The sequence below is a fragment of the Domibacillus iocasae genome (assembly GCF_001750285.1).
Taxonomy (GTDB): Bacteria; Bacillota; Bacilli; order Bacillales; family Domibacillaceae; genus Domibacillus; species Domibacillus iocasae.
The window spans coordinates 226,880-342,222 of the sequence record NZ_MAMP01000020.1 but is presented as its reverse complement, the minus strand read 5'-3'; the positions used below and the strand labels follow the sequence as shown (position 1 = coordinate 342,222).

The 115,343-nt window shown below is 42.5% G+C and carries 102 protein-coding genes and 2 riboswitches (2 of these 104 running past the window's edge); of the genes, 73 read left to right on the top strand and 29 right to left on the bottom strand.

The genetic code is table 11. The features are described from left to right. From BA724_RS08640 to BA724_RS08590, 12 genes are all read left to right on the top strand, one after another. Window positions 1-348, top strand: partial view of a lysozyme family protein gene (locus BA724_RS08640; protein ID WP_069938253.1) — the end only. It extends 693 nt beyond the left edge of the window; only the last 348 of its 1,041 coding nucleotides appear in the window; its start codon lies beyond the left edge, outside the window; its stop codon occupies window positions 346-348. Continuing rightward, a complete protein-coding gene (locus tag BA724_RS08635; protein ID WP_069938252.1) occupies window positions 345-890 on the top strand; it encodes a hypothetical protein in 546 nt (181 codons plus the stop codon). The genes BA724_RS08640 and BA724_RS08635 overlap by 4 nt, the downstream gene beginning before the upstream one ends. Before the next feature lie 165 nt (window positions 891-1,055). After that, a complete protein-coding gene (locus BA724_RS08630; protein ID WP_069938251.1) occupies window positions 1,056-2,282 on the top strand; it encodes a hypothetical protein in 1,227 nt (408 codons plus the stop codon). Between the two features lie 429 nt (window positions 2,283-2,711). Continuing rightward, complete coding sequence (locus tag BA724_RS08625) at window positions 2,712-4,328, top strand: restriction endonuclease subunit S (protein WP_069938250.1); 1,617 nt, start codon at window positions 2,712-2,714, stop codon at window positions 4,326-4,328. 14 nt (window positions 4,329-4,342) lie between these two features. Then, window positions 4,343-6,760: an N-6 DNA methylase gene (locus tag BA724_RS17970; protein WP_083256146.1), complete on the top strand. Its 2,418-nt coding sequence runs from the start codon at window positions 4,343-4,345 to the stop codon at window positions 6,758-6,760. After that, a complete protein-coding gene (locus BA724_RS08615) occupies window positions 6,753-8,249 on the top strand; it encodes a type I restriction-modification system subunit M (RefSeq protein WP_069938249.1) in 1,497 nt (498 codons plus the stop codon). Before BA724_RS17970 ends, BA724_RS08615 begins: the two co-directional genes overlap by 8 nt. Then, entirely contained in the window at window positions 8,242-9,381 is a 1,140-nt protein-coding gene (locus BA724_RS08610; RefSeq protein WP_069938248.1) for a restriction endonuclease subunit S, read from the top strand. Before BA724_RS08615 ends, BA724_RS08610 begins: the two co-directional genes overlap by 8 nt. A 187-nt stretch (window positions 9,382-9,568) precedes the next feature. Then, the gene (locus tag BA724_RS08605; protein WP_069938247.1) at window positions 9,569-12,478 is read left to right on the top strand and encodes a type I restriction endonuclease subunit R; all 2,910 of its coding nucleotides are present in this window, start codon (window positions 9,569-9,571) and stop codon (window positions 12,476-12,478) included. Between the two features lie 552 nt (window positions 12,479-13,030). Then, entirely contained in the window at window positions 13,031-13,543 is a 513-nt protein-coding gene (locus BA724_RS18845) for a site-specific integrase (RefSeq protein WP_069938246.1), read from the top strand. Between the two features lie 82 nt (window positions 13,544-13,625). Beyond that, the gene (locus BA724_RS19035) at window positions 13,626-14,066 is read left to right on the top strand and encodes a tyrosine-type recombinase/integrase (protein ID WP_281182003.1); all 441 of its coding nucleotides are present in this window, start codon (window positions 13,626-13,628) and stop codon (window positions 14,064-14,066) included. 239 nt (window positions 14,067-14,305) lie between these two features. Then, the gene (locus BA724_RS08595; protein WP_069938245.1) at window positions 14,306-14,653 is read left to right on the top strand and encodes a membrane lipoprotein lipid attachment site-containing protein; all 348 of its coding nucleotides are present in this window, start codon (window positions 14,306-14,308) and stop codon (window positions 14,651-14,653) included. Window positions 14,654-14,681: 28 nt separating this feature from the next. Then, the gene (locus BA724_RS08590) at window positions 14,682-15,023 is read left to right on the top strand and encodes a hypothetical protein (protein WP_069938244.1); all 342 of its coding nucleotides are present in this window, start codon (window positions 14,682-14,684) and stop codon (window positions 15,021-15,023) included. 169 nt (window positions 15,024-15,192) lie between these two features. Here the strand turns inward: BA724_RS08590 and BA724_RS08585 are convergent, their stop codons facing one another. Both BA724_RS08585 and BA724_RS08580 read right to left on the bottom strand, forming a co-directional pair. Further along, entirely contained in the window at window positions 15,193-16,635 is a 1,443-nt protein-coding gene (locus tag BA724_RS08585) for a glycoside hydrolase family 1 protein (RefSeq protein ID WP_069938243.1), read from the bottom strand. Window positions 16,636-16,722: 87 nt separating this feature from the next. Further along, window positions 16,723-18,558 (bottom strand): beta-glucoside-specific PTS transporter subunit IIABC, encoded by a 1,836-nt coding sequence (locus BA724_RS08580; protein ID WP_069938242.1) that lies wholly within the window; start codon window positions 18,556-18,558, stop codon window positions 16,723-16,725. Window positions 18,559-19,255: 697 nt separating this feature from the next. Between BA724_RS08580 and licT the strand changes: the two genes are divergently transcribed. Further along, on the top strand, window positions 19,256-20,116 hold the full coding sequence (gene licT / locus BA724_RS08575) for a BglG family transcription antiterminator LicT (RefSeq protein WP_069938241.1): 861 nt from the start codon (window positions 19,256-19,258) through the stop codon (window positions 20,114-20,116). A gap of 313 nt (window positions 20,117-20,429) precedes the next feature. Here licT and BA724_RS08570 read toward each other — a convergent pair whose 3' ends face one another. Then, complete coding sequence (locus BA724_RS08570; protein ID WP_141719901.1) at window positions 20,430-20,759, bottom strand: hypothetical protein; 330 nt, start codon at window positions 20,757-20,759, stop codon at window positions 20,430-20,432. Window positions 20,760-21,016: 257 nt separating this feature from the next. Between BA724_RS08570 and BA724_RS08565 the strand changes: the two genes are divergently transcribed. The 6 genes from BA724_RS08565 (at window position 21,017) to BA724_RS08540 (ending at window position 23,805) form a co-directional block, all read left to right on the top strand. Continuing rightward, window positions 21,017-21,259, top strand: coding sequence for a hypothetical protein (locus BA724_RS08565; RefSeq protein WP_069938239.1), 243 nt, complete (start codon window positions 21,017-21,019; stop codon window positions 21,257-21,259). Between the two features lie 326 nt (window positions 21,260-21,585). Further along, on the top strand, window positions 21,586-21,804 hold the full coding sequence (locus BA724_RS08560) for a hypothetical protein (protein WP_069938238.1): 219 nt from the start codon (window positions 21,586-21,588) through the stop codon (window positions 21,802-21,804). 127 nt (window positions 21,805-21,931) lie between these two features. Further along, complete coding sequence (locus tag BA724_RS08555) at window positions 21,932-22,414, top strand: spore coat protein (protein ID WP_083256145.1); 483 nt, start codon at window positions 21,932-21,934, stop codon at window positions 22,412-22,414. A 42-nt stretch (window positions 22,415-22,456) separates the two neighbouring features. Further along, complete coding sequence (locus BA724_RS08550; protein ID WP_069938237.1) at window positions 22,457-22,888, top strand: spore coat protein; 432 nt, start codon at window positions 22,457-22,459, stop codon at window positions 22,886-22,888. A 361-nt stretch (window positions 22,889-23,249) separates the two neighbouring features. Continuing rightward, entirely contained in the window at window positions 23,250-23,429 is a 180-nt protein-coding gene (locus tag BA724_RS08545) for a hypothetical protein (protein WP_069938236.1), read from the top strand. Between the two features lie 25 nt (window positions 23,430-23,454). Then, window positions 23,455-23,805 (top strand): YhjD family protein, encoded by a 351-nt coding sequence (locus tag BA724_RS08540; protein WP_069938235.1) that lies wholly within the window; start codon window positions 23,455-23,457, stop codon window positions 23,803-23,805. Between the two features lie 118 nt (window positions 23,806-23,923). Here BA724_RS08540 and BA724_RS08535 read toward each other — a convergent pair whose 3' ends face one another. The 8 genes from BA724_RS08535 to BA724_RS08495 form a co-directional block, all read right to left on the bottom strand. Then, a complete protein-coding gene (locus BA724_RS08535; protein ID WP_069938234.1) occupies window positions 23,924-25,489 on the bottom strand; it encodes an alkaline phosphatase family protein in 1,566 nt (521 codons plus the stop codon). Between the two features lie 867 nt (window positions 25,490-26,356). Beyond that, window positions 26,357-26,728 (bottom strand): Na+/H+ antiporter subunit G, encoded by a 372-nt coding sequence (locus BA724_RS08525; protein WP_083256144.1) that lies wholly within the window; start codon window positions 26,726-26,728, stop codon window positions 26,357-26,359. After that, complete coding sequence (locus BA724_RS08520) at window positions 26,706-26,990, bottom strand: Na(+)/H(+) antiporter subunit F1 (protein ID WP_069938232.1); 285 nt, start codon at window positions 26,988-26,990, stop codon at window positions 26,706-26,708. Before BA724_RS08520 ends, BA724_RS08525 begins: the two co-directional genes overlap by 23 nt. After that, window positions 26,987-27,472, bottom strand: coding sequence for a Na+/H+ antiporter subunit E (locus tag BA724_RS08515; protein ID WP_069938231.1), 486 nt, complete (start codon window positions 27,470-27,472; stop codon window positions 26,987-26,989). The genes BA724_RS08520 and BA724_RS08515 overlap by 4 nt, the downstream gene beginning before the upstream one ends. A 30-nt stretch (window positions 27,473-27,502) precedes the next feature. After that, on the bottom strand, window positions 27,503-28,984 hold the full coding sequence (locus tag BA724_RS08510; protein WP_069938230.1) for a Na+/H+ antiporter subunit D: 1,482 nt from the start codon (window positions 28,982-28,984) through the stop codon (window positions 27,503-27,505). After that, window positions 28,977-29,315, bottom strand: coding sequence for a Na(+)/H(+) antiporter subunit C (locus BA724_RS08505; protein ID WP_069938229.1), 339 nt, complete (start codon window positions 29,313-29,315; stop codon window positions 28,977-28,979). The genes BA724_RS08510 and BA724_RS08505 overlap by 8 nt, the downstream gene beginning before the upstream one ends. A gap of 1 nt (window position 29,316) precedes the next feature. Further along, window positions 29,317-29,739 (bottom strand): Na(+)/H(+) antiporter subunit B, encoded by a 423-nt coding sequence (locus BA724_RS08500; RefSeq protein WP_083256143.1) that lies wholly within the window; start codon window positions 29,737-29,739, stop codon window positions 29,317-29,319. Next, window positions 29,726-32,140, bottom strand: a complete 2,415-nt coding sequence (locus BA724_RS08495) for a Na+/H+ antiporter subunit A (protein WP_069938227.1) — start codon at window positions 32,138-32,140, stop codon at window positions 29,726-29,728. The genes BA724_RS08500 and BA724_RS08495 overlap by 14 nt, the downstream gene beginning before the upstream one ends. Window positions 32,141-32,396: 256 nt before the next feature. On the opposite strand from BA724_RS08495, the gene BA724_RS08490 reads away from it, so the two are divergent. Then, window positions 32,397-33,083, top strand: a complete 687-nt coding sequence (locus BA724_RS08490; protein ID WP_069938226.1) for a universal stress protein — start codon at window positions 32,397-32,399, stop codon at window positions 33,081-33,083. 78 nt (window positions 33,084-33,161) lie between these two features. Here the strand turns inward: BA724_RS08490 and BA724_RS08485 are convergent, their stop codons facing one another. Beyond that, complete coding sequence (locus BA724_RS08485) at window positions 33,162-33,701, bottom strand: tyrosine-type recombinase/integrase (RefSeq protein ID WP_069938225.1); 540 nt, start codon at window positions 33,699-33,701, stop codon at window positions 33,162-33,164. 509 nt (window positions 33,702-34,210) lie between these two features. Here BA724_RS08485 and BA724_RS08480 point away from each other — a divergent pair. Beyond that, the gene (locus tag BA724_RS08480) at window positions 34,211-35,284 is read left to right on the top strand and encodes a YkvI family membrane protein (RefSeq protein ID WP_211272223.1); all 1,074 of its coding nucleotides are present in this window, start codon (window positions 34,211-34,213) and stop codon (window positions 35,282-35,284) included. Window positions 35,285-35,492: 208 nt separating this feature from the next. Here BA724_RS08480 and BA724_RS08475 read toward each other — a convergent pair whose 3' ends face one another. After that, window positions 35,493-36,143: a YitT family protein gene (locus tag BA724_RS08475; RefSeq protein WP_425389011.1), complete on the bottom strand. Its 651-nt coding sequence runs from the start codon at window positions 36,141-36,143 to the stop codon at window positions 35,493-35,495. Window positions 36,144-36,275: 132 nt separating this feature from the next. On the opposite strand from BA724_RS08475, the gene BA724_RS08470 reads away from it, so the two are divergent. Beyond that, entirely contained in the window at window positions 36,276-37,493 is a 1,218-nt protein-coding gene (locus tag BA724_RS08470) for an MFS transporter (RefSeq protein ID WP_069938223.1), read from the top strand. Window positions 37,494-37,556: 63 nt separating this feature from the next. Here BA724_RS08470 and BA724_RS08465 read toward each other — a convergent pair whose 3' ends face one another. Next, a complete protein-coding gene (locus BA724_RS08465; RefSeq protein WP_069938222.1) occupies window positions 37,557-38,636 on the bottom strand; it encodes a sulfate permease in 1,080 nt (359 codons plus the stop codon). Between the two features lie 355 nt (window positions 38,637-38,991). Between BA724_RS08465 and BA724_RS08460 the strand changes: the two genes are divergently transcribed. From BA724_RS08460 to BA724_RS08450, 3 genes are all read left to right on the top strand, one after another. Beyond that, complete coding sequence (locus BA724_RS08460) at window positions 38,992-39,678, top strand: 2-phosphosulfolactate phosphatase (RefSeq protein ID WP_069938301.1); 687 nt, start codon at window positions 38,992-38,994, stop codon at window positions 39,676-39,678. Then, window positions 39,675-40,472, top strand: coding sequence for a phosphosulfolactate synthase (locus BA724_RS08455; protein WP_069938221.1), 798 nt, complete (start codon window positions 39,675-39,677; stop codon window positions 40,470-40,472). The genes BA724_RS08460 and BA724_RS08455 overlap by 4 nt, the downstream gene beginning before the upstream one ends. 261 nt (window positions 40,473-40,733) lie before the next feature. Next, window positions 40,734-41,135 carry a hypothetical protein gene (locus tag BA724_RS08450; protein WP_069938220.1) on the top strand — a complete coding sequence of 134 codons (402 nt, stop codon included), beginning with the start codon at window positions 40,734-40,736 and terminating at the stop codon, window positions 41,133-41,135. Window positions 41,136-41,283: 148 nt separating this feature from the next. Here the strand turns inward: BA724_RS08450 and BA724_RS08445 are convergent, their stop codons facing one another. The 5 genes from BA724_RS08445 to BA724_RS08425 form a co-directional block, all read right to left on the bottom strand. Next, a complete protein-coding gene (locus tag BA724_RS08445; RefSeq protein WP_069938219.1) occupies window positions 41,284-42,396 on the bottom strand; it encodes an LSm family protein in 1,113 nt (370 codons plus the stop codon). 419 nt (window positions 42,397-42,815) lie between these two features. Continuing rightward, window positions 42,816-46,469: a cupredoxin domain-containing protein gene (locus BA724_RS08440; RefSeq protein ID WP_069938218.1), complete on the bottom strand. Its 3,654-nt coding sequence runs from the start codon at window positions 46,467-46,469 to the stop codon at window positions 42,816-42,818. A 15-nt stretch (window positions 46,470-46,484) separates the two neighbouring features. Then, window positions 46,485-46,781 carry a hypothetical protein gene (locus BA724_RS08435; protein WP_069938217.1) on the bottom strand — a complete coding sequence of 99 codons (297 nt, stop codon included), beginning with the start codon at window positions 46,779-46,781 and terminating at the stop codon, window positions 46,485-46,487. Window positions 46,782-46,808: 27 nt separating this feature from the next. Further along, entirely contained in the window at window positions 46,809-47,417 is a 609-nt protein-coding gene (locus BA724_RS18840) for a hypothetical protein (protein WP_245676175.1), read from the bottom strand. 80 nt (window positions 47,418-47,497) lie between these two features. Beyond that, a complete protein-coding gene (locus BA724_RS08425) occupies window positions 47,498-48,262 on the bottom strand; it encodes a hypothetical protein (RefSeq protein ID WP_069938216.1) in 765 nt (254 codons plus the stop codon). A gap of 492 nt (window positions 48,263-48,754) precedes the next feature. On the opposite strand from BA724_RS08425, the gene BA724_RS08420 reads away from it, so the two are divergent. Continuing rightward, window positions 48,755-49,228: a hypothetical protein gene (locus tag BA724_RS08420; RefSeq protein ID WP_069938215.1), complete on the top strand. Its 474-nt coding sequence runs from the start codon at window positions 48,755-48,757 to the stop codon at window positions 49,226-49,228. 107 nt (window positions 49,229-49,335) lie between these two features. On the opposite strand, the gene BA724_RS08415 is transcribed toward BA724_RS08420, so the two are convergent. Next, window positions 49,336-52,983, bottom strand: a complete 3,648-nt coding sequence (locus BA724_RS08415) for a multicopper oxidase domain-containing protein (protein ID WP_069938214.1) — start codon at window positions 52,981-52,983, stop codon at window positions 49,336-49,338. Window positions 52,984-53,550: 567 nt separating this feature from the next. Between BA724_RS08415 and BA724_RS08410 the strand changes: the two genes are divergently transcribed. The 4 genes from BA724_RS08410 to BA724_RS08395 all read left to right on the top strand — a co-directional run bounded on the left by BA724_RS08410 (window position 53,551) and on the right by BA724_RS08395 (window position 55,722). Next, entirely contained in the window at window positions 53,551-54,105 is a 555-nt protein-coding gene (locus BA724_RS08410; protein WP_069938213.1) for a hypothetical protein, read from the top strand. Between the two features lie 147 nt (window positions 54,106-54,252). Continuing rightward, window positions 54,253-54,672, top strand: a complete 420-nt coding sequence (locus BA724_RS08405; protein ID WP_083256142.1) for a hypothetical protein — start codon at window positions 54,253-54,255, stop codon at window positions 54,670-54,672. 5 nt (window positions 54,673-54,677) lie between these two features. Further along, window positions 54,678-55,127 (top strand): hypothetical protein, encoded by a 450-nt coding sequence (locus BA724_RS08400; protein WP_069938212.1) that lies wholly within the window; start codon window positions 54,678-54,680, stop codon window positions 55,125-55,127. Window positions 55,128-55,143: 16 nt separating this feature from the next. After that, window positions 55,144-55,722 (top strand): SCO family protein, encoded by a 579-nt coding sequence (locus BA724_RS08395; RefSeq protein WP_245676174.1) that lies wholly within the window; start codon window positions 55,144-55,146, stop codon window positions 55,720-55,722. Between the two features lie 748 nt (window positions 55,723-56,470). On the opposite strand, the gene BA724_RS08390 is transcribed toward BA724_RS08395, so the two are convergent. Further along, window positions 56,471-57,658: a DHH family phosphoesterase gene (locus tag BA724_RS08390; RefSeq protein ID WP_069938211.1), complete on the bottom strand. Its 1,188-nt coding sequence runs from the start codon at window positions 57,656-57,658 to the stop codon at window positions 56,471-56,473. A 122-nt stretch (window positions 57,659-57,780) separates the two neighbouring features. Between BA724_RS08390 and uvsE the strand changes: the two genes are divergently transcribed. Next, window positions 57,781-58,749, top strand: coding sequence for a UV DNA damage repair endonuclease UvsE (gene uvsE / locus BA724_RS08385; protein WP_069938210.1), 969 nt, complete (start codon window positions 57,781-57,783; stop codon window positions 58,747-58,749). Between the two features lie 51 nt (window positions 58,750-58,800). Here the strand turns inward: uvsE and BA724_RS08380 are convergent, their stop codons facing one another. Then, on the bottom strand, window positions 58,801-59,247 hold the full coding sequence (locus BA724_RS08380) for an OsmC family protein (RefSeq protein WP_342669996.1): 447 nt from the start codon (window positions 59,245-59,247) through the stop codon (window positions 58,801-58,803). Window positions 59,248-59,341: 94 nt separating this feature from the next. Continuing rightward, window positions 59,342-60,274, bottom strand: coding sequence for an NAD(P)/FAD-dependent oxidoreductase (locus BA724_RS08375; RefSeq protein WP_069938209.1), 933 nt, complete (start codon window positions 60,272-60,274; stop codon window positions 59,342-59,344). 138 nt (window positions 60,275-60,412) lie between these two features. On the opposite strand from BA724_RS08375, the gene BA724_RS08370 reads away from it, so the two are divergent. From BA724_RS08370 to BA724_RS08210, 33 genes are all read left to right on the top strand, one after another. Beyond that, window positions 60,413-60,568, top strand: coding sequence for a DUF1540 domain-containing protein (locus BA724_RS08370; RefSeq protein ID WP_069938208.1), 156 nt, complete (start codon window positions 60,413-60,415; stop codon window positions 60,566-60,568). Window positions 60,569-60,781: 213 nt separating this feature from the next. Further along, window positions 60,782-61,609 (top strand): ammonia-dependent NAD(+) synthetase, encoded by an 828-nt coding sequence (nadE, locus tag BA724_RS08365; RefSeq protein ID WP_069938207.1) that lies wholly within the window; start codon window positions 60,782-60,784, stop codon window positions 61,607-61,609. A 172-nt stretch (window positions 61,610-61,781) separates the two neighbouring features. Then, entirely contained in the window at window positions 61,782-63,335 is a 1,554-nt protein-coding gene (gene guaA, locus BA724_RS08360; protein ID WP_069938206.1) for a glutamine-hydrolyzing GMP synthase, read from the top strand. Window positions 63,336-63,423: 88 nt separating this feature from the next. Then, window positions 63,424-63,525, top strand: a riboswitch (purine riboswitch). A gap of 93 nt (window positions 63,526-63,618) precedes the next feature. After that, a complete protein-coding gene (locus tag BA724_RS08355; RefSeq protein WP_069938205.1) occupies window positions 63,619-64,956 on the top strand; it encodes an NCS2 family permease in 1,338 nt (445 codons plus the stop codon). A 93-nt stretch (window positions 64,957-65,049) separates the two neighbouring features. After that, window positions 65,050-65,892: a glucose PTS transporter transcription antiterminator GlcT gene (gene glcT, locus BA724_RS08350; RefSeq protein ID WP_069938204.1), complete on the top strand. Its 843-nt coding sequence runs from the start codon at window positions 65,050-65,052 to the stop codon at window positions 65,890-65,892. A 179-nt stretch (window positions 65,893-66,071) separates the two neighbouring features. After that, complete coding sequence (gene ptsG / locus BA724_RS08345; protein ID WP_069938203.1) at window positions 66,072-68,135, top strand: glucose-specific PTS transporter subunit IIBC; 2,064 nt, start codon at window positions 66,072-66,074, stop codon at window positions 68,133-68,135. Window positions 68,136-68,223: 88 nt separating this feature from the next. Continuing rightward, on the top strand, window positions 68,224-68,766 hold the full coding sequence (locus BA724_RS08340; RefSeq protein WP_069938296.1) for a DUF2179 domain-containing protein: 543 nt from the start codon (window positions 68,224-68,226) through the stop codon (window positions 68,764-68,766). Further along, window positions 68,763-68,957, top strand: a complete 195-nt coding sequence (locus tag BA724_RS08335; RefSeq protein WP_069938202.1) for an NETI motif-containing protein — start codon at window positions 68,763-68,765, stop codon at window positions 68,955-68,957. Before BA724_RS08340 ends, BA724_RS08335 begins: the two co-directional genes overlap by 4 nt. A 75-nt stretch (window positions 68,958-69,032) precedes the next feature. Next, window positions 69,033-69,132, top strand: a riboswitch (purine riboswitch). Window positions 69,133-69,228: 96 nt separating this feature from the next. After that, the gene (gene purE, locus BA724_RS08330) at window positions 69,229-69,717 is read left to right on the top strand and encodes a 5-(carboxyamino)imidazole ribonucleotide mutase (protein WP_069938201.1); all 489 of its coding nucleotides are present in this window, start codon (window positions 69,229-69,231) and stop codon (window positions 69,715-69,717) included. Continuing rightward, on the top strand, window positions 69,710-70,837 hold the full coding sequence (purK, locus tag BA724_RS08325) for a 5-(carboxyamino)imidazole ribonucleotide synthase (RefSeq protein WP_069938200.1): 1,128 nt from the start codon (window positions 69,710-69,712) through the stop codon (window positions 70,835-70,837). Before purE ends, purK begins: the two co-directional genes overlap by 8 nt. A 29-nt stretch (window positions 70,838-70,866) precedes the next feature. Beyond that, the gene (gene purB / locus BA724_RS08320) at window positions 70,867-72,162 is read left to right on the top strand and encodes an adenylosuccinate lyase (RefSeq protein ID WP_069938199.1); all 1,296 of its coding nucleotides are present in this window, start codon (window positions 70,867-70,869) and stop codon (window positions 72,160-72,162) included. 27 nt (window positions 72,163-72,189) lie between these two features. After that, window positions 72,190-72,903 carry a phosphoribosylaminoimidazolesuccinocarboxamide synthase gene (gene purC, locus BA724_RS08315; RefSeq protein WP_069938198.1) on the top strand — a complete coding sequence of 238 codons (714 nt, stop codon included), beginning with the start codon at window positions 72,190-72,192 and terminating at the stop codon, window positions 72,901-72,903. Further along, window positions 72,903-73,157: a phosphoribosylformylglycinamidine synthase subunit PurS gene (gene purS / locus BA724_RS08310; RefSeq protein WP_069938197.1), complete on the top strand. Its 255-nt coding sequence runs from the start codon at window positions 72,903-72,905 to the stop codon at window positions 73,155-73,157. Before purC ends, purS begins: the two co-directional genes overlap by 1 nt. Further along, the gene (purQ, locus tag BA724_RS08305) at window positions 73,154-73,837 is read left to right on the top strand and encodes a phosphoribosylformylglycinamidine synthase subunit PurQ (RefSeq protein ID WP_069938196.1); all 684 of its coding nucleotides are present in this window, start codon (window positions 73,154-73,156) and stop codon (window positions 73,835-73,837) included. The genes purS and purQ overlap by 4 nt, the downstream gene beginning before the upstream one ends. After that, window positions 73,821-76,049 carry a phosphoribosylformylglycinamidine synthase subunit PurL gene (gene purL / locus BA724_RS08300; RefSeq protein WP_069938195.1) on the top strand — a complete coding sequence of 743 codons (2,229 nt, stop codon included), beginning with the start codon at window positions 73,821-73,823 and terminating at the stop codon, window positions 76,047-76,049. The genes purQ and purL overlap by 17 nt, the downstream gene beginning before the upstream one ends. Next, window positions 76,025-77,458 carry an amidophosphoribosyltransferase gene (gene purF, locus BA724_RS08295; protein ID WP_069938194.1) on the top strand — a complete coding sequence of 478 codons (1,434 nt, stop codon included), beginning with the start codon at window positions 76,025-76,027 and terminating at the stop codon, window positions 77,456-77,458. Before purL ends, purF begins: the two co-directional genes overlap by 25 nt. A 14-nt stretch (window positions 77,459-77,472) precedes the next feature. Beyond that, on the top strand, window positions 77,473-78,498 hold the full coding sequence (gene purM / locus BA724_RS08290) for a phosphoribosylformylglycinamidine cyclo-ligase (RefSeq protein WP_069938193.1): 1,026 nt from the start codon (window positions 77,473-77,475) through the stop codon (window positions 78,496-78,498). After that, on the top strand, window positions 78,495-79,082 hold the full coding sequence (gene purN, locus BA724_RS08285; protein WP_069938192.1) for a phosphoribosylglycinamide formyltransferase: 588 nt from the start codon (window positions 78,495-78,497) through the stop codon (window positions 79,080-79,082). The genes purM and purN overlap by 4 nt, the downstream gene beginning before the upstream one ends. Continuing rightward, entirely contained in the window at window positions 79,079-80,614 is a 1,536-nt protein-coding gene (purH, locus tag BA724_RS08280; RefSeq protein ID WP_069938191.1) for a bifunctional phosphoribosylaminoimidazolecarboxamide formyltransferase/IMP cyclohydrolase, read from the top strand. Before purN ends, purH begins: the two co-directional genes overlap by 4 nt. A gap of 15 nt (window positions 80,615-80,629) precedes the next feature. Then, window positions 80,630-81,895 carry a phosphoribosylamine--glycine ligase gene (gene purD / locus BA724_RS08275; protein WP_069938190.1) on the top strand — a complete coding sequence of 422 codons (1,266 nt, stop codon included), beginning with the start codon at window positions 80,630-80,632 and terminating at the stop codon, window positions 81,893-81,895. Between the two features lie 253 nt (window positions 81,896-82,148). Further along, window positions 82,149-83,885 carry an adenine deaminase C-terminal domain-containing protein gene (locus BA724_RS08270; protein WP_069938189.1) on the top strand — a complete coding sequence of 579 codons (1,737 nt, stop codon included), beginning with the start codon at window positions 82,149-82,151 and terminating at the stop codon, window positions 83,883-83,885. Window positions 83,886-83,919: 34 nt separating this feature from the next. Continuing rightward, window positions 83,920-84,897: a DUF3048 domain-containing protein gene (locus tag BA724_RS08265; protein WP_069938188.1), complete on the top strand. Its 978-nt coding sequence runs from the start codon at window positions 83,920-83,922 to the stop codon at window positions 84,895-84,897. A 2-nt stretch (window positions 84,898-84,899) separates the two neighbouring features. Further along, a complete protein-coding gene (locus tag BA724_RS08260) occupies window positions 84,900-85,199 on the top strand; it encodes a YerC/YecD family TrpR-related protein (RefSeq protein ID WP_069938187.1) in 300 nt (99 codons plus the stop codon). A 160-nt stretch (window positions 85,200-85,359) separates the two neighbouring features. Continuing rightward, window positions 85,360-86,058, top strand: coding sequence for a heptaprenylglyceryl phosphate synthase (pcrB, locus tag BA724_RS08255; RefSeq protein ID WP_069938186.1), 699 nt, complete (start codon window positions 85,360-85,362; stop codon window positions 86,056-86,058). Between the two features lie 33 nt (window positions 86,059-86,091). After that, window positions 86,092-88,284, top strand: a complete 2,193-nt coding sequence (pcrA, locus tag BA724_RS08250; RefSeq protein ID WP_069938185.1) for a DNA helicase PcrA — start codon at window positions 86,092-86,094, stop codon at window positions 88,282-88,284. A gap of 113 nt (window positions 88,285-88,397) precedes the next feature. Next, window positions 88,398-90,407 (top strand): NAD-dependent DNA ligase LigA, encoded by a 2,010-nt coding sequence (gene ligA, locus BA724_RS08245; RefSeq protein ID WP_069938184.1) that lies wholly within the window; start codon window positions 88,398-88,400, stop codon window positions 90,405-90,407. 12 nt (window positions 90,408-90,419) lie between these two features. Continuing rightward, the gene (locus BA724_RS08240; RefSeq protein WP_069938183.1) at window positions 90,420-91,589 is read left to right on the top strand and encodes a CamS family sex pheromone protein; all 1,170 of its coding nucleotides are present in this window, start codon (window positions 90,420-90,422) and stop codon (window positions 91,587-91,589) included. 119 nt (window positions 91,590-91,708) lie between these two features. Beyond that, window positions 91,709-92,518, top strand: a complete 810-nt coding sequence (zupT, locus tag BA724_RS08235; RefSeq protein ID WP_069938182.1) for a zinc transporter ZupT — start codon at window positions 91,709-91,711, stop codon at window positions 92,516-92,518. 145 nt (window positions 92,519-92,663) lie between these two features. Continuing rightward, complete coding sequence (gene aceA, locus BA724_RS08230; RefSeq protein ID WP_069938181.1) at window positions 92,664-93,953, top strand: isocitrate lyase; 1,290 nt, start codon at window positions 92,664-92,666, stop codon at window positions 93,951-93,953. A gap of 168 nt (window positions 93,954-94,121) precedes the next feature. After that, a complete protein-coding gene (gene gatC, locus BA724_RS08225) occupies window positions 94,122-94,412 on the top strand; it encodes an Asp-tRNA(Asn)/Glu-tRNA(Gln) amidotransferase subunit GatC (RefSeq protein ID WP_069938180.1) in 291 nt (96 codons plus the stop codon). Window positions 94,413-94,424: 12 nt separating this feature from the next. Then, entirely contained in the window at window positions 94,425-95,873 is a 1,449-nt protein-coding gene (gene gatA / locus BA724_RS08220) for an Asp-tRNA(Asn)/Glu-tRNA(Gln) amidotransferase subunit GatA (protein ID WP_069938179.1), read from the top strand. Between the two features lie 15 nt (window positions 95,874-95,888). After that, window positions 95,889-97,316 carry an Asp-tRNA(Asn)/Glu-tRNA(Gln) amidotransferase subunit GatB gene (gene gatB / locus BA724_RS08215; RefSeq protein WP_069938178.1) on the top strand — a complete coding sequence of 476 codons (1,428 nt, stop codon included), beginning with the start codon at window positions 95,889-95,891 and terminating at the stop codon, window positions 97,314-97,316. A gap of 128 nt (window positions 97,317-97,444) precedes the next feature. Continuing rightward, window positions 97,445-98,218 (top strand): alpha/beta hydrolase, encoded by a 774-nt coding sequence (locus BA724_RS08210; protein ID WP_069938177.1) that lies wholly within the window; start codon window positions 97,445-97,447, stop codon window positions 98,216-98,218. A 169-nt stretch (window positions 98,219-98,387) separates the two neighbouring features. Here the strand turns inward: BA724_RS08210 and BA724_RS08205 are convergent, their stop codons facing one another. The 3 genes from BA724_RS08205 to argC are packed head-to-tail and all read right to left on the bottom strand — an operon-like array spanning window position 98,388 to window position 101,338. Beyond that, entirely contained in the window at window positions 98,388-99,527 is a 1,140-nt protein-coding gene (locus tag BA724_RS08205) for an acetylornithine transaminase (protein WP_069938176.1), read from the bottom strand. Beyond that, window positions 99,524-100,288 (bottom strand): acetylglutamate kinase, encoded by a 765-nt coding sequence (gene argB, locus BA724_RS08200; protein WP_069938175.1) that lies wholly within the window; start codon window positions 100,286-100,288, stop codon window positions 99,524-99,526. Before argB ends, BA724_RS08205 begins: the two co-directional genes overlap by 4 nt. Window positions 100,289-100,300: 12 nt before the next feature. Then, complete coding sequence (gene argC / locus BA724_RS08195) at window positions 100,301-101,338, bottom strand: N-acetyl-gamma-glutamyl-phosphate reductase (RefSeq protein ID WP_069938174.1); 1,038 nt, start codon at window positions 101,336-101,338, stop codon at window positions 100,301-100,303. A gap of 165 nt (window positions 101,339-101,503) precedes the next feature. Between argC and BA724_RS08190 the strand changes: the two genes are divergently transcribed. The 4 genes from BA724_RS08190 to BA724_RS08175 all read left to right on the top strand — a co-directional run bounded on the left by BA724_RS08190 (window position 101,504) and on the right by BA724_RS08175 (window position 104,721). Beyond that, window positions 101,504-102,067, top strand: coding sequence for a thioredoxin family protein (locus BA724_RS08190; protein WP_069938173.1), 564 nt, complete (start codon window positions 101,504-101,506; stop codon window positions 102,065-102,067). Window positions 102,068-102,092: 25 nt separating this feature from the next. Next, entirely contained in the window at window positions 102,093-103,007 is a 915-nt protein-coding gene (locus tag BA724_RS08185; RefSeq protein WP_069938295.1) for a diacylglycerol kinase, read from the top strand. A 105-nt stretch (window positions 103,008-103,112) separates the two neighbouring features. Beyond that, window positions 103,113-103,541, top strand: coding sequence for a MarR family winged helix-turn-helix transcriptional regulator (locus BA724_RS08180; protein ID WP_069938172.1), 429 nt, complete (start codon window positions 103,113-103,115; stop codon window positions 103,539-103,541). Continuing rightward, on the top strand, window positions 103,534-104,721 hold the full coding sequence (locus tag BA724_RS08175; RefSeq protein ID WP_069938171.1) for an MFS transporter: 1,188 nt from the start codon (window positions 103,534-103,536) through the stop codon (window positions 104,719-104,721). The genes BA724_RS08180 and BA724_RS08175 overlap by 8 nt, the downstream gene beginning before the upstream one ends. 33 nt (window positions 104,722-104,754) lie before the next feature. Here BA724_RS08175 and BA724_RS08170 read toward each other — a convergent pair whose 3' ends face one another. Together BA724_RS08170 and BA724_RS08165 are read right to left on the bottom strand one after the other, a co-directional pair. Beyond that, on the bottom strand, window positions 104,755-105,570 hold the full coding sequence (locus tag BA724_RS08170; RefSeq protein ID WP_069938170.1) for a YheC/YheD family protein: 816 nt from the start codon (window positions 105,568-105,570) through the stop codon (window positions 104,755-104,757). Window positions 105,571-105,593: 23 nt separating this feature from the next. Next, window positions 105,594-106,358 (bottom strand): YheC/YheD family protein, encoded by a 765-nt coding sequence (locus BA724_RS08165; RefSeq protein ID WP_069938169.1) that lies wholly within the window; start codon window positions 106,356-106,358, stop codon window positions 105,594-105,596. A 160-nt stretch (window positions 106,359-106,518) separates the two neighbouring features. Here BA724_RS08165 and BA724_RS08160 point away from each other — a divergent pair, with 160 nt between their 5' ends. The 3 genes from BA724_RS08160 to BA724_RS08145 all read left to right on the top strand — a co-directional run bounded on the left by BA724_RS08160 (window position 106,519) and on the right by BA724_RS08145 (window position 110,578). Further along, window positions 106,519-107,904 (top strand): UDP-N-acetylmuramoyl-tripeptide--D-alanyl-D-alanine ligase, encoded by a 1,386-nt coding sequence (locus BA724_RS08160; RefSeq protein WP_069938168.1) that lies wholly within the window; start codon window positions 106,519-106,521, stop codon window positions 107,902-107,904. A gap of 148 nt (window positions 107,905-108,052) precedes the next feature. Continuing rightward, window positions 108,053-108,964 carry a C40 family peptidase gene (locus BA724_RS08155; RefSeq protein ID WP_069938167.1) on the top strand — a complete coding sequence of 304 codons (912 nt, stop codon included), beginning with the start codon at window positions 108,053-108,055 and terminating at the stop codon, window positions 108,962-108,964. A 390-nt stretch (window positions 108,965-109,354) separates the two neighbouring features. Further along, entirely contained in the window at window positions 109,355-110,578 is a 1,224-nt protein-coding gene (locus BA724_RS08145; protein ID WP_069938165.1) for an ATP-grasp domain-containing protein, read from the top strand. A gap of 145 nt (window positions 110,579-110,723) precedes the next feature. Here the strand turns inward: BA724_RS08145 and BA724_RS08140 are convergent, their stop codons facing one another. Continuing rightward, window positions 110,724-112,895 (bottom strand): YheC/YheD family protein, encoded by a 2,172-nt coding sequence (locus BA724_RS08140; protein WP_069938164.1) that lies wholly within the window; start codon window positions 112,893-112,895, stop codon window positions 110,724-110,726. 178 nt (window positions 112,896-113,073) lie between these two features. On the opposite strand from BA724_RS08140, the gene BA724_RS08135 reads away from it, so the two are divergent. Beyond that, window positions 113,074-113,499, top strand: coding sequence for a CotY/CotZ family spore coat protein (locus BA724_RS08135; RefSeq protein ID WP_069938163.1), 426 nt, complete (start codon window positions 113,074-113,076; stop codon window positions 113,497-113,499). Window positions 113,500-113,663: 164 nt separating this feature from the next. Beyond that, on the top strand, window positions 113,664-115,343 hold the 5' portion of the coding sequence (locus BA724_RS08130; protein WP_069938162.1) for an ABC transporter ATP-binding protein. Its footprint extends 51 nt past the window's final position; only the first 1,680 of its 1,731 coding nucleotides appear in the window; its start codon is at window positions 113,664-113,666; the stop codon falls past the right edge of the window.

Genomic DNA, 115,343 nt, shown 5'->3' with positions numbered 1-115,343 from the left:
ACTGGCGTTGCTAAGCTGCATGCAGGCATTGATTATAGCTGTAATCAGTCACCCATACCAATTCGGTCGGTAAAAAAAGGTACCGTCACACGAGCAGGATGGCAAAATTCAAGTAATCATAATGCTGGGTACGGACAGCGTGTTTATGTGGATCATGGCGGTGGTCTGGTAACTGTGTACGCACACCTTTCGAAGATTCAAGTGAAGGTTGGACAACCGATTGAACAAGGACAATCAATTGGGTTATGCGGCACAACAGGGTCCAGTACAGGCATGCACCTTCATTTTGAAACCATCGTTAATGGCAAGAAGATTGACCCAAAACCTTTTGTAGGAGGGGCATTATGAAAAAGAGATATCTTTTAATCATCTTAAGCACTTTGATGGTGATTTCATTGGTGGGTGACTTTGCTTTCTATGATCTGTGGCAGCAAGAAAAAGATAAAGTAAGTGAATTAAAACAAGAATTGAATGAGGCTAACAAGCAAATTGAGGCATTGAACAGCAATCATGAGCAGGAAATTAATAAAGTCGCAGCTGATTTCATTGAAAGGCTATTCACCTATGATCAGCGTGTCTATGAAAATGGGAGAGAAGCAGCACTGGAAATGGCAATTGGTGAAGCAAAGGAAAAGCTGGTGCAGCAACAGAGAGAAAATCTAGAAGGGGAGTTTAACGAACAAGATAAGGAAGTTGTATCATTGGTAAATATAACAGATTCAACTTACAATAAATCAGGAAACGATATTGCCCAAGCTACAGTGAGTTTTGAGCAGGAGTATGTTATGGAAAGTGCTAGAGCAAAGACCATAAACAAAATAAAGCTCTGGTTGAAGTACTATGAAAAAAGGTGGAAGGTCAGTAATTTTAAAATCATTGAATCCATTTAATATGCAAAAAATTCTTTTTTGATAATCCAAGTGTTTAGAAACCGATACTTGGATTATTTATATTCACCTCCTATATATTAAGATAAGAAAACTTCTGATAAAATAACAATTATTAGAAATTTATTGTTGATCCGTAAAATAACGAGAAGTGCAAGGGGATGAAATTTGATTGGAACTAGTTCGTGGATGAGAGGAGGAAATAATATTAGTTGGCCAAGAAAAGAAGTCGATTTTAAATTTATAGGAGAAGGAAACATCCAGGTAGAAATAACGAATTCAGATAAAATTGAGGAAGAATTCTTTTCATATTCCAATAAGTTTATATCATCAGCGAATTTATTAGCTGAACATGCTTTAAGTTCAAATGAAATCAGAAAAAAAGATATGTGGATTTTCGGTATCGTCTATTTATATAGGCAAAGCATAGAACTTTTATTAAAGTCTATCGTTTTTCAATATGTAACTGATAAAGCTAAGCAAAAGGAATTTATCGAGAAAGCCAGACATGATTTGCGCCAGGCTTATCATGAGGTTGAAAAACACATAGAAGAAAAGGAATTTGCTCCAAACAAAGATGAAAATGAATGGTTAAGCAAGTATCTAGAGGATATTTCATATCTTGATGAACATTCTGATATGTTTCGATATCCATTTACAACTAATATGAAAGCATTCTTTACAAAGCAAATTCATATAAACTTGAAAGCTTTAGTTACAAACATGAATACTGCGTATCAGATATTATTAGATATCTTCCGAAAAATAAAACGAAATATTAAAATAGAGTACAAACCGTTATTTCTCTTAAGTGATGGAGTTTATGAAGAACAAAGTGTTATTTGGAAAGGCAATAATTTTTATCCGTATATTGAAGGTTATATGGATTGTGCAAACTATCTATATAATTTAATTGAAGACAAGAAAAGATACCATCTTTTTCTCCCTATGTGTTATTTGTATAGAAATGGAATAGAACTGGCTTTGAAGCGTATTTTAGTGGAGGACTGTCAGCTAGATTTGAAAACTGCGATAAAAAAATTAAAAGGGAAACACAGCATAGTTAGACTCTGGAATGCAATTAAAGATCATATTAAATCGCGTTCGAGTGCTTCTGACGATCAAGAGGTTCTTGTTAATGTAGGAATTTATATTGAGCAATTGCACAACATAGATAGTTCATCAAGTAGGTTTAGGTACCCTGTGGACAAAAATTTGAATATGCATTTTGCAAAGAAAATGAAATTAGATATTTCTAATGTATCATTATGTTTTAATGAGCTATTCACCTTTTTAGACGCTGTCGATGGTATGCTTTCGCATCAGAATGAAATATTAGCAGAAATGGCTTGGGAAGCTCAACAGTCTCAGGATTTTGATTATGATCGGTATTAATTCGGAGTTGTAATGCTTTAAAAAGAAATTAGTGAGAATAAGAGTGGTGTCTAAAATTTAAAAATTTTAGACACTCTTTTTGTTTTTAACTAAGTGGTTCATTTCGCGATGAATATAGAGTCTAAAAATTAGACTAAATTAAATGTCTATAGTGTAGGATTTAAAGATAATGTTGGGATGAGGTTAGAGAACTGCTTTTTGAGTTACAAGTTAAGGGAACTACTGTTTTGCTGTGGGGTTGAAACTAGAGAGCTGTTGTCACATGAGTGGCAGAACCTTCTATAGAGACTATATATCATCAATAAAATATATTTGTAAAATATTTTGGTATTTGAATACCAAAATATTGAATGGATATTTACAATGTGATTCTGGTGTGCTATTTTTAATATAGTTAAAGATGTTATTGAGCGTTGGGAGGTATAAATCATGGTTAACGAAAACGAAAAAGCTACCTTTGAATATATGAATCTTTTCAGAGGTTATATGGGGATCGACTCCTGCGTCCCTGCTGCACTTCTTGTGGCTGAAACTGAGGAAGAGTGTCTTAGCAAAGAAATATCAGACGTGTCAGAAGAGCGGATCTACGAGACGATGCTCTCTGTGGCTGATAGGCTCGACATTGTTAATCCGTTTAAGGACAAGGCACAATTCGTCAGAGTATATAAAGCCTACGGTGATTTCACGGGAGATTTTGAGTGGGAGATCATGATGGCGGAGAGCTCCAGAGGATTTAGATACTCAGCAGTATCTAACGCACTGTTTAATGAGTACAATAGTCGCTTCAGGCTTGATTCGAATACAGTACTTATTGCTGAAGGTGAAAAATTCATCCCAAACCTAAAGAGACTTATTGATGAACATCTTGGTTGCAACTTCACCATCACAACTGAAAATAAAATCAGCCTTCATGTAATTAACAGGATTTTTGGTAAATATGAGAATGTAGAGATATTAAATGTAAACATATACCAGTATGGCTTTACAAACAACCGCTATGACCTTATATTCTCTGTTCCTAGCTTTGGAACAAGAAACCTTGCAGATGATGAGAACTTCATGTGCAGAGATCAAGATGCTGTAGCACTTGAAAACCTGCTTCTTCATACTACTGGTGGTGGCGAGCTTGTAATCACGATGCCAGCAAGAATCACATATGCTCAGGGAAAGAACGGTGAGCTTAGGAGGTTTGTGCAGCAGACTTACCGTGTTAAGGAAATTGCTGAGCTTCCGGAGAGAACCTTTGAAGGAACGGGAATTAAAACTTACCTCATTGATGTTGTTAATACTAAGCCGGGTGATGATGATGTAATAGTTCGTCGCTACAAAGCTGTAAATCGTAAAAATAGACGTGATACAGCTGACGAACTTGTTATAGAAGAAGAGACTTTTGTAATGTCGGATGAGCTTGAGGAACTTGGTGACTGGAATATAAACAAAATCTTCTCACAGCAAGATGAAGAGTGGCTCAAATTCCAAGAGTCGTCTGTTCGTAAAATGGCAATGGGAGATGTTGCAGAAATTTTCCGTGGAAAATCAGTATCAAAGAAAGATCCAAACGGAAGCATTGGTGTTGTAAACATCTCGAATATAAGAGAATACGACATCGATTATGATAGCCTTGATCACTTTGATGAAGAGGAGCGTAAGATTACAAATTACTTGCTTAAAGAAGGCGATGTGCTCATACCTGCAAGAGGTACAGCAATCAGGACTGCCATCTTTCATGAGAAGAGTTATCCTTGCATCGCTTCATCAAATATCATTGTAATTCGTCCGGAAACTAAAATGCTAAGCAGCACTTTTTTAAAACTGTTTCTAGATAGCCCGCTTGGCGAAAAGATGATAAGTGGTGTGCAACAAGGAAGTACAATAATTAACATCAGCTACAAAGACTTGAATGCTTTAGAAATACCTCTTCCTTCTATTGAAGAACAGCAAAAGAAGTCTGATGAATACACAAAAGAGTTGACAATCTATAAGGAAACCATCGCAGCTGCTGAAAAGCGCTGGAATGAGGTCGTAGATAAACTACGAGAATTTTAATTGGAGGTGTCACTATGTTAGGAGCTATTATCGGGGACATCGTCGGTTCTCGTTTCGAATGGAATAATAATAGGAGCAAACAGTTTGACTTCCTGACTTATAAATGCAGTGTTACAGATGATTCCATCATGTCTTTGGCAATAGCTAAAGCTCTTTTGGAAAGCAAAGCAGATTACAGTGACCTGTCTGAAAATGCTGTGAAGTATATGCAAGGTATCGGAACGCACTATCCGAATTGTGGATATGGTGGGCGATTTAGAGAATGGATACATTCTGATAATCCAGAGCCTTATGGAAGCTACGGAAATGGCGCGGCAATGCGTATCAGCGCATGTGGCTTCGTGGCCACCAGTCTGGAAGAAGTTAAACAGCTATCTAAAGCAGTGACAGAAGTAACACACAATCATCCCGAAGGTTTAAAAGGTGCAGAAGCAACAGCAGTTGCTATCTTCCTCGCTCGCACTGGAAAGAATCTACTTGAGATTCGGGACCATATAACAAAAAACTATTACCCACTGAACTTTACGCTTGATGGAATCCGTAATAGCTATGAATTTAGCGAAAGTTGTCAAGATACAGTGCCTCAAGCGTTGGAATCGTTCTTCGAGTCACTGAATTATGAAGATGCAATCCGTAATGCAATATCAATTGGCGGTGACAGTGATACCCTCGCTGCCATTACAGGGGGTATCGCAGAAGCTTACTACGGGATACCCACAGAAATTAGAAAGCATGCTTTGACCTTCCTTGATGAGCGACTGCTTAAGATACTTGTAGAGTTTGAAAACAAGTATCCATCCAAGATGGAAAAATTAAATGCCGATGTTAGTATTGGGATCGAAAGATGTAAAGAAACTAAAGTTGACAGAGGAGATCGAAACGCTATGATACAGTCCTCTGTAGAAACAGCCGATAAAGAATTAAAGGATTCAATTCCTACAAATGAAGAGACAACGAGCCAAAAACTATTTGCCCACCTTTTTGAGGCTTGCAACATTCTGCGTGGTCCTATAAATCAGGATGAATTTAAGAGCTATGTAACGCCAATTCTTTTTTTTAAGAGAATTAGTGATGTGTATGATGAAGAAATCAAAGATGCCCTTGAGCGCTCTGGAGGCGATGAAGAATATGCCAGTTTTCCGGAAAACCACAGCTTCGATATTCCTGAAGGATGTCACTGGCAGAATGTCCGTGAGGCAAGCGAAAATGTAGGTGTCGCAATCGTAAGAGCGATGAATGGAATTGAACGTGCAAATCCAGATACATTAAGTGGTGTGTTCAGTAGCTTCGATGATGCCAACTGGACTGATAAAACGAAGTTATCTGATGAGCGACTTAAAAACCTCATTGAGCATATGTCCAAAATAAAAGTGGGGAATACAAACTACTCTGCAGACGTTATGGGCGATAGCTACGAATTCCTAATTAAAAAGTTTGCCGATATGTCTAAGAAAAACGCAGGTGAGTTCTATACTCCGCGTTCCATTGTTAAACTTCTTATCATGCTGATGGATCCCAAGATTGGGGAAACGGTTTATGACCCCGCTTGCGGAACAGGCGGCATGCTGATTGAAGCCATTAGTTATATGAAAGGTGATAAATTGACCTACGGTCGCATCTATGGTCAGGAGAAAAATTTATCTACTTCCGCAATCGCCCGAATGAACCTGTTCTTACATGGTACAAAAGACTTCACGGTAACACAGGGAGACACTCTTCGCTCTCCTAATTATCATGAAGGCGGCAAGTTAAAAACTTTTGACTGTGTCGTTGCTAATCCGCCGTTTTCCTTAAAGAGCTGGGGTGCAGAACAGTTTAGTTCAGATATATATGGTAGAAACATGTGGGGGAGTCCATCAGATTCAAATGCCGACTATGCATGGTTACAGCACATGGTAAAGTCTATGAATCAGAAGACCGGTCGATGCGCAGTTGTTCTACCTCAGGGCGTGCTATTCCGAGGTGGCAAAGAAGGCGAAATGCGGAAGCAGCTCGTTGAATCGGATAAGCTGGAATGTGTCATTACATTGGTAGGTGGTGTCTTCTACTCCACGGGTGTCTCAGCTTGTATTCTTCTTCTAAATAACAATAAAAAGAGCGAGCACAAAGGTCGCATTTCCATGATCGATGCTTCCAACATCTATACTCCACAGCGGGCACAAAATATAATGACGGAAGATGATATCAATAAGGTCTACAAGCTCTACGCTGACTATGAAAATGTTATGGATAAAGTGAAGGTTATCACTATCCCAGATGCGAGAAAAAAAGACTATAACTTAGCCATCAACAACTATCTCGAAAAGAAAGCACAAGAAATCGTCCCCCCAGCTGAAGTACGCAGACAATACTTCGAGGCCTTTGATGAAATGCTAGAGACTGAAAAGAAAATGAGAAATCTTCTCATTGAAGGAGGGTACGGCAATGAGTAAACGCATAACCATCGAAGAACTGCAGTCCTATCTATGGAGCTCTGCTGTTCTTCTCCGTACCAATATAGATGCCGGGGCCTATAAGCAATACGTTTTTCCGCTACTGTTCTTCAAACGGATCAGTGACGTTTATGATGAAGAGTGTCAGCGAATTATAGAGGAATATGGTGACGAAGAAGCTCTGGAATTTGAAGAAAATCACCGCTTTCAGGTGCCCAAAGGTGCCCACTGGAATGATGTTCGTTCGGTTTCGGAAAATGTAGGTGTTGCCATTGTAGACGCATTCCGTAAGATAGAAAATGCAAATTCAGATAAATTACAAGGTGTTTTTGGTGATGGTGCCTGGACAAACAAGAACCGTTTACCCGATCGCCTGCTGAAAGAACTCATCGAGCATCTTAGTACTAAGACATTGTCTATCGAAAACTGTCCTGAGGACGAACTTGGCCAAGGATATGAATACCTGATCAAGAAGTTTGCTGACGACAGCGGGCACACAGCTCAGGAATTTTATACGAATCGTACCGTAGTTCATCTAATGACAGAGATGCTCAAGCCAGAATCGGGCGAGTCAATCTATGATCCGACAAGCGGCAGTGCAGGCATGCTAATCTCTGCTATTGCGTACCTACAGAAGCAGAAAAAAGAGTGGCGCAACGTTGCTCTTTACGGTCAGGAAATCAACGCCCTAACCTCTGCTATCGGTAAGATGAATTTATTTCTTCATGGTGTGAAAGACTTTAATATTATGAATGGTGATACGCTAAAATCTCCAGCTTTTGTCGAAAATGGTAATATCAAAAAATTCGATATGGTTCTTGCCAATCCTCCATATTCAATTAGTCAGTGGGATAGAGGAGCTTTTGCAAGCGATAAATATGGACGCAACTTCTTGGGTATACCACCCCAAGGACGTGCCGACTATGCTTTCCTGCAACACATCTTAATGAGCTTGAAAAAGGACACCGGACGTTGTGCAATTCTTTTCCCGCATGGAGTACTGTTCCGTAACGAGGAAAGCAAGATGCGTGAAAAATTGGTTCGCAGTGATATGCTCGAATGTGTGATAGGACTAGGGCCAAACCTGTTCTACAACTCTCCAATGGAGGCCTGCATAATAATTTGTCGAACGAACAAACGTCCAGATCGACGCGGACAGGTCCTTTTCATAAACGCTATTGACGAAGTGGAGCGAAAGAATGCTCAGAGCTATTTGGAAGATAGCCATATCCAGAAAATCGCGTCAACTTACGACAAATATGAAACTGTGCTAGATTTCACAAAGGTCGTTACAATTAAGGACATCGAGGATAATAATTTCTCTCTCAGCATTCCCCTTTACATCAAACATTCTCCACAAGATGGAAAAGGCGATCAGCGTTCTTTACAAGAACATTACGAGGACTGGAGAGCCATTTCTGAAATGATGAAGCTTAGCTATGCAAAATTAAATTCAATGGTTGGAGAGGAGGATAAAGTAGATGAGTAAGTATCAATTTGAACAGATTGTTTTCAATAGTACAAAAAAGAAAAAGCCAATTCAAGAAGATAAATACACATACTTAGGACTTGAACATCTAGATCCTGGCAGCTTGGAAGTTACGCGATACGGCACTGATGTTGCCCCTATTGGGGAGAAACTTATTATGAAGGAAGGTGATGTTTTATTTGGTAAACGCCGGGCCTATCAGAAAAAAGTCGCAATTGCCCCATTTGATGGTATATTCTCAGCGCATGGAATGGTACTCAGACCTAAAGAAGAAGTAATAGACAAAAACTTTTTTCCTTTATTTGTTAGCTCTGACTACTTCCTTGATGCCGCCATAAAGATTTCGGTCGGGTCACTTTCTCCAACGATAAACTGGAGAGATCTTAAAAGGCTTGAATTTGAACTTCCCGAAATGGATAAACAGCGCGAGTTAGCTAAGGTGCTGTGGTCTATAGATGCCACTAAGAAATCCTATCAGAAGTTACTGCAGAAAACGGATGAGCTGGTAAAGTCGCAATTTATCGAGATGTTTGGGGAACTCGAGCAAAATCAAAAAGGATGGGGATTGACCACACTTGGACAATGCTGTGAATTGAATCCAAAGCGTCCGCGCGATATTGATGATAATACATTGGTTTCATTTGTAGCTATGCCTTCCGTCTCCGCGAATGGACAGATAGACACAACGATTGTAAAGAGCTATGGCGAAGTAAAGAAAGGTTACACTTACTTTGCTGAAAATGATGTCTTATTCGCAAAGATTACTCCGTGCATGGAAAACGGGAAAGGCGCAATTGCTAAAGGGTTAAGCAGTGGAATTGGCACAGGCTCAACAGAATTTCATGTGCTACGTCCATTGGACGGAGTCTCAAATCCATACTGGCTCTACATAATCACGATGTTCGAGTCATTTAGAAAAAATGCCAGAAAGGTCATGACAGGGACCGGTGGGCAGTTGCGAGTACCAATTAGCTTTCTGTCAGAATACCCAATTTCACTGCCGCCGATAGAATTGCAAAATAAGTTTGCAGCCTTTGTACAACAGAGTAATAAATCAAAATTTGAACTGGAACAAGTACTTGCAGAGTTAACGGCTACCTATAGGAAGATAATTTCTGAAAACCTAGGTTAAATAGGCTGTACGTCCACTTGCACTTTTTATAACTGGCATAATCTTCGGCGAGCTCACGAAAAAAGAAGATATCGCTCTCGCACGGATTACGCCGGATGAGATAGGTATAATTACACTTTCTGCCTGGCCAATACAAAGATACTGTCCGACACGGATATAAAAAACTTAATGATGGGAGGAAACGTTTATGTTCAACGAAGATAATACAATAGAGCAAATGGTAATCTCAACTCTTAAGGGTAATGGCTGGAACTACATCTCTGCAGAAGATCTACCTCGAACTTACTCTGATGTCATGGTAGTGCCTATGGTCAAAGATGCTCTTATCCGCCTGAACCCAGAAATTGCAGAAGAACCGTCCCGTGCGGATGAGGTCATATATAAACTGCGCACAATCATTCTGTCGGTGCAGCCAGGTAACCTTATCACCCAGAATGAGCTCTTTAAGAAGATGGTGTTTGAGGAAAATTCCTATCCCTTCGGTAAAGATGGTCGAATGATTCCAATACGCTTTTTCGGCACAATGAAAAAGGAAGATCTAACGCTTAACGAGTATGTCGTCACGAACCAGTGGGTCTATCCTAAAAAAGAAGATGGAAAGCGACTTGACATCGTTCTGCTAATCAATGGTTTTCCGATTGCTATCGGTGAGCTGAAGACTCCGGTACGCAAAGCGATAACCTGGTTAGACGCTGCCAGCGATATAGCTTCCTACGAAAAGAGCATCCCAGAGATGTTCGTATCTAATGTATTTAACTTCGCCACTGAAGGTAAAGGCTATCGCTATGGTTCTGTAGGAATGCCTATCAATATGTGGGGACCTTGGCATACTTCAGACCATAAGTCAGAAGGTAGTCTTGCCGATGTTAAAGTCAGCGTAGGAGATATGATTACGCCAGAGAAAATTATGGATATTTTCCAGTTCTTTACTCTTTTTGCAACAGACAAGAAACATGTCAAGTACAAGATCATCTGCCGTTATCAGCAGTATGAAGGAGCTAATCTTATCGTGCAGCGCGTTGTTGCTGGCTATCCTAAGCAAGGTCTTATCTGGCATTTTCAGGGCTCAGGTAAGTCGTTGTTGATGGTATTTGCCGCACAAAAGCTTCGTATGATTCCTGAGCTTAAGAATCCAACCGTGGTAATCGTTGATGATCGTCTTGATCTGGAGACACAGATTACAGCAACCTTCAATGCCTCAGATGTTCCCAACTTAGTGTCACTTGCTACGAAGGAAGAGGTTGAAAACTTTTTCAAGCAGGACATTCGAAAGGTTGCTATTACGACTATATTCCGCTTCGGCGATGTTGAAGGCGTTCTTAATCCTAGAGATAACGTAATCATTATGGTCGACGAGGCTCATCGTACACAAGAGGGCGATCTCGGGGAAAAGATGCGTGCAGCACTACCAAATGCATTCTTTTTTGGACTTACTGGTACGCCTATTAACCGAATTGACAAGAATACATTCCGTGCCTTTGGCGCAACTGAAGATAAGAGCGGATATCTGAGTCGATATAGTTTCTCTGATTCCATTAGAGATAATGCAACTCTACCACTTAACTTCGAGCCGGTTCCAGTTGACCTCCATGTTGATAAGGATAAATTGGATACTGAGTTTGACGCTCTTACAGAAACGTTTTCAGATACTGACCGTGCAGAGCTTTCCAAACGCGTAAATATGAAAGCCATTATGTATGATCAGAAGCGTATCCGCAAAGTTTGTGAGCATATCGTAAAGCATTACAAAGAAAAGATTGAGCCTAATGGCTACAAAGGTCAGATTGTTGTATATGACCGCGAGTGCTGTCTCAAGTATAAAGAAGAGCTGGATAAGCTACTTCCTTCTGAAGCAACCACAATTGTAATGGATACAAACAGCGATAAAGAAGACCGTTATAAAAAGTATCGCCGCAGCCGTGATGAGGAAGCAAAGGTTCTCGATCAGTTCCGTGATCAGAGCAATCCTCTGAAGTTGGTTATTGTAACTGCAAAGCTTTTAACGGGGTTTGATGCTCCTATACTTCAGACGATGTATTTGGATAAACCGATGAAGGACCATAACCTTTTACAAGCTATCTGCCGTACAAACAGAACCTATGATGAAGGTAAGACACACGGCCTTATCGTTGATTACATTGGTATATTTGATAACGTTGCTAAGGCTTTGGACTTCGATGAAGCCAGTATGAAGAAAGTTATCACTAACATCGACGAAGTCAAGAAACAGATTCCTGCGCTTCTAAGAAAGTGTCTCAGCTACTTTATGGGCGTTGACCGTACTGTTGAAGGCTGGGAAGGCTTACTTGCAGCACAGGAGTGTATCCCTACAAATAAAGATAAGGATGAGTTCGCAGCAGATTACCGTGTTCTAAATAGGGCTTGGGATGCACTGTCCCCTGATCCAATCCTCGAAAAATATAAATTTGACTATGTATGGCTCAGTAAAGTTCATGAGTCTGTAAAGCCGACCGATAACCGAGGTGCACTTGTATGGACAGCTCTTGGGGCTAAGACATTGGAGCTTGTTCATGCAAACATTAAAGTTGGACAGGTTCATGATGATCTTGATATCCTTACGCTGGATGCAAATCTGATAGATGAGTTTATCAGTAGGCAGAAGAATGTAAAGAAGACAACCATGAAGGTGGAAATCGATCTGGTTGCTAAAATTCGTGAGCATACAAATGACCCTAAATTCGTAAAACTTGGTAAGAAGCTCGAAGAACTCCGTGACCGGCATGAACAGGGTCTACTTACTAGCATTGAGTTCCTAAAGCTCCTGCTTGAACTAGCGAGAGAGGCAGCGCAAGCAGAGAAGGAAGTTGTGCCTGAAAAAGAAATTGACCGGGGTAAAGCAGTCCTTACTGAGCTCTTCAATGGCATTAAGAATGACAAAACACCTATCATTGTTGAGCGCATCGTAAATGACATCGACGATATTGTAAAGATTGTGCGCTTCGATGGTTGGCAAAGAACTACCGCAGGTAAGAATGAAGTTAAGAAGGCGCTTCGTAGCATCATCTGGATTAAGTACAAGATTAAGGATAAAGAAGTATTCGATAAGGCTTATAGCTATATTGAACAGTATTATTAATGGGGGTTCTGCCTATTGCGGAGCTCGCAGCCATGTTTAAAACCGCTGATTAAATGACAGTCTACAAGAAAAGGGATTCGTCATTTACACAAAATTATTGACGGTCCCATTTGCTTTGCCCTCAGTAATTTTTGAGTAATAATCCAACTTACGATAATGGGTATATTAAAATAAAAACTCATACTTTTTCTCATAGTGCTTTTCATTTCAACTCAATACGATTCAAAATAAAATCGAAAAACATTGATTTAAAGCTATTTTTTAAACGTATTTATTCCTATTATATAGACGGCATGATGGGCGGCATGATGTAATTTAAAGCGTTGAACACAACGTTTTAAACATCATCTACCATCTCATTTTGGAAAGCAGTTACGGCTGCTTTTCACCCAAAATGAGAACTGGTCACGTAAATCAATTTTTTCTAAAGTATAGACTACTTCCTAAAAACAGGAGGTAGTCTTTTTTGTTATTAAAATTTGCGTATCAAGACTTTTTGGATGACAGACGTTTCAAGAACACGTCAAAGCAAACATTAGGAATTATAAAACAATGCTTGGGGAATTTGTAAGCTACTGTATTGAGAATGAAGTGGTAAATGTAGAGGATATTTCTTATAGTCATGTCCGTCAATACCTTTCAGAGTGCCAAGAGCGGGGAAATAAAGCAGGCACAATTAATACGAAGCTTTTACGGATACGAGCTTTTCTGAATTATATGGTTGAGTACGAGGTCATTAAAAACAACCCTGCAAAGCGGGTGAAAAGGCAAAAAGAAGACGTGAAGATTGATGTCTTTAACGATGAGCAAATCTTGAACTTCTACAGACGCATTAAACGAGTTATTTTGCTTATCGGGATTACACCATTATCATTACTATACTTGGGACAGAAATTAGGCGTGGAGAGATCATTAACCTGCAATGGACAGACATTAAGTTCATTAATCACAGTATTTCCTTCTTCGGCAAGAATAGAAGGAAAGAAACCATTCTACTCAAAGAAAAGTTATCGAAAGAACTATCCGCTTATTAAACTTTTTGTAAGCAGCATTGGGAAGAAGTAAGTGAGTATGTTTTTGTTAAAAGAGATAACACACAACTAACAGAAAACGCACTTGCACTGATTTTTAGGTATCTCGTCAGAAAATGAACTTTAAAGATGTACGAGTGTCCGCTCATACATTCCGCCACACGTTTTGTCATCGGCTAGCTATGTCCGGCATGAGTGCTTTTGCTATACAAAAATTAATGCGGCATAAAAACATCAACGTTGCAATGTGGGGGAATGAATTAAGAGAACAACCTGATAACATAAATAATGTATCGCGTTTTAGGAATTTGGCTGTCGTAACAGTATCAAGTTGGCTCATGTATTTAGGTACACCAGTGTTAGCCTACTGCTTCTTTAGATGGAAAGAAATTCTTAGTAAGGAACAAGTTCTGGGCGTATCTAGTTATGAGTATCACTGTGGGGTCATTTTTTTCTTTTTGGTCACTATTTGTTTTGGCTATGGGGACCGGGTAAGGTGCGGATTATATGTAAGGATAATCAAAAATTATTTTTTATCTAAATCAACTATTCAATAACTTTATTATCTTATTTTTGAAAAATCCACTTCTCAATTAATACAAATTAAATAACTTTAAAGAGCCTTGTTACATGATTTTGCAGTAAGGCTCTAGCTTTTTTAATACAAAATTAAACGACTCTATTATCTGTATACATTAAAGACTGGGGTCTTTTTCTGTTCGGCGTCATAACTCATGATTTATGAAGGGGAATGAATGGATATATATTAATGTTATGGGGATGGGAGGTGTTCTTGGTGAGAAAAATATTTTTAATTCTGTTGGCTGCGTTTGTGTTAGCTGCCTGTAATCGAAGTACAACTGGTGGAAATGGTGATGAAGGCAGCTATGCTATACTTGCAAAAGTCAATGGTGAGAGTTACATCTATGAAGGTGATGAAGGTGCAATTAAAGATACTGATGGGATTGATCAGCAAATAGGAACCATCCAAAGAAAGTTGAAACCAAGTAAGACGCCTAATGAATTAGAATCTAATTACTTCCCGGCTGGTTCTAAAATTTATTCTGTTAAAGGCACAGAGCTAATCATCATAGAGGACGAAGAATCGGGAAAACAAATTCTCATGAAGATATTAAAACAATAAAGTTCTTTTTTCAGGAAGGGGAATAGTTATGAGTAAAATGATTGCAAGTGTCTTAGGTGCTTTATTTTTCATTGCTGGCTGTTCCCATAGTAGTGAGGAAGCTTATGCAGCTATCGTCTTTATCGATGGAAAGGATTATATTGGGCAGAATCTTTTAACAGATAACAAATTCACTGTGAAAGAAAAAGTAGGAGAAGTTAAGCAGCGATTAGACAAGGATATCCGTCCAGAAGAAGAATGGAGTTCCAACGCCTTTGAGGAAGAAAGCGAAATCTACTCAGTTAATGAAAAAGATAATGTTTTTTTGATTAAAGTCGAGGAAGACAAATATCAAATTCTTACGTCCAAAGCCGAAGATGCTGAGTTATAAAGAATTTAAGTAGGTCTATTAATACTTTCTCAATGCAACATAACTAATTATGTTATAGCGAAAACGCCCCAAATCCTAAAGATTTAGGGCGTTTTTTATTCTGCTGCTTTAGTTTTTAGTAATTTAACACCCACTGCAATAAAAACAATTCCTGTTAATTTATTTAAAATTAAGATAAATTTTCTCCGTTTGTTTCAATAACTTTTTGATACCAATCAAAACTTTTCTTCTTCATTCTGTTTAATGTTCCACTTCCGTCATCATGTTTGTCCACATAAATATATCCATAACGTTTTGACATTTCACCAGTAGAAGCACTCACCAAATCAATACATCCCCAAGAAGTGTATCCCATTAAATCTACACCGTCTTCAATTGCTTCGCCCATCGCTTTGATATGTTCGCGCAAATAATCAATTCTGTAGTGATCATTAATAGAACCATCTTCTTCAATTTTATCGTAAGCACCTAATCCATTTTCAACTACAAATAACGGCTTTTGATAACGGTCATATAATTGATTTAATGAAATGCGAAGACCAATGGGGTCGATTTCCCAACCCCATTCACTTGTTTTCAAGAATGGATTTTTTATACCTCCAAGAATATTACCTTCACCAACCTCTTCAGGATTCTTATCTTTTTTCTCTGTACGAGACATATAATAGCTGAAAGAAACATAATCAACCGTATGTTCTTTTAATAATTCAAGGTCTCCGGGTTGGATTTCTAATTCAATTCCGTGTTCTTTCCAATAACGCTTAATGAAAGAAGGGTATTGACCTCGAACTTGTACATCCCCACAGAAGTAGTTAAGCAACTGTTCTTCTTGAAAAGCATACAAGACATTTTCAGGATTGGAATCGACAGAATAAGTAGGGAGATAAACAATCATACAGCCGATTTGAGAATTCGGAATGATTTCATGGCATAGCTGAACTGCTCTTGCGCTTGCAACAAATTGGTGGTGATATGCCTGGAAAGTTGGCTGATAATGATCTTCTTCTTTTTGAATGGCAAAACCAAGGCCTAAAATTGGCATATGAAAACTGCTATTAATTTCATTAAATGTCATCCAATATTTCACTTTGTTTTTATAACGGTTGAACAGGGTGGTCACATATCTTTCAAAGAACGTAACTACTTGACGGTCTCTCCAACCACCATATTCTTTTACAAGATGAAGCGGCATTTCATAGTGGGAAATGGTTACAACCGGCTCGATTCCGTACTTAAGAAGTTCATCAAATACACGGTCATAAAAAGCTAATCCTTCTTCATTTGGGGTTGCTTCGTCCCCTTTAGGGAAAATACGTGACCATGAAATAGACATGCGGAAGGATTTAAATCCCATTTCTGCAAATAAAGCAATATCTTCTTTATAACGGTGATAAAAATCAATGGCTTCGTGGTTGGGATATGTATATAGTTCGTTATTTAATTCAAAATCAAATCCTGGATCTTTTAATACGTTTAACCGGACTTTCCCGCCAGGCAGCACATCAGGTGTATTTAACCCTTTGCCGCCTTCTTTGTACCCGCCTTCTAATTGATTAGCGGCTGTTGCTCCGCCCCATAAAAAGTTTTCTGGAAATTGATATCTTTTTGACATAATATGACCTCCTACTATTTATAAAGAGAAGAAATGTGATTTTAATTTTCATTAAAATCCCATTTCTATTAGTAATCATGAATAAAGTTAAGCTTTTAAATTCAAAATAACATCGTTGTTTGAAACTTGTGTATTGTTTGTAGGCACTAATTCTGTGAATCTATCACTATTGGTGATAATAACAGGCGTTGTGGTGTCATATCCCGCTTTTGTAATGCTATCAATATTTACTTCTAAAAGTAACTGACCTACTGTCACTTTATCGCCTTGTTTGATATGAGCTTCAAAGTGTTCACCTTCAAGTTTAACCGTATCTAAGCCGACGTGAATTAATATTTCTGCCCCTTCATCAGAAGTAATCCCAATAGCATGTTTTGTTTTAAATAATGAAGTAATAACACCATTTACAGGAGAAACCACTTTTCCGTTTGTTGGTTTAACTGCGATACCTTTTCCCATTACTTCGCTGGAGAATGTAGAGTCATTTACTTCTGAAAGATTAACAACTTGTCCGTTTAATGGACTTAATAATCTTTGATCTTTTTTTGATAATTCCTCTTTCTGTTCGCTTGTTTCCTCTTGAATATCTTCGAATCCTAAAATATAAGTTATAACGGCAGCAACAACAAAACTAATAACGAACCCAATAATAACATAGATAAATGTGTTACCGACAAAAATAGGTATTGAAGCCAGAGCAGGGGTAACAACAGCGTTAGCCGTTGCACCAAAAGCACCCACAAAAGCACCGCCTGCTGCACCACCAATGGCTGCACCAATAAATGGCCGTTTGAGTTTCATATTAACACCATACATGGCCGGTTCCGTAATACCCATTAATGCGGTAAATGAAGTGGAAGCGGCTAGTGATTTTAACCCTTTATTTTTCGTTTTTAGATAAACACCAAAAGCTGCACCTGCCTGACCTAAATTCGCCATCCCCATAATAGGTAAAATGAAGTCTCCACCCATTTTAGAGATATTTTGTATCATAAGTGGTACAAAAGCGTAATGCATTCCTGTCATAATGATAAGAGAGAAGGTTCCTCCGAGTAAAAGTCCCGTAACCAATCCGGTTTGTCCATACAAAAATTCCATAGCGGATGAAAGACCATTTCCGATGTAGCTTCCTAAAGGTCCAATTGCGATTAATGTAACGGGTACGACGATAAGCAAAGTGATCATAGGAGCAAAAATAGTTCGTACAGCATTTGGAACTATTTTATTTGAAAATCTGTCTACATAGGATAAAAACCAAACAGCCAGTAAAATCGGAATAACGGAATAAGAGTAACTGACGACTGTAATAGGCAAGCCAAGAAAACCGATAGTTGCCACGTTATCATTCATTAAATTCACAAAATCAGGATAAACAAGGGAAGCGGCTACTGACCCTGCTATATATTCATTTGTTTTAAATTTTTTCGCTGCACTGAAAGCAAGCAGGACCGGCAAGAAGTAAAACGCAGCATCCCCAACGATATTTAAAACTTTATAAGTTTCACTTTCATTCGACATCCAGTTTAAAGATACAAATAAAGCGATAACCGCTTTTAGCATACCAGCTCCAGCAATCACTGGAATTAAAGGTGTGAAGCTTCCTGCAATAAAATCAAAAAGCGAACTTATAATATTTTTTTTCTCTTTTTTCTTTTCAGTGTTGTCTCCATTATTAGCAATATTTGTGTTTTTGGTGATTTCAGCATAAACATCTGCAACGGTCTCTCCAATAATCAATTGAAATTGTCCGCCACTAACGTTTGTCCCCATTACACCTTTTAATGCTTCAATTTTTTTACGGTCTGCTTTACTTTCATCGTGTAAATTAAAACGCAATCTTGTCATACAATGGGTAAGATTTTGTATATTTTCCTCTCCTCCGACTAATTGGACAATGTCCTTTGCCAGCGTACTGTTACTCATGTGCATTCACTCCTCGTTGTTGTTTTAATAAAAGAAAAAACCCGGACTGATCTGAACACAGAAGAGGTACGCACACTTCTGTATTCAGATCAACCCAGGTTTTGCCTGCCAAACCAGTAACAATCCTGTTTTCATATGAAAATATAAAAAACCTAAACCACATGACGACAAGGAGATATCCAATGCGTTCAGTGATTTAGGTTTTGCCTGCATAATCAGTAACAATCCTAAAAGGCTGCTTTATTATTCATTTGATGATCCAAGATTATCATGTTGAAAAATAAATGTCAACGCTTTCTTTTTTCGGGAAATAAAATCTTCGAATAACACAGTATATCAAGCTATTATTAGAATAGTAGAAAGCATGATTTAGCTGAAGTCTAAATAGTATTAATAAGGTTTAGACTATGAAATAGTGTTGGTTCTTGTTCAACTCTTATGAAAATTAGCTCTTAATGTAAGCAAAAAGGCAAAGATAAAGGAGACGAAGATTATTATTACGGTGCGCTGACGATAACTGCGACTGTGTTGACAGTAAAGAAGAAATATGTTAAAAATAAGCAACCGTTTCCAAAATGAACGAATATCAGGATTGTTACTGTTAAGCAAGTAAAACTTGAATTTGTGCCAGGCAAGCTATTTCCTGTGGGCAAATTTGGTTTTTTTGTTTCTAATAGGAAAAAGCAGGTGGGGTAATATGGAGATTAAAAAGGTATTCAACAATAATGTTGTTCTCACGCAAAACAAAGAAGGACAAGAAATGGTCGTAATGGGCCGCGGACTTGCGTTTCAAAAGCGTCCGGGTGATGACTTCGATACGGATAAAGTGGAAAAAACATTTGTGCTTGAGAATAGGGGCGTATCCGATAAAATTGGTGAGCTTTTACGCGAAGTGCCAGAAGAGTACTTAAATATTGCGGACCGGATTATTTCGATAGCAAAAAAATGTCTCGGCACCGGGATGGACGATTATGTCTACGTTGCACTCATGGACCATATCAGCTTTGCGGTCACGCGCCATAAACAGGGAATTGTACTCCGTAATGCCCTTCTCTGGGAAATTAAAAAATATTATAAGGATGAGTTTGCCATTGGACTTGAAGCATTGAACGTCATCGAAGAAGAAACAGGCATCCGGATGGAGGAAGATGAAGCGGCCTCCATCGCCCTTCACCTTGTAAACAGCCGTGTTTCCGGTGAAGGACTAGATTCTGCTGTCCAAATCGTTAAGGTTGTCAATGATACACTTAATATCGTGAAATACCATTATCAGATGGAACTGGATGAATCATCTGTCAGTTATGAACGATTTTTGACACACCTTCGCTTTTTTGCGATCCGGCTTGTTCGGCGTGAAAAAAACATCAGCGAATCCAGTGATGATTTCATGTTTACACAGGTGCAAAAACGCTATTCTGATGCGTATGCGTGCAGTGAAAAAGTAGCTTCCTATGTGAACAAAACATTTAATTGGTCGGTATCCATTGATGATAAAATCTACTTAACATTGCATATTCAACGCGTCACATCGCGCCAAGAACTAAACCGCCTGAAGTAAGGCGGTTTCGTATTTTTTGAAATGAATGTATCTATACCGTTCGTAAATTTTTCGAATAAACCTTTAGACAAACAGGAATCTACTGACGAGTACTCGTTCAGTATGCCTTGCTAACACATTTGCTAATGTCCTTATTTTTCTGGGCTGAATTTATTTAACTGAGTTAAAATTAAATTCCTAAAAAAATTGATAAATCAAGCTTTATGGGGGATTCAAAGGATACTGATATCTATTTCCTCTTACCCACAGTCTGGTTCCTTCTTCACATAAGAGGATCACTAATCTTTTATTACAGAATAAAAGGCAACTTTCCCTATTGGAAAGTTGCCTTAAATTTATTTTTTTTGCCAATTTCGCTGGCCAGCTGTTTAATGGCTGCTCCGGAAAAGCCGACCTGCTCATTCGTCCATTTGTTGAACCTCCGCCACCTGTCCACATAGTCCTTATCGTAGGCATTATTTAAGAGGGAAAGATAGGGGCTGATATAAATAGGTGAGCTGGCCAGCCGCAGTCCGTACTTCATAAACCTGCCTGGAATGAATCCCAGGGCATCAAGAACCGGATCCACGCTGAAATCGCCATTTTTCACCGCTTCTGCCCATTTGTCAAAAATCGGCGGCTCAGAAAAAGTAAGCGGTGCCACACAGATAATCAAATTTCGGATAGGCTGTTCTGAAACGGACGCATACATGGCGGCTCTTCAGATTTATTTGCCATTAAGAACTCTCTTTTCCATAATTTCTGTCTGTTTATTATAAACAAGCAATAAGAGAAGTGTGCTTGAATTGGTGAACAAGCCTATGCCCTTTTTTAAAAAACTGGCAAGAAGGGACATGTGCCGGTTCCATTCTGTTATTTGGACACACTATAGGAAATATTTAGTGAAAAGGAGAATTAAAAATGACAGAAGAAGAGATGGAGAATATCTTCGGAGTTTATGGCCATGGTAAGATGTTTGAAAAGCTGAAGTATCCGCTCTATATTTCGGGTGAGCTTGATGGTGAGGACCCTGACACTTTGGAATCGTTCTTTTACTGGTATGATTTTGAACAGGGAATCCCGTTATTTTTTGATGAGTTTAGATATCATTTCAGGATTTTTAAAATGGTGTATGATAGAGACATATTGCCGTCTATTTATTAGCCTGTGAAAAAAGCCTGCTCCCTCGATGGATTAGGCTTTTTCTTATCTTTATCAAGAAAGCCCGGCAGCTGGTTTGTACGAAAGATGAAAATTTAAATTCTGTGTTGGGTGAAAGATTGAGGAAGAATGATGGGGGTTGTCTGCTAAAGAACCGGTGGATACGCTGGGGGTTGTAGGAATATTCCACTTTAAATACCTAGTGAGAGTGTTAAGTGATGGGGAGTTCAAGGCATAAAAATGGGTAAGAAAAAACTACTCCCGTTTCCTCCTGGCGGATAGCTGCATATATTGATATGAAGTAAATATCAAGAAAAGGAGTGGTATAGATGAGTGATTCACTCAAAAATTCAAAAGTACTTTCCGACAAAGTCATTGATTTGCTTGTAAGTAATACCTTTCAAAAAAACGGTGTGAATATAGACAAAGCCAAAAAAAAGTTAACAGACGAACAGAAACAGGCGTTTAAAGAATTAGTAGAAGATCTGACTAAGCAAGTGAACTCGTTTGTTAAACAGCCATCCTCCAAACAAGAGAATTCAAAATAAATATTTGTTTTCTAAAATCGCCTATTTACAGGCGGTTTTTTTTTGAAATAGTTACATACGCCGTTACCTAAAGACTGATGACCTCATACGGTATTGTATAACACGAAAAAGGAGGTTTATTAGGACTATGTCAAGATATGAAGACGAGTATGAGTCCACCAAGAGAAATTGCAACTGTAAGAAGTGTCAGAATAAAAATCGGCAGGGTGCACAAGACGTTCAGAATATGCATGATGATGCAGACGTTCTGCAGGCTGGTACTCAGGATTCCTTCATCGAACAAGAATCCGATGAACTAGTATTGATTAAAGATTCATGCAATATTGAAGTTCAGTCGACAGACACGCAAGTAGCGGTCTCTCTTCAAGTGGGCTTGCAGCTGGCCATTGCTTTAGTGATCAGCATCACTATTGGCGATTCAGATGAAGGCCAAAATGTGGCACAAGATCTCTTCCAAGAACTTAATGCTGAGCAAACGAACAAACAAAGAATTATTATCGAAAACTCAAAAGATGTTACTATCACAACGACTGACACAGACTTGGCTGTCAACATTCAGGTACTCTTGGAAGTGCTGGTTGCATTAGTTGCTAAATTAGACGTTTTGTAATCAAAAGCCCTTTTTATTAAAAAATCGAAAGAGGTGAATAACATGAGTGAGAAAAAGTGGAGAGCACTGGATCACTGTGATAATAACAGTAACAGAAATGATGCAGACGTTTTGCAGGCAGCGGATCAGTCGGCTGCTACTGAACAGGAGTCCTTTGAATGGATCATCGTTAGGGATTCTGAAGATGTTGAGGTTCAGACAACAGATACGCAGGCAGCGGTATCTTTACAGCTGGGAATCCAGGTAGCCATCGCCGTCGTCATCAGCATCACTATTGGTGATACGGATCAAAGTAAAGCGGTGGTGCAAGACCTCAAGCAATTCATGAGAACGAAGCAGCAAAATACTCAAAAAACGGTCATTGAAGGGTCAAAGCATGTAAAAGTTGCAACAACTGACACAGACGTGGCCGTAAATATCCAAGCGTTACTTCAAATCCTCCTAGCCATTGTGGCTAAACTAGATATTTTGTAATATTTAGACCAGTTCAAAATTGGAGGATGCAAGCCGAGGAGACTGCTTAGAAGCCTTGCACTTTCATATATTCATGTATCTTATTAGGTAATTTCAGGAAATATTCGCAATTTTTGTTTGCCATACTCTCGGGCCAAAAATCTGCAAAATCTATTTACTCCATCAAAATACCGTTCGTACGTTTTAAAGCTGCCCTGCCAAGTATAGCGGGCGGTTTTTTTATATGGCTCCGCAGATTTTGATGCGAATTGTCTTCTCTACTTAATTCCTCATCTTCCTTTCCTTCTCTTAAAATAATCTTATTTTTTGAAAGGAAAATTTTTTTCGAAGAAGAATGTTTAAGCATAAAAGAGGTGATGAAATGATGGGGAACATTCGATGTCGAATCTGCAGTGACCTCATTAAGGAAACCGATATTGTTGCAATCACCAAGATTTATAATATTGTCCATATTACATGTAATCCGACTGATTTAGGTGAGGGAATTGAAAAAGAAGGGGTTTTTCAAGTGCTAATGGATCAATACAAATCATCCAAGTGACTTTTTCTAAATAGGGGGGCTAAACATGACAATTATTCAAGAGGAAGATCGAAAAATCATTCATGATTATATCATCTGTAATCTAACGATCAGAATCCTGCAGCGTGAAATAAAAGATGCTGAAACGTTAAACGTAAAAATAAAAAGAGTCTATGTATCAGCTAATCGATATCAGGAATGCCAAGCCCTTAAGCAGTTGAAAGAATTAAGAAAAAAAATGAATGAGCGAGGGTTAAGAATCATTGGGGAACACAGGGTAGGTCGCGATATTATTGAATTCCGTTTTTTATGCCGGGGTGTTCCCTCGCACATCTGCTTACAGGAGAAGGACCTTAGCAAATTTATTGAAGAAAAACAATTAGAATTGTTGCGTTGAGCAACCTGTATACAATTATTCAGTGGCGTTATATAACGAATATTTTTATTAAAAGTTCAAAAAAAGAGGAAACAAAAATAAACCTCTTTTTGTTTCCTTGTATAAAAAAACATACGTGTTATTTTGTCAGTTCTACCAGCCAGTCTTTAAAATCGATCAATCGATGATTCTTAGGTTTTTGATCTGTTCCCGCAATAATCAAGGGGACGACAGAATCTACTTTGTGCAAGGAGCCGTGTGCTGCTCCTCCTGCATGATTCGGGCTGTTTTTTCCAACAAATTCATACCCGGGTTTTGCATCAACGATGATATATCGGCCTTTGTGTGACTGAAGGGCTCCATTTAGTCTTGCAAGGGCATCTGGATAGTCACCGTATTTAATTTTATTTTGTTCATTGATGGACAAATCTAAAATAGAGAGGTCTCCATTCAGCCTCCAGGATTGTCCGTACGGATCTGTGTATGGGCCGTTAGGTGAAAAAGCAAATGGCTTATCCGAGCCTGCCGCCATTACATAACCGATATTGCCCTGTTTCCAAGCAATGAAACCTATTCTTGAATCCATTTTTAATTTAGATGAAATGTCAGATATCTCAATCCTTTCATCTTGTAGATAAATGTACGCCATACGTTCATTGACAGCTAAAGCAATGTCCTTGTTTGACGGTTGATCGGGGCTCCAAAAGCTGTACTCATCCAATAATGTATTTAAATCAATCAGGGCCTTGCTTCGGTCATTTATAACAGCAGATTGTGCACTGTCACCATGTATAATCCAGACGGCCTTTTGAATCGCTTCCCCCCATGATGGATAGGCATTCAAAATCACCTGTAGCTGCTTATCCACTTCTTCAATGCCTTTCCGTTCCATTGGTCCATTTTTATGAAGTTGGTGGTCCATATCGGGGAAGTAGGCCAGTGTAAAGGGCGGCAATTGATCCTTTTGAATAACGTACTTCAGTTCATTTGCCGTAAATTGATTGTTTACGCCTATGGCTTTCCACAGACGATTAGACCAATCATTTTCCTGATTGAATTGTGACAAGTTTCCCATGGATAGAAGGGACGGACCGTTTACTTGTACATCGCTCGGCAGCAGGTTCATTCCTGAGGCGATTTTTGGGATGTGCAATGGATGGACTTGATTACCGCGATAGATCAGGCCATTAATAGAAGCAGAGTGGATCTCGCTTTTTGCCAGCTCTTCATAAATGGTGAGTGTACTCTGGTTTAAATGGGCCTTGTTTAAACCAATCAGGCTGTCCGATAACACTTGCTTTGCGCCGAGGTTCAGCAATTCGATTTTTCCGGGTCCATAATTAATCACTCGATTTTCATCCTGCTTGAACCATACAAGACCTGGAACCTGATGATCATTAGCGTAGGTACCCGTTAACAGGGTACTGTCGATGGTCACGGACATCGTGGGATAAGAGCTGACTACTTCAGGGTGGTACTGCCCATGCTTCATTAAAAATTCAAATGCGGGCGCTTTTCCTTCAGCCACTGCTTTTTTCAATGACTGATCCATGAGAGAATCGATGACTAATACCACTACTGGTTTGGGAGAGGCTGTGATGGAAATTTTATTTAGATCTTTTGTAGGCGTAATCAATAAATACCAGCCTAGACCGACGATAAAGAAAAAGAAAATCATAACGGACACGAATAGTTTACGTATCATGACGTCAACCTTTCCATGATGAATATCGTTAGTATGGATAAAAGGCTTCGAGTAAATACTTAATTAAAAATAAAAGAGCTTATAGACTCAGCCATAGGCTGAGTCTATAAGCTGAACTGTTTTAATTTGACTTATTACTGGTCAGATTGGTTACACTTTTTTGGATATTGTTCGGTTTCTGAGTGGATGACGGCTGTTGAGAACCTTGATTATTCATTATCCCTTGGAGAGGCTGTGTCATGTTTTGTGCGGCCTGTCCATTCATCATTCCCTGCACAGCCTGTGGAATTTGCTGGGCTGCGGACCTATTCATGGAACTCCGAATGGTCTGCAGGAAAGGCTGGAACGTTCCGTTGCGCAATCCTCTTGTTATTCCAAAAATAGCCGCCCCCGCTGCACTTAGTGATATTCCTGATTTTCTGTAGATGCAGCATATCCGATCAGGAAGAAGGAGAAGGGAAAGAAACTTCGTCAGTTGTTTTATTGGATCGGCCCCATATTCTCGAAAACTTTCATTCAAGATATAAATATTGATCGAGTGCTTTTCGGTCTTTACTCGTAGCTTAAGAAGAACTTATTTAACATAACACGCGTGAAGCGGTGTATTTCTATTTGGACCAATATAAATACAGCAAGGGTTGTCGTCCGCGTGGGCTGCTTTTCATATACGTCTTTATCTCCATCAAGTGCTCCCTTTATTTAAGATGAATGGGCAGCAAAAACCCCGCTTATAAACTTAGAAGATACTAAGAGAATAAGTGGGGAATCTACCGCCCGAAAAGATTGGTTTATACGAATAAGCTTAGTAACAAAACAAATCCCAATCCAGCTACGGAAATGATGGTCTCAAGTATAGATGTTGCTTGTTCAGTCAATAGAATTTTTCTTTTTTTGAGGACTGCTGTACCTGAAGCTGTTTTCTCCCGTCCCATCTTTCATTTCCGCTTCGGAATTGTAAGCAGCCCGGCAAATGAGATGCCCGGCAACAGGTGCCGTTAAATATAGAAAGACAATACCAAGTACAAGGCGAATGCTCACATAATGTTCAGCAGACCAGAAAAAAATAAATACGCCGGTCAACGCCAATAATACAGCAAGTGTCGAACTTTTTGTTCCAGCGTGTGAGCGTGTATAAACATCTGGAAGACTTAAAATGCCATAAGCACTTATGAGCGCCATAATGCTGCCGAGCAGGACCATCAATGCTGCGATCAATTCAACGATCTGGTTTTCTGTCAATGATACGCCCCCTCTCAATGTATTTTGAGAAAGCAATCGTGCTGATAAAAGCAAGAATAGCAATAATTAAAATGACTTCCAAGTATGCCTTTGTCCGCAGCACAACACTTAATACTGCCACGATTGAAATAAGGTTAACCCCGATCACATCAAAAGCTACTACACGATCAGGCAATGTAGGCCCTTTTAAAACCCGGATCAGCAAGAGGGCGATAGAGAGGCTAAACAAAATGATCGCTGCCACAAAGATGAAGTTTGTCACGGACGGGTCACCTCCAGAATAATTTTTTCATACATCTGAATGGACTTTAAGAGTATTGGTTTTGAATCTTTCACGTCCATTGCATGGATATAAAACACGTTTCCCTCGGGTGAAATGCGCAGTACAACTGAACCAGGCGTTAACATAAGCAGAAGGGCAAGCGCGGTCACCTCCCAATCGCTTTTGAGCTTTGTTTCATAAGAGAAAGTCCCGGGTTCAAACGTGGCACTTGGAAGTAAGATTTGTTTCATAATCAATATACTGGATGTCCAAAGTTCATAATTGAAGATCCAAAGCAGCTTCAGCATGGAGTAGGCACGCTTTAAATAAAAAGGTGTGCCGAAAAATCGATGCATAAGAAAGATAATAACAACCCCGATTAAAAATCCAGTAACAAAATCGGGAATTTTAAATGTATCTGCATCTTTCAAAAACACCCACAAAACAGCAATTAATAAGTTTAATAGAAATTGTACAGGCAATGATCTCCACCTCCTTGGCAGACAATTGAATTATTTATGGTTTAAGGCCTTCTCAATATAAAGTTCAGGGTTCATCAGCACATTGGCCGCCTCAGAAACATAAGGAGCAAGAATGCCCATTCCCAGCCCAAGGCCGGTTGTTAATACAGCCAGAATCAAGAGAGGAGCCAGGGTTCCTTTTGATAAATGCATCTGATCTTTCAGGCGAATAGATGTTTCGCCCCAGAACATATTTAAAAAGATGCGTAAAAGTGAATATAAAACAAATAAACTGGATAAAAAAGCTGTGGCAACCATCACATATTCTTGGGCGCCAATTGCTCCCTGGCCAATTAAAAGCTTGCCGGCGAATCCGCTGAACGGTGGAATGCCGCCTAATGAAAGGAGCATAATTAAAAACATCCAGCCGAACAAAGGGTAGTTTGCAATTAAACCGCTTGCTTGATCTAGTCTCGTCTTGCCGGATACATAAATGACTGTACCAATGAGAAGAAACAGCATTCCCTTTAAAAGAATATCATGGATTAAGTAATAAATAGATCCCTGGATGGCTTCATAGTTAAACGATGCCAGGCCAACAAGAATAAAACCGATTGCAATGACCACGTTGTAAGCGGCGATTTTTCTTATATCTTTGTAGGCGATGGCACCGAGGCTTCCTCCCACCATTGTGGCAATTGCCATCCATCCGATCATGGTATGCGTAACGGATGGTTCATGATAAAACAATAATGTAAAGAAGCGGAATAGCGCATAAACACCTACTTTTGTAAGCAGTGCAGCAAATAAGGCGGAAACGGCTGTCGGCAGTGCCCCGTAAGATCCCGGAAGCCAGAAGTAAAGAACCAATCCTGCTTTTAAAGAAAAGACGACTAAAAACAAAATACTAATAGTCGTGAGCAGGGGCGGCTGGCCGGCTTCTGCAATCCGCACAGACAAATGCGCCATGTTCAATGTTCCGAGTGTTCCATATAAATAGGCCATACCCAGCAGGAAAAGCCAGGATGATAAAATATTAATTAAAATGTATTTGATTCCTTCGGTCAGCTGTTTTTTCTCACCGCCGAGTGTCATTAATACATAGGAAGCAAGAAGCATGACTTCAAAACAAACAAATAAATTAAATAAATCTCCTGTTAAAAATGAGCCATTTACACCGGCAACCAGCAGCAATAAGAAAGGATATAAAAAGAAATGCTCTCTTTTTTCATCTTTGGCAAAAGCTGCATATAATAAACAAAGAATAGATACAAGAGAAGATGCTGTTACAAGAAGCATCGCAAATGCATCTGCAACAAAGGTAATTCCAAATGGAGGCAGCCATTCTCCAAAATCAAGACGTAGGATGCCTTGAATCATTACCTGCTGCAAAATCCAAAGGCTGATTAAAAAGACGACGATCATCGTTAAGATGCTGCCCCACCGCTGAATGTTTGGATTTGAGCGGAAGAAGAGAAGAAGAACACCCGCTATGATCGGCAGGACCATTGGAAAAACTAAAATATTATTCATCTTTTGACCCTTTCAGTTCATACAAATTATCGGTTCCAGTACTTTGATATGTCCGATACACAAGAACAAGGAAAAAGGCGGTTACGGCAAAACTGATGACAATGGCTGTCAAAATCAGTGCTTGAGGCAGCGCATCGGTATACGTTTCAACCTGATCGCCTAAAATGGGAACACTTCCTATCTTCAACCCGCCCATTGTCATCAGAAGCAAATGAACCGCATGTGACAAAATGGCTGTACCCAACACAACCCGGATTAAATTTTTTGAAAGCAGAAGGTAGGTGGCAACAGATACGAGTATTCCTACTAAAAGAGTAATAATTGTTTCCATATTACACATCCTCACTAATACTAATCATAATGGTGACCACAACGCCAATTACACCAAGTGCCACCCCTGACTCGAACAGTACGACGGTAGCAAGCTCTGTTTTTCCGAAAATAGGAAGATCGAAGTAAGCAAATGTTTGGCTAAGGAATGAACTGCCGAATAACAAAGAGCCCATTCCAGTCAAGACAGCGATCAGAACACCTAATGCTGCCACTTTTTTATAATCAAGTGGAATACCCGCATTAACGGTTTCTACATCAAATGATAAATACAAAAGGACAAAAGCGGATGAGAGCGTTAGTCCTCCGATAAATCCGCCTCCTGGATTATGATGACCTGCCAGAAATAAATAAACGCCGAATGTTAAAATAATAAACACAGCGATTTTTGACACCGTCTGCAAAATGACATCATTCTCTCTCAATATCATCCTCTCCTTTCGGTGCTTTTAATTTAATAAGCGTGTAGACACCGATGCCCGCAATAAATAGAACAACGACTTCAAGCATCGTATCAAAGGCCCTGAAATCCCCTAAAATTGCATTAACGATGTTCCGGCCGCCTGCAAGCTCATAGGAATCTTCAAAATAACTTGAGATCGATTCAAACATCTTGTTTCCCTGTACAGAAAGGGCAAGTAAAACAGTCAGTGCCCCCATCCCGATAGAAATAATCATTTTCGGGAGGCGCACCTTTACTGAACGCTCTTCTTTTGACCATTCAGGCAGATGATAGAAGCAAAGAAGAAATAGCACAGTGGTCACCGTTTCTACAACAAGCTGTGTAAGGGCGAGATCCGGTGCCCTAAATAAGACAAAGAAAACAGCAATCGAATAACCAAGCACGCCATTTAAAAGCGTGGCGGTCAAGCGTGATTTCGTAAAGAGAATACCGATTGCCGCTGCTGCCATAACAGCGACAATAATTCCTTCGTATAAACTGACCGGCACATCATCTGACGGATCAATCACGATGCTTCCTGTCAGCCATAGTGTGCCTCCTACTAAAAGCAGAAGAAATCCATAGATATAATAAAGGTAGTGTCGCAAAAATCCTGTCATATAGAGGTCTGTTGCCCGTTTTGATCCACTTTCGCTTTTGGCCAGTACCCATTGATATCCGCGGTCGATACTTCGATGCTCAGGAAACAAGTCGTAAACAAAGTTCCAAAAACGGAATGTCTTCATAAGGAAAGCGCCAAATACGACAACGCCGGCAGTCATGAATAGTTCCAAATTAAATCCATGCCAGGCAGAGATTTTAGGAATAAGGCCTTCCGTATTTTGGTAAGTCGGCAGGATACTGTTCATGGCCGGTGAAAGCAGGTAGTGACTTAATTGATTAGGCATGAAAAACAGCAGAATAATGAGCACACATAATATAATCGGTGAAATCAGCATTCCGATCGGTGCTTCATGCGGCGTTTTCTCCAGCCTTTCACGGCGATACGGACCAAGGAATGTCCGAAAGACAATGATCATGGAATACGCAAAGGTGAAAATACTGCCCACCCATGCAATAATCGGAAATAAAAGACCCCACGTTTCCATTGAAAAGATGGTCAAATTATTTGCATTCAGCGCAGCTGTAAAAAACATTTCCTTGCTTAAAAATCCGTTGAATGGAGGGAGACCCGCCATGGAGAAGCTGCTGATCACAGCGAGTGTAAACGTGACTGGCATCAATGAAATCAGACCGCCAAGTTTCCGGATGTCCCGCGTTCCCACTTCATGGTCAACAATACCTACTACCATAAACAAAGCACCTTTAAAAGTAGAATGGTTCACAAGGTGAAAAAGTGCCACAAAAATCGCTTTTGTGTAAATTATAGATTCGGTAGAAGCACCACCTTGAAGGGCAGCAGAACCGAGACCGAACAGTGACATAATTAACCCGAGCTGGCTGATCGTTGAATATGCGAGCAGTGCTTTCAGGTCTTTTTGTTTCACGGCTGAGAAGGATCCCCAAAACATTGTGAAAATCCCCACACCGCTCACAAGCCAGAACCATGTCGCTTCTCCTCCGAAAACAGGTGTAAAGCGGGCCACTAAAAATAATCCTGCTTTGACCATTGTGGCCGAATGAAGGTAGGCACTGACCGGCGTTGGCGCTTCCATTGCATCAGGAAGCCATATATGAAATGGAAATTGAGCTGATTTCGTAAAGGCACCAAGCAAAATCAAGATAAGCGCTGGAACAAACAACTCATGCTCCTGGAGAGAATCTCTCATCGCAATGATTTCCTGGATACTGTTTGTCCCGCTCATCACTTGAAGCATGATGAACCCGACAAGCATCGAAATACCGCCGCTAACTGTAATAAGAAAGGATTTTTGGGCACCGTACCGGGATTTTTTTCGCCGAAACCAAAAAGCAATTAATAAAAAGGAAGAGATGCTCGTTAACTCCCAGAAAAGGTACAGCACCATTAAATTATCCGATAACACAACCCCAAGCATCGCGCCCATAAAAAGCAGCAGATAAGCATAAAAATGGGAGAGTGATTCTCTTTCTTTTGACAGGTAAAAAGTTGAATACAACACAACCAGGCTTCCGATTCCTGTGATTAATAAAGTGAAAATAAGGCTGAGTCCATCTAAATAAACTGAAAAATAAAGGTCTAACGCCTGCATCCACACAACAGATCCAGAAATGGTTTCGCCAGCAGAAATGGCCGGGATTTGAGCAGTGAAAAACCCGAACAAGATAACTGGAACAAAAAGTGCTGGCCAGCCAAGATGAAGTTTGGGCGCTAACTTTCCTATGAGTGGAATAAAAAAAGCCGTTAAAATAGGAATGAGAATGAAAAAATGAATAAAAGTCAAACGAGTCCCTCCTGACTAATTGATTTATATAATGTGATGCTTAGAGTAGCAAACCTGATTTGCAGGCGCTATACTGGATAAAAAATAAAAATAAAAAGGACAATAATTGAAATTAAGGGTTGAAATTTTGTGCGCTGCCCTTTATCCTAACATTCGGGATACAAAAGAATTTATTTGGAAATTTCTTTGTTTTTTTGCTTAATACAAATAAAGCGTTTAAAATGATCGGAAAACTTATTATAGAGGTGACGTTGTTTTGAAAAAATTAAGAGCACGGATGGATGAAAGCATACTAGTCTGCGCATATTATGGTCCAAACGGCGAACGGTTAATCAGACGCGGATCGAAGCTTGCTAATATGCTGGATTGTCCGCTTTACATCCTTAATGTTGATTCAGTTCCTGAGAATGAATTAAGTGCGGATAGAGCTGCATACATTGATCAATGGAAACTTCTTGCGGAAGAATCCGGTGCTGAAGAATTTATTCTCCGCGATAATGAAAAAAGACCGGCAGCAAAAGTTATTGCGGAAGTTGCCCGTGAATTAAACATTACACAAATTGTTATTGGACAGTCTCCTCAAAGCCGTTGGGAAGAAATTAAAAAGGGCTCTTTCGTGAATACGCTGCTGCGTGAAATTTCATTTGTTGATTTTCACATTGTATCCATTGACCGCTCTGTTGAAGACGATGACAATCTCTTTGATAATGGGACGAGAGCTTATTTAGTAAAAGCGGGTGAGGGACATCGCATCGTCTTTACGTATTCGGACGAAGTCATTCATGAAGGGATTTTTTACAAAGAAACCGGAACCGATTTTAATAATGGTGTCTTTAAATACGTTAAAGAAAATAAGACGTGCCAACTTCATGTAACGGATGAGAAAATTACAGAACCGACCACTATTCATTCCTGCATCAGAGAAGAAACATTTGACGAATAAATAATCTTGAGAGTTTTCAGACAAATCACCCGCTTTTGTTTGAAGACTTTTTTTAAAATAGTTATGTATCTATGCTTCTTACAGGTTTACATCTATTCTTTGGTCGGTGTCATCCATTCCAATATATCGCAGTGTATCGGAAGGGCTGGCATGGTGAAAACGGGCTTGAATGAGGGAAATCGCCACGCCCTTCTTATAAGCATGGTAACCAAAGGTTTTTCGCAGCGTATGTGTCCCGATCTGATCCAGAATGCCAGCCTTTCTAGCAGCTTCATGTATTACTCGATAGGCTTGCTGGCGCGAAATAGGCAACTCACTTTTAGGTGATTTGAAAAGGTAGCTGTCTATTGGCGGCTTCGTTTTCTGTAAGTGAAAAGATAAAGCGGATTTAACTTGGTCATTTATATAAATCTTTTGGTTCTCTATATAAACAAAAGACTGGATATCACCTGATTCATTCACCAATTGATCAATCTTTAAAGAAAGCAGTGTATTAATTTTCAGTCCGGTATTAATCCCTAATACAAATAAAATAAAGTCGCGGCTGGATTGTTCTTTTAAAATGTCTTTTATTAATTTTATTTCATGAATACTTTTTATTGGATTCACATACTCCACTTTTTTCTCTCCCTCATGTTACTTAATATAACCGTAACATGTATTTATGTAACATTCAAATGATAAGGCAAGATTGTTTTAACAGATTGCTAGACGAGAACACCCCATTTTTAGGCAGCGTAACTTAAAAGGTTTATATTTGTCCCACTTTATATAAGCAGTCACGTAATCGGAAAACATATTTTTTAGTAGTGTTTATGTGAGAGGCAGCATAACATCGCACAACAGTAATAATCAAGAAGGCATATTCATATGCTGTGACTAAAGAAATGGACAAACGGTTTCTACACATCCATGGTAAAAACAAGCGGTTACCGGTACATAACGTGCTTTCATTTTTCGATTTATTTAATCTATATAAGTTGAATTAAACTTCTTGCTTTCTCCACTTCCTTTCATCTAAATGAAACGCACTAGCCTAAATAGTCACTATTGTCTAAAGTAAGAATCTTTGTTCAACTTATATAGAAAAGACAATGATGAATGAGTGAAGGATGGGGGTGAACAGGGTGACAAGCCGTACTGCAGCCCAAATAACTGTTTTTAAAGTCGCAGCAACTTACATTGGTACAGTAGTTGGGGCGGGTTTTGCTTCTGGTCAAGAAGTTCTGCAGTTTTTCAGTGTATATGGACTGGATGGGTTATTAGGAATTAGTCTTTCAACATTACTGTTTTTTTTCTTTGGATATCTCATTTTAATTATAGGGCACTCATTAAATGCAACATCCTATGTTGAAGTTGTACGGTTTTCCAATGGAAACTTCCTTGGCACCATTATTGATGTCATTATAACCATTTTTTTATTTGCTGCCTTAGCGGCAATGATAGCGGGGGCAGGAGCGATATTTGAAGAACAATTTCATTTGACACCACTATGGGGCACCTTATTAATGGCCTTCATCTCTCTCCTGACGGTGATAAGTGGTATTAAGGGTGTGATTAACGCGATTAGTTATGTTGTGCCAATCTTGCTGGTAACGGTTTTTTTTGTTGCCATCTACAGCTTGTATGTTAACCCTATTAATGCAGCTGATTTACAGGTTGCCGATACGTTACAAGGTGCTGGCCCAAACTGGATCGTGTCGGCACTCAACTATACTTCATACAATCTCGTTATTGCAGTGGCTGTACTGGCTCCAATGGGGGCAAAAGCAGAGAGCAGAAAAACACTTTTCTGGGGTGCGCTTTTAGGGGGACTGGGTCTTGGACTAGGGATAGTCGCTATTTTTCTAAGCATTTTAACGAATTTAGAAATGGTTTGGAACGTTGAAGTGCCAATGATCATGATTTCTTCTAAGATTGCTGTGTTTATACAGCTCCTATTCGCAGTTGTTTTATTTGCAGAAGTTTATACAACTGCTGTTGGTAATTTATATGGATTTGTTTCAAGAATTAATTTCATTTCAGACCGCTATCACATCTGGGTCATAGTAGGTACGACTATAACAGCTTTTTTCGTTAGTCAGGTGGGCTTTTCCGCGATGGTTAAATATTTATATCCAGCGGTGGGATACGGTGGCTTGCTGTTTTTAGGAGGATTACTTTATGTTTGGATATTTAAACGAGATAAATTAACCGATTAGATAAAAGGAGTAAATAGGTTTTTGAAAGCCGTTTCTTAAACATATTTCTTCCTTTTTTATATGCGGTCTGAGGTAAGATCATCACCGAAAAAGCGTCAAACCTTGATTTGCGAGGGTTTGACGCTTTTTTATTTTTTATTGCGAAAGAAGTGACCTTTCTACAGGAACTGTACAAAATACAGTACGTTCAAGACTTATGAATCAGCAGTTATTTCTTACGCCAGACAAAGTCAAAGGTCAGTATATTTCGAGGAAGAACGGCATTATATAACCAACTGATCACTCTTGTGGAGATCCATTGACATATGATGGCCTGAACAACAATTTCCCACGCTATCACATACGCTGTTATGCAAAAAATAACACCATTGATCCAAAACAATGGTTTGCCGGGACTGACTTTTTTGTATTTGGAAATGATTAAAGCGATCACCCCGACCCCTCCGTTTGAAACCCCCTGCCTTAGAAGAACAGAAACGCCCGTACCAAAGAAGACGGAACCAAACAGCAGATCAATCCATACATTTGAAAAAGGAGTGTCCACATAAACGGTAAAGATGTTGACAGAAATTGAAGTGAATGTAATGCCAAGAAGGGTACCGAGCGCACTGATGCCCCCTAAATAGTGGACGGCAAATAATAGCATCGAAGAGTTTACCATCCATAATGCAATACTCAGCGGAACATGAAACCAATAATTCAGCAGCACGGAGAAGCCGGCTCCCCCACCGGAAGGAATAAAATGTGGAAATAAAAACACGCCCATCGCGAATCCCTGAATAACCGCGCCCACAATAACCAGGAAGTACTTTCTGGATAAAAAAAGGAGGGCTGGCGCGGTATATAAACGGCTATTAATTTTCACAAGAAATCATCCTCAATTACATATAAAATGGCATGCTAGTCCTACTCTTATAATGTATGCTTTGCATAAAAAGAATACGCAGGGAAACCCTACATTTACAAACAAAGTGTTGATTGAGGTGTTCAGATGGAAAAAGGTACAGAAAAAGTTAGTATAGGGTGTGTTGTCAGCATGGCCTCCATTCCTCTCGTGATGACACTCGGAAATTCCATGCTTATACCGGTATTGCCTATATTAGAAAGAAAGGTTGGGATTTCTTCCTTTCAATCGAGCATGATTATTACCAGCTATTCCGTTGCGGCTATTTTTCTTATCCCTATAGCCGGCTATTTATCAGACCGGCTCGGCCGGAAAAAAGTCATTCTGCCGAGCTTGGTCCTTGCTTTAATTGGGGGTCTAATAGCCGGTTTTGCTTCGTGGAAAATGGAAGATCCGTATACTTGGATTATTATCGGCAGGATTTTGCAGGGAATTGGAGCCTCAGGTGCCATGCCGATCATACTGCCTTTAGTGGGCGATCTGTATAAGGATGACGATGAAAAAACAAGCTCATGTTTAGGGACGATCGAAACCTCGAACACGTTTGGAAAAGTATTAAGTCCCATCCTTGGTTCCGTATTTGCTGCTTTTTTATGGTTTTTACCATTTTTCGCCATTTCCATTTTTAGTTTAATTTCAATCGTACTGGTTTTTTTCTTTATTAAAGCGCCAAAAGAAAAAGAGAAGCCAAAAAAGTTCAAGGAATTTTTGCGCAATACGAAAAAAACACTCAAAAAAGAAGGGAAATGGCTTTTCGCCGTATTCTTTCTTGGGTTTTTTACGATGCTGGTGCTATTTAGCGTTTTGTTTTTTCTATCTGACAACCTGGAACTAGTGCACGATATTAAAGGGATAAAGAAAGGATTCGTGTTAGCCATTCCGCTTTTCTTGCTTTGTATTGTTGCTTTTGTTACCGGCCGCAAAATTAAAGGGAATTTACCGACGATGAAAAAAATTATCATCATTTGTTTGATTCTTTTATCAGTCATTGTTGTTTTTGTCGGATTTGTAAACGAGCAGCTTATTCTTCTTTTAATTGTGACCAGTATCCTGGGAATAGCCATGGGTGCGATAATGCCCGTACTTGACGCCATTATTACCGAAAATATCAAAAAAGAGGAAAGAGGCACCATCACTTCTTTTTACAGTTCGGCACGATTTGCCGGAGTAGCAGCAGGTCCACCGATTATGTCTCTTATCATGCAAGATTACCTTAATATTGGTTATATTACGGCGGGTGTACTGGGACTGGTCCTGTTATTTATTGTAATCAAGTTTATTAAAGTCGAGGAAATCGAAAATTAACGGAATTCCCTTTTACAAAAAAGGACCGAACAGAAGATATGTCTGTACAGGTCCTTTTTCAGTTTATTTTACTTTATTCCCTTCCTTAAACAAAATAGGCTTGGTAAGCCCGATTGGCTTGATTAAACTGATTGACCCTGCTGTCGCAATAAAAACAGAAGCTCCGACCACAACAGCATAAATGTCGAAATCTAAAAACAGTTTGACGAGGTTGTAGGAGATTACAAGGGAAAAAAGCGGTGATACGAGCCATACCTTAAGCAATCGGCTAATAATCTCTTTTTCGAAAATTTTAAACCCTTTATCGGAAAAACCCACTCCCAGGATGCTGCAGGTCGTGACTTGTGTTTGGGGAACAGGAATTCCAAAAAGAGAAGCAATAATAACCAGTGTGGCTCCTAGTCCGGAGACAGCACTGCCTTGGAGCAAGCTTAACTCCGTGATCTTTTTTCCGTTTGTTTCTATCACTTTTCCGCCGAGCAGAACAGCACCCAATGCAACAAAAATTCCGCCAATCACGATTCCGTTTTGGATGGAGATGATTCCAGAAGCGGCAAGCGGGCCAATTGAATTTGCCACGTTGTTCATGCCGGCTGAAAAGGCTTCGAGGAATCCTGTACAAATAACTAAAATCGACAGCACTCTTATCCATTTTCCTTCTTTTAAAAATAATAGCCGGGCTTCGGCATGTTTTACACCTTTGTTTATCAGCAGCGTAAGAAGAAAGGCAATAACAGGAATGAGTATCCAGTACATCATGATAGACAATAATGTACCGATAAACACTTGTTTGTACGCAATACCGACCCCAATAATGGCCCCGACCGTTACTTCACTTGTTGACAGCGGGATGCCGGACATATTGGCGATAAAAAGCGAAATGGCGGCGGAGCTGAGAATGATCAGAGAGATGTTAATGCTTATCAGTTCTTTGGGAATGAGTCCTGAACCAAGTGTTTTGGCGACTTCGCTTCCGCCCAGGGCAGCTCCGAGGAGAACACCGGCCGCACAGATCAATAAAGCAATCCGCCTCGTTTTCACCGCACCTGAACCATAGGCAATGCCCATAGAAGCTGCGGCGCCGCTTGCCCCAATATTCATCGCAAAGAAGAAAGAAATGGTGAAAGCCAATACGATAATCATTTCTGTACCCAGCTCCTATCAGTCCTAGTAAGGTCCGAATTCTATTTATTCACTGCCAGCCCAACTGCCTGCACGTATATGAATTCTTTTGAAAACCGGAAAAGCGCATTTTTCTTTTCTAACCTCCATGTAAATGAATGAGAAACGAGGTGAAGTCCTAAAGGCAGTGTATTCAGCCCAAGGAAAATCGTTCAAATAAACAGACGTATGACATGCCGGATAAAATAAAAAATTAAGAACCATCTGAAAAATACGCGAATAAATTAGGTATATGCTGATAAATAGAGATGGGAGGACGGTTCAATCCGAGCTTAGCGGTAGAGGAAAGAACATGTAAAGAGGAGAGGAGCAAATGATGGCAGTTAAGATTTATCAGGGCCACTCTCACCGTTTACCCCATGCTGACGTAAATGTTGTCATTGATGTGATACGCGCTTTTACTTTTGCCCACTATGCTTTTATAAGGGGAGCAAAAGAAATTTTGCTTGCAGAGACAATTGATTCAGCTTTTCAAGTAAGGGGAAAACATCCTGGCTGCATGCTGGCTGGGGAAGAAAATGGACTATATATTCCAGGCTTTGATTTTGACAATTCCCCTCTGAGCCTTCTTGAAGCCGATTTGGCAGGGAAGACCCTTGTTCAGAAAACAACCAATGGGGTGAGGGCTGCATTAAATGCTTTAAATGCAAGGCATGTATTTGTAACTGGTTTTTCAAATGCGAGAATAACGGCAGAATTCATAAAAAAAATGTATGGAGCGGATCAAAAAATTCAAATCATCGCTTCCCATCCTACTGGAGATGACGATCTTGCCTGTGCGGAGTATATGAAGGATATTATTGAAGGCCGGGATTGCCAGTCTTTGACGGGGCCTGTTTTGAGAATAAAAGGATCTGAAGCGGCTCAAAAATTTTATGACGACAGCAGGACGGAATTTAAAAGCGGAGACATCGAGTTGTGTGCGGAAGAGCTGAAATTCGATTTTTTAATGAAAGTGAATCAGGAAAATAATTTACCGAAAATTGTGGGGGTAGATTTATGATTTATACGGGGCTCAACCTGCCGGAAAGAACCAGTAAACCAAGAATGAATGGAATTACTGTGCTGATTGATAATGGGGTTCCTTTGCACTTTTTTGAAGATACCATCAACAGTTCAGGTCAATATATAGATTTTGTAAAATTTGGATGGGGAACATCGGTTGTGACCAAACATTTAGAAAAGAAAATTGCCTGTCTTCAAGAAAATGGCGTGAATTTCTTTTTCGGCGGAACGTTATTTGAGAAGTTTATCAGCCAGAATAAAGTGAGTGAATTCGAAAGGTTTATTCGTAAATTCGACTGCAAATATATTGAAATATCAAATGGAACAATGGACATGACCAACAAAGAGAAAGCTTTATACATTAAAAAATTTTCAAAGGATTTTATTGTTTTTAGTGAAGTTGGCGCCAAGGACAGTATGAAAGCTTTGAGACAGAATGCATCAGAATGGGTTGAATGGATTTTGGAGGATATGGAGGCTGGCTCCACAAAGGTCATAACCGAAGCCAGGGAAAGTGGCACCAGCGGGATTTGCCGGGGGAATGGAGAGATGAGACTGGAAATTATAGATAAAATCATAGAAGTCGGGATCGATTTGAAAAAAATGATTTTTGAAGCGCCATCCAAAAAAATGCAGACCGCTTTTATTAACATCGCTGGACCCAATGTCAACCTCGCTAATATTTCGTTCGCAGACCCGATTCCGCTGGAAACATTGAGACTTGGACTCAGATCTGACACGTTTTATTTAAGTGAAGAGTATGTAGTAAGTGAGAAATATAAAGTGAAATGAGAGAGGGCAAGAAAGCTTTTCATCCTGTGACAAAGCATTATTAAACGTTAACCAGTCAACGGGGTGGTGCAACCGGGGAAATTCTATCTTTTCCCTTTTTTTAATTCAATAAAAATCCCTGTTAATATTGAAAGCAGCAGTGGGAAGGAATTTAAAAAAGACGGAGATTAGCGGCTGTCAGGTATTGTAGGAATTTGACGAACGATTGATGTAGGTTTATCCCTTTTCATCTAGAAATATGTAGAGGAAAGGGGGAGTTGGATGGAAGAATGGAAATCATTATTGGTGGAACGAGTAAGCAACATTATTACGAGCAAACGAACGACTAACTTTGAGGAAGCTGCTTTATTGTTTGAGATGCGCTTTAATATGTTAACCACGGAAATTGTAGAAAAAGATGCTTCTGTAATTAAGATTGATAGATATGACGGAAAAGGCGCTTCTTTCTCTATTCTCCATTATCAATTAGATTTACTGAAAACGGATAAGGCTATTGAAGTTAGAATAGGCACGGAAAGCAATTTGGAGACGATAGCCGAGGTAAGATTCGAAAATGGCTTTGCTGTTGTTGAAGTGAACACGGTTAATAAAAAGCATTATCTAAGTGAAAAAAGCATCGATGCTTTGTTTAAAAAAGCCTTTTCTGTATTGACTAAGGAATAAAAAGCACCTTTATGAAGGTGCTTTTTATTTGGATTAATGGATATCAAAGGAAAATATTGAAAATAAACATCCTGTTATTTCTATTTAGATGATGTGTTTAATGGAAAAATAACGGAGTAAGAAAGGACCCCAGCTCAAAAAGTTTATATTATGTCATGATAAAACATATTGAATCAAAAGGTACTGTTTTTCGTTCTTCTTCTGCCGTGACAATTGTCAGCGTTTCCTCGTCAACCTCATGCACAGTACCTTTTATTTCTTCTTTTAAAAGAAGGATCTTTACTTTTTTATCTACAAGGTGAAATAAAAAGACAGGCAGCGTCATCTTGAAAAAAATATGAATTAATTCGGGAGAAGAAGCGACGGTTTCTCCAAAATTAAATGTTAGTGATCTTCGCAGACAGGGATCAATATTCAGTAATGCCGGCTCATTGGCGGGCCGGACGAAGTGGTTACTAGACTTAATGAAGTGTACTTTCGACAGTGGAATGATGATGTCGGTTTCTTCTTTCTTTAATAAAACAAAATCACGGCCGACAACGTAAACACGTCCTTCTACCTTTTGTTTTTCGTTGATATCAACAATCTGTTCATCAACAAGAGTATTAGCATTAGGGGTTTCAGTAGTACTAACCAGCTTTTCATCACTTCTAGTACGTATTTTCTTCTTGTTTTTTCTTTTCGGTAACTTTCTACTGATTACTTTCCTGGCTTTTCTTCTTTTTACACTTGCTTTTTTCCTTCTGGATGATACGTTTCTTTTCTTTTTTCTTTTCTTTTCTGGCTTCACTGGATGAACATCGGGAACCTTGATTGAAGTTTCTTCAGTTGAAATTGTTTTCTGTTCTGTTTTACTTTCGTTAACTTTTAACACTTCTCCTGTAGGTAATGTGTTTTCATTGGTCTCCGCTGTACCGTCTAATGGAGCATTGTCTGTGTCTGTCAGAGAAGCATCCTCTTCATTTGTACAATCTATTACGACCTCTACCCATTGATTGATTAATCCTTCAAATGCTTTCATTGTTCTTTCATCCAACCGTTCATTTGCTAAGGCTAAATCCAGCAGCAGCTCGTTTGCAGCATCAATTAATGCTTCAAGTTCCCGCAGCTGTTCTTCTGGAAGACATGAAAATGGGGAAGGAAATTTAGGTGTTTCGAGCCGTTCTGGGCAGCAGTCTTCAGGGATGCAAAAATTATCAGGTGCGCCCGGAGGAACAAATTCCGGACAACCAAAACCGTCAGTAAAATCTTTTTTATTCATTCAATCACTTCCTTTGTAATGGAGATGAAGTTTTTTTGTATCCTAAAGAAATCCATGATGTCATCTTAAGAAGTCACATCCATTCCTATAAGCAAAAACATCGGTCATGTATAAATATTTTATGTAGTAGTTCGCTGGTGGTACCTAAAGGAGAGATTGATTAATTAGTCAGGTTAGCTAGTTAAATACAAAAAGAACCCTCACTTATTCGTAAGAGAGGGAACGGCATAAATAGTATTACGCTTATAAAAAGCAGGCATTTAAAAAATCGCTATACTTTTAAATATTCCGCCTGCTTTTTCAGAAAAATAAATCGCTATGCCGTTGAACGTAAATTCGCCCGCTAGGAGAAAGATTCTTCAGCATAATGATTTACGTTTAATAGGAACAGGGGAAATGCGGGTTCCTCCCCCTGTTTGTCATTCTTCTAAGAGAGGCAGGTGCGCCTGGATGTCAGCGTGGACACGAATGATGCCCCACATTCCCTGTTCAATGTCCCAACGGATGTTGCCGGATCGGTACATATAGTCTCCAGGGTAGTTAAAAAGGCCGCCTGCTCCGCCGATAAGGAAGAGATCATCTGTCGAACCTGGAACCATGTGACCGACAAATGAGACACTACGGGAAAATACATCCACTGGATTGAACTTCCATGAATGGCCATGGATATGGAAGGTGTGTGCTCTTCTGCGTTCAGATGGATCTGTCAATCGAATCGTAACAGGATCACCCGGATATGCTTCAAAAACAGGTGTTGCCGGATCACCGAATACTTTTGAACTGAATAAATCGCTCAAAACAGGCCGCTCCCTGAAGCGGTTAATGAGTCTTTCCGTTCGATAGTTAAAGCCGCGTGAGCCGTTATCATATGTGTCTACGATGTCTTCTTCCTCAGCCTCCGCTGCAGGAATAACACCTGCCATAGGGTCAACAATTAACTGGCCATGCTTATCAACGAGCCGTACACCATCATGCATAATCAAGACAAATTCTCTTGTGTCGGGTAAAAGTGGATTTTTAAGAATCACATTTGTGCCGGTTTCAACGGGTTCAAGCGTTGTTGGGTCATGGTAGGTTGTAAAGCGTGACTCTGCGATAAAAGCGCCGAACGTGCCGAATGAACGGTGATTTCGTAAATCCGCCATATCCCACATGGCACACGTCCCAACATTCTCTTGGACATGCCAGCGATACGTAATGGTTTCACCAGGTCCGACCGTTTGATCCGGATTAAATCCTACCGTATCACCACTGGACGTGGTGATGTCATAATCAAGCAGGCTGGGGTGCAGAGAAATCCTCAGTGAAGGAGGGTAAAACGCCTGCTCTTTTACCGGTGGATAAGGATGAATCCCATCAGGGAACGGAAACAAATCGAATTGAAGCCTGCTTGTTAAGGTGACCTCCACAAGATCCCCGGAATTTCCTCTCAATACGAGAGGCTCTGGATTCTTTTTTCCGTTAAGAATGTCTTCCACGTCTTCTTCGAGGGCAAAAATGATGCCGAATGGGTCATGGTCTCCAAAGGAATTATAAACAATCGGTGTTTGAAAGGCGACAACATTAAAGCTTCGGAGCACTGCATCATGAGATAGTTCAGGCGGCAATGTACTCTGCGGGTCGGCAGGAGCGGGAGGCTTTCCAGTTTTCTTCGGCAGCGGCTTTGTCCTCATCGGGGGCAGCGGCCGGTCAGACAGCGGAATTAGATCTCTCACTTGTTGATCAAACGCGCGAATTAACCCCCACGTACCGTTCCAGACATCTTCTTCATCTTCAAAAGCCCATAAATAATCGCCTGCGCTTGGAATGTCCATTTCCAGCGTATAAGACTCTGCGATGCCGATGTGCTGCTGGTCTCTTAGGACAGAATCGTTGTCAGGATGTTCTGATTTCCACTTTAAGCCGTGCAGGTTAAAGCTATGAGATTCCTCATGGGCCCCCTGCAAGAGCCGGATGCGAATAGGATCACCTTCGTAAGCCTTTAAAATCGGGGTGACGGGATCACCGTTGACGAAAGAGCTGAAGGAGTACGCGGGATCGCACTCTTTCCCCAGCCGGAATTGTAAAGGTTCATTTTTATAGTTGACAGCAAAGATTCCCGGGTCATCCGATGAGCCAGGAAAATCTGGAGGTTCAATCGGGCAGCCGTCTTTATCAAACAGCAAAGTGAAATCCTGAACAAATAAAGCAAAATCCCGGAAGTCAGGAATAATTGGGTTTGTAACAGTGACTTGGGTTCCACGGTCTGTTTCTTCACCTGTTCTGGAATCCAAAAATTTAGAGAAGCGCGGCTGAACGACGCCAGCACCGAACACCCCATGCTGCTGGTAAGCAGCCGGGAATAGATGATCGTGAAAGAAAAAGGCTTTTAATTCGGTTTCAGCAAACCACTCATACCGGATCGTCTCACCGGGCAGGACCGAGCTGTCATAATTCCAGCCCACATTTGAGGCATCTGAGACGAGAATATCGAATTTTACGAAGTGGGTATGAAGTCCTGTTTCATATGTTCGTGTTACCAGCTGGAAGGCATCTCCGTCGAGAACATGCGGCGCCCGGTTTGTAAAGTTTATTCTAATACATGACCCTGCTTCGATCTGAAGCACAAGCGGTTCCGGCTCTTTTCTCCCAGACAGGACATCATCAAGATCTTTATCAAGAACAAAAAACCTTCCTTTTGGGTCATTCCAGCCCTGTTTGTTATAAACAAGGGGCATTTCAATGATAGACACATCAAATTCTAAGACAACGGGGTTCCCTAGGCACGCATCAACAAAAACCGCTCCTGGTCTTGCGTTTGGCACAGCGGCATTTCGTTCAAGTTCCGTCATTTCTCTGCCGCCGACAATGCCAAGGGGAGGCCTTGGTGCTTTGCATCCAACCTTGCCGGGAATAAAATTAGGAAACCCCGGTTTTTCTTTTGTTGGACGCGGCGGGCAGGGCCGGTCTGGCAGCGGCTGAAGAGGGGCAATCGGCATGCCATTCGGATAACACTGACTGCCGTCCTGAAGCGTATCAAAGATGCGGTTGATTCCCCACATCCCTGCTTCAAAATGCGGGTATAGGTGACAGTGAACGATCACATCCCCAATAGCGCCATGCAAGCTCCCCAGACCATACAATGGCTGCACGTTGTAGTGAGACTGAGGGCTAATGGCCTGGACATCCAGCAGTTCAGAATGGATATTACTGTTATCTTTCAGCCACTCATGTAAATGATAGTGCCACGTGTGTGTTTCTTTCACTCCTGCATGAATAAGCCGGAACATAGCAGGGTCATTTCTATAGCCGCGCATAATCGGTGTTGCGGGATCGCCGAACACCCATGAATCATGGTGAACTTCTTCACCATCAAGATCAGGATTGACAACCCCTTCCTCGATTAGCCTTTTCCGATTGTAGAGCGGTTCAATGCGGTAATTGACTCCGTGAAAGGAATCGACATCCTGACCGGTGACTGGATGTATGGGCCTGTTGCCGGTTAAATCGTCAACTTCCATTTCATCGCCGAAAAACCAGGCATACTCCCTGAATGAAGGCAAAAATGGATTATGAATATCAGCGAAAGCACCGCTGTTCAACTTTCCGCCCGTAACCGGGTCCGTCCACCATGAGCCTCTTTTTTCAACAAGCAACGCACCGTAAAGACCTTGAAGGCTGAAGCCATCTTCTGTACTGGACACATTGCCGAGATCCGTGAAATAGTAAATACCTTCAGTAGCTGCATTAATTCTATAAAAAATGGTATCTCCACTATCGGCTAACGAACTTGGGTTCAGCCCGACATTCGCCCCGTCAGACGTTAAGACATTATAATCGGCTTCCTGAAAATGCATACCCGCCGCAATAGGGAGTTGATTTTCAAAAAGAATCTCGACAATGTCTCCTTCATTCGCCCGGATCGTAAGAGGCTGTACTAATTCCACAGGGGTAAAAGGATTTTTGCGTACAAGCTCTTTTACTGTTGATTCGTTTTCTTTTAACACGTACATTCTACCGTCCGGATTATGGTCGCCAAAATTATTAACGACAATCCGGATCGGAATGGCAACAACATGATAACGCCTGATCATCGCTTTCCCTCCTCGCTACGCCATATCGTTTAACGCAGGAATGCGCGGCCCACCGGGAAATTCTATATAAAACACTTCAATATTATGGATGTGAACCAGCCACGTTCGGTTTTCTAATTGCGCAAAATGTGTTGTTTCGACCATCAGCTCTATGTGATCTTCGATGAGCGAAACGATTTGACCGATAAGCATAAACGGGTAAGAAGGTGTCAGGATAAATACCTTAAAGCCGATTCCTTCCCTGAAGTGATCTTCAAGAGCCGCGTCATGAATAGCATTAATGGATCGGAAAGTTGAAAAGTTATTGTGCATCCTGTTACACTTCCTTCCTTCTGAGTCTTAGGTAAGCGGGAATCTGGTGTTGCAATCAAAGCCTGGTGTTAACTGAGCGATTTTTTCTAACGGAATGGACAGGGGTGTTGGGAATTGAAAGAAGGGAGCATTCAATATTTTAATGGTAACCGGATCAATAGTGAGATGGCCTGCGCCCACGTCGACGATCGGTCCGCAAAAAATCGGCCTAAATGTTTGGCCTAACAAATTTAACTGTGTTGCTTCGGTAACAATTAATACACTTTCTCCCATCAATCTTGTCAGCTCTCTTACAAATTCATCATCATTCAAGTCCTCAAAGTCTTCAAAGTCATCGTCATCATCATCATCGTCATCATCATCATCGTCATCATCGTCATCATCGTCATCATCATCATCGTCATCATCGTCATCATCGTCATCGTCATCGTCATCATCATCATCATCATCATCGTCATCTTGCCTGTGATCTTCTTCGTTGTTGTTATGCTCGCGGCCGTCATAGACACCGTTATTGTCTGATTTCTCGTTTTCTTCAGAAATTAAGTCATCCTCTGGTTTCTCGGTTTCTTCCAGAATGGAGTTGTCCACTCGTGCCTTCTCATCCTTTAGCTTCTCGCTGGGTGATTGCTTCATCGTATCGCTCCTTTACCGGGCAATTACTGCCCAAGATTTCTGTTCTCATGGTGAAAAGAATGAAGAAAAGAAACAGACCGTCATTTAAAAAGTCCCTGAAGAACACTCCTGCTGAGTATTGGTATCAGACTAGAAAAACGTATGCTGTGAATGGAGGTAATATTCTTTATTTCCATTTCAGTTTTCTTATTAAAGAAAGAAATATGGAGTTTTTCTTGGTCTGCATCGTGGATTTTACCATGTAATTTTTCCTGGCCGGTTTGGATTTTCATCCAAATGGCTTTCCATGATCGTAAATTAGTGAATAAAGATTCTTCATAAAAAAGCTGAATTAATACATCCCGCTTGGATACCGTTTCGCCAAAGTTAGAAAGCAGCTTTTGTTTTAAATTGTTATCATAAATAAAATTCTGATGGGTGTTTGAAAAAGTCGGTACTCCTGTGGGGATATTAGCGGATTCAATGGCATGATAAGGAATCCAAATCCGTTCCCTCAGGTTGGTAACCATAACAAAATCACGGCCAATTGCACTCACCTTGCCAAGTGTCTGCAAGATTTCATTACCGCTTCTTGAATAGATGATTACTTGCTGGTTCCTCTTCATTTTAAAAAATCTTTTCAGCATTAATGGCTTTCGTTTTTCAGGAGCCGCGTTCGTTACATTCAACAGGTTCGCCTGTTCCATGTATTCATTAAAAATCCGTATTTCTTCAGTAGGAGTAGCCCCGGGAGGTGATGTTATACCGTCACTTGTTTCATATATCTCATCTTTGATTCTTTGCTCACGCCTCCTTTTCTCCAGTAATATGGGAATATACTGGTCAAGTCGCATGCGGGTTTTCATCGCATTCTCCCCCTCGCGTAAAACTACGCAAAATTATATGCCCTTAACGCTTAATTATTCTTATTTTGTTTGGACCTTTTTATTATCATGATAATTACTTTTTGCCCATTTGGTTTCTCATTCAATGCCGGCTGCTTTCATCATGTATAACGCGGGAAAGGGGAAAGAACAGAGGGACATGAAAGTGACTTTCTGTTTTTTTATTGCATTTTCTCTGACTTTTCTTTAGTGGATGCCATGAAACAGGCTTTACCTATATCTTTTAAGGGATCGATTCAATTTTCACTTTCATTATTAATATAAAAAGAGGCTTTAGCTTATCCACATATACGAGCCGAACATAAAATGATAACAGGCTTATAAAAGGAAATTGATGCAGTAAAGTAAACGATTTTTAAAAGGAAACTCAGCAAAGCAATGCGAGAATCCTTGCACTGGTAATCTAATATAAGCCCAATCCATGTAACCTTAAAATGAAAGGGGGGGGAGATAATGAGTACAATGCATTGTCAATGTGATGAGTGTAAAAAGCATCGTTTGCATCATAGCCCTTGCGGCTGCAAAGATGGTTTTAAGAACGAGGGTTTCCAACGGCATGACCAGCACTCTTTTTCTTTTCAACATGACAACCAACTGAATTTTCATAACGGGTGCCGTAATTGTTTTAAAGAACGGATGAATGACCGTTTTGAAAATAGACGTCTATGTGATGAACAATTCCGCATTCGTTTAGGCGGCTTAAAAAGCGGCATGGCATTCCAAATGCGCCAACTAATGGATAGTAACGTCAAAATCATGTTTGAAGAAGGAGGCAGTATCCAGGGGAAAGTTCATTTTGTTGGAACGGATTTTTTAGAGATGGTGCTGTTAAGTAAAAAAGGCAAGAACAAATGTGACTGGGAGAAAAAGCATTTCTATATTCCGTTTGATAAAATTAAATGGGCTGAACGAATAGAGAAGATGTAAATATACGTTATAACATGCTTCATCAAAAAACGATGTTCCGTTTAATGAACATCGTTTTTTACTGATTAGAGAAATTCAAAAACGAAACTGCTGGATGCAATCGAATGTCAACAGTCTAAAATAGGCAAGTGGGGTTGTACTTTATCATGAACCCGGATGATTCCCCACATTCCTTGCTCTATGTCCCAGCGGATGTTGCCGGATCGATACATATAGTCACCTGGATAATTGAACATACCGCCTGCACCCCCGATTAAAAATAAATCTTCCGTTACACCAGGCACCATATGGCCTGCATAGGAATCAATTCGGGCATCAATGTCTTTTGGATCGAATTTCCAATTATGGCCGTGAAGGTGAAAAGTGTGTGATCTTCTGCGTTCCGATGGATTTGTGAGGCGGACGACGATGGGCTCACCCGGATACGCTTCAAAAACCGGTGTGGCCGGATCTCCATGTACTTTTGAACTAAATAAATCGCTTAAAATAGGCCGTTTTTTGTAGCGGTTAATCAGTCTTTCCGAACGATAGTTGAAACCGCGCGAGCCATTATCATAAGTATCCACTTCCTCGTCCGGCTCTGATTCTGGAATCACACCCGCGAGTGGATCGACAATTAACTTGCCTTGCTTATCTAGGAGACGAATACCATCATGCATAATTAGAACAAATTCTCTGAAATCACCATTAAGCGGGTGTCTGAGAATGACATTTGTGCCAGTTCGGACAGGATCAAATGTCATTGGATCAAGGTAAGTCGTAAACCGCGGCTCCGCAATAAAAGCACCAAAAGCACCGAACGAACGATGGTTTCGTAAATCCGCCATATCCCACATCGCACACGTTCCCATATTTTCTTGTACGTGCCAGCGATACGTAATGGTTTCACCAGGTCCAACGGTTTGGTCGGGATTAAATCCCACCGTGTCACCGCTAGAAGTAGTCACATCATAATCAAGCATGCTGACGTGCAGCGAGATTCTCAGGGATGGCGGGTAAAACCCCTGTTCTTTTACCGGCGGGTACGGATAAACCCCGTCCGGAAACGGAAATAAGTCAAATTTTAGCCGGCTGGTCAAGGTGACCTCGACCAGATCGCCGGAATTTCCTCTTAACACGAGTGGCTCTGGATTCTTTTTACCGGAAAGAATATCGTCCACATCTTCTTCCTGGGCAAACACAATACCGAATGGATCATGATCTCCAAAAGAGTTATATATGATGGGCGTTTGAAACGCGACAACATGGTACCTCCGGATCAGCGGGTTATGCACTGCTTCAGGCGGCAGTGTGCGCTGTGGATTGGCGAGCGCCGGCGGTTTTCCGGTCACTTTAGGCAGCGGTTTTGTCCTTGGCGGAGGCAACGGCCGGTCCGGCAGCGGAATCAAATGATTGACTGCTTGATCAAATGCACGGATCAATCCCCACGTACCGTTCCAGACATCTTCTTCCGTCTCAAAGGCCCACAAATAGTCTCCCGCCCTCGGAATGTCCATTTCAAGTGTAAACGATTCTGAAATCCCAATATGCTGCTGTGAGCGGAGCTGCGAATCATTGCTCGGGCGCTCTGATTTCCATCTTAACCCATGCACATTAAAGCTGTGTGATTCTTCATGGGCACCCTGCAGCAGCCGGATGCGGATTGGATCTCCTTCATACGCCTGCAGTATAGGGGTGATGGGGTCTCCATTCACATAGGAGCTAAAAGAATAAGCCGGATCGCAGTCTTTTCCGAGCCGGAACTGCAGTGGCTCGTTTTTGTAATTGACCGCAAAAATGCCGGGATCATCCTGTGAGCCAGGAAATGGCGGTGGCTGAATCGGACAGCCGTCTTTATCAAAGAGCAACGTGAAATCCTGGACAAACAAAGTAAAATCGCGATAATCCGGAATAAGCGGATGGACAACAGTAACCTGTGTTCCATGATCTACTTCCTCGCCGGTTCTTGAATCGAAAAATTTGGAAAATCGAGGTTGAATGATGCAAGAGCCAAAAACCCCATGCTGCTGGTGAGAGGTCGGGAATAAGTGGTCATGAAAGAAAAAGGCTTTTAATTCTGTGTCGGCATACCATTCATACCGGCCAGTCTCACCCGGCAGAATAGAACTGTCATAGTTCCAGCCCACATTTGCGCCGTCAGAAACAAGAACATCAAATTTGACGAAATGGACGTGAAAGCCGGCCTCATAGGTTCGTGTAACAAGCTGAAAAGCGTCTCCACCGAGAATATGAGGCAGCCGGTTTGTAAAATTTATTCTAATGCATGACCCAGCTGGCGCATGTAAGACAAGCGGTTCGGGTTCCTTTTTTCCAGAAAGGATATCATCAAGGTTTTTATCTAAAACATAGATTCTTCCTTTTGGGTCGTTCCAGCCTTGTTTGTTATAGACAAGGGGCAGCTCAATCACAGACACGTCAAACTCCAGGACAACCGGGTTTCCCAGGCACGAATCAGCAAAAACTGCTCCCGGCCTTGCATTGGGCACGGCGGCATTCTTTTCAAGTTCCGTCATGTCCCTGCCGCCGACAATGCCAAGCGGGGGCCTCGGTGCTTTGCAGCCAACCTTTCCAGGGATAAAGTTGGGAAACCCGGGTCTTTCTTTTGTTGGACGCGGCGGGCAAGGGCGGTCTGGCAGCGGTTGAAGGGGGGCAATCGGCTGGCCGTTTGGATAACAATGGCTTCCGTCTTGAAGCGTATCAAAGATGCGATTCATTCCCCACATTCCGGTTTCAAAGTGAGGATAGAGATGACAATGGATGATTACATCTCCAATGGCCCCTTGCAGGCTCCCAAGACCGTATAAAGGCTGAACATTATAATGAGACTGAGGGCTGATTGCCTGGGCATCTACAATTTCCGAATTGATGTTACTTGAATCTCTCAGCCATTGGTGCACATGGTAATGAAACACATGCGTTTCTTTTGAGCCTCCATGAATAAGGCGAATAATTGCTGGATCGTCCCGGTACCCGCGTAAAATTGGTGTCGCGGGATCGCCGAATACCCATGAGTCATGGTGTACTTCCTCGCCTTCACTCTCAGGGGCCACTACGCCTTCTTCAATCAGCTTAATCCGATTATGCAGCGGCTCATAGCGATAATTGACGCCGTGGAAAGATTCTGTGTCTTGATTCGTCACTGGATTGATCGGCCGATTGCCGGTTAAATCATCCACTTCCATTTCATCGGTAAAAAACCAGGCATATTCTCGAAACGAAGGGAGGAAAGGGTTATGAATATCTGCAAAAACGCCGCTGTTTAACGGGCTGCCCGTTACTGGATCGGTCCACCAGGAACCTCTTTTTTCAACGAGCAATGTACCGAAGAGGCCTTGAGTGCTGGAACCTTCTTCCGTACTGGATACATTGCCAAGGTCGGTGAAAAAACAAATTCCTTCCTGCATAGCACTGACTCTGTAAAGAATGGTTTCCCCGCAATCCACTAATGAACTTGGATTGTAGCCCACGTTCGCTCCGTCTGACGTTAACACGTTATAATCAAGATCCTGAAAATGCATGCCTGTCGCAAAGGGAAGCTGATTTTCAAAAAGAATTTCGACAATGTCTCCTTCATTCGCCCGGATCGTAAGCGGCTGCACGGGTTCCACCGGAGTAAATGGATTTTTGCGGACAAGCTCTTTTATTTTTGCTTCATTTTCTTTCAGCACATATATTTTTCCGTCCGGATTATGGTCGCCAAAATTATTAACGACGATTCGGATCGGAATGGCAACTACATGATAACGCCGTATCATCGCGTTTCCCCCTCATATCGTTTAATTCTGGAATTATCGGCTCTCCTTAAAACATCTTTTCAGCATTAATGGTTTTCGTTTTTCCGGAGCAGCTTTTGCTATGTTCAATAGATTTGCATGTTTCATATACCTCATTTTCGTTTCTTTTTTCACGCTTCCTTTTCTCTAGCAATACGGGAATATACTGATCCTTCCTCATGCGGGTTTTCACTGTATTCTTTCCCTCGCGTAAAACTACGCAAAATTATATGTAAATAAGGCTTAATTATTCTTATATGAAGAAGATTGAATCACAGAGTTCCTTAACTTATATCAGTTTAAAAAGCGATGACTGCTCACTTAAATTTAATAAATTTTTCGAAATTGGTTGTACGACTTATACCACCTTGTTCATGAATTCATACGATGTATAACCAAGTAAAAAAAACAGCTTGAGGCTTAAAGACAGGGAGGCAAAAAGAGCTCATGAGCAGTTGGCAGTGTTACCACTGTAAGTATGAGAACGATCCTTATATAAAAAACTGCAAAAGGTGTAATGCGCATCACTATTACGAGGAGGAAAAACAAGTGGAGTACGAAGAGAAAAAGCATAAGAAAGTTTATACATCTGGTCCTATTGCAATGGCTAACAGAGAAGGAGTCAAGGCTGTACAGGATTTATGGGTATCTGTTACAAACTTTAGCAAGCATCCCGTTACTGTCAAAGTAGAAATGTTTAACTGGGGTGATCCTGCTGTATCTGCCGGATTAACAACTGTGCCACTTGGAATGTCTGTTCCAATGAATGCCATGTCTGTACCGGTTATGCCCGCAGAAAACGCTGAAATTCATGGATCTCAAACAAAGCACTTTTTTGCTGACTTATTAGCAACGGGACCTTTATCTATCTCTGTATTTTCATATGAAATCCGTGTAACCGTCATCAGTGATGATTGCGAAGACCAAGTCATTTTTAACGCTGCTTTTTACAGCACTGAATTAGAAGATCCAGAAGAAACCGAAGAACCGGAAGAGCCGGTTGAGGAAGAAGAGGAAGAGGAAGAGGAAGGTGGACTGCCGCCTCGTCTGGAGGCTTTACTGCTGCACAAAGACTTTATGCTTCTGGAAGAATCGGACTACTGAATCAAGATATTATGTCAGGACCCCGGGGTTTCCCGGGGTCTTATTTTTGATTATGGAAGAATACTGTAAAAGCAGCTGTGTATCCAGAGAAACAAAAAAACAGTCTCACTTTATCCGCTTATTCATATGTTAAGGTGGGGTGTTAATATGGAGATGTTTACACTGTCTGGTTTTGTCTGCCTTGATATATTCTTATACGTTTGTTTTTTTATTTATTTATCTCGAAAAAGAAAGCTGATTGGGTTTCAATTGGGGATGAATATCAGCCAGGTGATGGGAGGGATGGCAGCCCTGCTGTCTGGCATCGTACTCATTTTAGAATTTCCCTTTCATTTTACTTTGATTACCATCGTTTCTACGATGATAGGCGTCCTTACAGGGGCACTTTTTGGGCTGCTCTTTGATTATCAGACTTTTATAACAGGCTTAACGAATGGAATGATGGTCGGGCTGATGTCTCCTATGATTGGAACGGTGTTAGATGCGCCGGACCAAATTATTTGGCTGGTGCATGGTTTGTTTTTTGCTTGCCTGATTTTGGTTATGATATCCATTCAAAGGTCGTGAAGTGTATGATGCTGATCGTTCTTTTATTCATTTGGAGTGTAATGGGTTTCTTAAGCACATACCATACTTTTAAGCAAAAGCGGGTGCTCTTTGATGATCATTTTACAATGACCATCTGTATGGTGGCAACAATGGCCACATCATTTGTTTTTTGTCTTTACCTCATATTACTTCTCCCTGATTTTCAGGTAGTATCTGTTTCATTTGGTTTATGGATTGGCTGGAAAATTGGATCTAAGTTGAGAAATCCGGCTAAGCTGAACGGTTTGTACAATGGAACAATGGGCGGAATTATGGGGACGATGCTTGGTGCTGTCATACAAAATCCAGCTTTATGTAATATTCCGATTAAATCAGAAGCAATGATTTCGAACAATATATATGTCATTGCTTTTTTTGCTGCCTGTCTATATACTGTTGTGCTGATTTTGATTCGGTATTCATTTCGAGTGTAGAGAGGAGAAGAGGCAGGTGAAACAAGCTGGAATTGTTGTGTTGATCGGTGTAGTGTGTATCGCTCTCTATATGTTTTGGTCCTCTTTTTCGGAACTTCCAAAAAATGGAACGGTGGAGGGAGCTTCGCTAGAAGAAGTTAGCGGTAAAGAATTTTCAGTAAACGGCCAGCCAATGCTCGTGACGTTTTTTTACACAAAATGCCCAGATGTTTGTCCGTTTACGATACAGGACTTGAAAAAGCTGCAAAGCGTTTTAAAAGAAAAAGGCATAACAGAAAATCAGTATTCGATTCTATCCGTTACACTTGATCCGAAGCACGATACGGCGAAAACCATTTTGCAGTATAAAGCAGCATTTGATATAACCTCTTCTAACTGGCTGTTTCTCCGAGGTTCTGAGCAAGAAATAAAACGGTACGCGGAGCAATTTAACATGTTTTATGAAAAAAGTGGGGAGGGAAGTATCACACATTCAACATCTATGTACTTAGTGGATTCAAAGCGCCATATAAGAGCCCGGCACGATATGGCAACCGGCACTGAAAGAGTAGAGATCGAAAAAGTAGCTGATCACCTCATTCAACTGCTAAAGTAATACATTCTCAATACTTATATAAATTGAATAAAGATTCTTACTTTAGAATACAGTGCAGTATGAGCTAGTGTGTTTCGTTTCGGTGCAAGGATGATCACCGATTTGTTTTGGAACCCATCTGGCCAAACAATCGTTTATGTGCGCAGGCATGATTCGGTCTTGTGGTTTTTTTAAAACAGGGATCGGACTTCGCTTTCCGCGGGCAGTGCGGCAGCTTCCTCGGCTGCGCCTGCGGGATCTGCCGATTCACTGTACGTCCCGCAGGAGTCTTCATCCGCCAGGCTTTACCAAGTGGTCTTGAAAAGCAGTGCGTGTTCAAGCTGGTGCGTTTTGTTCTTTTGGGGCATCGTTTCGTTTTAAATCGAAGCCTGCCAGCCTGCACTTTTCTTCATTATCCTTACTTGTCAAAACGCAGAGGCGGAGGGGTGGGGCGCAGACTCCAGTGGGACTAGCGGGCCGGATAAGGTCGGTGCAGCCGTAGAGCGACGGAAACGGGCTCATCGCCTGCCCTATGGTGCGCGAAGTCGTACGCCCGACGCCCATTTTGGCTCCTGTCAAAAGCAGCAGTAAAAAATGGTGATGAGGCTGGTTTTTGTTAGGCCGGCCGCTCTTTAGAGGAGTGGATCGATTACCATATGATAGAAGGAAAGTGATAAGGTCAATTTATATATAATTTTAAAGAACGATTTATTAAGTATGCCAAAAGGTCAAAATCCCTTTATAATGAGGAAAAACCCGTTATGTCCTCTTATTTAGCTTTTGCCTTCCGCACACTATCCATCAAATAATTGACAAATACCTCGTCCCGAACCAGCCATGCGGAATACCGCCGTTTTAAGAACGTTTCTCCCTCCAAAAAGCTTGTAAAGGTTTCAGGAAGAGTGGTGCGATTGTACTCAATTTTCCATTCTTGTTCCTGAGTCGGATAAAGAAGAAAGAGTTCTTCCTGCCGGTTTTCATATAAAGAACCAAATGAATTATTTTTCATATTATATCGATTTCGTTTCGCATCTTCCTTTAGCGGCTCAAGATTAAACGTCTCTGTCACAAATTGACGGAAAGCATCAGCCGTTAATGAACATCCGGCGGCTTTTGCATGTCCGCCGCCGCCAAAAAAGCCCGCGGTTTGAGAGACATCTACCGAATCATGTGCGGTCCGGAAGCTGATTCGCTTACTGCCAGCATTGACAATGGCAATGTAATCAAGGTGAGGGCAGTCTTTGCTTAATTCATTCCCGAGTTCAGAATGATACGATTCGGCAAACACAATACCGGCAAATTGGTTTTCAATCGGTGCCTGCACAAGTTCCCGCCTTTTCCGGCGAATGTACCGCTCCGTTTTTCTTTCTTCCATATCCAATATTTTTTCCTCAAACTCATCAAAGAAAAAACGGTCGCCCGTTTTCAGCCGGGTTATCATTTTTTCTTCAAATTCATCAATCGAAAGTAAAAAGAATAGGGCATTCAGCCTTTTTGCTTTTTCATTGCCGAACTTTTCCCATTCCCACGTATCATACTGCCTGACGAGTTCAACAAATTCGGCAGTCACGGCAGAAGGTGCTAAATGTTCATGCGTCAGCAAATAATCGTAAAATAAAGAAGTGGCCGAGGCTAAACGTCCTTCTTCTTCCTCAACGGCCACGTGGCCCCATCCATAGTTATTCAAATGAAGGGCGGTTTTATGATGATCCAGCAGCTGGACTTTCCCGCCTGTTTGATAAAACTCATTGAGCTTTTGTTCATTTTCTTCGTTGACGGATAAATCGGTAATAAACAAAAACGTGCTTGAATCCCCGTTTTCCAAAAACCATTCGACTTCCTGATTCAACCCGGAAATGGAGTTATAGCGGACGCTGACATTTGAGCCGAAAGCAAGCTTTGCTAAAATCCCGCAGGAAACCCCATCCAGATCATTATGGGACAACAATTTGTACATTTTTTTCACCTCAGAACGTAGTATGGAACCAACAGGTGAAAAATATTGAAAAGCGGGTCGTCTTTCTTGTATGGTATGCCACCTTTTATTCTGGGCAAAATAGAAAGAAAAGGAGTGGAGAGATGACATTAATCCGTCTTGGATATGCGGCGATGAGCATGAACGTGAAAAATGGTTCACCTTCTCAAACGATGACGCATGCCCAGTTTTTAAAAATTAAAAACAGAGAAGCAGCGATTCACAAACTAGAGCGGATTGCTGCATCGAATTTGGCCAATTGTCTGCGCCTGCTTCGGCACAATGCTGCTCACAATATTACGTTTTTCCGGCTGAGTTCAAAACTGATCCCAATGGCCAATCATCCGGATCTTCCTGAATGGAACTACATAAGGCCTCTTCAAGAAAGTCTTGGGGCGATTCGTTCTTATTTAATGGAACATTCTGATATGCGGGTTGACTTTCATCCGGACCATTTTGTTGTGTTGAACACTGCCGAAACAAATGTTTTAAAGACGGCTGTCCAGACGCTGAACATGCATAAATTACTATTAAAAGGAATGGGAATTCACCCGGAGCACAGATGTGTCATTCATGTAGGCGGGGGATACAAAAACAAAGAAAAAGCGCTGGAGCAATTTGTGGAAAATTGGGGCAGGATCCCTGTTTCACTGCAAAGAATGCCCATGCTGGAGAACGATGATAAAACCTTTACGATTCATGACACGCTGTATCTTTGTGAAAAGCTTGGCATCCCTGCCGTTTTCGATTATCACCATCATATGGCGAATCATCAGGAAAAGAGACGATGGGAAGAAGAGTGGCCGCGTGTTGTGAGGACATGGGACAGTTCTAAACTGCCTGTTAAGGTGCATATGTCCAGCCCAAAGTCTGAAAAAGAATTCAGAGCACATGCTGACTTTATTGACGTAAACGAATTTTTGTCCTTTCTTCATCACGTAAAAGGCAGTGTTCCGCAAATCGATGTCATGATTGAAGCGAAACGAAAAGACGACGCGCTTTTTGCCTTAGTGAAGGATCTGAAGAAAGCAGGGGTTGAGCAGGTGGACGAAGCAAGTTTTTCGGTAGGATGAAGATGAACGAAAGCAGCTTAAATGGTCTATTTAAGCTGCTTCGGCTAAACATTAAGCTTTCACCCATTCGGTTTCTAATTCAATTCCAGAGGCTTTCATCATTGTTAAAACAGGGCATCGGGCATCGGTTTTTTCCTTTAATTCAGCGAGCCGCTCCGGCGATTTACTTGTAGAAACGATTGCTTTAAACCATACTTTTTCAAAAAAGACTTGTACTCCTTCTTCTCCCCGCATCCCGAGTGGATCAAGCTGGCCCTTTACATCAATGTTCATGGACTGCAGGTCAAAGTTCATTTCCTGCGCCACCATATTGGCGATAATATTTTCGCATCCTGCCAAAGAAGCCAGCTGGTAAGAAAGCGGATCAGGTCCTTCGTTGTTACCGCCGACAACAGGCGGTTCATCAATAATAATTTCATGCTGTTTTGCTTTTACAGTGGTTTTCATTTTGTTCGTTATGCCGGTAACGTGAAACGTCATTTTATCCTTCAGGTTCATTCATATATCCTCCTGTTTTATAATGACTGCTTTTGTAGCTTGCCGCAGTTTGAAAAAATTAAACGTTATACAAACAGGAGGCATTTCCTTACCTTCACTTATTTTGCAGCAGGCCAGCTTCCCAATTTTCAGCAGCAAATTGACTATTTATTTTAACGGCCGCTTCATATCCTTGGCTTGCTGCCCCGACTAAACTCGTAAAGGTGTTTTTTGCGTCGCCAATAATGAACAGGCCTTCAAGGTTTGTTTCACCATGTTCATGTGTTTCATATTCGCCTTTGTCATTTAATGGAACACCAAGGCGGGCAGGGATCATAGAGCCTTGCCTTTCATAAGTCGATGATATAAACCCGCCTTTCCGATGAAAGGATTCTCCACTTTGCAAGATGACTTTTTCCAGGTTTCCATTGTTTGACTGCAATTCGGCAATGGGCGTTTCTACCAGATTAATTTTATGATGTGCGAGCTGCCGTTTTTCTTCATCCTGAATGCTGGCAGGACCGTTTGTAAAAACGATTAAATCCTTGCTCCAATTAAAAATAAGTTTTACAAAGGGAAGCAGGGCTGCTCCATTGCCAAATAAAGCGATCGGCTGATTTTTTCGTTCCCACCCATCGCAGTAAGGACAATGAAAAACCGTTTTCCCGTATACTGATTGCAATCCTGGAATTGACGGTAAATGATCTTTCATCCCAGTGGCAAAGATTATTTTTTTGCTCATTACTGTTTGCCCGTTCCTTGTTTTTGTAATAAAAAGATCGTTGTTTCGTTCTACATCTTCAATGACATCTTCCATGACCGTCACATTTTTATACGCTTTGAGTTGTTCTCTTGCAATTTCTCTAATCACAGTTGGACTTATTCCATCTCTTGTCAGAAAGCCGTGCGATTTCAACGTCACAGCATTTCTTGGCTTGGCTTCATCAATTAACATCACCTTTTTTAAAGACCTTCCTAAAACAAGCGCTGCATTCAATCCCCCTGGTCCACCGCCTGCAATGACGACATCCAATAGATCATTGTCCATTATCTTTTGCCCCCCAATTAGTCAGTCGTGTTATCGTTTCGCACCTTCCCGGAATGGCACAAGGTCAAACATTTAATAAAATAAAAAGTATCAATAGCCTTCATTTTGTTCATGATAATATGAAGGGGGTGAAGGATAATGGCGAAAGATGTTCTTTGTGAAGTGAACAATTGTAAGTATTGGGATTCAGGTAATAAATGCAGTGCAGATTCCATTTATGTAGTCAGTCATAAAGGTAAACAGGCATCTAATAATGAAGAAACAGATTGTAAAACATTTGTACCGGAAGTGTGATTTTTTGAAGGGCGGCCATTTTTTGGCTGTCCTTTATTTTTTGTTAGTATTGATAATAATTTCATTTTCATACGCGTTTATGGAATTATCTTTTAAAAATGAAGGATAAGGAATAGGATGGCTGATGAAAAACCTATGCTTTTGTTGGTTCATTCACATACAGAAGTGGTATGATACAAGAAAGAGCTAAAATGAAAGGAGACTTCTTGTATTATGCGCGAATTGCAAAAAGTGATTATTGAAGAGCTTCAAGTAAAACCGCAAATTGATCCGCAAAAAGAGACTCGCCGGAGTATTGATTTTCTAAAAGACTATCTCCGTCACCATTCATTTTTAAAAGGGTTTGTCCTTGGCATTTCCGGCGGACAGGATTCGTCGCTTGCCGGTCGGCTTGCTCAATTGGCCGTAGAAGAGCTTCGGGAAGAAACGGGGAAAGAATACACATTTTATGCGGTGCGCCTTCCATATGGTGTGCAAAAAGATGAGCACGACGCTCAGGATGCGCTTGATTTTATTCAACCGGATGAAAGGCTTACAGTGAATATTAAAGAAGCAGTCGACGCCAGTGAAAAAGCGCTGGAAGACATCGGCATCGATATTTCCGATTTTGTTAAAGGGAACGATAAAGCGCGTGAACGGATGAAAGTGCAGTACGCGATTGCAGCAGCAAAAAGTGCGGTCGTCATCGGCACAGATCATTCAGCTGAAGCAGTTACCGGCTTTTATACAAAATTCGGTGACGGGGCAGCGGATATTGTGCCTTTATTCCGATTAAATAAACGGCAGGGGCGGTCTATGCTGAAAGTGCTGGGCGCACCGGAGCATTTGTACTTGAAAGTACCGACAGCCGATCTTGAGGATGACAAGCCGCTTATTCCGGATGAGGCTGCACTCGGTGTTACATATGAACAAATTGACGATTACCTTGAAGGCAAAGAAATACCGGCAGAAGCTGCAGAAAAAATTGAGGGTCATTATGTAAAGACAAGACATAAGCGCAACCTTCCTATCACCATTTTTGATGATTTTTGGAAAAAATAACGCTTTCCGGCGTCTGCCGGGAAGCGTTTTTTAATCTGAATTTTCAATAAACAGGGCAACTCCTTGACCGTGTCCGGTGAACCATATAAAATGAGGTCAAAATGTGTGAACACGAACAAAAAATAGATGACTGTTTCCGATAATACGGAATTGAAGGGAAGAGAGTGGAACCATGACAGGAAAATCAGAATTACAGCACCAGGAAATGATTCTTGTGCTTGACTTTGGAAGCCAGTACAATCAGTTAATTACACGCCGTATCCGTGAATTTGGCGTATACAGCGAGCTTCATCCGCACACGATTACAGTGGAAGAAATTAAAGAAATTAATCCAAAAGGAATTATTTTCTCCGGCGGTCCAAATAGCGTGTACGCAGACAATGCGTTCAGCTGTGACGAGCGTATTTTTGATTTGAATATTCCGATTTTTGGGATTTGTTATGGCATGCAGCTTATGACGAAATATTTTGGCGGGACCGTATCAAAAGCGTCTCACCGTGAGTATGGAAAAGCGGCCATCAACGTTCAAAATGAATCAGCTCTTTTTTCAGACCTTCCAAGCGAGCAGGTTGTCTGGATGAGCCACAGTGATCTTGTGACAGAAGCGCCGTCTGGTTTTACAGTTGATGCGGTCAGCCCGTCATGCCCAATCGCTTCAATGAGCAATAAAGAGAAAAACCTGTACGCGGTTCAATTCCACCCTGAGGTAAAACATTCTGTTTATGGAAACGATATTCTGAAGAACTTTGTTTTCGGCGTTTGTGACTGCACAGGTGACTGGTCGATGGAAAATTACATTGAGGTTGAAGTGGAAAAAATCCGCCAAACAGTTGGGGATAAAAAAGTGCTTTGCGCAATGTCGGGCGGCGTTGATTCATCAGTTGTAGCTGTATTGATCCACAAAGCGATCGGCGATCAATTAACATGTATTTTCGTTGACCATGGTCTTCTTCGTAAAGGTGAAGCAGAGCAGGTGATGGATACATTTGCGAACGGCTTTAACATTAATATTATTAAAGTGGATGCACAAAAGCGTTTTATGGATAAACTTGTAGGTGTATCTGATCCGGAGCAAAAACGGAAGATTATCGGCAATGAGTTTATTTATGTATTTGATGATGAAGCATCAAAGCTCGAGGGCATTGAGTTTTTGGCGCAGGGAACACTTTACACAGACATTATTGAAAGCGGCACGGCAACGGCGCAAACGATTAAATCACACCATAACGTGGGTGGACTGCCGGAAGACATGCAGTTTAAGTTGATTGAGCCTTTGAATACATTGTTTAAAGATGAAGTGCGTGCGCTTGGCTCTGAGCTTGGCATTCCAGATCATATCGTGTGGCGCCAGCCGTTCCCGGGACCAGGTCTTGGCATTCGCGTGCTGGGAGCAATTTCAGAGGAAAAATTGGAAATTGTCCGTGAATCCGATGCCATTTTGCGTGAAGAAGTAGCGAATCATGGACTTGAGCGTGAAATTTGGCAATACTTCACGGTGCTTCCAGATATCCGCAGTGTTGGTGTTATGGGCGATGCACGTACGTATGATTACACGATCGGCATTCGTGCCGTTACATCGATTGACGGCATGACATCAGACTGGGCGCGTATTCCATGGGATGTGCTTGAAGTGATTTCAACACGCATTGTTAATGAAGTCGCGCATGTAAACCGTGTTGTGTATGATATTACGAGCAAGCCGCCAGCAACGATCGAATGGGAATAAAAGGCGAACGAAAAATAAAAAAAAAATAAATTTGTTCGTGTTTTGTATTGACGAACAATCCTTATATTAGTATTATGAAAGAGAATTACATTACTTTTCATATTTGTATCGTATATCGTCAAGAATAAGGCTTGACAGTTTCTACCGGGCTGCCGTAAATGGCCTGACTACGAACGAATAGAAAGAGAATGGTCTCTTTCTATTTTTTTCTTAGTCGTGCCTGGAACAATTCTGTTCCGGGCATTTTTTCTGAGTCTACGATCGAGAGGAGACTTATAACACTATGAAGAAATTTTTCCAGTTGGAAGAATTAGGGACAACTTATCGCCGCGAATTTATCGGTGGTTTGACAACCTTTTTATCAATGGCGTACATTTTGATTGTCAATCCGATTACGCTGTCACTGCAGTCAGTTCCTGATTTACCTGACGCGATGCGGATGGATTATGGGGCTGTATTTACCGCAACAGCACTTGCTGCTGCACTAGGCTCTATTATAATGGGGGTCTTTGCGAAGTACCCGATTGCCCTGGCACCGGGAATGGGGTTAAATGCGTTTTTCGCTTACACGGTTGTTTTAACGTACGGCATACCGTGGCAAACAGCTTTAACAGGTGTTTTATTTTCCGGTTTAATTTTTATTCTCATGACTGCTGTTGGGCTTCGGGAAAAAATTATTAATGCCATTCCTGCCGAATTAAAATATGCCGTTGCAGCCGGTATTGGTTTGTTTATTACATTTGTCGGTTTTCAAAATGCCGGCATTGTTGTAAATAACGACGCGGTTCTCGTTGGGCTGGGTGATTTAACATCCGGTAACACACTGTTGGCTGTTTTCGGGATTATTATCACGGTTATTATGATGACAAAGGGCATAAATGGCGGCATTTTTTACGGGATGGTTATTACATCCATTGTCGGAATGATTGCTGGGTTAATCAGTCCTCCAACTGGTGTCGTTGATGCAGTGCCGAGTTTGGCACCGACTTTTGGGGTAGCGGTTGAAAACATTTTTCAATCACCAGCAGAAGTATTTACACTTCAAATGCTTGTTGTTGTCCTGACGTTTTTATTCGCTGATTTCTTTGACACTGCAGGAACACTTCTTGCGGTTGCGAATCAGGCAGGCTTAATGAAAGATGATAAATTGCCCCGTGCAGGAAAAGCATTGCTTGCGGATTCATGCGGAACAGTAGTGGGGGCCGTTCTTGGTACATCGACTACAACTTCGTATATTGAGTCTTCTGCTGGTGTAGCGGCAGGAGCCCGTTCTGGTCTTGCAGCAGTCGTAACTGGCTTGTTTTTCTTATTGTCACTTTTCTTCTTCCCGCTTCTTCAGGTTATCACGGCACCTGTAACAGCACCTGCCCTCATTATTGTGGGTGCGCTGATGGTATCAGCGTTAGGAAGAATTGAATGGAATCGGTTTGAAGTTGCAGTTCCCGCATTTTTAACAGTTATCGCGATGCCGCTTACGTATAGCATTGCGACTGGTATTGCAATTGGATTTATTTTTTATCCAATTACGATGATTTGTAAGGGGCGTGCAAAAGAAATACATCCAATTATGTATGGCATGTTTATCATTTTTGTTTTATACTTTATCTTTCTAGATAAGTGATCATATAATGAAACACCTTCTCACTTGGGAAGGTGTTTTTTATTTAGGACATCATGCTATACTGTAGAAAACGAAAAACAATGGGGATATGCCATGGAGAAATTTTATGTGAAAAAAGTATTGAATAATAATGTGCTCATCGCAGCCTCAAATGATGAAACGGAAGTTGTTCTTATCGGGAGAGGAATTGGCTTTGGGCATCAGCAGGGGGACAGCATTGTTCGCAGTTCTGTTGAGAAATTGTTTGTTTTAACCGATCGGAGCGAACAGGAGCAGTATAAAAAACTGCTGCCGCATTTGGACGATGAAACGTTAAAAGTGATTATCGCGGCTGTTGAGTTAATACGTGAGCGGGTCGGGGAAACACTTAATGAGCATATCCACGTAGGTTTAACGGATCACTTACTGTTTGCAGTGAATCGAATGATGCGCGGAATGGGTATTCGCAATCCGTTTTTACTTGAAACGAAAGCGCTCTATCCGTTTGAATATGAAGTAGCCGCAGACGTGACAAAGCTGATTAACAGCAAGCTGACGATCAGCCTGCCGGAAGGCGAGACAGGATTTATTGCGCTGCACATCCATAGTGCAATCGCCAATAAAGATGTCCGTGACTTAAGCCGTCATTCAGAATTAATTGCGACGCTCATTGGAATGATTGAGACTCAACTTGATGTAGAGCTGGATAAGGAGAGTATTGATTATATGCGGCTTGTGCGCCACATTAGATATACGATTGAACGGGTTGTTCGCGGTGAGAAAGTGGATGAGCCGGAAAAAATCGCAAACCTATTGAAAACGGAATATCCGGTGTGCTATAATCTATCATGGAAGCTGATCAAAGTGATGCAGCAGACATTAAGAAACCCAGTTTACGATGCGGAAGCTGTTTATTTAACGATGCATCTGCAGCGGGTTCAGACAAAAATGAAATAATTAATTTGTTCTTTACGTGTTACTGATACGATCAGGCATGAGTAAAGGAGATACAGAGAAAATGGGGGTTTTGGGACTTCCGTTTTCTAATGTCTTCTTTTCTCATGCCTTTTTTCGTTTCTGTCTGTCTGATTCATCTTTGAGATGCGCATAATAATAAAATAGAGGAGGAAACACACATGTTTAAAAAGCTTTTCGGCTCGCTTCAAAAAATCGGTAAAGCACTTATGCTGCCGGTTGCGATTTTGCCTGCTGCCGGTCTTTTGCTTGCAATTGGTAACGCACTGCAAAATCCGACACTGACGGATTTAGCACCTTTTTTAACAGCGGACTGGCTCGTTATGATTGCTTCTGTTATGGAAGAATCCGGATCGATTATTTTTGGCAACCTGCCCATTCTTTTTGCTATTGGGGTAGCAATTGGTCTCGCCGGAGGAGACGGCGTTGCCGGACTCGCGGCACTTGTTGGTTATTTAATTATGAATGCCACAATGGGTACGGCCCTTGGGCTTGAAGCTATTTCAGTTCTTGAAGGCGGAGATCCTGCTTACGCACTTATTCTCGGGATTCCATCGCTTCAAACCGGTGTATTCGGCGGGATTATTATGGGGGCTATTGCTGCCTACATGTACAATAAGTTCTTTAACATTGAATTGCCGTCCTATCTAGGTTTCTTTGCGGGTAAACGGTTTGTTCCAATTGCAACAGCCGCATCGGCGGTTATTCTTGGACTGGTATTGATTTTTGTTTGGCCGCCAATTCAAAACGGCTTAGATGCATTCTCACATTTCCTATTAGGCGGCAATCTTGCAGTTTCGGCATTTATTTTTGGAGTTATTGAACGAAGCTTAATTCCATTTGGTTTGCATCATATTTTCTATTCACCGTTCTGGTTTGAGTTTGGCCAGTATACAAATGCGGCGGGTGAACTTGTCCGCGGTGACCAGGCGATTTTCATGGCGCAAATTAAAGACGGTGTACAAAACTTAACAGCGGGTACGTTTATGACGGGTAAATATCCGTTTATGATGTTCGGTCTTCCGGCAGCGGCGCTTGCAATTTACCATGAAGCACGCCCGGAGCGCAAAAAAGTTGTTGCGGGAATCATGGGTTCTGCAGCACTAACTTCTTTCTTAACAGGGATTACAGAGCCGCTTGAGTTCTCATTCTTGTTTGTAGCACCTGTATTGTTTGCGGTTCACGCGATTTTTGCAGGCCTTTCATTTATGACAATGAACTTGTTGGATGTAAAAATCGGAATGACATTCTCGGGTGGTTTGATCGATTACACATTATTCGGTCTCTTAAATCCACAGACGAATGCATGGCTTGTTATTCCGGTTGGTCTTGTGTTTGCGGTTATTTACTATTTCGGTTTCCGCTTTGCGATCCGCAAGTTTAACTTAGCGACACCAGGACGCGAGCCGGAAGATGCGGAAGAGGGCGATGCTCCAGCCGTTGTTGCGGGCGAACTTCCATATGAAATTTTAGAAGCGATGGGCGGAAAAGAAAACATTGATAACCTGGATGCGTGTATTACACGTCTTCGTGTATCGGTTAATGACATCAGCAATGTTGATAAAAAACGCTTGAAACAGCTTGGAGCAGCCGGGGTTCTTGAAGTCGGTAACAACATTCAAGCAATTTTCGGACCGAAATCAGACAGTCTTCGCCATCAAATGGCGGACATTATAAAAGGTAATTCGCCTCGTCCAGTTGCTGTCAAACCCGATCAGGAAGTACAAAAAGAAGTTGAAAATGCGGCACCGGCTGCCATTCGCAACGATGTAGAAAGCAAGTTTGTCGCACCAATTTCAGGTGAACTTTTGCCAATTACAGAAGTGCCGGATCCTGTTTTCTCTGGCAAAATGATGGGTGACGGTTTTGCAATCAAGCCGAGTGACGGCACAGTTGTATCACCTGTGAATGGTAAAATCATTAATGTGTTCCCAACGAAACATGCGATTGGTATTACAGCGGACAATGGCCGTGAAGTGCTGATTCACTTCGGTATTGATACAGTGAAATTAAACGGTGAAGGCTTTGAAGCGCTTGTAGCAGAGGGCGACAGCATTACAGCAGGCCAGCCGCTTCTGAAAGTGGATTTAGACTATATCGCAAAAAATGCAACATCAACAATTACACCAATTATTTTTACAAACCTTGCAGAGGGTCAGTCTGTAACGGTTGAAAAGCCAGGAACTGTAAAAAATGGAGACGAAAACATCATCACTATTAAATAAGAAACAATCTGCCTCAGCTGAGTTATCAGCTGAGGCTTTTTTAATTCTTTTTGATATGGTAAACTGCCGTCAAAGAGGAGTGAGAAATATGATGGACAACGCCTTGTTTATGGTCTTCATTATTTTGCTGATCAATATTGTGTACGTATCGTTTTTTACAATCCGCATGATTTTGACGCTGAAAGGCTATCGGTACACGGCGGCATTCGTCAGTACTATTGAAGTAGTCATTTATGTAGTTGGACTTGGACTTGTGCTGGATAATTTAAATGAGATTCAAAACTTGATCGCGTACGCGGTCGGATACGGCATAGGTGTTGTCGTTGGCATGAAAATTGAAGAAAAGCTCGCACTTGGCTATATTACGGTGAATGTTATTACAAAAGAATACGACAAAGACTTGCCGAAAACACTTCGTGAAGAAGGCTATGGTGTAACAAACTGGGCAGCGAACGGTCTTGAAGGGGAACGAATGGCGATGCAAATTTTAACCCCGCGTAAATATGAATTAAAGCTGTACGGAAGAATTAAAGATCTGGATCCGAAAGCGTTTATTATCGTCTATGAGCCGAAGTCGATTCATGGCGGGTTCTGGGTAAAACAAGTGAGAAAAGGAAAATTAATGCGATGAGTAAAAAGAAGAATTTTCGTGTGGAAGAAAATGAAACGATTGATGACTGTCTGGAGAGGATGAAGCGGGAAGGGTATATGCCGGTCCGGCGTATTGAAAAGCCATTATTTGAAGAGCGAAAAGAAAATGGAGAGACAATTCATATCCCAATTGACCGAGAAATCGTCTTTGAAGGGAAAATAATGACGTAAATACGAACATTAAAATATAAGTGATAATTATCGTTCGATTTTTTGTTGACAACCCCTTCTATCGGTTGTTAATATGTAGATGACAATAAAGCACCTCATATAATAGCGGGAATATGGCTCGCGAGTTTCTACCGGCTGCCGTAAACGGCCGACTATGGGGGAGAGCATTCGGCATCTGGATCGGCTGCGGACGGATCGCTTTCTCCTGTTAACCGGAGGAAGCAGTCTGTCCGTTTTTTTATGTGAAAAAATCTTACACTGGAGGATCAAGATGACGATTGAAGTTGGCGTTATTATGGGCAGTACATCAGACTGGGAGACGATGAAATACGCATGTGATGTACTCGATGAACTTGAAATTCCATATGAAAAAAAAGTCGTTTCAGCGCACCGCACACCGGATTTAATGTTCGAATATGCGGAAACAGCACGCGGCCGCGGCCTTAAAGTCATTATCGCAGGGGCAGGCGGAGCTGCTCATTTGCCGGGTATGACAGCAGCAAAAACAACCTTGCCGGTGATTGGTATTCCTGTTCAATCAAAAGCGTTAAACGGACTTGATTCTCTCCTGTCCATCGTTCAAATGCCAGGAGGCGTACCTGTGGCAACGACAGCGATCGGCAAAGCCGGCGCAACCAATGCAGGGCTGCTTGCGGCGCAAATTTTGTCGATTGCAGATGCTGGTGTAGCGGAACGATTAGATAAGCGTCGAAAAGAAACGGAAAAAACAGTTTTGGAAAGCAGTGATCAGCTTGGCTAGAACGATCATTGAACCAGGAAAAACCATCGGCATTATCGGCGGGGGGCAGCTTGGCCGTATGATGGCATTGGCCGCCAAAGAAGCGGGCTTCCGCATCGCCGTCCTTGAACCGGCAGAAGGCGCACCTTGCACACAAACAGCAGATATCGTCATTCAGGCGCCTTATAACGATCAAAACGCACTAAAGCAGCTTGCTGAAGTGAGCGATGTGATCACTTACGAATTTGAAAATATTGATTATGAAGGCTTAAAAGAGCTGATGAACATAGCATATATTCCGCAGGGCGCGGAATTAATCCGCATTACACAAAACCGCATTTTTGAAAAAGAAGCGATTGCTGGTGCCGGTGTCCCGGTTGCTCCATACCGCGTGATTAAAACCGAAGATGATCTAGAACAGGCTATTGCGGAGCTCGGATTGCCGGCTGTATTAAAAACGGCGACAGGCGGCTATGACGGAAAAGGACAGTTTGTTTTAAGAGAAACGTCACAAGCTTCTAAAGCGGCCGCATTGCTTGGACATGGCGACTGTGTACTCGAACAATGGATTCCGTTTGAAAAAGAAATTTCCGTTATTATTACGCGCAACACGGAAGGTGAAACGACATATTTTCCGGCAGCAGAAAACATTCACATTGACAACATTTTGCATGAGTCGATCGTGCCGGCACGTATTTCAAAAGAAACGAAGCAGGCGGCACATGAAGCGGCAGAGAAAATTGCTTCAACCCTATCGCTTGTTGGAACACTCGCAGTTGAAATGTTCGTAACGCTTGATGGCGGCATTTACATTAATGAAGTCGCCCCACGTCCGCACAACTCCGGGCATTATACGATTGAAGCGTGCGGCATTTCCCAGTTTGGCCAGCACATCCGGGCCATCTGCAACTGGCCGCTGAAGAGCACAGCGCTCCTGAAGCCGGCTGTCATGGTCAATGTACTGGGCGAACATGTGGAAGGTGTTACTCACGCAATTACTCAAAAGCCGGAATGGTCGATTCATTTATATGGAAAAGACGAAGCGAAAGAAAAACGCAAAATGGGGCATGTGACCATATTGACCGATAACCTTGAAGAAACGTTAAATGACATTGAAAACAGTCATATTTGGACAAAATAATCGAATTATCAATCGGAGGATGACAGACAATGATCGAACGCTATACACGACCGGAAATGGGTAGTATCTGGACAGAAGAAAACAAATTCAAAGCGTGGCTTGAAGTAGAAATTTTAGCATGTGAAGCATGGTCAGAGCTTGGCGACATTCCAAAAGAAGATGTAGAAAAACTTCGCGCGAACGCAAGCTTCGATATCGATCGCATTAATGAAATTGAGCTGGAAACACGCCATGATGTTGTTGCCTTTACACGTGCGGTGTCGGAAACACTTGGCGAAGAGCGCAAATGGGTCCACTACGGCTTAACGTCTACGGATGTTGTCGATACAGCCCTTTCTTATTTGTTGAAACAAGCGAACGACATTTTACGCAAAGACATTGAAAACTTTATTGAGATCCTCCGCAATAAAGCAATCGAGCACAAGCACACAGTGATGATGGGCCGTACGCATGGCGTTCATGCAGAACCGACGACATTCGGGTTGAAAATGGCCCTTTGGTACGAAGAAATGAAACGGAACCTGGAGCGTTTTAATGACGCTGCAGACGGCGTTCAATACGGAAAAATTTCCGGCGCGGTCGGCACGTACGCAAATATCGACCCGTTCGTTGAAAAATATGTATGCGAAAAGCTGGGCACGAAGCCGGCACCCGTTTCCACACAAACATTGCAGCGTGACCGCCACGCGCATTACATGGCGACACTGGCACTTGTTGCGGCATCCATTGAAAAGTTCGCAACAGAAGTACGCGGCCTGCAAAAATCAGAAACACGCGAAGTTGAAGAGGCATTTGCAAAAGGGCAAAAAGGATCGTCGGCAATGCCGCATAAACGGAACCCAATCGGATCTGAAAACATGGTCGGTCTTGCACGCGTGATTCGTGGCCATATGGTAACAGCGTATGAAAATGTAGCACTTTGGCACGAGCGTGACATTTCGCATTCATCAGCAGAGCGCGTGATTTTGCCGGATGCAACAATCGCTTTAAACTACATGCTGAACCGTTTCGGCAACATCATGAAAAACTTGACGGTATTCCCAGATAACATGAAACGCAATATGGACCGGACGCTTGGCCTTATTTATTCACAGCGTATTCTTCTTGCTTTGATCGACAAAGGTATGGCGCGTGAAGCAGCGTATGACACTGTTCAGCCGCGGGCAATGGAAGCTTGGGATAAACAGGTCCAATTCCGTTCATTAGTAGAAGCGGACGAAACGATCACATCAAAATTGTCGCCGGAAGAAATCGCCGACTGCTTTGATTACAACTACCACATTAAGCACGTTGATACAATTTTTGACCGCATCGGACTTAAATAAGAAAGCCGAAAATGGGGGGACTAGATCATGGAAAAAGGCAAGCAGCTTTATGAAGGAAAAGCAAAACGCATTTATGCAACAGACCAGGATGACATCGTCTGGATTGAATATAAAAACTCAGCTACCGCATTTAATGGTGAGAAAAAAGCGGAAATTGACGGAAAAGGCCGCTTAAATAATTTAATTACAGGGCTTTTATTCCAAAAGCTCGCCGAAAAGGGCATCGAATCTCACTTTGTCAAACAGCTGTCCGAAAACGAGCAGCTTGTCAAACATGTCACTATCATCCCACTTGAAGTCGTTGTTCGCAATGTGGCCGCTGGCAGCATTGCGAAACGTCTTGGCTTTGAAGAAGGCGTGCGCTTTAATGAACCAATCGTTGAATTTTATTATAAAGATGACGAGCTTGGGGATCCGCTTCTAGCAGAAGACCACATCCGCTTGTTGGATGTAGCAGCACCGGAAGAAGTACAAATTTTGAAAAAAGAAGCATTGCGCGTCAATGAAGTGCTCATTCCTCTGTTTGATGAAATGGGCGTTGATCTCGTAGACTTTAAAATTGAATTTGGCCGTCAAAAGAATGGCAGCATCCTGCTTGCAGATGAAATTTCACCGGACACGTGCCGTCTCTGGGAAAAAGGCACAAACCGCAAACTCGATAAAGACTTATTCCGCCGTGATCTTGGCGGGCTGACAGAAGCATATACCGAAATCTACAATCGACTTGGAGGAACTCTATAATGTATAAAGTAAAAGTTTACGTAACTCTTCGTGAAAGTGTATTAGACCCGCAAGGAAAAGCTGTTCAGCAATCATTATCAAGCCTTGGCTATCAGGGTGTAGAAGATGTGCGCATCGGCAAGTACATGGAGCTTCAATTCGATGATTCAGTAACAGACGTAGAAAGCACTGTTAAAGAAGTATGTGAAAAGCTTTTGTCAAACCCGGTTATTGAAGATTACCGATATGAAATCGAGGAGAGTGCGAACCAGTGAAATTTGCAGTCATCGTATTTCCAGGGTCCAACTGTGACGTAGATATGTTTCATGCGGTAAAAGACGAATTAGGCGAGCAGGTTGATCTTGTCTGGCATGATGCGGACAATCTTGATCAATATGATGGTATTTTGCTTCCAGGCGGTTTTTCATACGGCGACTACTTGCGTTCAGGCGCAATCGCCCATATGTCAAATGTGATGGCAGCCGTAAAAAAAGCGGCAGAAGCCGGCAAGCCGGTGCTTGGCGTCTGCAACGGGTTTCAAATTTTGCTTGAATCCGGCCTTCTTCCAGGCGCAATGCTTCGCAACAAAAACTTAAAATTCATTTGCCGTTCAGTCGAGCTGGCGGTCGAAAATAATGAAACGATGTTCACGTCTTTATATGAAAAAGGCGAGAAAATCAGCGTTCCGGTCGCACACGGTGAAGGCAACTACTACTGTGACGACGCGACGCTTGCGAAGTTAAAAGAAAACAATCAAATTGTATTCTCTTATGCGAGCGATGTAAACGGAAGCCTTTCTGACATCGCGGGCATTACGAACGAAAAAGGCAACGTACTCGGCATGATGCCGCATCCGGAGCGGGCTGTTGACGATCTTCTTGGCAGCGCGGACGGACTTAAACTTTTCCAATCAATTGTAAAGCACTGGAGGGACTCTCATGTCGTTAACGCTTGAACCAAATCCACAGCAAATTAAAGATGAAAAGCTGTACCGTACAATGGGCTTGACAGACGAAGAATTCGATAAAGCAGCAGAAATTATTGGACGTTTACCAAACTACACGGAAACAGGTCTTTTCTCTGTTATGTGGTCCGAGCATTGCAGCTACAAAAACTCCAAACCGGTTTTAAGCCGCTTCCCGACAAAAGGCGATCACGTCCTGCAGGGTCCGGGTGAAGGTGCCGGAATTGTGGACATTGGCGACAATCAAGCAGTCGTGTTTAAAATCGAGAGCCATAACCATCCATCAGCTATCGAGCCGTATCAAGGCGCAGCAACAGGTGTCGGCGGTATTATTCGTGACGTATTCTCAATGGGCGCGCGTCCAGTAGCGATTTTAAACTCGCTTCGTTTCGGTGAACTCGAAACATCCCGTGTGAAATATTTGTTTGAAGAAGTCGTAGCAGGCATCGCCGGTTACGGAAACTGTATCGGCATCCCGACAGTTGGCGGTGAAATCGGCTTTGATCCGTCTTATGATGGCAACCCGCTTGTTAATGCAATGTGTGTCGGTTTAATCGATCATCAAGACATTCAAAAAGGACAAGCAACAGGTGTCGGCAACACCGTTATGTACGTAGGGGCAAAAACAGGCCGCGATGGCATTCACGGTGCGACATTCGCATCAGAAGAACTAAGTGAAAGTTCTGAAGAAAAACGTCCGGCGGTTCAAGTAGGCGATCCGTTTATGGAAAAATTGCTGCTTGAAGCATGCCTTGAGCTAATTCATAACGATGCACTTGTCGGTATTCAAGATATGGGTGCAGCAGGTTTAACAAGTTCATCCGCTGAAATGGCGTCTAAATCTGGTTCAGGTATGGAAATGAATCTTGATTTAATCCCGCAGCGTGAAACAGGCATGACACCGTATGAAATGATGCTGTCTGAATCACAAGAGCGTATGCTGATTGTTGTGAAAAAAGGACGCGAAAAAGAAATCGAAGACCTTTTCTCAAAATATGGTCTTGAAGCGGCATCTGTCGGTGTTGTAACAGATGATAAAATGCTTCGTCTTCTTCATAAAGGTGAAGTAGCAGCAGAAGTGCCGGTTGACGCATTGGCAGAAGATGCGCCGGTTTACTACAAGCCATCAGCAGAGCCGGATTACTACCGTGAATTCCAGGCGATGGAACAAGAAACACCAAAAGTATCTAATTATAAAGAAACACTTGTAAATCTTTTGAAACAGCCGACTGTGGCAAGCAAAGAGTGGGTATATGATCAGTATGATTACCAAGTTCGTACAAACACAGTTGTCGCACCAGGTTCTGATGCAGCGGTCATTCGCCTGCGCGGCACAAACAAAGCACTTGCGATGACAACAGACTGCAACGCCCGTTACATTTACCTTGATCCAAAAACAGGCGGTAAAATTGCCGTTGCAGAAGCGGCACGTAACATTGTTGCCTCAGGTGCACGCCCGCTTGCGATTACAGACGGCTTAAACTACGGCAGCCCTGAAAATCCGGGAGTATTCTGGCAGCTTGAGCAGTCAGCAGACGGTATTAGCGAAGCATGTCTTGCGCTTCAGTCACCGGTTATTGGTGGAAACGTCTCTTTATATAATGAAACAAACGGGACAGCGATTTATCCGACGCCGATTATCGGCATGGTCGGCTTAATCGAAGACGTCGCCCATATTACAACCCAAGCGACCAAGGCAGCTGGCGACCTCATTTATGTGATTGGTGATGCGGCTAATGAATTTGGCGGCAGCGAATTGCAAAAAATGATGAATGGCGGCAAAATTTCAGGCAAATCTCCAGCCATTGATTTATCGGTAGAAAAAGCGCGTCAGGACGCTCTCCTTGCGGCAATTCAATCAGGTCTTGTTCAGTCAGCCCACGATATTTCAGAAGGCGGCTTTGCAGTGGCTCTTGTTGAGAAGTTATTTGGGACAGGCCTCGGTGCAAATGTATCGCTTGAAGGCGAAGCAACAGCAGCTCTTTTCGCTGAAACGCAGTCACGTTTCGTTGTCACAGTAAAAGCAGAAAATAAAGCAGCGTTTGAATCAGCCATTCAGGATGCAAAACAAATCGGTGAAGTGTCCGTCGAGCCAGTAGTATCTATTACAATTAACGGAGAAGAAGTGGTACAGGCACCAGTAAATGAACTGGAGGATGCCTGGAAAGGAGCTATTCCATGCTTGCTGAACTCAGAGGCTTAAATGAAGAGTGCGGCGTTTTCGGGGTTTTTGGCCACGAAAATGCTTCACAAATCACTTATTACGGCCTGCAAAGCTTACAGCACCGCGGACAAGAAGGGGCTGGTGTCGTCATGAGTGACGGCGAACGCCTCCGCGGTCATAAAGGTGAAGGGCTTGTCACGGAAATTTTCAACCAGGATATCGTTAACGGATTGATAGGATCAGCAGCGATTGGACACGTTCGTTACCAAACAGCGGGAGGCGGCGGCTATCAAAATGTACAGCCGCTTCTGTTCCACTTTCAAACAGGCAGCCTGGCGCTTGCGCATAACGGCAATCTTGTAAATGCAACATCCCTAAAGCGTGAGCTTGAAGCGCAGGGAAGCATTTTTCAAACGACGTCTGATACAGAAGTGCTGGCGCATTTAATTCGCCGCAGCAGCTACGGATCGATGAAAGACCGTTTAAAAACAGCACTTTCGATGGTAAAAGGCGCTTACGCATTTCTCGTTATGACAGAAAACGAAATGCATGTGGCGCTTGATCCACAAGGGCTTCGTCCGCTTTCAATTGGCAAACTTGGCAATGCGTATGTAGTGGCATCGGAAACGTGCGCGTTTGATATTATCGGGGCAGAGTTTTTACGTGATGTTGAACCGGGCGAGCTGATCACAATTAATGACAGCGGCCTTCATTCAGAACAGTTTGCAGCTGGTGTCAGCGATGCGATGTGCACAATGGAGTATGTTTACTTCTCGCGTCCGGACAGTGATATACATGGCATTAACGTTCACAGCGCCCGGAAGCGTCTCGGTAAAATGCTTGCAAAAGAAGTGGATCCGGCTGTTTTAGAAGCAGATGTCGTGACTGGTGTTCCAGATTCCAGCATCTCTGCCGCAATTGGTTTTGCGGAAGCAACGGGTATTCCATACGAATTAGGCTTAATTAAAAATCGGTATGTCGGCCGGACTTTCATTCAGCCGTCTCAGTCGCTTCGTGAACAAGGGGTAAAAATGAAACTTTCTCCCGTCCGAGGCGTGATCGAAGGGAAAAAAGTTGTCATGGTGGACGATTCAATCGTTCGCGGCACGACGAGCAGACGAATTGTGACCATGCTAAAAGAAGCCGGAGCGAAGGAAGTCCATGTTGTGATCAGTTCACCGGCGATTAAGCATCCGTGTTTTTATGGAATCGATACGTCTGAAAAAGGTGAATTAATTGCCGCTCACCATACAAATGAAGAATTGCGCGAGTTGATTGGTGCTGACTCCTTGACGTATTTGAGCGCAGAAGGCACGATCGAAGCTATTAACCACCGCAAAGGCGCCCTCGGCGAATGCGGACAATGCATGGCTTGCTTTACAGGGGAATATCCAACGGAAATTTTCCCGGATACACAGCATCCGCATGACAAAGAAATCATGTGCTAACAGGAGGAACTAAAATGGCAAAGTCGTATGAAGCAGCCGGTGTCAACATCGAAGCGGGATACGAAGCGGTTGAACGAATGAAAAAGCATGTAGAACGGACGAAGCGGGCCGGTGTCATGGGAGCGCTTGGAAGCTTCGGCGGCATGTTTGATCTGTCTTCGCTCCGATTAAAAGAGCCGGTTCTTGTCTCCGGGACAGACGGTGTAGGCACAAAGCTGAAGCTTGCGTTTATGATGGACAAGCACGACACAATCGGGATTGACTGTGTAGCAATGTGTGTGAACGATGTCGTTGTCCAAGGAGCAGAACCGCTGTTTTTCCTTGATTATATTGCATGCGGAAAAGCGGTACCTGAAAAAATTGAACAAATCGTTAAAGGGGTAGCGGACGGATGCGAGCAAGCGGGCTGCGCATTGATTGGCGGCGAAACAGCTGAAATGCCGGGCCTTTACGATGAAGAAGAGTACGATATGGCCGGATTTACGGTCGGCGCAGTTGAAAAAAGCGCAGTTGTGACTGGTGATGAAGTGAAAGAAGGCGACGTGCTGATCGGTCTTGCATCAAGCGGCATTCACAGCAACGGTTATTCACTCGTCCGCAAGATTTTCTTTGAAAAGCATAATCTCGCTGTTGATGCACGATTAGAAGGCCTTTCTATTCCACTTGGTGAGGCATTAATTGAACCGACGCGTATTTATGTGAAGCCGGTTCTCTCTGCTTTGAAAAAAGCGAAGGTTAACGGCATGGCGCACATTACAGGCGGCGGCTTTGTTGAAAACATTCCACGCGCATTGCCGGCAGGGCTTGGTGCATCGATTAAAGAAGGTTCGTGGCCTGTTCCAGACATTTTCAATGTACTTGAAACATACGGTGAACTGGACCGCCAGGAAATGTACAACATTTTCAACATGGGTATCGGGTTCGTATTGATCGTGCCCCAAGAAGAAGAAGCAAATATAAAAGCAGTCCTCCAAGAAGCCGGCGAAAAAGCGTACACAATCGGACGCGTATCGAACGGCGAAGGAGTTACAGTTCAATGACGAAAATTGCCTTGTTTGCATCCGGCAGCGGAAGCAACGTGCAGGCAATTGCCGAGGCGGTGGCAGCAGGACAGGTTCCTGCTGAAATCGCCTTGCTCGTCTGCGATAAACCGGATGCGCATGTGCTTCAGCGGGCAAAAGCATTCGGCATCCCGTCGTTTTCTTTCCAGTCGAAGCAATATGAATCGAAAGAAGCATTCGAAAGTGAAATTGCGGGCCGTTTACAGGCGGCCGGAGTAGAATTTATCTTTCTAGCCGGCTATATGCGTTTAATAGGTCCAGTTTTACTGAGTGCGTACCGGAACCGGATCGTAAACATTCACCCGTCTTTACTTCCGGCTTTTCCAGGAAAAGATGCAATTGGACAAGCGTTTGACGCGGGCGTAAAGCTCTCAGGCGTCACAGTCCATTTTGTCGATGAAGGCATGGATACAGGTGCAATTATTGACCAGGAATGTGTACGAATCGATTCTGGCATGACACGTGACGACGTGCAAAAAGCGATCCAGCAAATTGAGCACAATCTTTACCCAAGTGTGATCACCAAACTTTTGAATGGACATAGGGAGGAACAAAAACGATGACGAAACGCGCATTAATCAGCGTATCAGATAAAAGCGGCGTGACCGAATTTGCAAGAGAAATCGCGGCGCTTGGCTACGAAATTGTCTCAACAGGCGGAACGAAAAAAATGCTTGCAGAAGCAGGAGTGCCAGTTAAAGGCGTAACAGATGTAACGGGATTCCCAGAAATTTTGGAAGGACGCGTCAAAACGCTCAACCCGTACATTCACGGCGGACTTCTTGCGAAACATGGCGAGCCAAGTCATCAAAAGCAGCTTGAAGAGCATGACATTCAGCCAATCGATATCGTTTGTGTAAACCTGTACCCGTTCCAGCAGACGATTGCGAAGCCAGATGTGACAACAGAAGACGCGATTGAAAACATCGACATCGGTGGACCTGCAATGCTTCGCGCATCAGCGAAAAACCATGAGTATGTAACCGTCATTGTTGATGCAGGCGACTACGATCAAGTGTTGTCTGAGCTGAAAGGCGAAGGAAAAACGACACTCGAAACACGCCGGAAGCTTGCTGCAAAAGTATTCCGCCATACAGCGGCATATGATGCGATGATCGCAGGCTTTATGACCGATCTTTCTGGAGAAGAAAATCCGGAAAAACTAACGGTCACATATGAATTGAAACAAAGCTTGCGCTACGGGGAGAATCCTCATCAAAAAGCAGCTTTTTACGCACAGCCGCTTGGTTCCTCGTTTTCTGTGGCACAGGCTGAACAGCTTCATGGCAAAGAGCTTTCATATAATAACATCCGCGACACAGACGCGGCGCTTCAAATCGTCAAAGAATTTGAAGAACCGGCTGCAGTTGCCGTTAAACATATGAATCCGTGCGGTGTGGGTGCAGGAGCAACGATCGAAGAAGCATATGCACGTGCATACCAAGCAGATCCTACATCGATTTTCGGTGGGATTGTGGCACTTAACCGCCCAGTTACAAAAGAGCTTGCTGAAAAACTTCATGAGATTTTCCTTGAAATCATTGTAGCGCCTTCTTTTGATGAAGAAGCCATTGACGTTCTTTCTAAAAAGAAAAACATTCGCCTATTAACGCTTGATTTTGCAAATGGCAAAAAAGGTGAAAAAGTGCTGACGTCTGTTGAAGGAGGTTTGTTGTCACAGGACCTGGATGAATTATCTCTTGCAGATGCGGATGTAAAAGTGGCAACAAAACGCGAGCCGACAGAAGAAGAGTGGACTGCGCTCAAGCTTGGCTGGAAAGTCGTCAAGCATGTGAAATCAAACGCAATCGTTGTAACAGACGATAAAATGACACTTGGTGTCGGAGCGGGGCAGATGAATCGTGTAGGTGCGGCGAAAATCGCGCTTGAGCAAGCCGGCGAAAAAGCAAAAGGTGCCGCTCTTGCATCTGACGCGTTCTTCCCGATGGATGACACCGTTGAAGCGGCAGCGAAAGCAGGCATTACAGCGATCATTCAGCCTGGCGGATCGATTAAAGATGAAGATTCGATTAAAAAAGCCGATGAATACGGCATTGCGATGGTCCTAACAGGCATTCGCCATTTCAAACATTAAGAAGGGGGCCTACTCATGAATGTACTCGTTGTAGGACGCGGCGGACGCGAACACGCTATTTGCAAAAAAGTGGCGGAGAGCCCGCTTGTTGAAACCGTCTTTTGCGCACCGGGCAATGCCGGTATCAGCAGAGACGCGAGCATTGTGGATATTGACGAAATGAATTTTGCGGACATTGCTTCTTTTGCGAAAGAGCAAAACGTTGGCCTTGTTATTGTGGGTCCAGAAAACCCGCTTTCTGCCGGCATTACCGATTATCTGGAGCAGGCAGGCTTAAAAGTATTTGGTCCAAAGCAAAATGCGGCTATTTTAGAAGGCAGCAAATCATTCTCGAAAATGATGATGGAGAAATACAATATTCCGACAGCTCGCTACCAGTCATTTGAAGACTATGATGCGGCGAAAGCATATATTGAAAAAGAAGGCGCGCCGATTGTGTTAAAAGCAGATGGCCTGGCAGCAGGAAAAGGCGTGACTGTTGCAATGACGATGGATGAAGCACTTGCATCATTAGATGACATGATGCTTGATAAAAAGTTTGGTGACGCATCTGCACGTGTTGTTGTTGAGCAATTTTTACAAGGTGAAGAATATTCACTCATGGCATTTGTACATGGTGAAAACGTGTATCCGATGGAAGCAGCACAGGATCATAAACGCGCATTCGACAACGATGAAGGGCCAAACACAGGTGGTATGGGCGCATATTCGCCAGTTCCGCACATCTCACAGGCGATTAACGATCAATCCGTTGAAGAGATTATCCGTCCGATCGCTAAAGGCATGGTGGCGGAAGGACGCTCGTTTACAGGCATTATTTTCGCCGGCTTGATGTTAACGGAGGAAGGACCGAAAACGATTGAATTTAACGCCCGCTTTGGCGATCCGGAAACGCAGGTTGTCCTGCCACGGTTGGAAAACGACCTCGTTCAAGTAATGCTTGATGTGCTTGATGGAAAAGACCCAGAGCTGACATGGAAAGACGAATCGGTTCTTGGCATCGTGTTAGCGGCAAAAGGCTATCCGGAAGCGTATGAAAAAGGCAATGAATTAAAAGGACTTGAGGCGATCGATGCGGGTTCTGTTATTCATGCCGGCACGTATTCAGATGCGGATGTGCTTCGTGCAAATGGCGGCCGTGTTTTGCTCGTAACAGGAATTGGTTCGAACCCGGCAGAAGCGCAGCAAAAAGCATACGAAAAAATGCAGCATGTCGATACGGAACACTTCTTTTTCCGCAGCGATATCGGCAGCCGCGCAATCGCAAAAGCAGGGTTATAAAAATAAAAATGGTGCCGGAAATGTCCTTTTCCGGTACCACTTTTTTGTTTGAAAAATGTCCTGATTGGGACAGAAATGATTATATATATTGCCTATTTGTCCCGAAAATCAGACTTATGCAAGTTTCTCGCCAAAAGTTCGAACTTTTTTCACAAAATCAACTATTCTTTAGTGCGTTATTAGTACGATATATGTTACGATGAATAAAATTACACAAATTGAAAGCGATATCATTTTGAGAGGGACGATGGCAATGTCTGATATAAAACATAAATGGAAAAATAAACAAATACGCGACCAGATTGCTGTTATTGATCGGAAAAAATCACCGACGCTTGTTTTGAAAAATGCCCGCTATCTTCATTCAGCACTGAAGAGGTGGCTGACAGGGAACATTTGGATATATGAAAACCGCATTGTGTACATTGGCAGTGCAATGCCTGGATCAGCTGATGAAATTTATGATTGCACCGGTAAAACAGTTGTACCTGGGTACATAGAGCCGCACGTCCACCCGTTTATGCTGTATAATCCTAAGACGTTTGCGGAATATGCTGCAAAACGCGGAACAACTACCCTGGTTAATGATAACTTAATGATGTTGCTGGCACTCGAAAAAAAGAAAGCGTTTTCCTTGATAGAAGAATTAAACAAGCAGCCAGTATCGATGTACTGGTGGTGCCGGTACGATGCTCAGACAGAACTGGACAATGAAGATGAGATATTAGGGAACGGTACAATAAATTCTTGGCTGGAAAATGAAAATGTCCTTCAAGGCGGTGAATTAACAAGCTGGCCAAAGCTGTTGGACGGTGACGATATGATCCTGTACTGGATGCAGGAAACGAGAGGAATGAAAAAACGGATTGAAGGGCATTTTCCTGGAGCTTCTGAAAGAACATTGGCAAAAATGGCTTTATTCGGGGCGGATGGCGATCATGAGTCTATGACAGGAGAAGATGTTAGAAAACGGCTTATGAATGGAATGATGGTGACGCTCCGACATTCATCAATTCGTCCGGATTTAGAAAAACTTCTGACAGAGATGAAAGAGATGGATCTTGATCAATATGACATGATGATGTTTACAACAGACGGATCATCTCCGGCTTTTTATGTAGATGGCATTATTGATAAAATGATCCAGATAGCTATTAATCATGGCGTTCCGCCGATTGATGCATATCAGATGGCTTCTTATAATGCGGCCCGCTATTATAGAATGGAACATTTGCATGGTATGATCGCACCGGGGCGCATAGCCAGTGTTAATATTTTAACGGATGAATTTCATCCGAATCCGGAAGCTGTCGTCTCTAATGGCATCTGGGTTAAAAAGAATGAAATGGATACGGATCCTTTTCCTGATGTAAATTGGGAGATGTTTGGTCATTCGAAAATGCAATTTAATTGGAATTTGATTGAAGATGATTTACAATTTTCGATGCCATTCGGAATTGAGATGGTGAATAACGTCATTACAAAACCGTGCAAAGTCATAAAAGATGTAGCGGGCGAGCATTTCTACATGGATGATGACCAAAATTATCTTGTGCTTCTTGATTATGAAGGAAAATGGCGTGTTAATACAACGATTAAAGGATTTGCGACCGATATACAAGGGTTTGCGTCTTCGTTTTCCAGCACGGAGGACATTCTTTTGATCGGCTCATCTAAAATAGAAATGCGCCGTGCATTTGAGCGAATGCAGGAACTTGGGGGCGGCATTGTGCTTGCAGGAAATGGGGAAATTATCCACGAAATCCCGCTTCCGTTATCGGGAATTATGTCCGATCAGCCCTTTGAGGTTGTTGTCGAACAGGAGTTAAAACTAAGAGAACTGCTGGCGGAGCGCGGTTATCCATACGAGGATCCTATTTATTCTTTGCTGTTTTTAACATCTACCCATTTGCCTTATATCCGAGTTACTTCGCAAGGGATATATGACGTCATGAAGAAAACGGTACTCTTTCCGACGATAATGCGTTAAAATAGTAAAGTAAAACTATTTTCGGAGTGTCGATATGAGAAAAAAATGGATGGCAATGGCTGCAGCGGCCGTTTTGATCAGTGGCTGTGCAAGTGCTGAGCCTGCCAATACGAATGAACAAAGAAACGAAATTAACCCTTTAACCGGGGTGGAGTCATCGGATACAGCACGTCGGACCATGGCGGTCGTGGTCAGCAATCACCCTTCCGCCCGTCCGCAAACCGCTCTTGATGAAGCGGACATGGTGTATGAAATCTTAACAGAAGGCGGGATTACCCGCTTTTTGGCGCTTTATCAAAGCGAATATCCGGACAAAATTGGACCGGTCCGCAGTGCGCGAGATTATTTCATTGAGCTTGCAGAAGGATATAATGCGTTATTTTTAGCTCACGGCTATAGTCCGGAGGCGCAGGGCATTCTATTGTCTGGCGACATCGATCAGCTAAACGGCATTCAGTATGACGGGGGTGTCTTTAAGCGGGACGGCTCACAAAAAGAGCCCCATAACTCTTATGTGGATGTTGAGCAAGCATTAGATGTGGCTGAACAAAAAGGCTACAGTCTTGATGCCGCACCTTCCCGGCTTTCTTTTCTAACGGAAAAAGAAGAAAGGTCACTGACTGGTGAACCTGCAGAAACATTGTCCATTCGCCCGTCTTCAAATGATTTATTTGAATCGGTGTATGAGTTTGATGGCGATTCCTATCATCGGTCCATTGGCGGTGCTGAAGTGCGGACAGATAATATTTTTGTTATTGAAGCGGATCACCGCGTGATTGATGCCAAAGGGCGCCTTGACATCGATTTGAAATCGGGCGGAGATGCCTTTCTTATTCAAGATGGCTTGCTTAATTTAGTCAAGTGGCGTAATCAAAATGGGCGCATTGTTCCTTATACAGAAAACGGCGCGGCGTTTGTAACAGGTAAAACGTGGATTCATATTGTACCGGCATCAAGAGGGTTAAACAAAGCAGTTAATGTGGAAATAGACGGTGAAGGGAATGGAAGCTGATTATGCAAATAGATAAATTGCGCGGAAAAGAGCTGGACCAGCTTTTTCAGGCAGTCCTCTCATTAAAAGACATGGAAGAATGCTATCGGTTTTTCGATGATTTATGCACCGTAAACGAAATTCAGTCACTTGCTCAGCGGCTTGAAGTAGCACGGATGCTTCAAGAAGGCAAAACGTATCATAAAATTGAAACAGAAACCGGCGCATCGACCGCTACAATCTCCCGCGTTAAAAGATGCTTAAATTATGGAAACGACGGCTACGAATTTGTGCTGAAGCGTGTTCACAATAAAGAAGAATAAGAAAAAAGCAGTCTCTTTGGCAGAGCTGCTTTTTTCTTTGTTTTCACAAGCCGCTGTTTACGTTCAGAATGGAATGATCACATGCACGATGAACGAATGAACCAGGGTCGGTTTCGTGATATAATACGAAGTTGTAATTGAATGATTGGAGGCACCCTGCATGTATAACGTTCGCGAATGGCGGCATGTGTTTAAATTAGATCCGAATAAAGAAATAGATGATGAATTGCTTGAGCGTGTGTGCGAGTCTGGAACAGATGCAATTGTGGTAGGCGGTTCAGACGGCGTGACGCTTGATAATGTGCTGGAATTAATGGTTCGCGTACGGCGGTTTCCGCTTCCGTGTGTGTTGGAAGTCTCTTCTCTTGAGGTGGTGACACCGGGTTTTGATTTATATTTTATCCCGGCCGTTCTGAATACAACAGAAGCAGACTGGATTACCGGACTTCATTTTGAAGCAATGAAAGAATATGGGGAGCTTATGAATCCGGATGAACTGGTTGTGGAAGGGTATTGTATCGCAAACCCTGAATGCAAGGCCGCGAAACTGACTGGTGCTTTGAAAAGACCGGATGCGGAGGATATCTCAGCTTATGCACGATTGGCCGGTCACTTATGGAAGCTGCCAATTTTTTATTTAGAGTACAGCGGCAAGTATGGCGACGTAAAAGCCGCGCAAAAAGCAGCGGATATATTATCGGAAACAAAGACGACGTTTTTCTATGGAGGCGGCATTAAAACGGCTGAACAGGCGAAAGAGATGGGACAATACGCCGATGTTGTTGTTGTTGGCAATGCCATATATGATTTTCCAGAAGAAGCATTAAAAACCGTTACAGCGGTAAAAAATAGTGTATAATAAAGAACAAATGTTCCGAATGGTGGTGGCAGTATGCAATTTTTAACGGATCGATTATTAAACGGCTTAAATCCGGAGCAGCAGGAAGCCGTCAAAGCAACGGAAGGGCCGCTTTTAATTATGGCCGGCGCAGGTTCCGGAAAAACGCGCGTCCTGACGCACCGGATTGCGTATTTGATTGTGGAAAAAGAAGTGAACCCGTACAATATTTTGGCGCTCACGTTTACAAATAAAGCGGCGCGCGAAATGAAAGACCGGATTGGCGCCCTGCTTGGCGGTGCGTCAGAAGAAATCTGGATGTCGACATTCCATTCGATGTGTGTGCGTATTTTGCGCCGCGACATTGATCGGATCGGCTACAGCCGCAACTTTACAATTTTAGACACAGCAGATCAGCTGTCGGTGTTGAAAAGCATTTTAAAAGATCAAAACATTGACCCGAAAAAATTTGATCCGCGTGCGCTGCTTGGCGCAATCAGCTCATCTAAAAATATTTTAGTGGATGCGGCTGCCTTTGCACGCCAGCAAGGCGGTTATATGGATAAAGTGACATCAGATGTGTATAGCGAATACGAAAAGCGCTTAAAGAAAAACAATGCGCTTGATTTTGATGATTTAATTATGCTGACAATCCGCTTGTTTGAACGGGTGCCGGAAGTACTTGAATTTTACCAGCGCAAATTCCAATACATTCATGTGGACGAGTATCAGGATACGAATAAATCACAGTACACACTTGTCAAACAATTGGCGAGCCGTTTTCAAAATCTGTGTGTTGTCGGGGACAGTGACCAGTCGATTTATCGCTGGCGCGGAGCGGATATTGCCAATATTTTATCCTTTGAAAAAGACTATCCGCATGCAAAAGCAATCTTCCTGGAGCAAAATTATCGTTCCACGAAGCGGATTTTGCAGGCGGCGAATGAAGTGATTGAAAACAACTCAAACCGGAAGCCAAAAAAGCTTTGGACGGAAAATGCCGACGGGAAAAAAATCGCTTATTTCCGGGCGGATAGTGAACGGACGGAAGCGGAATTTGTTGCGGGTAAAATAAAAGAACTTTCTGCAACAGGAAGAAAACAGTCTGATTTTGCGGTGCTGTACCGTACGAATGCCCAGTCACGTTTGATTGAGGAAACGCTTATGAAATCAAACATCGACTACACAATCGTCGGCGGTATTAAGTTCTATGACCGAAAAGAAATTAAAGATTTACTCGCTTATTTACGCCTGATTGCGAACCCGGATGACGATATTAGCTTATCGCGGGTCATCAATGTGCCAAAGCGGGGGCTTGGCTCTACATCACTTGATAAAATCGCCCGCTATGCGCAGGAGCAGGACATTTCTATGTTCAAAGCACTGGCGGAAGCAGACTTTATCGGGTTAAGTGGAAAAGCCGCCAACGCGGCAGTGGATTTCCGGGATATCGTTAACATCTATACACAGCAGCAGGAGTATTTATCTGTTTCCGAGCTTGTCGAACAAGTGATTGACCGGACCGGGTATGTCGACATGCTAGCAGCGGAAAAAACGATTGAATCGCAGACAAGGATTGAAAACATTGAAGAGTTTTTATCGGTGACGAAATCATTTGAAGAATCAAGTGAAGATAAAACGCTCATCACTTTTTTAACGGATCTGGCCCTTGTCGCTGATATCGATCAGCTCGGCAAAGAAGAAGAACCGACAGAATCAGTAGTTTTGATGACGCTTCACTCTGCTAAAGGACTCGAATTCCCAGTTGTTTTTTTAATTGGTATGGAAGAAGGCGTCTTTCCGCACAGCCGCTCGCTTATGGACGAAGAAGAAATGGAAGAAGAACGCCGTCTCGCCTACGTCGGCATCACACGTGCGGAGAATGAGCTGTATATAACCAATGCGGAAATGCGGACCCTTTACGGGAGAACGAATATGAACCCGGTGTCTCGTTTTATTAGTGAAATTCCCGAAGATTTGCTGGAATCCGAAAATCCGAAGCAGCAGTCAAGAAAACAAATGCCATTTGGCCAGAAAACGCGTCCAGCCGTGACAAGAACACAAAACAATGCAGCCGCACAGCTGAACTGGCGTGTGGGCGACAAAGCGGCACACAAAAAATGGGGCACAGGAACGGTTGTGGCAGTAAAGGGAAGCGGAGACAGCACCGAACTGGATATTGCGTTTCCGAGCCCGACAGGCATCAAAAGGCTTCTCGCGCAATTTGCACCGATTGAAAAGATTTAAGGATCGCTAATGGATCAAAAGCTAGGAACGCGGCGTCCTGCCGCAACGCTTTCGTGACCCACATCGTGTGGGCCCGAGATCGGTTTACAATTCTTAGAAAGGAGAGTGTATAAATGGATATAAACATGGCGGAACAGCGTGTCAAAGAATTACATGACACGTTAAATAAATACAGCTACGAATATTATGTAATGGATCAGCCGTCTGTGCCGGACTCAGAATACGACCGGCTGTTAAAAGAGCTGAACGAAATAGAAGAGAAGTTTCCTGAATTGCGGACTCCAGATTCACCGACGCAGCGTGTTGGCGGCGCAGTGCTTGATGCGTTTCAGAAAATACGCCATGACACTCCGATGCTTAGTCTTGGCAATGCGTTTAATGAAGCTGATTTGCGCGATTTTGACCGGCGGGTGGAACAGCTTGTCGGCCATTCCTCCTATTCATACGTATGTGAACTGAAGATCGACGGACTCGCGGTGGCATTGAAATATGAAGATGGGTTATTTATACAAGGAGCAACGCGAGGAGATGGAACGACGGGTGAAGATATTACAGCCAATTTAAAAACCATTCATTCGATCCCACTTCGGCTGAAAAAACCGCTTACGATGGAAGTGCGCGGTGAAGCATTTATGCCAAAGCAGTCGTTTATTGCTTTAAACGCGATTCGCGATGAAAAAGGTGAAGAGCCTTTTGCCAACCCGCGTAATGCGGCAGCAGGATCACTTCGCCAGCTTGATCCGCGTATTGCTGCTTCAAGAAATTTGGATATCTTTTTATATGGCATCGCGAATCCCGGTCCGCTTGGTATCGCCGCACATAGTGAAGGACTTAATTTACTTGATTCGCTTGGCTTTAAAACAAATAAAGAACGGCGTGTCTGCAAGACAATTGAAGAGGTCATAGCTTATGTGAAAGAGCAGTCGGATAAAAGAACAAAGCTTCCTTATGAAATTGACGGCATCGTGATTAAAGTTGATTCACTTGATCAGCAGGATGAGCTTGGCTTTACAGCGAAAAGTCCGCGCTGGGCAACGGCGTTCAAGTTTCCGGCAGAGGAAGTCGTGACAAAACTGACTGGTATTACACTTAGTGTGGGACGAACAGGTGTCGTCACGCCAACCGCCCTGCTGCAGCCGGTTCGTGTCGCCGGTACAACCGTCGGACGTGCTTCGCTTCACAATGAAGACTTAATTCGCGAAAAAGACATTCGCATCGGCGATATGGTCGTGGTGAAAAAAGCGGGCGATATTATTCCTGAAGTGGTCAGTGTGCTGGTTGACCGCCGCACAGGGGAAGAAGAAGAATTTCATATGCCAGATCATTGCCCGGAATGTGAAAGCGAGCTTGTCCGTCTGGAAGAAGAAGTTGCGCTTCGCTGTATAAACCCGCAATGCCCGGCGCAAATACGCGAAGGCATGACGCATTTTGTATCCCGCAACGCGATGAATATTGAAGGGCTCGGAGAAAAAGTCATTGCGCAATTATACCGTGAAAAGCTGATTACAGATGTTGCCGATTTATACACGCTTAGCAAGGAAGAGCTGGTGAAGCTCGAGCGGATGGGTGAAAAATCGGCTGATAACTTGCTGGCGGCCATTGAAGCGTCTAAACAAAATTCGCTTGAACGTCTTTTATTTGGCCTTGGCATTCGCCATGTCGGAGCAAAAGCGGCTAAAACGCTGGCGATGGAGTTTGGCACGATGGATCGCTTAAAGGAAGTGTCTGAAGAAGAGCTGACCGCGATTCACGAAATTGGCGGCAAGATGGCGGATGCTGTTGTTCTTTATTTTGACCAGCCTGAAGTAGCGGAATTGATTGGAAAATTAAAAGCATCAGGTGTTAAAATGGCATATGACGGACCCATTCGAACGATTTTAGCAGAAGGAGAATCTCCGTTTGCCGGCAAAACCGTTGTGCTAACAGGGAAGCTAGCGCAGCTGACACGCAATGAAGCGAAAGAACGGATTGAAGCGCTCGGCGGCACTGTGACAGGCAGTGTCAGTAAAAAAACGGATCTTGTCGTCGCTGGAGAAGAAGCAGGCTCTAAGCTTGAAAAAGCGGAAAAACTCGGCATCGATGTTTGGGATGAACAGCGCTTAATGGATGAACTTACAAAATAAGAGGTGGCTTTTTTGAAAAAGAAATGGGTTCTGGCGGCGGTATCTGCCATCCTGCTTGTAAGCGGATGTGCACCGGCGCTACAGAACGATGACGAAGTAACGCAGGAAAATGGGGACGAAACGACGGCGGTTATACCAACATATCAAATTTCTGAAAACTTTTATCGGACGATTGTGCCGTTTGAGCCAGGCAAAGCACGTGGTCTTGTCGTTTCAAATTTAAATACGCGCTATGACATTGTGGAATTTGAAACCGGCCTGATGCGCATTGCGCAGGAAAACTTTTCACCCGATAATTTCTTTTTTCAGGAAGGACAAGTGCTTGAGGAAGATGTCGTCCGGTCATGGCTGCGCAGAAAATATACAGATGCGCAGTTGAAAGAAAATGAATTGACAGCAGAAGAAAACCTTGGCCTTAATCCGATTGATACAGGGGAAGGATCGGTAGAAGAACGCAATGAGCGGGCACCCATTTATTTGGCGCATATTATGGAGCAGGATTATTTAACGAAAAAAGAAGATAATTCGCTGCAGCTTGATGGAATGGTCATCGGGCTCGCTCTCAATTCCGTTCACTATTATCAAAAAGAGCAATACGGCGCACAATATGAATTTACGATTTCTGATGAAAAAATTGAAGAAGAAGGGAAAAAGATTGCTGAGCAAGTCGCTTCACGTCTTCGGACAATGGATAAAACAAAAAACATTCCAATTACAATTGCCTTGTTCCAGCAGGCTCCACAAAACTCAGTAACAGCGGGTAATTTTATCGCATACACGCATCTTGACGCAGGGAATACAGGCATATCGGATTGGAAAGCAATTGATGAAGAATACGTGCTGTTCCCGTCTAATGCAGCGGAAGAAGATCACCGTGAAGATTCAACGTATTTTGCCAACTTCAAACAGGACATTGAAACGTATTTTGATAACTTTAATGGAGTAATCGGCCGCGGGTTATACAGCGGAGAGGAACTGACGAGCTTAAAAATTGATATTCCGATTCAATTTTATGGAAAAGCGGAAGCGGTCGGCTTTACACAATATGTGACTGGTCTTGTTATGGAGCACTTCCCGGCGTATATTCCCGTACAAGTGAGCATAACATCTACGAGCGGCACAGAAGCGCTTATTGTAAAAGAAGCAAATGCGGAAGAACCATATGTTCACATTTATGAATAACCAAAAATCTGATTTGATACATTCTATCAAATCAGATTTTTTTATTTACCGGAACAAAAAAAGTTGCGCAAGAGCAACAATTAGCATACACTAATAAAAAAGTGAAGAGGAGGGCGAATATGGACAGTAATGTATTGTTTGCGCTGGGTCTGACATTATTTGCGGGGCTTGCTACGGGTATTGGCAGCGCACTGGCATTTTTTACGTCCCGCACGAATACAAAGTTTCTCGCCTGGGCGCTTGGCTTTTCCGCGGGGGTTATGATTTACGTATCTATGATTGAGATTTTCGTAAAAGCAAAAGATGCGCTCGTGGCAGAACACGGCGATAAAACAGGCTATTGGTTGACTGTTATCGGATTCTTCGCGGGTATTGCGGTCATTGCAATTATTGATAAGTTTATTCCGTCAGCGGGGAATCCCCATGAGACAAAAACGGTGGAAGAGTTTCATAAGGAGCCGGAACGTGACGAATATGCAAGGCTGAAAAAAATGGGTATTTTCACTGCGCTTGCCATTGCGATTCATAATTTTCCAGAGGGGATTGCCACATTTGCATCAGCCATTCAAGACCCGAGCTTAGGTATTGCGATCGCAGTAGCAGTGGCTATCCACAATGTCCCGGAAGGCATCGCGGTGGCTGTACCTCTTTATTTTGCGACAGGAGATCGAAAAAAAGCATTTAAATGGTCATTTTTATCTGGCTTGTCAGAACCAGTTGGGGCGCTTGTCGCCTGGCTTATTTTAATGCCTTATTTAACAGATACGATGTTTGGCATGATTTTCGCCGGTGTGGCTGGAATTATGGTGTTCATTTCTCTTGATGAACTGCTGCCCGCTGCGCAAAAATATGACCAAACCCATTTAGCCATTTACGGTGTTGTATCTGGAATGGCTGTGATGGCCATCAGCTTGCTGCTTCTTTTATAAAAATAACAAAGCCGGAAGAGACTATTCTTCCGGCTTTTTATTTTTTTGAATCTTTTTTCAAAAAAGGGTTGGCAAATGAAACCAACTGTTATATAATACAAATTGTAAACAATAAACTGTTTTATAACAAGGGGGATGTTTTAAAATGGGAAATACAACACAACAGCGGGTAGATCAGCTTCAACAAGCGTGGGGAAATGAGGCACGGTGGAAAGGAATTGAACGTCCTTACTCGGCAGAAGAAGTGATCAAGCTTCGTGGTTCGATTGATATTGAACATACATTGGCTAAACGCGGTGCTGACAAACTATGGAGTCTGGTTAATCAGGAAAATTTCGTTAATGCCCTTGGAGCATTGACAGGCAACCAGGCTGTGCAGCAAGTAAAAGCAGGATTGAAAGCGATTTATTTAAGTGGCTGGCAAGTAGCAGCGGACGCGAACCTTTCAGGCAACATGTACCCGGATCAAAGTCTTTATCCGGCTAACAGCGTACCGAATGTTGTAAAGCGTATCAATCAGGCCCTTCAGCGTGCGGACCAGATCGCTCACATGGAAGGCGATGATTCAATCGATTATTTCGCACCAATCGTAGCGGATGCGGAAGCAGGGTTTGGGGGACAGCTGAACGTATTTGAGCTTATGAAGGGCATGATTGAATCAGGCGCATCTGGTGTTCACTTTGAAGATCAGCTTTCATCTGAGAAAAAATGCGGCCATCTGGGCGGAAAAGTACTGCTTCCTACTCAAGTAGCAGTGAAAAATCTAATTGCGGCACGTCTTGCAGCAGATGTAATGGGTACACCAACTGTATTAATCGCTCGTACAGATGCCGATGCAGCTGACTTGATCACGAGCGATATTGATCCTGCAGATGCGGAGTTCCTAACTGGCGAACGTACATCAGAAGGTTTCTTCCGGACGAAAGCGGGTCTCGATCAGGCGATTGCACGAGGTCTTGCATATGCACCATATGCAGATATGATCTGGTGTGAAACATCTGAACCGAATTTAGAGGATGCACAGCGTTTTGCGGATGCGATTCATGAAAAATTCCCGGGCAAATTACTTGCCTATAACTGCTCGCCTTCATTTAACTGGAAAGCGAAACTCGATGATGAAACAATCGAGAAATATCAAGTAGAACTCGGGAAAATGGGTTATAAATTCCAATTCGTCACACTTGCCGGCTTCCACACATTGAATTACAGCATGTTCCAGCTTGCAAACGGATACAAGGATCGTGGAATGGGTGCTTACTCAGAGCTTCAGCAAGCGGAATTTGCAGCCGAAAAGGATGGCTACACAGCTACACGCCATCAGCGTGAAGTTGGAACGGGCTACTTTGATGCTGTCTCTATGACTGTAACAGGAGGCCAGTCTTCAACGACTGCACTGAAAGGTTCAACCGAAGAAGAGCAATTCCAGACAAACTAATTATTTACGAACAAAGGGATCTGTCTTACATTGGGGGATGTAAAATAGATGAAGGACCATCTTCGAAACTGAAGACGGTCCTTCTTTTTGTTTACGGAGGCGCAAATCATGGTAAAATAGACTTTGTGCAATTATTAGCGTACAAATTTTTTACGGAGGTGGATTCCATTGACGCGAATTTCAGAAGAACAAGTACGGCATGTGGCCCATTTGGCGCGCCTCGCTGTCACAGACGAAGAAGTGCATACATTTACGGAACAGCTCGATGCGATCATTACATTCGCCGAGCAGCTGAATGAACTTGATACATCAAACGTGAAGCCAACTTCACACGTTTTAAATATGAAAAATGTATTGCGGAAAGACGAATCAGCACCAGGGCTTGACCGGGAAGACGTGTTGAAAAATGCACCGGATCAGCAGGACGGCCAAATTCGTGTGCCGTCGATTATTGAGTAAGGGGGAGAGACTGTGTCATTATTTGATCACAAACTGACGGAGATTCAATCGATGCTTGAGAAAAAAGAAGTGTCGATTCCGGATCTCGTTGATGAATCGTTTAAACGCATCGCCGCAGTTGATGGCGATGTAAAAGCGTTTATTACATTAGACGAAGAAAATGCCCGCAAGCAGGCGGAAGAAGCACAAAGCGCCGGCAAAACCGGTATTTTATCAGGTATTCCAATCGGTGTAAAAGATAACATCGTCACAAAAGGTCTTCGCACGACGGCTGCCAGCCAAATTCTTCGTAATTTTGACCCGATTTATGATGCGACGGTTGTGAACAAGCTTCACGAAGCCGGGACTATTACAGTCGGAAAATTAAACATGGATGAATTTGCGATGGGGTCGTCAACTGAAAACTCCAGTTTCCAGAAAACACGCAACCCTTGGAACCTTAATCATGTGCCGGGTGGTTCATCTGGTGGTTCGGCCGCTTCTGTTGCGGCGGGAGAAGTGCCTTTTTCACTTGGTTCTGATACAGGCGGCTCGATTCGCCAGCCTGCTTCTTTCTGTGGTGTTGTCGGCATGAAGCCTACATACGGCCGTGTGTCACGCTTCGGCTTAATTGCGTTTGCATCATCGCTTGATCAAATCGGGCCGATTACACGCAATGTAGAAGATAATGCTCATCTCTTGGAAGCGATTGTCGGCATCGACCCGCATGATTCAACATCTGCGAATGTTCCGGCAGAGAAGTTTTCGGCGAATTTGACGGGCGACATTAAAGGACTTCGAATTGCTGTGCCAAAAGAATACCTCGGTGAAGGGGTTTCTGAAGAAGTGAGGCAATCAGTTCTCTCAGCTCTTAAAGTGCTGGAAGGTCTTGGTGCAACGTGGGAAGAAGTGTCACTGCCGCATTCGAAATATGGCGTAGCGACATATTACCTGCTTGCATCATCAGAAGCTTCATCCAACCTGGCCCGTTTTGACGGCATCCGTTACGGCTACCGTGCTGAAAATGCGGACAACTTAATTGATTTATACAAAAAAACACGTGCTGAAGGTTTCGGCGACGAAGTAAAACGCCGTATTATGCTAGGTACATTCGCGCTCAGCTCCGGCTACTACGATGCGTACTATAAAAAAGCGCAGCAAGTCCGCACACTCATTAAAAAGGACTTTGAAGACGTGCTGGAAAGCTATGACGTCATTATTGGCCCGACAACACCAACACCGGCTTTTAAAATCGGCGAAATCATTGACGATCCATTGACGATGTATGCGAACGATATTTTGACGATTCCGGTGAACCTTGCCGGTGTACCGGGTATTTCCGTTCCGTGCGGTTTTGCGGAAAACGGCCTGCCGCTCGGCCTGCAAATTATTGGCCATCATTTCGATGAAAAAACCGTTTATCGTGTTGCTCATGCGTACGAGCAAGCAACTGATTTTCATAAACAAAAACCTGGGCTGTAAGGAGGGGAGCAAGCTATGCAATTTGAAACTGTTATCGGACTTGAAGTCCACGTTGAATTAAAAACAAACTCAAAAATCTTTTCATCGGCCCCGGCCCATTTCGGCGCGGAGCCGAACACAAATACAACGGTTATTGACCTCGGTTATCCGGGTGTATTGCCGGTTATGAACGAAAAAGCCGTTGAATTTGCGATGAAAGCGGCAATGGCAATCAATTGTGAAATCGCTGAAGAATCCATCTGGGACCGGAAAAACTATTTCTATCCGGATAATCCAAAAGCGTATCAAGTATCACAAAATGATAAGCCGATCGGTGAACACGGATGGGTAGAAATTGAAGTGAACGGCGAAACGAAACGGATTGGAATCACCCGTCTTCATTTAGAAGAAGATGCGGGCAAGCTGACGCATGCCGGCAAGCATTCTCTTTGCGATTACAACCGCCAGGGAACACCGCTTGTCGAAATCGTTTCTGAGCCAGACATCCGTACACCGGAAGAAGCGTATGCATTTTTAGAAAAATTAAAAGCGATCATTCAATACACTGAAGTATCCGACTGCAAAATGGAAGAAGGATCGCTTCGCTGTGATGCGAACATTTCGATCCGCCCATTTGGACAGGATGAATTTGGTACAAGAACAGAACTGAAAAACTTAAATTCATTTAACTTTGTCCGCAAAGGGCTTGAGTATGAAGAAAAACGTCAGGCGGAAGTTGTGTCTTCCGGAGGAAAAGTAGAGCAGGAAACACGCCGCTTTGACGAATCAACAGGCAAAACCATTTTGATGCGTGTAAAAGAAGGATCAGATGACTACCGTTACTTCCCAGAGCCGGATCTTCTTCCTGTTTACATTGACGAAGAGTGGAAAGAGCGTGTGCGTGCATCGATTCCAGAGCTTCCGGACGCACGTAAAAAGCGTTACATGGAAGAGCTTGGACTTCCGGCGCATGACGCGAAAATTTTGACGATGTCAAAAGAGATTGCGGATTTCTTTGAAGCGACAGTCGCAGCAGGTGCAGCGGCGAAATTGGCTTCAAACTGGATGATGGGCGAAGTACCGGCATACTTAAACGCTGAAGGCAAGGAATTGGCTGAAACAAAGCTGACACCGGAAAATTTAGCCGGCATGATCAAGCTTCTGGAAGAAGGGACGATTTCATCTAAAATCGCCAAAACTGTTTTTAAAGAAATTATTGAAAACGGCGGCGATGCAGAAGCAATCGTGAAAGAAAAAGGACTCGTTCAAATTTCAGACGAATCCGCACTTCTAAAGTTCGTCAACGACGCACTGGATGCGAACCCGCAATCGATTGCTGACTTTAAAGAAGGCAAGAAAAAAGCGATTGGCTTCCTCGTTGGTCAAATTATGAAAGCATCAAAAGGCCAGGCAAACCCGCAGGCCATCAACAAATTGCTTGCAGAAGAAATTCAAAAACGATAATACTCATGCTGCTTCCTTTCTGGGGAAGCAGCTTTTTCATTTAATTCCAACTTGACTTGTCGGATAAGATACGTTAAAGTGTACATATCTTATAAAAATAATCGGAATTAAAACGGAGGACCGAAAAAATGAGAGAAGAATACGCAGTAATGCCGGGTGCAGAGTCATTTTATCTAGAAGGAAATGAGATTGGAATTGTTCTGTCTCATGGATTTATCGGTACGCCGCAAAGTGTCCGGGACGTGGCGGAAGCACTGAACAAACAAGGGTTTTCTGTGATTGCACCGCGGTTAAAAGGACATGGTACGCACCAGGCCGATATGGAAAAATGCACACACGCTGACTGGTATGAAAGCTATTCACGGGCGTACCGCTTTTTGAAAAAACGCGGCAAGCGCATCTTTTTAATGGGGCAGTCAATGGGCGGCACCCTGACATTAAAGTTTGCGGCAGCTCATCAGGATGTTGAGGGTATCATCACGATTAACGCTGCACTCACATTGCCTTCACTTGATCATTTACGAAACGATCCTGCCCCACGTTTTATTCCTGAAGGGCCTCCTGACATAAAAAAAGAAAATGTTCATGAAATTACCTATGAGGAGGCGCCCGTTGCTTCTATTCGTGAACTGCAAAAATTGATGAAAGAAGTACCGTCTGTCTTAAGCCGAATTCAAGTCCCCACGCTTTGTATAAAGTCAGCAGTGGATCATGTTGTGCCGCCGGAAAATACGTCGTTTATTTACCAGTCCATCTCATCATCTCAAAAACGGCTCATCACGTTAGCTGATTCGTATCACGTGGCAACGATGGACCATGATGCAGACAGCATTGTCGAAGCATCAGCAGGTTTTATTAAATCTATTGCGTTTAAGCAGGACCAATTGAAAAAAGTTCTTTAAAATAAAGGAAGGCTGCCCATTTCGGGCAGCCTTCCTTTATGTGCGCCGGTATTTTTCATTTATGGCCGGTATGTAAAGAGTTAACGCCGGTATATTGATATTTTGGCGTTATCACAACGGTTTCCGGCGTTATTTTAACGATACCGGCGATAGCCGTGCAAATGGTATGTTATTTCTTTAAAATATCGGCGATCACTCTGACTGCTTTTTCGATTTCTTCCTCTGTCACATTAAGAGGAGGGAGAAGGCGGATCACGTTTGTCCCGGCCGTTAAAATAAGCAGGTTATGCTCACGCGCTTTTGCAATAAATGGACCTGCTTCCTCGTTCAGTTCAATGCCGACCATTAATCCTTTTCCTTTGAGCTTTTTGAAAATCGTTTCTTCTTTTAAAGCTTCATCCAATAAATAACGAAGCTTTTCCCCTTTTTTCGTTACATCTGTTAAAAAAGAGTCATTAAAAATCGTCGATAACGTTTCTTTCGCGGCAGCAAGTGCAACAGGGTTTCCGCCGAATGTAGAGCCGTGAGAACCGGCAGAAAAAGCCTCGGAAAGAGAGGATCTGCCGATAATCGCCCCTAATGGGAAGCCACTTGCGATGCCTTTGGCGACTGAAACGATATCCGGATTCAAGCCGATGTGCTGGAATGCGAATGGCTTGCCCGTCCGGCCAATCCCTGTTTGGATTTCATCGATGATAACGAGTGATTCATTTTCATGGGCCAATCGCTCTGCTTCTTTTAAAAAGTCCGCATCGCCTTCGTTAATGCCGCCTTCACCTTGGATGACCTCAAACATGATTGCGGCTGTGTTGTCATCCATTGCTGCTTTCAGTGATTCAATGTCATTCATCGGCACATATTCAAAAGATTCAAGCATTGGCCCGAAGCCCGTTTTAATTTTATCCTGTCCGGTCGCCGCCATTGTTGCAAACGTACGCCCGTGGAAGGAGTCAACGAATGTAATGACTTTTGTGCGGCCGGTTGACTTACGTACGAGCTTCAGCGCTGCTTCATTCGCTTCAGCGCCGCTGTTTCCGAAAAAGACGAGGTCCAGTTCAGATGCATCAGCCAGCTGTTTCGCCACGTCTTCCTGCAGCTCAATTTGAAATAAATTTGATGTGTGCCAAAACTGATTCAGCTGGTCTTCAACTGCTTCTTTGACGTTTTCCGGTGCATGGCCGAGGTTGCATACGCTGATACCGGACGTGAAATCAAGGTATTCTTTTCCATCTTTTGCGGTAAGATAGGCGCCTTTTGCTTTAATTGGTGTGACGTCCCATCTTGCATACGTAGGGAATAAATGGCTCAATTTGTTTCCTCCTTGTTAAATAAAGTACCGTCCCACTTTCCATCTTCATAAAACGGATTTTTGCCGGAGACGATATGAACGTGTCCGCAGCTTTTGAGTGCTTTCAAGGCTGTATTGACTTTCGGAATCATGCCGCCGCTGATTATGCCAGTTTCAATCAGCTCGTTTGTTTCCGTCGCGGTCAACGTCGGAATTAATTCACCGTCTTTTAGTACGCCAGGCACGTCTGTCACCATAAGCAAGTGATCAGCTGCTAAAGCGTAAGCTGCCGCGCCTGCTGCGTGATCGGCATTGACGTTTAAGACAGTTCCATTCGGTCCTTTTGCGATCGGTGTTAATACAGGAAGAAGACCTGCCTGCAGGAAAAGTTCAAGTGCTTGTTTATTTACAGTCGTCACATCGCCGACAAAACCGAGTTCTTCTTTGTTAATAAAGTCAGCCTGCAAGATGCCTTGGTCGCTTGATTGAACGCCAATCGCTGGAATGTCATGATCTTCGAGCATACGGACGAGCTTCCGGTTCATGCTGCCGGACAGCACAAGTTCCGCCGCTTCTAAAACTTTTTTTGACGTCACACGAAGACCATTTTTAAATTCGCTTTCCACATTCATTTTCTCAAGCATCGCATTAATCTCTGGTCCGCCGCCATGAACGAATACGATTTGGTATCCGTCCGCTATGAGCGATTTCATGCTGGAGAAAAAGCTGTCCGACAGTTCTTTTAAGACGCTTCCGCCGCATTTTACGACTACTGTTTTCATAGATTCTCCTCCTTATGGGTACATCGGGAAGCCTTTTAATCCCGCTGTTTCGTCAAACCCAAACATAATATTCGCGTTTTGAATGGCTTGTCCCGCCGCCCCTTTCACAAGATTGTCGATAACAGAAACGACCACAAGACGGTTCGTGCGTGTATCAACATCAACTGAAATATCACAGAAATTCGAGCCGGCCACTTCTTTAATGCCGGGGAATTGTTTCGATGGACGGACACGGACGAATGGATCATTTTTATATGTATCCGCGTAAAGAGTATGAACCTCTTCTGTTGTCATCTCTTTTGAAAGCGGAGCGTACATTGTTGCCATAATACCACGTGACACTGGCAATAGATGCGTTGAAAACGTGATTGGAGCGACCTCTTCATTCCACCAGGAAAGCTGCTGTTCAATTTCCGGAATATGCTGATGCTCATTTACTTTATAAATACGGAAGTTATCGTTCATTTCTGCAAAGTGAATGAGCGGAGAAAGACCGCGTCCGGCTCCGGATACACCCGATTTTGCATCGATAATAATGTTTTTCACATCAATAATGCCATTTTTCACAGCGGGTGCAAGCCCTAACAGCGCTGCGGTGGGGTAGCAGCCCGGATTAGACAAAACGCTCGCTGATTTCACATTTTCCCGGTTCCATTCAGTCAGTCCGTACACTGCATCTGCTATAAATTCTTTTGGCGCCGGATCTTTTTTGTACCACTTTTTATAATCTTCTGTTTCTTTCAATCGAAGATCACCGGACAAATCAACCACTTTTGCGTGTCCGCCGGCAAGCTGCGGTGCAAGCGACGCTGCGGCCCCTGATGGAACGGCTAAAAAAACAACATCGGATTCAGTTTTAATCGCTTCTGTATCAATTTTAGTAAGCGGAAGGGGACAAATGTCAGCTAAATGCGGGTATTCTTCTGTTACGGGCACATCATCTTTGCTTGATGAATAAACCGCATGTAAGTCGAAATTTGGATGATTGGATAAAAGACGTATAAGTTCAATGCCACCGTAGCCGGAAGCGCCAATTACTGATGCTTTCATGAGAAAACTCCTTTGTATTTTTATTTATATTTTTTCATAATTATTAACTTATATTCTATCATTATAAAATTGTCCCCACTTTAAATCAACCGATTTTGTCAAATGAGTAGTTTTTGTGCATAATGGATATGGGATGTTTTGAAAATCCGTAACGGAGGAACAAAAATGAATCTACAGGAATGGTTTGAAAAAGGACTGACACCTGAAGAATATATACATGATATGTCGGAGCATAAGGAAGACCTTCTTCACGTACTGAAGAATTTTCATTTGTCCGGTGAAGAAGTTTCGCTCATCGACAAGCTGAAGGAAGCAAATTGGCGTGTTATAGTGTTAACAGAAGACTGGTGCGGTGATGCGATGGTAAACGTGCCGATCTTGCTTGCAATGGCGAAAGCAGCTGAGATGGACGTCCGGCTTTTACATCGGGATGAAAACCTTGAGTTGATGGATCAGTATTTGACAAATGGCACGTCTCGAGCGATTCCGATTTTTATCTTTATTGATAAAGAGGGCCGCGAGCAGGCTGTCTGGGGACCGCGTGCGCCTGCTGTGCAGGAAATGGTGACAAATTACCGATCATCTCTTCCGCCGCGTGATCATGAAGAATTTGAAGGAAAAAGCCGTGAAATGATCGAAAAGCTGACAGAAACATACCGGACGGATGAATCAATCTGGCAGGAAGTGTACCGCAGCATCAAAACAACAATGGCGGAACGATTATATTAACAGCAGAAAGACTGGGATAAAGATGATAAAACGTGCACGAATTATTTATAATCCAACATCTGGGCGTGAGCTATTCCGCAAGCATTTGCCGGAAGCGCTCGAAAAACTTGAGAAAGCCGGCTATGAAACGTCTGCACATGCGACAACGGGTGAAGGTGATGCCACATATGCCGCACGAATCGCTGCGGAACGAAAATTTGACGTGGTGATTGCGGCAGGTGGTGATGGGACATTAAATGAAGTTGTAAATGGTCTTGCCATGCAGGAGCACCGGCCAAAATTCGGCGTGATTCCAATGGGTACAACGAATGACTTCGCCCGTGCGCTGCACATTCCGCGGGACATTCAAGGCGCGATTGATGTCATTACAGCGGGTGAAACGATTCCGGTGGATGTCGGAAGGATGAATGATCGGTATTTCATCAATATTGCCGGCGGCGGCCGGTTAACCGAGCTGACGTATGAAGTGCCAAGTAAGCTGAAAACGATGCTGGGCCAGCTGGCGTATTATTTAAAAGGAATTGAAATGCTGCCGTCCATTAAGCCGACAGATGTGAGGATTGAATATGACGGCCGTGTGTTTGAAGGTGAATCGCTTTTATTTTTAATTGGCTTGACGAATTCCGTTGGCGGCTTTGAAAAACTCGCACCGGATTCATCGGTTAATGATGGGCTGTTTACGCTTATTATTTTGAAAAAAACGAATCTTGCGGAATTTATTCGGATTGCCGGTCTTGCGCTGCGAGGGGATCATTTAAACGATCCGCACGTTATTTACACGAAAGCGAGACGGATCCAGGTTCAGTCCAGTGACACAATGCTCATTAATCTTGATGGTGAACTTGGTGGGGAAATACCCGCTGATTTTGAAAATTTATACCGTCATATTGAAGTTTTTGCGCCAATTGAAAAGCTTCGTCCACAAGATCGAATTTATTAATGCCTGACTGCTTCGGTGTACCGAAGCAGTTTTTTTATGGAAAAGTATTTCGTCAGGCGAAAAATATGCTACAATAGTTACCTAGGAAACTAATTGGAGGATAGGATGACAACTCATACATTATTTCATACAATTCATCAGCTATCACGTGAACTGACCAAACAAGTCAACGATACACTGCAGCCATTTGGCTTATACAGTGCACAGTGGGCGGTGTTATTCGTTCTGAAGACAAAAGGGAGCATGTCACAATCCGCATTATGTGAGTACCTTGCTGTTGAGGCACCACCAATGACCCGGACGGTTCAGCGGCTGGCGAAGCAAGGATATGTCGGGCAAACGCCGGGTGAAGATAAGCGGGTGAAAGTGATTCATTTAACGGAAAAAGCGCAGCAGGCTTATCCGGAATGGGAACAGGCTGTTTTGTCTATGAACGACCGGCTGTTAGAGTGTGTGCCTGAAGAACAGCGTGTTTTTATGCAGTCGATGCTTAATGAGTGGCTTGGAAAGATGAAAGGGGATTTACATGAATAAACCAGCGTTATGGACAAAAGATTTTATTGGCATTTCTTTTACAAATTTCCTCTTATTTATGACATTTTATTTTTTGCTGGTAACATTGCCGGTTTACGTTTTAAATGAATTGAACGGGACGGAGACTGAAGCTGGACTGGCGACGACGGTCTTTTTAATTTCTGCCATTTTGATTCGGTTTATTTCGGGACAGTGGGTGGAGCATTTTGGAAAAAAGAATGTATTAATTGCCTCGCTCGTTCTGTTCCTCGCGGCGTTGATCATTTATCCTTTTGTAAGCGGGCTGAACGCGCTGCTTATTCTCCGTTTTTTCCACGGCATCGGATTCGGCATGGCAACAACGGCTGCCGGCGCAATTGTGGCAGATATCATTCCGAATTCACGCCGGGGAGAAGGAATGGGTTATTATGTGATGTCGATGAATGTGGCGATGGCAATCGGTCCATTTGCGGGGCTTTTCATCATGAATAAATGGGGAATTGGAATGGGGTTTACCGTCTGTATGACGGTTGCATTCATTTCGCTTCTGATCAGCTTTTCGCTAAAAAAAGATGAAGCTGCATCTGAAAAACCGGCTGGCAAGTTTAAACTTGATTTGTCGCCAGGTAATTTAATCGAAAAATCGGCGTTGCCCATTGCGCTGACTGGAACGTTTTTTGCTATTGTCTATTCCGCGATTTTGTCGTTTGTTTCTGTGTACGCGCAAGAACTGCACATTGGTGAGGCAGCCGGATTCTTTTTTGTTGTATATGCCGTTGTCATTGTACTGTCACGTCCGTTTACAGGCCGCTGGTTTGATCTTTACGGTGCAAATGCTATTGTGTACCCGTCGATTGTGTTATTTGCTGCAGGGATGCTCTTATTAAGCCAGGCTGGCGGTACAGGCCTCTTTTTAATTGCGGCAGGTGTAATCGGTCTTGGCTGGGGTACCTTATTTCCCGGTTTTCAAACGATTGCGATTTCTAAAGCACGGCCGGAGAAAAAAGCACTGGCTACGGCGACGTTTTTGTCACTGTTTGACCTGGGCATTGGCTTTGGCTCCTTTGTGGTCGGCATTGTCGCCGCAGGCCTCGGTTTTAAAATGCTTTATGCGGCATGCGCTGTTTATGTTCTTGCCGGTTTGATTGTTTATTATTTTGTACAGAAAAATAAAACAGAACCCAAACATTCTCCTCAATAATGAAATGAATGGAGCCTGTGGACATCGTCTTATTTATATAGACAACGTGCACAGGCTTTTTCGATTTTTCATAGAAAAGATGCCTACGTAAATGAATTCCTCATTTTTTTTTCGGTTTTCTACAATTTGTTTCCAGGTCTGCTTGTCGCTCTGTGTGAAACCTCCAATGCCCGGCGTGGTATTCACTTCGAAAATAAAAGGCTTCAGGTTTTCATCTAATCCAAGGTCAATCCCGCATTTCCGGCTGGGATGCTTGTGTACGATAACTTCTGCAGCCGCAATAGAGACTTCTGATAGTTTATTTAATATATTCTGCTGCTCCTCTTTTTTTACTTTGAGAAAATGGAAAAATAAACGCCGCATCGGCATTGCAAAAGCCCCGCGGCGGATATTTGTTATGCCATGTTCTTCATAAGCGGCAGATCCATAAATACCTCCTACAATCGCTGCACCGTTTACATGCTGCACATGAACCCGAATGTTAATAGGATGACCGCGAACTGAAACACTGTTAATACCTTCTTGAATAATATAGGGGCTAGTTCGCCCAAATCTTTCAAAAGGCTGCAAGACTTTATGAATTTCATCGATATTCAAGACTTGCTCAACTTCTTTTCCTTGAAGGGAATACCCTTTCAAAGAGTATGAGTGCCCGTATTCTTTGACGAGTCTGTAAACACCTCTTCCTTGTCCGGACGTATCATGTTTAATAAACACAACAGGGTACTGATTTGCGAAATAACTGAGATTTTCTTTTGTATATTGTGCTGTCTCTGGAAGATGCTGTTGAACAAAAGGAACATTTTTAAGAAGCTGATACTGTTCAAGCTTCCCTAACGCCTTTTTCACATTCTTTACCTCCTTAAATGCTGCTATTTGGTTGAATCGCTCATTTTCTTTCGATTTGCTACGATTTGTTCCCACATCTGTCTATCGATCCGAGCGAAATCTTCCATTCCGGGCGTTGTGTTTATTTCAAAAATAAAAGGCTTTAGGTTTTGGTCCAATCCTAGATCGACTCCGCATTCCCGGCAAGGATAATGATTTGCTATGACTTCTGAAGCCGCCACTGAGACTTCCATCAGTTTGTTTAATATATCCTGCTGCTCGTCTTTTTTCACTTTGAGAAAAATGAAAAATAAAAGCCGCATCGGCATCGCGAAAGCCCCGCGGCATATGTTTGTTATGCCATTTTCCTCGTAGGCGATTGATCCGTATATACCCCCTACGGCAGGTTTTCCGTTTACGTGCTGCACATGAACCCGAATGTTAATGTGCTGTCCTTGAACGGAAACACTGTTAATGCCTTCTTGAACAATATATGGCTGCGTTCGGCCTAATCGTTCAAAAGGCTGCAATGTTTTATGGATTTCATCGATATCCATTACCTGATCTACTTCTTTGCCCTGAAGAGAATAACCGCTCAAAGAATAAAGGTGATCGCTTTCTTTAGAGAGTTTATACACGCCTCTTCCTTGTCCCGACGTATCGTGTTTAATAAATACAACCGGATAACGATTGGCAAAATAAACGAGATTTTCTTTTGTGTATTCCGCGGTATCTGGAAGGTGCTCGTGAACAAGAGGATGGTTTTGAAGCAAACGGTACTGGTCCAGCTTGCCTAACGCATTTTTCATATTCTTCACCTCCTTTTATCTAGTTTATTTACTGTTAGATTATGCATTCGCAGCTTAATCGTGTGGGTTAACCGGCAATGGTAAGCGAAGTAGAACTAGATTTATGTACAATCAACAAGCCTCCGCAAATCATATAATAAATGAAAAAAGGAGGGCAATAATGGAACCAATCCTGTTAAAAGACATCCGCGAAGTACTAGAAGGAGAGTTAATTTGCGGAACGGAAGATTGGCATATAAAAAATGCCATTGTGTATAATCGTCATCCATTAGAGGAGCCATATACACTTATTTTCTTAAACAAAAAAGAATCCATTTATTGGGGTCATTTCGCGCAAATGGCTCCGTGTGTGGTTGTAACGGATAAACCCATAGAAGATATTAGACACTTGTTGAACAAAACAACTGTTATTCGTGTGAAAAGTATGATCCAGTCTTATTGGACATTTATTCACTATTACCGTTCTCTTTTCAAGATTCCTGTTACGGCTATTACAGGAACATGCGGCAAAACAACAGTAAAAGAAATGATCAAGCATATATTAAGCAAGTCCTATACTGTGCAGGCATCAGAAAGCAGTAAAAATGAACCGAGACGATCTTTTCATTATCTGTTAGGCATTAATCGCCAGACCGATATGGCCGTATTTGAAACCGGCTTGGGAAACATAGGGAATATCAAGCACCAATGTCTTATTTATCAGCCAACCATTGGCATCATTACGACCATTGGTGCGCATCACTTAGATGGGTGCAAGACATTAGAAGGGTATATTCAAGCAAAAGGTGAAATGATTGAAGGGGTGGCGAAAAACGGTACGCTGATCTTGAATGCTGATGATGAGAATATAAAAAAATTATCATTGGATTCGTTCGAAGGCCGCGTCGTTTATTTTAGTGTGGGCAGCCCGTCTGAATTTCAAGCGGTCCATGTTTCCTATGCGAAGAACGGGATGACGTTTGACCTTGTATACAATGAGAAAACATATCCTGTGTTTATCCCAGGATACGGTGAACATCAAGTGTACAATGCGTTAGCGGCAATCGCCGCTGTTCACCAGATGGGTATCGGGATTGATGAAGCTTTAGAAAGATTGGCTTCATTTCAAAACATGGAACGGCATCTGGAAGTATCAGCTGGAATGAACGGATGTACAATCATTGATGACACATGGACGATCAATCCAACTTCTGTCGAGGCGGCATTAAAAGTAGTAGATGAACTTGGAAAAGGAAAGAAAACGATTGTAATACTAGGTGATATTAACCGTCTTGGAGATTACGAAAAAGAGTATCATCAGAAAGTAGGCAATATGGTAGCGGAAAGAACGTTTGATACATTAATAACCATTGGTGAGAAAGCAAAGGAAATAGGCCGCCAAGCGTTACAAGATGGGTTTAAAGGCAATGTGCATCAGTTTCAAACAGTAGAAGGTATCCTCGAGATAGTAAAAGATAAAGTAGATGAACATACCTTGCTGCTCATAAAAGGACCTATGAAAAGCCGCTCAATGATTGCGCTGGCGCAACAATTAAAAATGCTTTAATCCTAGGTATTTTGTCTGTTTTATTTTTAAAAAAAGAAAAAAGAAGAAAGGAATGGGAAACCCGGAAACAACTACTAAGGGTTTCCCATTCTTTTGGGTGTTAGAATAGACGGTGTTCATCAGAATAAAAACGTTTTAGGAGGCACCAATGAGAAAACAAATCATTACAACCGCTTTAGCTTCAATGGTTGCTTTTTCAGGCATAACAATAACAGGTCTTGATCAGCCGAAAGCACACGCTGCCACTGTTGCACAAAGCAACCAAGCAGCAGTAGGCGCAAAAGCGAATGAATTAATCAGTACAGCAAAAGGATTAATGGGACAAGCAACATACAGCACGGCTGTTTATAAAAAAACAGCTCCTTACAAATTTTCTTGCGCGACATTCTTAAATTTCATATTCGAGAAACATGGGGTAGATCTTGCTACTTACAATGAGAATTATATGATGAAGCAGGGAACAGCCGTGTCCAAAGCAAACCTGCAAAAAGGGGATCTTGTTTTCTTTGACAGCAATCGCGGTGATAGTGAACCAGCTGATCATGTTGGAATGTACATAGGGGATAATAAAATTATTCATATGGCAGACTCCAAACAAAACATTGTCATCTCAGATTTAAACAGCAAAGCGTATTACCGGGACAATTATTTAACGGCCAGACGAGTGCTGCCATCGTTGATGTCTGCAAGCCCGGCCACAAAAGGGGACAAGGTCGTCGCTTCTGCTTACAGCTTGATGAAAAGCTCTCAATCATCCTCTTTAACGAATGCCGCTTTTGTAAACCGTGTATTCCAAAATAATGGGGTTCAGCTGGGAGCAGCGAATCTAAATGAGCAAATGAAGAAGGGGACATATGTTTCCAGAAGCCAGCTGAAAAAAGGCGATATTGTCTTTTTCAATGGCACGAAAGGATCAACGAAACCAACTATGGCAGCCATTTATGCCGGCGATCATCGACTGGTTATGAAGACGTCAGAAGGCGTAATCTCCCGGGTTATTTTCGTAGATTGGTATGATCAGCACTATTTAACGGCCAGACGCGTTATTACAGGTCAGTAAGAAAAGAAAGAGACTGTCGACAAAGTCCACATTCGTTTTTTTGAAAATTTACATTGTCGAAAAAGGCAGGTATCTTTCGGAGAAGCAGGCTCGTTTTTCATCTGGAGCCGATAGGTGAAACCGCCTGGACTTCGCGCACCTTAAGGCAGTGTGGGAGTTTTCTCGCCTGCCCCATGTCCATGGAAAGCGAAGCTGTGTGCCCGCCGCCTTATTGGCTCCCGTCAAAACAGCGCTCATGTGAAGAAGCAAAAGAAGAAAGCAGCATGGTGCTGCTTTCTTTTTTTTGTTTGAAATTCCAGGATGAAGGGCGAAAGACCATTCAAAAATCAATTCAGTTCATACCCTATATAGACACTTGAATGTCGCTTTAAAATAGGGAGGGTAAGGTTCGTGAAAACCATAGTCTTTATTGGATTAAATAAATCAGGTTCTAGCAGAGAAGCAGTGAAAGCGGCAGAACAATTAGGGTACTTCACAGTCGTTTTTACAAACAAAGAACGGCAGCTCCAGCAAAGAGAGGAGTACCCGGATGTGCATCAACTCGTTTTATTGGACATAAATGATATTAACGTGTTAAAAACACATATCGCATCACTGCAGCATAAAGGGCATACGATTACTGCTATCACAAGTTTTGTTGATCAATATGTGCATACGGCGTCACGGTTAGCGGATGAATTTTGCTACAACTATTTATCAACAGACGCCATTTATATTATGGAAAACAAAGAAGAAACACGAAATTATCTCTCGAATGAGCCATATACGCCAACATTTTTACTCGTAGAAAAAAATGCCCCTATTTCATCCACTACCTTTCCGGATCACTTAACGTATCCTGTTATGGTCAAATGTCCAAAATCCACAGGCTCAAAAGATGTTCTTTTTGCAAAAGAAGAGGAAGAATTAGAAAGAAACGTATTAAAATTAAAAGATAAATATCCCGAAGAAACACTGATTATTGAAGAGTATATTGATGGAGAACAATATTTAGTTGAAGTACTCGTATTTAAAGGGCAAATAATGATCGCGGCGATTATCGAACAGGAAATTACAAAGGGTAAACGGTTTATTGTAACGGGTTATGGAGTGTTGGCCAATGCTGCGCCTGAAATAGAAGAAGGTATTGAAGAGATCGTTGACTCCATCGTTACTTCCTTAGATATTCAAAATGGGGCCTTTCATCTTGAACTAAGACGCAGGGAAGATGGATGGAAGCTAATCGAGATCAATCCGAGAATTTCCGGCGGTGCGATGAATAAAATGATTCAGGCGGCATTTGGCTACAGCTTAGTGGAGGAAACACTCAAGATGCTGTTCGGAGAAACCCCGTCTTTAGAAAAGAGAACCAATCATTTTGTATTTACACAGCACGTGATTGTTGGCCAAAAAGGCATATTAGAAAAAGTAACAGGGAAGAACAGGGCGTCAAAAAGTAAGAACGTGGCCGAAGTATATGTAAAACCGAAAAAAGGCACGCTGCTTGTTCCGCCGTTGTCAATGGGGCATCGCTATGCGTATGTTATCGCGACAGGCAGGACGCTGGAGGAAGCAAAAAAGTACGCAAAAAAAGCGGCTCAGGAAATTCAGTTTTATTTAAGAGTAGAACAATAACAACAAGCCTATTTTATATGGGCTTGTTGTTTTTGTATGGAAAAAATGCGGAGAAAGAAAAGAGCCATTAAAAAAAGAAAAGCCCCTCCAATACAGACAGCGTTCTAAGAGGACCAAAGAACGTCTATATGGGAGGGGTATTGTTTTATTTTAAACCGTAAATGTTATCTAAAAAGGCCACCGTGTCAAACATATTTGTTTTGCTTGCGCCTTTTATAAGAATCGTATCCTTTTCCTGAAGGATTTCCTGCACGTATTCATGCATTTTATCTTTGTCTAAAAAGTGCTTGACGGCTTCTTCCGGGAAGGAAGCAGCTATAGCCCCTGCTCCAATAGCATCTGCTCTATAGCCATAAGTGATGATAAGGTCAACATTCTGCTCAGCAAGGTATTCACCCACTTTTTGATATTGCGCATCACGCAGGTCACCGAGTTCCCGCATTTGGCCCAATATCGCAATTTTTCTGGCAGGGGCAATATTTTTCAGTACATCAATCGCCGCCATAACAGCTTGCGGGTGAGAGTGAACAGTATCGTCGATCATCGTAATGGAATCTTTTAAATGATAAATAGTCATTCGGCGGGGCGGCTTCCGGAAGAGAAGACCAGATTTAATTTCCAGTGGTGAGAAGCCTAAATAATCAGCGGTTGCTATGGCATTCAAGGCATTGTATACGTGATGCTCACCAAAAATTGGGATAAAGAATTGATGCTCATCGTTATGAAGAACCATTTTGAATGTCATTCCGCTTTCTGTATAGGCCACATCGTATGCCCGATAATCAGCGTTTTTTTTGATCCCCGTTGTAATAATTTTCCCCTGGAATTCTTCTGTTTCAAGATATCTCGAATTATCATCATCAGCATTTATAAACAGTACGCCATTCTGCTTCATTCCATGAATTAATTCTGATTTTGCATGGGCGATTCCCCGAATATCACCATCAAAATTGCCGATATGTGCCATGCCAATATTTGTGACAATGCTCATGTTTGGCTGGATAATCTCGCAATGTTCCGTAATGACACCAGGGTAAGCCATCCCATACTCAAGAACAATTGCTTCATGGGTTGAATCGATGGCATCCCTATGCTTTTTCGTATGCTCCGTTGTATTCCAATAATCTTTTGATTCGAAAATATTCATTCTCGTTTTAAAAATAGAGGAAACAAAAGCTTTTGTTGTGGTTTTGCCGGCGCTTCCCGTTATGGCCACAATAGGAATTTTATTTATGTCCAGTTCCTTTTTCTTTTTTTGCTGAATTTCCTTTTTTATTTTATCCTTATTTTTTGCTAAGTAGAGGGCATAATGAATCCCATTCTTCACGACATCCATTTCTAAGTAAAAGGCTGGCGGGCAGCCAGGACGCCAGTTTACTTCATAAATCCAGATTTTTTGATCTTGATCTAATCCGACATCAACCCCAATTTCATCGATTACTTCCTGATATTCACGCATTTGGAGGTCATCAAGATGACGAGCCAGGGAAAGAGAAAAATGCTCAAGCTTCCGCTTAATGTTAAATGCCTCTTCTTTACTAAATTCCTGCTTTAAAAAAGGAGCAAGATAATTGGTGTAGCCGCCATTATTAATATTAGTGACAATCGTGCCTTCGGGTGCAACACGTGGATAAATTGTTGTAACCACCCATTTTCCGTCGCCGTCTTTTTGAACATGAAGACGGAAATCATATGCAAGACCAGCCTTTGTTTTGCTGCATATGTAAGGCTGGATAATAAATGTATTCTTTTTAAAAAGCGGATCAAAAAAAGAGGATAGCTGTGCCTGGCTGTACCGGATGTCTGTTGAATCTTTGTTCACGACATATTCGCTGCCATCTGTTTGAATAAAATAAATTCCCTGACCTTTCCGGCCATCAATTGGTTTTACGATGACATTGCTAAAAGCATTCATAAAGTGAAAAATATCGTTTGAACTTTTTATTGTTTTGGTCGGAATTAAATAGCTGGCAAATTCTTTCCCTTCTTTTAATCTTTCGGCCACATTCCATTTGTTCCCTATTGAATGTGTGGTAAAAGGGATGGTCTCTTTCAGCTTTTGAATCACGCTTTTTGCTTTCGCTAACTTTTCGGGACTTCCAGTATTATAGATAACATCGGGGAACGGAACAGTTTGCTCTTTCCACTCTCCTTTTTCATAAACGTAGCCATGAATGCGCTTTGTCACTAAATTTACACAGCCAGGTGAGAAATAAACAAAATCTGCTCCTTCTGCCTTTGCTACAATGGCGTAAGCATAAGACTTGATAACGGTCCTGGGGTCCTTTCGATGATGAAGCATGCCGATGAGCGTCAATTGAATTCCCCTCTCCTTAAATAAAATCCTACATTAGTAGATGCAGACGAAAGGCGTTGTGTGAAGAACGAATTAAAAAGGACAGACCGTAAGACAAAAATAAAAAAGCGGGCTTTTTCACCTCTTTAGGAAAACAGCAATACGCTATAAATAAAAACTCTTGAAGGAGGGGAAGGTCATGCGCCATTCCAGAAATGGCCTGCTTTATTTTTTAACGGTTTTAAAGAAGCAGCAAGATCAATTAAAAGGGATGAAAACAGATATTTGCAGCAGCCTTTTAGCAAAGCTTTTCGATGCAGATACAATTCCGATTATGCTGAAGGTGGACAGTGAATACTTTGAGGCAGCTGGATCGAAAGACAATTGTCTATTTCGGACGAAATACTTCCGCATTGAAAGCATCGATGAAGAAAAGGATACTGTCATACTTTCATTGCTCCAGCCTTTTGACATTTATAATTGCGTCACATCTTATTTTAACGAGCTGTCTCATTTAGAGAGAACCGATACATGCGTCACGTTATGGATAGGCAGCATTAACGCACTTCAATGTTTAGACATCGACTTCATGACAAAAAAAGTAATCATCGAACCAAAATGGTAGTGATTCCTCTGGCTGATGAAAAAGCTGGAGATTTTTTTTCTTTTATTTAAAAAAGACAAGCCCTGCTAAAGCAAATATCGCGGGTAAGCCGGCCCCTTTAAACAAGCGGATTTTTTCCATATTTGCTACACTGGTTGTAAGAAGAAGCGGAAGAAGGAATGGGTATGAATCGTGTTTGGTCGTTGTTAATGCCGTATCGTATCAAGATGGCATTCGCCTGGGGGCTGATGCTGTTGGAGCTTGCGGTAGAACTTATGCTGCCAATTTTAATGGCGAAAATGGTGGATGACGGCATTGTGGCAGGAGAAATGAATGCCATTTTATACTGGGGAAGCATTATGATCGGGCTGTCGCTTTTTTCATTTGCAGCCGGAATCACAAATTCGTTCATTGCCGCCCGGATCGGCCAAAATTACGGATTTGATATACGAAAAGAGCTCATTGAAAAAGTGCAGTCTTTTTCATTTGGGCAATACGGTCATTTTGATACGTCTACACTTATTACAAGGATGACAAATGACGTGACCCAGCTTCAAAATGCGGTTTTTATGAGCCTGCGGATTATGCTGCGCGCGCCGCTCATGATTATCTTTGGCACCGCGATGGCACTGTTTGTTCACTTTAAACTTTCACTCGTCCTGCTGGTGACCGTACCGGTGATGACGTTTTTTATGTTGTTCATGATGAGAAAAGGAGCAGGCATGTTTCGCCGTGTGCAGCTGAAACTTGATAAAGTAAATAGTGTCATGCGGGAAAATTTAAGCGGAATCCGTTTAATTAAAGCATTTGTCCGCAGCGGCCATGAAACGTCACGGTTTGAACGGGCGGGTAAAGCGCTTATGGATGAAACGATTCGCGTGATCCGCACCTTTGAAAGCATCGTCCCAATTTTGCTGCTTGTTATGAACGGCGGACTCATTTTTATTTTATGGTTCGGGTTTGTGGAGATGCAAAACGGCACGGCAACGACGGGTGAAATTGTTGCCATCATTAACTATGCGGCGCGAATTATCATTTCACTGTCGATTTTCACATTTATTACAATTGCGTTTGCCCGTGGTAAAGCATCCGCTGTCCGCATTGATGAAGTATTAACGATTGAACAGGAACAGCAAAAAAGCGTGACGAAAGAGTACCCGGATGCTGGTGATTTAGTTTTTGAGAATGTCACGTTTACATATCCGGGTGGAAAGGTTCCGGTGCTTGATTCACTTTCAATGAAAGTAAAACGCGGAAGTATGGCGGCCATTTTAGGTGAAACAGGCTCCGGCAAATCAGCGCTGCTGTCGCTTATTCCACGCCTATATGAACCAGATGAGGGCCGCCTTATGGTCGGCAGACGCGACGTAAGCCGGATGGATATCCGCATGCTGCGCCGCCAGATTGGCTTTGTCCCGCAGGAATCACATTTGTTTACAGGGTCGATTATTGAAAACATTCGCTGGGGCAAAAAAGACGCGACAGAAGATGAAGTCATTGAAGCCGCGAAAAAAGCGCAAATTCATGAAACGGTTGCGGCACTCCCGGATGGATATGATACGATCATTGGACAAAAAGGAGTTACGTTATCGGGCGGCCAAAAGCAGCGATTGTCCATTGCAAGGGCGCTTATTCGCCAGCCGGATATGTTATTGCTTGATGACAGCACAAGCGCGCTTGATGTGAAAACGGAAGCCGCGCTCATTGAAGCCATTACGTCCGAGCGATGCACGATTTTGATTGTGACGCAAAAAATTTCAACCGCAGAGCAGGCGGATTGTATTTACATGATTGAAGAGGGTAAAGTGGCGGTTTCTGGCACGCATGATGAGCTGGCCAGTGAAAATGGCTTATATAAGCGGCTG

What these genes read in the sequence shown, in the direction of transcription:
- nadE (WP_069938207.1), top strand. Translation starts at nt 60,782, where the DNA reads ATGCGCGAATTGCAAAAAGTGATTATTGAAGAGCTTCAAGTAAAACCG.
- BA724_RS08420 (WP_069938215.1), top strand. Translation starts at nt 48,755, where the DNA reads ATGAGTACAATGCATTGTCAATGTGATGAGTGTAAAAAGCATCGTTTG.
- BA724_RS08505 (WP_069938229.1), bottom strand. Translation starts at nt 29,315, where the DNA reads ATGGAAACAATTATTACTCTTTTAGTAGGAATACTCGTATCTGTTGCC.
- BA724_RS18840 (WP_245676175.1), bottom strand. Translation starts at nt 47,417, where the DNA reads ATGAAGCAATCACCCAGCGAGAAGCTAAAGGATGAGAAGGCACGAGTG.
- BA724_RS08165 (WP_069938169.1), bottom strand. Translation starts at nt 106,358, where the DNA reads ATGAAAAATGCGTTAGGCAAGCTGGACCAGTACCGTTTGCTTCAAAAC.
- BA724_RS08355 (WP_069938205.1), top strand. Translation starts at nt 63,619, where the DNA reads ATGAAGAAATTTTTCCAGTTGGAAGAATTAGGGACAACTTATCGCCGC.
- BA724_RS08400 (WP_069938212.1), top strand. Translation starts at nt 54,678, where the DNA reads ATGATGCTGATCGTTCTTTTATTCATTTGGAGTGTAATGGGTTTCTTA.
- BA724_RS08615 (WP_069938249.1), top strand. Translation starts at nt 6,753, where the DNA reads ATGAGTAAACGCATAACCATCGAAGAACTGCAGTCCTATCTATGGAGC.
- uvsE (WP_069938210.1), top strand. Translation starts at nt 57,781, where the DNA reads ATGACATTAATCCGTCTTGGATATGCGGCGATGAGCATGAACGTGAAA.
- BA724_RS08270 (WP_069938189.1), top strand. Translation starts at nt 82,149, where the DNA reads ATGTCTGATATAAAACATAAATGGAAAAATAAACAAATACGCGACCAG.
- purC (WP_069938198.1), top strand. Translation starts at nt 72,190, where the DNA reads ATGGAAAAAGGCAAGCAGCTTTATGAAGGAAAAGCAAAACGCATTTAT.
- BA724_RS08435 (WP_069938217.1), bottom strand. Translation starts at nt 46,781, where the DNA reads ATGCACAATAACTTTTCAACTTTCCGATCCATTAATGCTATTCATGAC.
- BA724_RS08535 (WP_069938234.1), bottom strand. Translation starts at nt 25,489, where the DNA reads ATGATACGTAAACTATTCGTGTCCGTTATGATTTTCTTTTTCTTTATC.
- BA724_RS19035 (WP_281182003.1), top strand. Translation starts at nt 13,626, where the DNA reads ATGAACTTTAAAGATGTACGAGTGTCCGCTCATACATTCCGCCACACG.
- purE (WP_069938201.1), top strand. Translation starts at nt 69,229, where the DNA reads ATGACGATTGAAGTTGGCGTTATTATGGGCAGTACATCAGACTGGGAG.
- BA724_RS08155 (WP_069938167.1), top strand. Translation starts at nt 108,053, where the DNA reads ATGAGAAAACAAATCATTACAACCGCTTTAGCTTCAATGGTTGCTTTT.
- guaA (WP_069938206.1), top strand. Translation starts at nt 61,782, where the DNA reads ATGACAGGAAAATCAGAATTACAGCACCAGGAAATGATTCTTGTGCTT.
- BA724_RS08580 (WP_069938242.1), bottom strand. Translation starts at nt 18,558, where the DNA reads ATGAGTAACAGTACGCTGGCAAAGGACATTGTCCAATTAGTCGGAGGA.
- BA724_RS08340 (WP_069938296.1), top strand. Translation starts at nt 68,224, where the DNA reads ATGATGGACAACGCCTTGTTTATGGTCTTCATTATTTTGCTGATCAAT.
- pcrB (WP_069938186.1), top strand. Translation starts at nt 85,360, where the DNA reads ATGTATAACGTTCGCGAATGGCGGCATGTGTTTAAATTAGATCCGAAT.
- BA724_RS08370 (WP_069938208.1), top strand. Translation starts at nt 60,413, where the DNA reads ATGGCGAAAGATGTTCTTTGTGAAGTGAACAATTGTAAGTATTGGGAT.
- licT (WP_069938241.1), top strand. Translation starts at nt 19,256, where the DNA reads ATGGAGATTAAAAAGGTATTCAACAATAATGTTGTTCTCACGCAAAAC.
- purD (WP_069938190.1), top strand. Translation starts at nt 80,630, where the DNA reads ATGAATGTACTCGTTGTAGGACGCGGCGGACGCGAACACGCTATTTGC.
- purF (WP_069938194.1), top strand. Translation starts at nt 76,025, where the DNA reads ATGCTTGCTGAACTCAGAGGCTTAAATGAAGAGTGCGGCGTTTTCGGG.
- purH (WP_069938191.1), top strand. Translation starts at nt 79,079, where the DNA reads ATGACGAAACGCGCATTAATCAGCGTATCAGATAAAAGCGGCGTGACC.
- BA724_RS08510 (WP_069938230.1), bottom strand. Translation starts at nt 28,984, where the DNA reads ATGAATAATATTTTAGTTTTTCCAATGGTCCTGCCGATCATAGCGGGT.
- BA724_RS08335 (WP_069938202.1), top strand. Translation starts at nt 68,763, where the DNA reads ATGAGTAAAAAGAAGAATTTTCGTGTGGAAGAAAATGAAACGATTGAT.
- ptsG (WP_069938203.1), top strand. Translation starts at nt 66,072, where the DNA reads ATGTTTAAAAAGCTTTTCGGCTCGCTTCAAAAAATCGGTAAAGCACTT.
- BA724_RS08610 (WP_069938248.1), top strand. Translation starts at nt 8,242, where the DNA reads ATGAGTAAGTATCAATTTGAACAGATTGTTTTCAATAGTACAAAAAAG.
- BA724_RS08175 (WP_069938171.1), top strand. Translation starts at nt 103,534, where the DNA reads ATGAATAAACCAGCGTTATGGACAAAAGATTTTATTGGCATTTCTTTT.
- argC (WP_069938174.1), bottom strand. Translation starts at nt 101,338, where the DNA reads ATGAAAGCATCAGTAATTGGCGCTTCCGGCTACGGTGGCATTGAACTT.
- BA724_RS08590 (WP_069938244.1), top strand. Translation starts at nt 14,682, where the DNA reads ATGAGTAAAATGATTGCAAGTGTCTTAGGTGCTTTATTTTTCATTGCT.
- BA724_RS08445 (WP_069938219.1), bottom strand. Translation starts at nt 42,396, where the DNA reads ATGAATAAAAAAGATTTTACTGACGGTTTTGGTTGTCCGGAATTTGTT.
- BA724_RS08405 (WP_083256142.1), top strand. Translation starts at nt 54,253, where the DNA reads ATGGAGATGTTTACACTGTCTGGTTTTGTCTGCCTTGATATATTCTTA.
- BA724_RS08540 (WP_069938235.1), top strand. Translation starts at nt 23,455, where the DNA reads ATGACAATTATTCAAGAGGAAGATCGAAAAATCATTCATGATTATATC.
- BA724_RS08160 (WP_069938168.1), top strand. Translation starts at nt 106,519, where the DNA reads ATGGAACCAATCCTGTTAAAAGACATCCGCGAAGTACTAGAAGGAGAG.
- purB (WP_069938199.1), top strand. Translation starts at nt 70,867, where the DNA reads ATGATCGAACGCTATACACGACCGGAAATGGGTAGTATCTGGACAGAA.
- BA724_RS08625 (WP_069938250.1), top strand. Translation starts at nt 2,712, where the DNA reads ATGGTTAACGAAAACGAAAAAGCTACCTTTGAATATATGAATCTTTTC.
- BA724_RS08460 (WP_069938301.1), top strand. Translation starts at nt 38,992, where the DNA reads ATGGCAGTTAAGATTTATCAGGGCCACTCTCACCGTTTACCCCATGCT.
- BA724_RS08180 (WP_069938172.1), top strand. Translation starts at nt 103,113, where the DNA reads ATGACAACTCATACATTATTTCATACAATTCATCAGCTATCACGTGAA.
- BA724_RS08550 (WP_069938237.1), top strand. Translation starts at nt 22,457, where the DNA reads ATGAGTGAGAAAAAGTGGAGAGCACTGGATCACTGTGATAATAACAGT.
- BA724_RS08560 (WP_069938238.1), top strand. Translation starts at nt 21,586, where the DNA reads ATGAGTGATTCACTCAAAAATTCAAAAGTACTTTCCGACAAAGTCATT.
- aceA (WP_069938181.1), top strand. Translation starts at nt 92,664, where the DNA reads ATGGGAAATACAACACAACAGCGGGTAGATCAGCTTCAACAAGCGTGG.
- BA724_RS08585 (WP_069938243.1), bottom strand. Translation starts at nt 16,635, where the DNA reads ATGTCAAAAAGATATCAATTTCCAGAAAACTTTTTATGGGGCGGAGCA.
- BA724_RS08260 (WP_069938187.1), top strand. Translation starts at nt 84,900, where the DNA reads ATGCAAATAGATAAATTGCGCGGAAAAGAGCTGGACCAGCTTTTTCAG.
- BA724_RS18845 (WP_069938246.1), top strand. Translation starts at nt 13,031, where the DNA reads ATGCTTGGGGAATTTGTAAGCTACTGTATTGAGAATGAAGTGGTAAAT.
- BA724_RS08415 (WP_069938214.1), bottom strand. Translation starts at nt 52,983, where the DNA reads ATGATACGGCGTTATCATGTAGTTGCCATTCCGATCCGAATCGTCGTT.
- purM (WP_069938193.1), top strand. Translation starts at nt 77,473, where the DNA reads ATGGCAAAGTCGTATGAAGCAGCCGGTGTCAACATCGAAGCGGGATAC.
- BA724_RS08190 (WP_069938173.1), top strand. Translation starts at nt 101,504, where the DNA reads ATGAATCTACAGGAATGGTTTGAAAAAGGACTGACACCTGAAGAATAT.
- BA724_RS08455 (WP_069938221.1), top strand. Translation starts at nt 39,675, where the DNA reads ATGATTTATACGGGGCTCAACCTGCCGGAAAGAACCAGTAAACCAAGA.
- BA724_RS08380 (WP_342669996.1), bottom strand. Translation starts at nt 59,247, where the DNA reads ATGAACCTGAAGGATAAAATGACGTTTCACGTTACCGGCATAACGAAC.
- BA724_RS08390 (WP_069938211.1), bottom strand. Translation starts at nt 57,658, where the DNA reads ATGTACAAATTGTTGTCCCATAATGATCTGGATGGGGTTTCCTGCGGG.
- BA724_RS08450 (WP_069938220.1), top strand. Translation starts at nt 40,734, where the DNA reads ATGGAAGAATGGAAATCATTATTGGTGGAACGAGTAAGCAACATTATT.
- BA724_RS08635 (WP_069938252.1), top strand. Translation starts at nt 345, where the DNA reads ATGAAAAAGAGATATCTTTTAATCATCTTAAGCACTTTGATGGTGATT.
- glcT (WP_069938204.1), top strand. Translation starts at nt 65,050, where the DNA reads ATGGAGAAATTTTATGTGAAAAAAGTATTGAATAATAATGTGCTCATC.
- BA724_RS08605 (WP_069938247.1), top strand. Translation starts at nt 9,569, where the DNA reads ATGTTCAACGAAGATAATACAATAGAGCAAATGGTAATCTCAACTCTT.
- BA724_RS08265 (WP_069938188.1), top strand. Translation starts at nt 83,920, where the DNA reads ATGAGAAAAAAATGGATGGCAATGGCTGCAGCGGCCGTTTTGATCAGT.
- ligA (WP_069938184.1), top strand. Translation starts at nt 88,398, where the DNA reads ATGGATATAAACATGGCGGAACAGCGTGTCAAAGAATTACATGACACG.
- zupT (WP_069938182.1), top strand. Translation starts at nt 91,709, where the DNA reads ATGGACAGTAATGTATTGTTTGCGCTGGGTCTGACATTATTTGCGGGG.
- gatB (WP_069938178.1), top strand. Translation starts at nt 95,889, where the DNA reads ATGCAATTTGAAACTGTTATCGGACTTGAAGTCCACGTTGAATTAAAA.
- BA724_RS08210 (WP_069938177.1), top strand. Translation starts at nt 97,445, where the DNA reads ATGAGAGAAGAATACGCAGTAATGCCGGGTGCAGAGTCATTTTATCTA.
- BA724_RS08565 (WP_069938239.1), top strand. Translation starts at nt 21,017, where the DNA reads ATGACAGAAGAAGAGATGGAGAATATCTTCGGAGTTTATGGCCATGGT.
- BA724_RS08470 (WP_069938223.1), top strand. Translation starts at nt 36,276, where the DNA reads ATGGAAAAAGGTACAGAAAAAGTTAGTATAGGGTGTGTTGTCAGCATG.
- purL (WP_069938195.1), top strand. Translation starts at nt 73,821, where the DNA reads ATGTCGTTAACGCTTGAACCAAATCCACAGCAAATTAAAGATGAAAAG.
- purN (WP_069938192.1), top strand. Translation starts at nt 78,495, where the DNA reads ATGACGAAAATTGCCTTGTTTGCATCCGGCAGCGGAAGCAACGTGCAG.
- BA724_RS08545 (WP_069938236.1), top strand. Translation starts at nt 23,250, where the DNA reads ATGATGGGGAACATTCGATGTCGAATCTGCAGTGACCTCATTAAGGAA.
- BA724_RS08375 (WP_069938209.1), bottom strand. Translation starts at nt 60,274, where the DNA reads ATGGACAATGATCTATTGGATGTCGTCATTGCAGGCGGTGGACCAGGG.
- argB (WP_069938175.1), bottom strand. Translation starts at nt 100,288, where the DNA reads ATGAAAACAGTAGTCGTAAAATGCGGCGGAAGCGTCTTAAAAGAACTG.
- pcrA (WP_069938185.1), top strand. Translation starts at nt 86,092, where the DNA reads ATGCAATTTTTAACGGATCGATTATTAAACGGCTTAAATCCGGAGCAG.
- purS (WP_069938197.1), top strand. Translation starts at nt 72,903, where the DNA reads ATGTATAAAGTAAAAGTTTACGTAACTCTTCGTGAAAGTGTATTAGAC.
- BA724_RS17970 (WP_083256146.1), top strand. Translation starts at nt 4,343, where the DNA reads ATGTTAGGAGCTATTATCGGGGACATCGTCGGTTCTCGTTTCGAATGG.
- BA724_RS08135 (WP_069938163.1), top strand. Translation starts at nt 113,074, where the DNA reads ATGCGCCATTCCAGAAATGGCCTGCTTTATTTTTTAACGGTTTTAAAG.
- BA724_RS08425 (WP_069938216.1), bottom strand. Translation starts at nt 48,262, where the DNA reads ATGAAAACCCGCATGCGACTTGACCAGTATATTCCCATATTACTGGAG.
- BA724_RS08555 (WP_083256145.1), top strand. Translation starts at nt 21,932, where the DNA reads ATGTCAAGATATGAAGACGAGTATGAGTCCACCAAGAGAAATTGCAAC.
- BA724_RS08440 (WP_069938218.1), bottom strand. Translation starts at nt 46,469, where the DNA reads ATGATCAGGCGTTATCATGTTGTTGCCATTCCGATCCGGATTGTCGTT.
- BA724_RS08465 (WP_069938222.1), bottom strand. Translation starts at nt 38,636, where the DNA reads ATGATTATCGTATTGGCTTTCACCATTTCTTTCTTCTTTGCGATGAAT.